The sequence below is a fragment of the Vibrio casei genome, from assembly GCF_002218025.2.
Taxonomy (GTDB): domain Bacteria; phylum Pseudomonadota; class Gammaproteobacteria; order Enterobacterales; family Vibrionaceae; genus Vibrio; species Vibrio casei.
This window is the reverse complement of the sequence record NZ_AP018680.1, coordinates 692057-807399: the sequence shown is the minus strand read 5'-3', so window position 1 is coordinate 807399 and position 115343 is coordinate 692057. Positions and strand designations below refer to the sequence as shown.

Below are 115343 nucleotides of genomic sequence, written 5' to 3'. Positions count from 1 at the left end.
AGAGTTCAAGTCTCTCCGACCGCACCATTGTTAATGATGGTAATCCATCTCTGTTGGGCTATCGCCAAGCGGTAAGGCACTGGCTTTTGATGCCAGCATTCCCTGGTTCGAATCCAGGTAGCCCAGCCATTTTTTACGAATGTTTATATTTCAACATTCGCACCTCGAAATATAATTTCGAGACTGGAAGTCGAAAGTATATTTAGTTATACTTCCCGGCTCATAAAGTTACTCAGTAACACATGGCTACGTAGCTCAGTTGGTTAGAGCACATCACTCATAATGATGGGGTCACAGGTTCGAATCCCGTCGTAGCCACCATATTTTATACGATTGCCTTTTTTAGGAATGTCGTTACTCGATAACTAAACTTCTCCAGTTCGTTTAGTAAATAACATCGAGAACTAGCCTTTATCTTAAGATAAATTAGCTAGCACGGTTTTGCGGTCGTGGCGGAATTGGTAGACGCACCAGATTTAGGTTCTGGCGCCGTAAGGTGTGAGAGTTCAAGTCTCTCCGACCGCACCATTATTTGTTGGGCTATCGCCAAGCGGTAAGGCACTGGCTTTTGATGCCAGCATTCCCTGGTTCGAATCCAGGTAGCCCAGCCATTACTTATAACGTTATTAAAATTATCCAATTATTTTAATAACTATGTATTCTTCTTATCACTAAGAAGCGCTGCGGTCGTGGCGGAATTGGTAGACGCACCAGATTTAGGTTCTGGCGCCGTAAGGTGTGAGAGTTCAAGTCTCTCCGACCGCACCATTATTAATGATGGTAATCCATCCCTGTTGGGCTATCGCCAAGCGGTAAGGCACTGGCTTTTGATGCCAGCATTCCCTGGTTCGAATCCAGGTAGCCCAGCCATTTTTTATAACGAATCTTATTTTTTTTGAGAATCGTTTCTTGAAAAAGCAAGCTTAACCAATCAGCTTGCTTTTTTTATCAAGAAAACTGAGGATTTAATCCTTAGTCACGAGTTTGCGGTCGTGGCGGAATTGGTAGACGCACCAGATTTAGGTTCTGGCGCCGTAAGGTGTGAGAGTTCAAGTCTCTCCGACCGCACCATTATTAATGATGGTAATCCATCCCTGTTGGGCTATCGCCAAGCGGTAAGGCACTGGCTTTTGATGCCAGCATTCCCTGGTTCGAATCCAGGTAGCCCAGCCATTTTTTATAACGAATCTTATTTTTGAGAATCTTTTCTCGAAAAAGCAAGCTTAACCAATCAACTTGCTTTTTTATCGAGAAAACTGAGGATTTAATCCTTAGTCACGAGTTTGCGGTCGTGGCGGAATTGGTAGACGCACCAGATTTAGGTTCTGGCGCCGTAAGGTGTGAGAGTTCAAGTCTCTCCGACCGCACCATTATTTACAACAAAACCCACTTTATGTGGGTTTTGTTGTTTCCATGCCCTTCTATTTATTTCATATCTTAATCAAACAGATAGCATTGTTTCTATGCTGTGACATGGTTGTTTTTTCGATACATCACCAGTAACTAATATAACTTGATTTCATTCCACATCGATTTATTGCACTATTCAGTAGCGATTTATTTGAATATAAAAGGATCAATGTGGACATACTCTCTTTACTCGTAAGTGGTTATACACCAAATGATGAATCGACAGGCCTATATAAGGCTACCCTTAATACCCAAGATGGCGATTTGAAGCTAATACCTACGTCAATTAAACTTGCTAATCCGTCTTATTTCCATCTCTTTGGAGAGACTATTACCGTCATTGCCGAAGTGAATCAAGCGCAATCACCAACCCTTGAACAATATGTCTTATCCAATAGTCACTTTCGTTATTTATCAAAGTCTGGACTTACTGGAGACGCGCCTTGCTATGTGGCCGTCAGTCAAAAGCATCATTTAGTGACTACCGCTCAATACGGTAGTGGCCATATTGATGTTTTCCAATGCAATGAATCTTTAATTATTACTGATAAAAATCAAACCATTGATAGCCAATTATTAGGCCACTCACAGCCCCTTTCCCACGCTCACCAAGCTTTTATTCTTGATCATAGTAAAGTACTCGTCAGTGTTGATTTAGGGCACGATAAAGTCGTATTTTATCCGTATGATAAAAATAAGGCTTTATTCTCAATCGCTAATAGACAAGAAGTACAACTCCCTCACTCTAGTGGACCACGTCATATCGTGTTTAACCAGACCGAAGACATTGCATTATTATTGTGTGAGATTTCAGAACAACTAGTAACATTAAAGAAAAATAACGGCAAATGGGAAATTAGCCATAGCCAAGCTGCTTTTCCTAACACACCAAATGGACAAGCAGGTGGAGCAATAAAACTATCACCTGATTGCAAGTTTGTTTATTTAACTGGGCGTAGACAAAACATCATCAGCTATTTCAAGTTCGACGATCAAACAGGTAATCTAAATTATCTTGATTCTATCGATTGTGGCGGTGACTTCCCTAGAGATTTTGCTATTTCACCATGTGGAAAATGGCTTGTAGTGACTAACCAAAATAGCGGTAATATAACGAGTTTTAAACGTGATCCATCTACTGGTGAATTAATAAAAACAGGTCAAAGTGCCTTAATGACCGCCCCTGTTTGCGTGGCATTCTATGATTGATATTGCGACAAACTCGGTAATGACACGTTATCATTGATGCAAGTGAGTTTGGCCTAAATGGTAGCGTTGATAATGAAACCGTCCATTATCTTCAACGCTACCAAGTATCAATTCAAGTTCACCATTAAAACAGGGGGCTGAAACCACTAAAGTGTGGAATTCACCATTTTCACCGCATGGGTCACATGATTCTGGTAATTGTTCTAATAATGATTGGTCATACAAACGGCCGCAAAATTCTTTATTTAACTGCTGGGTATCTACCGTTATTATCATTGTACGAATACCAGAATAAATAATTTCTTTAGCCAGTTTGTCACTGCCTTGAGCTATTAAAGGAAAAATACATCGCCAACCGGCCGGTTCTAAAAAACGTTGACGATATTCCATAATGCCATTACAAAATAAATCACCAAATGCGATAGATTCAAAACTTAAACCGCTATTTTTCAACCCCGCAATGACGGTACTTTGATAGATATCATTATTTGGAAATACGTCGGGAAGAGCAATTTCGATCAATGGCAAATTAGTCAATTTTGCTTGTTCACGAACGACAGCCAGAGGGGTTGCTTGAAAGGGTACTTCATCATCAACATAAGTGGTAAATAAGCCGACAACATCATAATCCGGATCCGCCATTAGACGGATTAACGTCAGAGTAGAATCTTTACCCGAAGACCAACTAACGATCGTTTTAATCTGTTTTTTATAACCCGAGCGCATACTTTAGTACCTGTTTCTTAATGTCACCAGAGTGATCTGCCGCTTTTAGAACAAGATTACGAACCAACTTTAATGGGCCAATATCATTGCTAAACGCTTTATAAAAGAAATCCATTCCAGATTGCATTAACAAATTATCTGGGCGGCGCTGCCTCTGATAATCAACAAAAGCGGCTTGAGAAGCTAGCCCCTTATCGGCAATGGTATCAAGTAACGTCGCAACATCTTTAAACCCTAAATTAACCCCCTGCCCTGCCAGTGGATTGATGGTATGAGCGGCATCGCCAATCACAACACATCGGTTAGCGTAATAACTATGAGCATGACGTCGTGTTAATGGAAAAGAACCAGCTTGCAGTACCTTAATATCACCAAGTTCCGCTGGAAACGCTTTTAACACTTCTCTTCTAAGTGCTTCTGGCGACATAGCTTGAAGCTGCTTAATTCTTTTAGGGCTATCATACCAAACCAATGAACCTTGCTGCGTCCCATTAACAGACGGCGCTAAAGGTAAAAAAGACCGAGGCCCACTTGGTGTAAACCACTGCCAGGTTGTATCACGTAATTCATCATTATCTAACGATGGTAGCTCTACATTGATTAACATACAGCGTTGTCGGTAATCCCATGCAGTAATACCAATATTGGCTTGCTGACGCACTTTAGAGTGGGCACCATCGGCGCCAACCACCCAACTCGCTTCAAGAATTTTCCCTGAATCAAGATGGATGGTATTCGAATCATTACCAAATTGAATATGATGTAAGCTCTCAGGGCACAGTACTGTTAGGTTTGAATATTGATCAAATTGCTCCCAAAGTCCTAACTGCATTAACCGATTTTCCAGCATATAACCCAATTTGTCTAAACCTAGATCATGAGCATGAAAGCGTGTTCTACATTCTGGATGCTCCCATGTTTCAAGACCTAAATACGGGCAGACACGCTTTGATTCAATTGAATTCCACGCGCCAAGTTGCACAAGTAAATCAACCGAGGCTTTTGATATAGCTGAAACTCTTAAATCCATGGGTTGCATATCATTGTAAGCTTCTGGTTTTACACCTTCAATTATAGCAACGTTCTTCTTTTGCTTTGCTAATCCAACAGCCAATGCAGCGCCAACCATACCGCCACCAACGATGACAACATCAAACTTAATCATATTTAATCTCACAATGAATCGATTTCGATATTCTACGCCTTTCAAGTTAATTTTCAGCCAAGATACTCAAGTTATTCCATTTTAGTGCAAACATTCCATTAATAAAAACAGGTCTATACTACCAAGGAAGCTTTGTTCTATGTAAGATCTGGTCAGGTTGCATTTAAACCAGTACAATATGCGGCTTGCTAGATTTGAGCCTGCTTTTAGATTGGCCAAACATAGCAGAACGATGAGCAAAAGCTCAACCCAACACTGATTTAATACGAGCGAATGTGAAATGAGTAAGAAACTGCTAATTAAAACTTGGGGCTGTCAGATGAACGAGTACGATTCATCGAAAATGGCCGACCTACTTAATGCCGCAAATGGATACGAGTTAACCGAAGATCCAGCGGAAGCAGATGTATTATTACTCAATACATGTTCGATTCGTGAAAAAGCACAAGAGAAAGTTTTCCACCAGCTTGGTCGTTGGAAAACACTAAAAGACAAAAAAGAAGGGGTAGTGATTGGTGTCGGCGGTTGTGTGGCGACCCAAGAAGGCGACCATATCCGTCAACGTGCGCCATTTGTCGATGTTATCTTTGGCCCACAAACACTGCACCGCTTACCTGAAATGATCAAGCAATCACAGAGTAAATCTGGCCCAGTAATGGACATCTCTTTCCCTGAAATTGAGAAGTTTGATAATTTACCAGAGCCGAAAGCTGATGGGGTTACCGCCTTTGTTTCAATCATGGAAGGCTGTTCGAAATACTGTACTTTCTGCGTCGTACCTTATACTCGCGGTGAAGAAGTCAGTCGTCCACTCGATGATGTTTTATACGAAATCGCTCAACTCGCCGAGCAAGGGGTTCGCGAAGTAAACTTGTTGGGTCAAAACGTAAATGCTTATCGCGGCGCCATGTACGATGGAGAAATCTGCTCATTTGCAGAACTTCTTCGTTTAGTAGCTTCTATCGATGGCATCGATCGCGTGCGCTTTACTACAAGCCACCCTCTTGAGTTTACCGATGATATCATTGCTGTCTACGAAGATACGCCTGAGCTGGTCAGCTTCTTACACTTGCCGGTTCAAAGTGGTTCCGATCGTATTTTAACCATGATGAAGCGTCCTCATACCGCGATTGAATACAAATCTATCATCCGTAAATTACGTAAAGCTCGCCCTGATATTCAAATCAGCTCCGACTTTATTATTGGCTTCCCTGGTGAATCTAAACAAGATTTCGCTGATACCATGAAGCTGATTAAAGATGTTGATTTTGATATGAGCTTTAGCTTTATCTACTCTCCTCGTCCTGGTACTCCTGCAGCGGATTATCCATGTGATACGCCAGAGTCAGAGAAGAAAGAAAGATTGTATGAGCTTCAGCAACAAATAAATTCCCAAGCTATGCGATACTCTCGCTTAATGTTAGGTACAGAGCAGCGCATTTTAGTTGAAGGACCTTCGAAGAAAGATCTGATGCAATTAAGTGGCCGTACTGAAAATAGCCGTGTGGTTAACTTTGAAGGCTCACCCGATTTAATTGGTCAGTTTGTAGATGTCGAAATCACCGAAGTCTTACCGAACTCATTGCGTGGTAATTTGGTCAGAACAGAAGCTGAAATGGGTCTACGTTCTATCGTGTCTCCAGCAGAGATGATGAAAAAAACACGCAAAGAAGATGAATTAGGGGTTGTTACTTTCACGCCCTAACACCATCTTATAAAAATATAAGTTAAACAAAGCGGTTCGACTGGCTAATGTGAAAGTCCGAACCGCTTATAGCGAGGGAAAACGTGAGCAATAAAATCGTAACGCTTGAAGTAAACCTAGAACCTTCCGATAACCACAGACTTTCGAGCCTTTGTGGCCCTTTTGATGACAATATCAAACACCTTGAACGTCGCTTAGGCGTTGAAATTAATCATCGCAGCAACTTTTTCACCATTACTGGCAAGCCTCATACTGCCGCTGCTGCTTTAGATATTATCAAAGATTTGTATGTCGATACGGCCCCTGTACGAGGCACGATTCCAGATTTAGAGCCAGAACAAATTCACTTAGTAGTGAAAGAATCCGGCATTCTTGAGCAACACCAAGAACAGCCGATGGAATATGGTAAAGAAGTCTTTATCAAAACTAAAAAAGGCGTAATTAAACCTCGTACACCAAATCAAGGCCAATACTTAGTCAATATAGTGACTCATGATATAACCTTTGGTATTGGGCCTGCCGGTACAGGTAAAACCTACCTAGCGGTTGCGGCTGCGGTTGATGCACTAGAGCGTCAAGAAGTACGTCGTATTCTTTTGACCCGCCCTGCGGTTGAAGCTGGTGAAAAACTCGGCTTCTTACCCGGAGATCTAAGCCAGAAGGTCGATCCCTACCTGCGCCCACTTTATGATGCTTTATTCGAAATGCTTGGTTTTGAACGCGTTGAAAAGTTAATTGAACGTAATGTAATTGAAGTCGCACCACTGGCCTATATGCGTGGTCGTACTTTGAATGATGCATTTATCATTTTAGATGAAAGTCAAAATACCACGGTCGAACAAATGAAAATGTTCTTAACCCGTATCGGCTTTAACTCTCGTGCAGTGATCACCGGTGATGTGACTCAAATAGACTTGCCTCGTGGTGCACGTTCAGGCCTTCGTCATGCCATTGAAGTGCTTTCTGATGTAGATGATATTAGCTTTAACTTCTTCCTAGCTGATGATGTAGTTCGACACCCCGTGGTTGCGCGTATTGTTAACGCGTATGAAAAATGGGAAGCACAAGACTTAAAAGAAAAAAAAGAAATTGAGATACGCCATCGTAAAGAAAGAGAACAACGCGAAGCTCAAGCTGCTGCCTTATTTTCGGCGTCAAATGCTCAATCTAATGCAGTAACGAATAAACAACAAAACACTGATTCTGAATAACGTAAAACTGGGCAGATTATGACGATTGAACTCGATCTCCAAATTGCAGTCGAAAATACAGAATACCTTCCAAGTGAAGGTGAATTACAACAATGGTTAAACTCTGCTATTACCCTATTTCAACCACAAGCAGAAGTCACCGTTCGTATTGTTGAGCAAGAAGAAAGTCAGCAGTTAAATCGTGATTACCGAGGTAAAGACAAGCCAACGAATGTGCTATCGTTTCCTTTTGAAGCACCGCCGGAAATTGAAATTGATTTACTTGGTGATTTAATTATTTGTAAAGAAGTCGTTGAAACAGAAGCTAAAGAACAAAAGAAACCATTGAATGCTCACTGGGCTCATATGGTTGTACACGGCTCTCTTCATCTGTTAGGTTATGATCATATCGATGATGATGAAGCAGAAGAAATGGAAAGTTTAGAAACCGAAATCCTACAAAAACTCGGTTTCGATGATCCTTATCTTTCAGAAAAAGAATAATGAAACAATCTAAAGGGAGGAAGACAACGTCTTTTCTTCCGTCTATAGCGCGCTATCCGCTTTTGATAGTAACGACGAAAGAGTAGACATGAACGACAGTAACTCACCTTCCCACTCGGAAGGCAACGATAAATCAGAAGGTCCCAGTAGAAAGTCCTTCTTCGATCGCTTAGCTCACCTATTTCAAGCCGATCCAAAAGATCGACAAGAGCTGGTCGAAGTATTCCGTGATTCAGAGGAAAACGATCTTATCGACCCTGATACACGAGATATGCTCGAAGGAGTGATGGAAATTTCTGAGATGCGAGTGCGTGATATTATGATCCCACGCTCACAAATGGTCACCATAAACCGTGATTACGATCTTGATTCTCTCGCAACCTTAATTATTGAGGCAACACACTCTCGTTACCCAGTGATTAACGAGGACAAAGATCATATCGAAGGTATTTTACTTGCCAAGGATTTATTGCGTTATTTAGTTTCGGATAGCACGCCATTTATTTTAAGCGAAGTCGTCCGCCCTGCTGTAGTGGTTCCAGAAAGTAAACGCGTTGATAGACTATTAAAAGAATTTCGTGAAGAACGTTACCATATGGCCATTGTTGTCGATGAATTTGGTAGTGTATCGGGTTTGATCACCATTGAAGATATCCTAGAAGAAATTGTTGGCGAAATCGAAGATGAATTCGACGATGAAGAATCTGCAGATATTCGTCAACTAAGTAAACATACCTTCTCAGTAAAGGCATTAACTGACATTGATGATTTTAATGACGCATTCAACACTAAATACAGTGATGAAGAAGTTGATACCGTTGGTGGTTTAGTCACACTGGCATTTGGTCATTTACCTGAACGTGGCGAAATAGTTGAAATTGATGGCTATGTTTTTAAAGTCACCGCTTCAGATAACCGAAAAGTCATTCAATTACAAGTCACTATACCGAATAATTCGGAAACCAACCTTGAGCCAGAAACTCAAGATAATTAGACTGTGAAGCCATTTTAACTTATGAATAAAAATTGGACTCCGCGCGTAAGGCGGCCTTTATTGGCCGCTTTTGTTGGCGCAACTACAACTCTTGCCTTCGCTCCATTCTCTTATTGGCCTATCGCCATTTTAAGTCCATTCATTCTTTTACTCCTACTGCATAAACAATCAGCAAAAGCAGGTTTTTGGGTTGCTTTTTTCTGGGGGCTTGGACAATTTGGAACGGGTATAAATTGGGTTCATGTCAGCATTGATACCTTTGGTGGCATGCCTAAAATTGCCAGTGCGACCCTAATGTCCTTGCTGGTGGCCTACTTATCGATTTATCCTGCCATCTTCGGTGGTGTATTAAACCGCTTTTTCCCACAAGCTAATCGCCGTCGTTTATTCATTGCAGCACCGATCATTTGGCTTCTAACTGAATGGTTACGTGGTTGGGTGATGACAGGTTTTCCTTGGCTATGGCTCGGTTATAGCCAAATCGATAGTCCGCTCAATGGTTTTGCTCCAGTATCCGGAGTCGAAGCCATTACGCTTTCATTATGGTTAATAGCGGGTAGTTTGGCCTACCTTACATTGGCTCGTAAATGGCAATATATGCTGCTTCCTGTGGGAATTTTTGCGCTTAGTTACGGCTTAAATCAAGTACAATGGGTTAAGCCAAACCCTGCCAGCAAAACCTCTTTTGCTTTGATCCAAGGTAATATTGACCAAAAAATGAAATGGATCCCCAGTCATCGCTGGCCGACTTTGATGAAATATACAGACTTGAGTCGTGCTAACTGGGATGCAGATATTGTTATTTGGCCTGAAGCCGCTATTCCAGCTTTAGAGCAAGAACTTCCAGCATTTCTTAGAAACTTGGATACCGCTGCACGCCAAAATAATACAACACTCATAACAGGAGTTATTTCCCAAGATTCTATGGGGGCGTATTACAACAGCATACTCACTCTCGGCGATAAAAAATCGGCACCCTACGATTACGACTCAGAAATTAGATATAACAAACATCACTTATTACCTTTTGGTGAATTTGTTCCTTTTGGGGATTTATTGCGCCCAATTGCCCCTTTCTTTAATTTACCCATGTCATCATTCCAACGTGGTAGTTTTATTCAACCCAATTTAATTGCTCATGGTCGTCATTTATTAGCGGCACTTTGTTATGAAATTATCTTTAATGAACAAGTTCGTCAAAACATAACCGCAGATACCGATTTTATTCTGACGCTTTCTAATGATGCTTGGTTTGGTCATTCAATTGGCCCACTACAGCACATGGAAATTGCCCGTATGCGCGCTTTAGAGTTAGGTAAGCCATTAATTCGGGCTACCAACAATGGTGTCACTGCCGTTACTGATTACCAAGGTAAAATCATTAAGCAAGTGCCACAATTCCAAACAGAAGTACTTAGAGCCGAAGTAGAATCAACGTCAGGAAATACACCTTATCGCACATTAGGATCATGGCTTCTTTATTTGTGGAGTTTTATCGGTATTGGTTTTGCTTTCTTCTATTCAAAATATCAAGAAAAGAGTAAATAAGGTAACTAATCTCCTTCCAAATACGCCACCTTTCTTTGGAAAGACCGAACAAGGATAAAAGTTTGCTTATATTACGATTTAGCATTTAATTTAACTTGATCGGTCTTCCATCAAATAAAAAGAACAAAACCTAGTAAATTTCAAATTACTAGGTTTTATATATACCGTTTACGGGTATGGATATAGTTATATCTATTTCAAAGCAAAATTAGTGATTAAGATGCCATCATTGGCACCAGAAACACCGTCCCTAAGATAACGGTAATTAAACCGAAAATTACAGGAATAAAGTAATGAAAACTTTGGTATTAAGGCTTTAGTGGCACTCGGGTAAAGGCATTATTACCACATTCAATGCATGGCGTAATTTCACAAGGATGCGTATGCTCTTGTCGGTGTCCGCATTTTTCACAAACTAACGCACCTAACCCGATCACATCGCCAGCTTCATAAAGCCCCTTATGCTCAATATCTTGAAACACTTCCATCCACTCAATTTGGGTCTTATCGGTAATATCAAGTAAGCCTTGCCAAATAGATTCCGCAATAACGTCTCTAAATGGGTCATTAGCTATCGCTTCTTTGTCTTTTTCATAATTTTCCGCAAACTCTTTAAGATCCGATTTCACATATCGACTAATAAGCGCGTACTCATCTTTAGTCATGTCTTTAGTCGCTTGCCACATTTTCTTGGGAGTATCGAGCGCTTTATTTAGCTCTTCCGGCGTATGCTTTAAGCTTTCAATAATCTCTTCTAACAGCTTTTTATAGTCTTGATTACGCTTTGACATATTACTCTCCTTGACCATCTTGTTACTTCTATATATGGGGATAGGGTCACATTGCCTATTGTTGTGCGCAACCCCTTTAAGGTATTCTATGCTGATCAAGTATTATCGGTTTTAACCGATCTCACAAATCTACGATTACCGGATATCATCGATGCAAGAGCATAAAGTGAAATTATCAGAACATTATAATCCTCAAGACATTGAGCCAAAGGTTCAACAACACTGGGATGACAGCAAAATATTTGAAGTAACAGAAGATCCAAGCAAAGAAAAATTCTACTGCTTGTCTATGTTCCCTTACCCAAGTGGCCGCCTGCACATGGGGCACGTTCGTAATTACACTATCGGTGATGTTGTTTCTCGCTACCAGCGTCTACAAGGCAAAAACGTCATGCAACCTATTGGCTGGGATGCGTTTGGCTTACCGGCTGAAAATGCTGCGGTGAAAAACAAAACTGCGCCAGCGCCGTGGACTTACGAAAACATCGAATACATGAAAAACCAGCTTAAACTATTAGGCTTTGGTTATGACTGGAACCGTGAGTTTGCGACTTGTACACCTGAATACTACCGTTGGGAACAAGAGTTCTTCACCAAGCTGTATGAAAAAGGCTTAGTTTACAAAAAGACCTCTTCAGTTAACTGGTGTCCAAACGACATGACCGTTCTTGCTAACGAGCAAGTCGAAGACGGTTGCTGCTGGCGTTGTGATACTCCTGTAGAACAAAAAGAAATTCCACAATGGTTTATTAAAATCACTGAATACGCACAAGAGCTATTAGACGATCTGGATAACCTACACGGTTGGCCTGAAATGGTTAAAACCATGCAGCGCAACTGGATTGGCCGCTCTGAAGGCGTTGAGCTAACCTTTAAAGTAAAAGACCAAGCTGATCTTGAAGTGTATACCACACGTCCTGATACGCTGATGGGGGTGACTTACGTAGGTATTGCCGCTGGCCACCCACTGGCAACCATTGCAGCACAAAATAACCCAGATCTTGCGGCATTCTGTGAAGAATGTAAAAACACCAAAGTTGCTGAAGCTGAACTCGCAACAATGGAAAAGAAAGGCATGGATACTGGCCTGACTGCCATTCACCCATTAAACGGCAAAGAAGTGCCAGTTTATGTGGCTAACTTTGTATTAATGGATTACGGCACAGGTGCAGTAATGGCGGTTCCATCTCACGACCAACGTGATTTTGAATTTGCCACTAAATACGGTCTAAACATCGAAGCGGTTATTCTAGATGAAGAAGGCAACCAACCAGACGTTTCTGAAGCGGCTTACACTGAGAAAGGTAAGTTATTCAATTCAGGCGAATTCGATGGCCTAGATTTCCAAGAGGCTTTTGATGCCATCGCAGCGAAATTAGAAACTGAAGGTAAAGGTAAGAAAACCGTTAACTTCCGTCTACGTGACTGGGGCGTATCTCGTCAACGTTACTGGGGCGCGCCAATTCCAATGGTGACCACAGATGATGGTGAAGTACATCCTGTTCCGGCTGACCAACTTCCGGTTATCCTACCTGAAGATGTAGTAATGGATGGCGTAACCAGCCCAATTAAAGCTGACAAAGCTTGGGCAGAAACCACTTTCAATGGCGAACATGCACTACGTGAAACCGATACCTTTGATACCTTTATGGAATCTTCTTGGTACTACGCACGTTACTGTTCTCCACAAGCTGACGACATTCTAGACCCAGAAAAAGCCAACTACTGGCTACCTGTCGATCAATATGTGGGCGGTATTGAACACGCTTGTATGCACCTATTGTACTCACGCTTCTTCCACAAATTATTACGTGATGCAGGTTACGTAACTTCTGATGAGCCGTTCAAGCAACTGCTTTGTCAAGGTATGGTACTAGCGGATGCTTTCTACCACACCAATGAAAAAGGCACTAAAGAGTGGATTGCACCAACAGATGTAACCGTTGAACGTGATGGTAAAGGCCGCATTGAAACAGCCATTGATAACCAAGGTCGTAACGTTGAACACTCAGGCATGATCAAGATGTCTAAGTCGAAAAACAATGGTATCGATCCACAAGAAATGGTTGATAAATACGGTGCAGATACCGTTCGTTTATTCATGATGTTTGCTTCTCCTGCTGATATGACGCTGGAATGGCAAGAATCTGGTGTAGAAGGTGCGAACCGCTTCCTACGTCGTGTATGGAAACTCATTGGTGAGCATACTTCTAAAGGTGACGTTGAAGCATTAGATGCTGCAGCGTTAACAGGTGATCAAAAAGCGCTGCGTCGTGACGTTCATAAAACCATTGCTAAAGTAAGCGATGATGTTGGCCGTCGTCAGACTTTCAACACTGCCATCGCTGCTATCATGGAATTAATGAACAAGCTAGGTAAAGCACCACAAGAAAACGCCCAAGATCGCGCAATTCTTGATGAAGCTTTAAAAGCCGTTGTACGTATGCTTTACCCAATGACGCCACATATTTGTCATGAATTATGGAACGTATTAGGTGAATCAGATGTCGATAACTGCGTATGGCCAACGTTTGATGAAAAAGCATTGGTAGAAGATGAAAAGCTCATCATCGTTCAAGTGAATGGTAAGTTACGTGCTAAGTTGACCGTTCCAGCAGATATTACGAAAGAAGCAATTGAAGAAATTGGCCTAAATGATGTGAACGTTACTAAATTCACAGAAGGCTTAACCATTCGTAAGGTGATCTACGTACCAGGAAAACTGTTGAACATCGTAGCAAGCTAACACGTTTCGATACATGAAAATCAAGCGTAAGTAAGAATGCTCTTACTTACGCTTATCTTATGCGTTTTAAGTAAAGCTCATAAGATAAGCTTTCAAATAGATCCTATTTCATAGAGGTATAACTTGGTGACACATTTGTTTTCAAATCCCCACTTCCGTATTCTCATCATCACCAGTTTAGCGATGATCACGACCGCATGTGGTTTTCATTTACGGGGGAATTACTTATTACCTGAAGATGTCTCTCATGTCTCTGTCACCAGTTTTGATTCCTACAACACACTAACTCGTGAAGTGAAAAAGCAATTAAAATTAAACGGTGTTGAAATTGTCACGCCCGCTGCTGACGTAGCCAACTTATACTTAATTAGCGAAAGCGATAGTAATCGAACCTTATCACTCTACCAAAATGCTCGTGCAGCCGAATATGAACTTGCTTATAGCGTTAGTTACCGCGTATTAGTTCCTGGGTACGACAGTAGGTCATTCCAAATCAATGTAACCCGAAGTTACTTAGACAACCCATTAGCAGCGTTAGCTAAGTCGGTTGAGAAAGACATGATTTTAGATGAAATGCGAGAGCAAGCTGCAGAGCAAATCATTCGTCAAATGGCTCGCCTTAAAGCTCAGCTCGTCATGCCCGAATCTAACCGTGACACATTACAAGACTTTCCAACAAACTCAGACCCTGACCAAGTAGATATGGTCGATGACAATGTCGAACAAACTACAAGTACAACCGAAGTAACCGAAAATAGCCCTGGAGATAGCAACCATACCGAAACAGCTACGGAAGAGAATCAATAATAATCATGCGTATTTTTGCTGATAAATTAGCGGATAACTTAGAACGTAAGCAATATCCAATCTACCTTGTTATGGGCAATGATCCCTTATTGCTACAAGAGAGCTGCGATTTAATCAATCAGCATGCCAAAAAGAAAGGCTTTCTTGAAAAACGACGATTTACCCTTGATAAACAACTAGATTGGAATGACGTTTTTGACTGCTGCCAAGCATTAAGCCTTTTTTCAAGCCAACAAATCATTGAACTTGAAATCCCTGAAGCAGGTCTTAATGCTGCTGCGACAAAAGAACTTATAACGTTAACAGATAAGCTTAATTCAGACATATTACTTGTCGTCATCAGCAATAAAGCCTTGTCTCGAGCTCAAGAAAATACTAAGTGGTTTAAAGCACTTCACGCTAACGGTATTTTAGTCAGTTGCAATAGCCCAGAGCTTCGCCAGTTACCACAATTTGTTCAATTACGTTGTCGTAAATTGAAACTAATGCCTGATGCAGAAGCTATACAAATGCTGGCACAATGGCACGAAGGCAATCTATTAGCGTTAGCACAAAGCCTTGAAAAATTAGCGCTTCTCTACCCTGACGGCCAACTCACGTTACCAAGAGTAGAGGCTGCCTTAAGCCGACATAATCATTTCACGCCTTTTCAATGGACCGATGCTTTACTTGCTGGCCAAGCAAAGCGTGCACAACGAATTTTGCGTCAGCTCCATGCCGAAGGGCAAGAAGCCATAATATTACTCAGAACGTTACAAAAAGAACTCTTTTTACTGCTAGAAATGAAACAAAACTTTGATCAAAATACCCCGATGGGGAAAATTTTTGATCAACACCGTATTTGGCAAAATAAGCGCCCTATGTATACCGCTAGTTTACAACGGCTTAACTCTCATAATATACAACGCCAAATTCATTTGCTTGCTCAACTTGAGTTGTCCGTCAAAACAACCTTTGATCAAGACCCTTGGCCTCTGCTTAGCCAAATATCAATCGAAATATGCCAGCCCAACACATGCATTCCAAATAGCAAAATTCCTATATTTCAGTAAACTAAAGTAACAGTAAAATATCACTCAAAGGTATAACAAATAGGAAACAAGCAAATTTGCTCATTTTCCATGTTATAATACGCGACTTTTACCAATCTTGGTTTCTACTGATAAAAAAGAAACCTACTCAAAACACCAAAGAGGCACTACCTTGCGACTAAACGAGTTAAAAGATTTTCTTGCTGATAAAGCTGATGACATGAAAGCTGAAAACATCATTACGCTTGATGTAACAGGTAAATCAAGCGTAACCGACTTTATGATCGTTTGTACTGGCACATCCAAACGCCATGTTGCATCCATTGCTGATAATGTTGCTAAAGAAGCCAAAATTGCGGGTCTCGAACCACTCGGCATGGATGGTGAAGATGAAGGTGAGTGGGTTGTCGTCGATATGGGGTCTGTCATGGTACATGTGATGCAACAAGCCCCACGTGAATTATATCAACTAGAGAAGCTTTGGGGCTAGTAAGCCCTCGTTCATTAGGAGCATATAACGTGAAAATTCAACTTATCGCAGTGGGAACGAAAATGCCTAAATGGGTTGAAGCGGGTTTTCACGAATATCAACGACGCTTCCCTAGTGATATGCCTTTTGATTTAGTCGAAATTACAGCCGGAAAACGTGGCAAAAATGCCGATATTGCAAGAATTCTGCAAAAAGAAGGTGAAGCCATGCTTGCGGCTGTACCTAAAGGTAACCGCATTATAACATTAGATATCCCAGGTAAACGTTGGGACACAGAACAATTAGCCTCTCAATTAGATGCTTGGAAATTAGATGGTAGAGATGTATCAATATTAATCGGTGGCCCTGAAGGCTTAGCGCCTGCTTGTAAAGCCGCTGCCGACCAAAGTTGGTCATTATCTCCTCTTACCTTGCCACACCCTATGGTTCGAGTCATTATGGCAGAAAGCTTATACCGAGCTTGGAGCGTGACTGAAAATCATCCGTACCATCGAGAATAGTAAAGAATGAGACGTAAACGCACCCAAATACGTGATTACAACGCTGAAGCTAAGCTTTTTGCTCGACGTTCCATCGTTGCGTTTACGGGCATTATTGTTCTAGTAGCCGTTTTGTTAGCGAATCTTTATTACATCCAAGTCGAGCAATATCAAGATTACCAAACACGTTCAAATGATAACCGCATCAAAATCGTTCCGATCGCGCCTAACCGTGGTCTAATTTACGATCGCAATGGAAAGTTACTTGCCTCCAATCGCCCTGTTTATAGCTTAGAAATCACGCCTGAAAAAGTAAAGAATGTTGAAAATACCATCGAAGAACTGAGTAAAATACTACCGATTAGCGATGATCAAATACAAACATTCCAAAAAGAGCGCAGGCAAATTAGACACTATAAGCCAGTCCCAATTCTGACCCAATTAACAAATGAACAGGTGGCTAAATTTTCAGTCAACCAATACAAATTCCCTGGAGTTGAGATTTCCGCAGCTTTAAAGCGTTATTACCCGTATGGCTCAATATTAACACATGTTATTGGCTACGTTTCTCGTATTAATGACAAAGATATCGCCCGCCTCACCATTGAAGATAAAGTTTCCAATTACCAAGCAACCCGAGATATTGGTAAGCTGGGCATTGAACGATTTTATGAAGATATCTTGCATGGTACATCTGGCTATCAAGAGGTTGAAGTTAACAGCAGAGGTCGAGTCATCCGTACCTTAAAATACGTTCCCCCCGTTCCGGGTAAAGATCTTGTATTAAATTTAGATATCGATTTACAGCAGTACGCTTATAGTCTGATGGATAAACGCCGTGGCTCGATCATCATTCTCGATCCAAAAGATAATGGCGTATTGGCAATGGTGTCCAGCCCCAGCTACGATCCTAACTCTTTTGTACATGGTATCAGTAGCAAAGAATACAGCGCATTATTAAACGATCCGAATAGGCCTTTGGTTAACCGAGCAACCCTCGGTATTTATCCTCCGGCATCAACAGTGAAACCATTCATTGCAGTCTCCGCTTTAACTGAAGGTGTTATTACCCCTAAAACAACACGTAATGATCCGGGAATTTGGTATATACCTCACGCAAAGAGTCACAAGGGCTATCGAGATTGGAGCCGTTGGGGGCATGGTGTCGTTGATGTGAAAAAAGCATTAGAAGAATCTGTTGATACCTTTTTTTATCAAGTTGCCTTTGATTTAGGTATTGATCGCTTATCCAGTTGGATGAATAAGTTTGGTTTTGGTGAATATACCGGTATCGACATACATGAAGAAAGCAGCGCAAACATGCCAACTCGTGAGTGGAAACAAGCGCGACATAGAACACCTTGGTATCAAGGCGATACTATTCCCGTTGGAATCGGTCAGGGTTATTGGACAGCAACGCCAATGCAAATTGCAAAAGCATTATCAGTACTTGTTACCCACGGAGAAGTCAGAGCACCTCATTTGTTAAGAGCAACGATGGACAAAACCGTTGCAAACCCAAAACCGATTTTAAGCCCAATAAAAACATACCCCAGTATCAAAGGCGTTAAAGAATCGTACTGGAAGTTAGCGGAAGAAGGCATGCACTTAGTTGCAACAGGTTCTCGAGGAACTGCTCGTCGTTCTTTTTATGGGGCAGAATATGAAGCCGCGGTAAAATCGGGTACTGCTCAAGTTTATGGGTTAAAAGAAGGTGAAAAGTACAACGCTAGTGAAGTCGCAGAGCACCTTCGTGATCATGCATTGCTGATGGGATTTGCCCCATTAAAGAATCCACAAGTTATCGTGGCAATGGTACTCGAAAATGCAGGTGGAGGTTCTGGTGTTGGTGGCCCAATCGCTCGTAAAATATTTGATCATGTGATTTTAAAGCCTGAAGAGTCAGACATGCAAGAGGATAAAAAATAGTATGCAAATGGATCCCTCAACAGGTCAAAATCGTTCTTTTTTCGAGCGGCTACATATTGATTTACCTCTGTTATTAGGCATTATTCTTCTGATGGTGATCGGATTAGTCATCATGTACAGTGCAAGTGGCCAAAGCTATGAGATGATGGATAGACAAGCAATGCGTATGTTGCTGTCGCTTGGTGTTATGGTTATTGTGGCTCAAATAAAACCTCGGTCATTAGAAGCCCTTGCCCCTGCGTTATACCTTGTTGGTGTATTGCTACTACTCGGTGTTTTATTTTTTGGTGAAACATCTAAAGGTGCACAACGCTGGCTCGATCTCGGAGTGGTACGCTTTCAACCTTCTGAACTTCTAAAATTAGCAGTCCCCCTAATGGTTGCTCGTTATATCGGTAATAAACCATTACCACCAACATTACGAGTTTTAATGGTTTCACTCATATTAGTTTGCTTACCCACTATTTTAATCGCAAAACAACCGGACTTAGGCACATCAATTTTAATCGCAGCCTCAGGCATTTTTGTTATTTTCTTAGCCGGAATAAGTTGGCGGATCATCGCAGCAGCCGTATTGGGCATCAGTGCTTTCGTACCAATTTTATGGTTCTTTCTCATGCACGAATATCAAAAAATTCGTGTTCGAACACTCTTTAACCCCGAATCCGATCCATTAGGTGCCGGTTACCATATCATTCAGAGTAAGATCGCGATTGGTTCTGGAGGGTTAACAGGAAAAGGCTGGTTACATGGCACCCAATCACAATTAGAATTTGTCCCAGAACGACATACTGACTTTATCTTTGCAGTCATTGCTGAAGAATGGGGTATTATCGGTGTCACATTACTGCTATCTGTTTATTTATTCATCGTTGCTCGAGGCTTGTACCTTGCAACACAAGCACAGACAGCATTTGGGCGAATGATGGGTGGCAGTGCGGTACTCAGCTTCTTTGTCTATGTTTTTGTAAACATTGGGATGGTAAGCGGCATTTTACCAGTGGTAGGTGTTCCTTTACCTTTGATTAGCTACGGCGGCACGTCAATGGTAACTCTACTGGCAGGCTTTGGCATGTTAATGTCGATCCATACACACCGAAAAATGCTTTCAAAGGCGAACTAAATTCATGAAAAAACATTATCGTTACACTCTCTGGATGGCCTTTGCTTTACTTGCAGGTTGCTCTTCCTCTTCAAATGATCGCTACAAGTTATCCGACGATGTAGCGCCTAAAGATCCAATGTCAGTGGTGAATATTGAGGATGCTCATCCTAAATATGAACCCTTCAGCCGTAGCGGTAATCGCGATTACACCTTACGCGGAAAAGATTATAAAATCGTCAAAAATACACAAGGGTTTACTCAAACTGGCTACGCCTCTTGGTATGGAAAGAAGTTTCATGGACATTTAACCTCAAATGGTGAAGTTTATGATATGTATTCTATGTCGGCTGCACACAAAACCTTACCCATACCTAGCTATGTAAAAGTCACCAATAGTGCCAATGGAAAAACGGTCATTGTGCGAGTGAATGATCGAGGCCCCTTCCATGATGGCCGTATCATCGATTTAAGCTATGCGGCTGCTTATAAAATTGGTGTTTACCAAAACGGAACGGCACCAGTCAAAATAGAATACATTACCGTTCCTAAAACAAAAGTGGATGCCGCTTATTCAAAAGAAGAATACCTCATTCAAGTCGCCGCAGTATCGGATGCTGAAAAAGCGCGAACTTTAGCGGTAAAGCTTGGTCAAAGCTATTCAACAACCTACAGTGTTGAAAAACAAAATGGAGTAAATCGAATTATTATAGGGCCTTGGAAGAATCAGTCGGATGCCACTAAGGCACTCATTCAGCTTCAACAGACTGGTTACCCTTCAGCTTTTATGAAGCATCAAACTCGTAAATAACCAATATCACAGTCCTTTATCGTATTTAGGATAAACGATATTCATTTTTTGTTCGGTTAGAATCCAGACCTGTTTTACCGTGTGGATTCTGATAGAATACGAAGCATTAAGCTCACCTTTAACTTTGATTGCATTTATCACATGAAAAATACAGCTAAATATCTAACATCCTTGCTAATACCATCATTAGCACTCTCCGCTTCTTTTGTTTCAATGAATGCCTCAGCAGCAGACCCTATTGTTGTTCCAAATGCACCAGACATTGCAGCACAAAGCTATGTACTGATGGATTACCATTCAGGAAAAATTTTAGCTGAAAAAAATATGGATGAGAGACGTCATCCTGCCAGTTTAACCAAAATGCTAACGAGTTACGTGATCGGACAAGAATTGAAGTCTGGCGCTGTTTCTCGTTCGGATGATGTCGTCATCAGTGAAAATGCATGGGCGAAAAACTTCCCTGATTCATCAAAAATGTTCATTGAAGTTGGGAAGACCGTTTCTGTTGATTTATTAAACCAAGGAATCATTGTTACTTCTGGTAATGACGCCTGTGTTGCGATGGCTGAACACATTGCGGGTTCTGAAGATTCATTTGTTGATTTAATGAACCAATGGGCTCAAAAAATTGGCATGAAAAACTCACACTTTGTGAATGTTCATGGTCTAGATAGTGATGAACATTATTCTACCGCTCACGATCTTGCCATTCTGGGAGCTGCGTTAATTCGTGATGTTCCTGAAGAATACAAAATTTATTCGCAAAAATCGTTCACCTACAATGGTATTACTCAATATAACCGTAATGGTTTATTGTGGGATAAAAGCATGAACGTTGATGGTATTAAGACCGGTCATACAAGTGGCGCAGGTTATAACCTAGTCACCTCAGCGACTGAAGGTGATATGCGCTTAGTTTCAGTTGTCATGGGAACTAAGAGCGAAAATGCTCGTAAAGCCGAAAGCAAGAAGCTACTTCAATTTGGTTTCCGTTTCTTTGAAACCGTTGCACCACATAAAGCTGGTGAAGAATTCGTTAAAGAAAAAATCTGGATGGGCGACAAGAGTGAAATATCTCTTGGAGTGAATAAAGATACCTACGTAACGGTTCCTCGTGGACAAGCCAAAAACCTAGCCGCAAGCTTTGTTCTAGACAAAGAACTAAAAGCGCCGATAACGAAAGGTGAAGTGGTTGGTAAGCTGTTCTATCAATTAAATGGTAAAGACGTTGCTCAATATCCACTTGTTGCTCAAGAAGATGTCAAAGAAGGTGGCTTATTCAGCCGTTTAATCGACTATCTTGTATTATTGTTCCAAAGTTGGTTCTAAGTTCTGTTACTTGGTAAAAAACTAACATATTGAAGTACCACCTAAAAGTCGCTTATGCGGCTTTTAGTTTTTTATGCAATATAGAAAGCCATATCGTGAAGGTTGAGATCCTACTCGCTTCCCTTTAATATTCACGCTTTATCGCACTTTCCCTTTTGGAGTCCGGCATGCAAGAACAACCAAAGCTAAAAGATTTACTCGAATTCCCATGTAAGTTCACCTATAAAGTCATGGGCTACGCAAAACCTGAATTACCTGATCTGGTACTCAGCGTGATTCAAAAACATGCGCCTGGCGATTACAGCCCAAGTGTCAAGCCTAGCGGAAAAGGGACTTACAGTGCAGTGTCCATTACGATAACAGCAACGTCTATTGAACAAGTCGAGATTTTATATAAAGAATTAGGCGAAATAGACATCGTTCGCATGGTTCTGTAAATCACCACAATAGCACCATCAGATCACCGGACTAGTTATACCCTTACAGTTAGCAAGTAGTTAGTCGACTAAAAGAGGTTTATACTATCCGCCGAATCTTGCCTATCGGTGAACGTCTCTTAACCAAGATGAATGAATTGACTAATTTAAGGACGACAAATATGCACAGCGAATCACATCAAAATGGGGATCTGATTTTTCCACACGCAACACCAAATCAAGTAGTAATACGACAACTCGGTCGACAAGACTACTCTCCTATTTGGCAAGCTATGCATACCTTTACTGATGAACGTACCCCTGACAGCATTGACGAAATCTGGCTCGTAGAACACAACCCAGTATTCACGCAAGGACAAGCAGGTAAAGCTGAACACCTACTCAATACGGGTGACATCCCTGTCGTACAAAGTGATCGTGGCGGTCAAGTTACTTATCATGGCCCAGGTCAAATTGTCGTTTATTTTATGATTAATCTACGTCGTAAAAAAATAGGAGTTCGTGAGCTCGTCACCCATATTGAAAATATCGTCATTGAAACATTAAAAGAATTTGGAATTCTATCGGCGGCAAGACCCGATGCCCCTGGTGTGTATGTTGAAAAACGAAAAATATGCTCGCTTGGATTACGCATTCGTAAAGGCTGTTCTTTTCATGGTCTAGCATTAAACGTCAATATGGATTTAACGCCATTTTTACGCATTAATCCTTGCGGTTATTCTGGAATGGAAATGGTTCAAGTAAAAGATGTAAATGGCCCTGATTCTATCGCTATCGTAGAGTCAGCCCTCATACAAAAAATCACTCATCAGCTTGATTATAACCAAGTTGATATAACGACAGAAAGCCGATAAATTTTTTATCAGTAGGACGCCGATACCTTTATAGGTAACGAAAAGCCGACCAGCGGATAAGTAGGAAAATATGAGCAAACCAATTCAAATGGAACAAGGGGTTAAGTATCGTGACGCCGATAAAATGGCGTTAATCCCAACTAAAACTCTGCCGATTGAAAAGGCAGAAGTATTGCGTAAACCCGAATGGATGAAAATAAAGCTGCCTTCTGATAGCCAACGCATTCAAGAAATCAAAGCGGCAATGCGCAAAAATGATCTCCACTCGGTTTGTGAAGAAGCGTCCTGTCCAAACCTTGCGGAATGTTTTAATCACGGTACAGCTACTTTCATGATTTTAGGGGCGATTTGTACACGTCGCTGCCCATTTTGTGATGTTGCTCATGGACGCCCTAATGCTCCAGAGTCAAATGAACCAGAAAAACTTGCGCAAACCATTAAAGATATGAAGTTAAAATATGTCGTGATCACTTCTGTTGACCGAGATGATTTACGTGATGGTGGAGCTGAGCATTTTGCAAACTGCAATAAAGCTATTCGTGAACAAAATCCACACATAAAAATTGAAACACTCGTACCTGACTTCCGCGGCCGAATGGATGTGGCACTGGATCTAATGAAAGACAATCCACCAGATGTGTTCAACCACAACTTAGAAACAGCACCACGTTTATATCGCCGTGCTCGCCCAGGTGCGAATTATAAATGGTCTCTTCAATTACTTCAAAAATTCAAAGAGCAACATCCACATATCCCGACAAAATCGGGGCTGATGATGGGCCTTGGTGAAACAAAAGAAGAAATCGTTGAAGTACTCAAAGACTTGCGTGCTCATGGTGTAACGATGTTAACGTTAGGCCAATATCTAGCACCAAGCCGTCATCATTTACCAGTAGAGCGTTATGTACCACCTTCAGAGTTCGATGAGCTTAAAGACATCGCTTTAGAGCTAGGCTTTACTCACGCCGCATGTGGCCCATTTGTTCGCTCGTCATACCATGCTGATATGCAAGCGCAAGGCATCGAAATCAAGTAAATACAAATAAATTAATACAAAAAAACGGAGCCCTATAGGCTCCGTTTTTATTTTTGTGCATTTAGTCTGTAATTAATCTTCGTGTTGGATAAGAGAATCTACCGTTCACATTCATCAATTGAATTTATTGGGAATGATACGTTTATATTCTCACTTCGTTTATTATTAACGCCACATTGAGGTTAATTATGCACGAGTAAGATAATCCGCCTTCCCTACCCATTTATAGCTTGTAAGCTCTTCTAAGCCCATAGGGCCACGCGCATGAAGCTTCTGAGTAGAGACGGCAACTTCAGCGCCTAACCCAAATTGAGCGCCATCGGTAAAACGTGTGGAAGCATTAACATAAACTGCTGCTGAACCCGCTGAATTAATAAATAGCTCAGCATTGCGAATCGATTCAGTCATGATAGCATCTGAATGACTAGCATTATGTACTCGCATATGTTCAATTGCCTCGGCAATATCGCCGACGACTTTAATACCAAGCGTATAGCTCAACCATTCCGTATCAAAATCACCGTCTTGAGCATCACGTAAATTATCCGTATTGGTTAACAACGCTTTTGCTTTTGGCTCAGCCACAAATGTGACTTGTTTGCCAATTTTATCTGCAAGTAATGGCAGAAGTTGTGCCGCGACATTTTCATGAACCAATAACGTATCAAGAGAGTTACAAGCTGAAGAGCGTTGAACTTTCGAGTTTTCAACCACATCAACCGACTTTGCGATATCTGCCGTTTCATCCACAAAAATATGGCTAATACCAAACCCACCAATGATCACGGGAATGGTGCTGTTTTCTTTACACATTTTATGTAAGCCAGCACCACCGCGTGGAATGATCATATCCACATAGTCATCTAATTTAAGCAGTTGAGAAACCAATTCACGGTCTGGTTTCTCAATATATTGTACGGAAGCGGCAGGAAGCCCGGCTTTCTCTAATGCGCGTTGAATAACTTTGACCAACTCCATGTTGGAAAAAAAAGTTTCTTTTCCACCACGTAAAATACTGGCATTCCCCGTTTTTAAGCATAGAGCAGCAATATCAATCGTCACATTTGGACGTGCTTCATAAATCACGCCGACCACGCCGAGAGGAACGCGGCGGCGAGAAAGTGACATACCATTTTCAAGCATTTTACTGTCAATTTCACTGCCTACTGGGTCGTTCAAGCTGATAACGTTACGCACGTCAGCTGCAATGCCTGATAAACGTGACTCATTAAGAAGCAAACGATCGAGTAGTGCTTCTGTTAACCCCGCTTTACGCCCTAACTCAATATCCTGAGTGTTCGCCGCCAAAATAGTTTGAGCATTAGCTTCTAGCTCATCAGCAATAATACTTAACGCTTTATTTTTTTGCGCCGTGGAAGCGGTAGCTAATTGAAACGCAGCTTGTTTGGCCGCTTGTCCCATCAGTTGTAAATCCAAAATACTATCCTTTTTCTATTTATACGGCTTACTCTTGAATGACGACTAAGTCATCACGATGAATAATGGCAGAGCCATACTGATAACCAAGAGTCGCTTCAATTTCTTTGCTATGTTTACCAATGAGTTGTGCAAGTTCACTATTAGAATAACCAACGATACCTTTGGCGAGAAGCTTACCTTGCGCACTCCGAATCCTAACAACTTCTCCGCGAGTAAACGTACCTTTAATTGCGATAATACCTTTCGCAAGTAAACTGCTTCCTCGTTCAATCACCGCTTGTGAAGCCCCCTCATCAATGATGAGGTCTCCGACAGAAGCGGGACCAGCAAGAATCCAACGTTTACGATTTTCCAATGACTCTTCTAACGGTAAAAAGCGTGTCCCTTGAGGGTTATCACTTAATGTATCTACAATAACATTTGGACTGCTGCCCGCCGCTATCACGACCTCAATACCTGTTCTTCTTGCTATATCGGCTGCTTGTAATTTTGTTGCCATGCCACCGGTACCAAGAGTTGTACCACTACCACCAGCAATTTGGCGTAATGTTTCATCAATGGTTTTCACCTCTCGAATCAACTCAGCATTAGGGTCTTTACGAGGATCTGCTGTGAATAACCCCGATTGATCTGTCAGTAATAAAAGTTTATCCGCGCCGCATAAAATGCCGACCAAAGCGGATAAGTTATCATTATCTCCAACTTTTATCTCTGTTGTTGCCACGGCATCATTTTCATTCACAACAGGTACAATGCCATGCTCAATTAAAGCATTAATCGTATCTCGTGCATTTAAAAAACGTTCACGATCTTTTAAATCCGCCCGAGTCAGTAACATTTGACCAATTTTAATCCCATAAAGATCAAATAACGATTCCCAAACTTGAATTAAGCGACTTTGACCAACGGCAGCAAGGAGCTGTTTACTTGCCATTGAATTAGGCAGCGCAGGATAACCTAGATGTTCACGACCAGCTGCAATCGCACCAGAAGAAACAATAACAATATGATGCCCTTGCTCTTTTAGTTGTGCACACTGACGAACAAGATCGACCATTCTTGCTTTATTTATCTCTAGAGTACCGCTGGTTAAAACACTTGTGCCAAGTTTCACGACAATCGTTTGGGAGTTGATAGAAGATAAGGTTCTATCAATAGAGATATCACTTTGAGTTGAAGAGGCTTGAGATGACATGAGTTTCCTGTCAAAAAAATAAACGTTTAATAAACGCAGAATACGAATAAGTACCCATTGTTGTATCAATACGCACCGCATTTCACAAGCAAAAAAATAGAGTATATCGGCGATTGAGTGCAAATATACCCTATTCTTTGTATTTACTGACTTTTATTACAGAATAATAATTATCAACGAATGCATTTTAACTCAGACTAATTTTTTCATTACACTGTATCGACGGAGTTTTTATGCAAACTCAGGCTATAATCATAATGACCAGAGAGAACCTTCACGAGCTTTTCATGAAATTCTTCGAGCGTTCTTTCTACTTCTTTTTTTGCTTTAACTGACATTGCCACCTCTAACCAATCTCCCTTTTCATCATATTGACCTAAGGTATAATTGGCGACAAAGTCATTTTCAACTTTGGTTAAATCTAACCACCAGCCCCAAAACTCTCTTAATTCTGGTGACTTTTTATCGTCAACACAAACCGATAAACAATCAAACCAATATTTCCCTGCTTGACACTCCCCTTCACGTAAATAAGGGCCAATGGCTTTTAACGATGTCATTAGGCGATAGTGGGTTGGTGCAGAAGCATCTGTCATCATGGTTCTCCATAGAATATTATAATGTACTGGTAATAATCATTTCTAGATCCTCACCTACACTTATACTTAACTATTTGATAACAAATGTCACTTATTTAGCGCATCTTTTAACCAGTCCATAGAAAAATTGAGCGCTTGCTCATACCCTTGATAAATTGATGCACTTTTTAACTGCATCGCTTTACCACCTGAGCTGAAACTTGCCACACTCAAATTATCTTGTTTAGAGCCAACAGGATCACCTTCTAATCCAATTGCTAGAATAGGAACGGTTGTTTTTCGACTAGATAATAATCCTTGAGACTTCAAAGACCAAGCTCGCATCTGTTTAGAGAAACTAGGAATATCAACCGACTTTTTCCCAACCCTTGAGGCCAGAGAATCAAGATACATTTTAGGCATTTGACTAAATTTAGAGGCATCAGATAGTAACTCATGAATGGGGGCACCTAAAGTAACACAGGCTTTGATTTTATCTTGCTCGATAAAAGATAAGCGTGTCATAACATTCCCACCAAAACGAAAACCCAAAAGCCCCACTTTATAATGGTCTACCCAAGGAATATTAGGTAATTCATTTAAGATAGCCTGATGTAAGCAACTTGAATCTTCCGTTAAATTCCAATGAATATTGGCCCCGATACCAGGCATATCAACCGTTAACATGCCGATCTCATGCTTAGCTAAGTAATCTCTGAATATTCTCCACATGTCGATCTGTAAGCTATCAATTCCCGCACTGACAATAACAACAGGTAACGAACGCTCAGTGTGAGGAAGGTGTAAGTTTGCGACGATTTTTTTGTTTTTATACGGAATATTTAAAACTTTAGTCACATAAGGACTGGCTTCCATCGAATCCGAATAAGCTTTATTCGCTAATATTTGAGCTTGAACGGAAAGAGTGTCCCCTTTCAAGTGGGGGTAACTGGCGACACTAAAACACAAACTGGCAATAAACAGTTCATCAGAGGCTTCAACACCTTTAAGAGAGGCGGCTACTTTTTGGTGGTTCATACCTTGAGCCGTCCACTCGTACGACCAATTACCAGGACGATAGCCAGCGATAGTATCCAACCAATCAGGGTTATTTTGTTGATTTGAAGAGCTAGCAATACGAGCTAAAACAGACTCAATTTCAATCGGGTCAAGCCCTTGCCATATCCATTGAACGCGACGCAATGCACGATACCAAGCATTAGGTTTGCCAACTTGGTTCGAATCAAGCATCGCTTGGCTATCGGCCAAATAGGTGATCACGCTGGATGTTTCTTGAGCGTGATGATGCTTTTTAAACAATGATTCTGATAAGTTTTTACTACTGGGATCTAACATACTACTCCCCCTTACTAAGTTCTCAACCAACTCGCGGTGGCATCAATAATACAAGCCATCGTATAGGCATAAATTCATTAACCAATAAGGTGTTGCCACTGAGTATGTCGTTGTAAATATACAACAGCATAGCTACAAACTGGTTTTACTTTTTTTCCTAAATGTTCAATGTCACTCAACACGGTTTCCATTAAAATTTTCCCACAACCTCTGCCGCGAAGTGCATCGGGCACAAACGTATGAGTAATGACCAAAACATCACCTTGTATCGAATAATCTAAACGAGCCCATTGCTCAGGTGCAACTTCAACTTGGTAACGTTGTTGTTTATCATCATGTGTAAAATTTGCCATCGTTATCCCCTTTTCATTCTGCACGGTATCGGTATTAGGAGCACACCGATACCATACTCGGTTTCTATTTTGAAACAAGGGTATCATTCACCGCCTCTTACACTTGTCCGAATGTAGCCCGCAAATAAAAAAGCCTCACACAATCAAGTATGAGGCCTTAAATAACATAGTGTTACATTTGAATTTTATTTCTGCTTACGATTAACTGGTTCTTCAAATTGTAAAGTCATATCCCATGGTTGCTCAATCCATGTGTCTTGAGCTATATCCACAATATAATCATCCACTAATTCTTGCCCTGCTGGTTTTGCACACACACAAATCAATTTTGCTTTAGGGTACATTTCGCGAATATGGCGTGCAGTATCACCACTATCAACTAAATCATCGACAATAAGGAAGCCTTCGCCATCCCCTTCGATGGTTTTTAACACTTTCATTTCACGCTGGTGATCATGATCATAGCTTGAAATACAAATCGTATCGACATAACGAATGCCTAGCTCACGGGCAAGGATCGCCGCAGGGACTAAACCACCACGGCTGACTCCAACAATGCCTTTCCACTGCTCTGCTGGCATTTGTTTCGCCGCAAGTTGACGACAATACATTTGCATATTGTCCCAAGTGATAATGAACTTCTGACTCATAATATTTAACCTGCTTTGCTAATTTGTTTCTGATACTTTCGCAACTAACGATTAAGCACCAGTAAGAATAAATTTTAATAAAAAGATGATCGCTAGAATCCAGACGCCAACATGAACTTCACGGGCTTTACCACTAAGAAGCTTAATTGCTGCATAAGTCACAAACCCCATTGCAATGCCTTCAGCAATAGAAAACGTTAACGGCATTAATAAACACACAACCGCTACTGGCGCGGCTTCACTTAAGTCATCCCATTCGATATGAACAAGACCAGACAACATTAAGATCGCAACATAAAATAGCGCCCCAGTTGTCGCGTAAGCTGGAACCATTCCGGCTAATGGTGAAAAGAATAAAGCAAGTAGGAATAGAATACCAACAACGACAGCGGTTAATCCTGTACGCCCACCAACAGCGACACCTGCCGTACTTTCAACAAACGAGGTGGTATTAGACGTCCCCAATAAAGCACCAATAGAAGTTGCTGTTGAATCGGCTAATAATGCCTTATTCAAACGAGGTATTTTCCCATCTTTACCAATAAAACCAGCTTTATTCGCCACGCCGACTAATGTGCCTGCGGTATCAAATAAATCGACAAATAAGAAGGCAAAGACAACTGAAATCATACCAACATCAAAAATAGACGAGAAATCAAGCTGCATAAACGTTGGCTCAATACTCGGTGGCATTGACATAATACCGTTGTATGCAACATTACCAGCAATCACACCAATCGCGGTAATAGCAAGAATGGCAATCATGACGGCGGCTTTAAAACCACGATGAACCAATACAATCGTCAAGACAAAACCAAGCGCACCTAAAACCGCAGGCAAAGAAGTTAAATCCCCCACACCAACTAAAGTGGCAGGGTTACCGACGACAATGCCTGCGTTTTTCAAAGCAATTAATGCTAAGAACAAACCAATACCCGCAGAGATGCCTAGTCGTAATGACATTGGAATCGCATTTATAATTAATTCGCGAATTTTAAAAAGGCTAAGAAGAATAAAGAGAACACCCGAGCAAAAAACGGCGGCAAGCGCAACTTGCCATGTATGCCCCATGCCTAATACAACCGTATAAGTAAAGAAGGCATTTAACCCCATACCTGGCGCTTGAGCGATGGGATAGTTCGCGTACAATCCCATAATAAAACAACCTATTGCCGCTGCTAAACACGTCGCTACAAAGACTGAACCGTGATCCATACCTGCAGTTGCTAAGATAGCAGGATTGACAAAAATGATATAAGCCATCGTCAAAAATGTTGTTACACCGGCCAATACTTCCGTTTTTACGTTGGTACCGTGTTCCGATAACTTAAAGAACTTTTCTAACATGTTCGTATTCCTAAAATGTGCGTCGCATTGATTTTAAACGATTGCGCAATCGTTTGAATAAAAAGGCGTGTAGTTTTCCAAATTATACGAAACAAAGCAAACTGAATCTTTATCAAAACACGAATTTAAACAAGGTTTCGTTAATTTTAGAGTGTAGTAGATTAAAAAACATAATTACTCACTTATATTTAACTGAATCCAAAGTGGTAACTTGGACTGTATCAAAAGATCGCACTTTGACTGACATATCTTCTGTACATATTATCCTTCAGGTTGCATTATTCTAGCTATAAGAAAAAATTATGAAGTTTCTACTGCTCACCACCTTCTCTAGGAGTCATTTGTGTCTAAATTTCACTCTGAAATAAGCCAGCTTTCCCCACAACCTGTTTGGCAATTTTTCGATAAAATATGTTCTTTTCCTCACCCATCAAAACATGAAGAAGCATTAGCTCAATACATTGTTGAATGGGCAAAATCACAAAATCTTCCAGTTAAACGCGATGAAGCCGGTAATGTTTTTATCACTAAACCAGCAACCCTTGGGATGGAAAATAAAAAGAAAGTCGTTTTACAGGCCCATATTGATATGGTCCCTCAAAAAAATGAAGATACTGTTCATGATTTTGCCAAAGATCCTATCCAGCCTTATATTGATGGCGACTGGGTCACTGCAAAAGGAACGACCTTAGGTGCCGACAACGGCATGGGTATGGCGTCTTGTTTAGCGGTTCTTGCTTCAACAGAAATTAAACACGGCCCATTAGAAGTTCTCCTTACTATTGATGAAGAAGCCGGTATGACCGGCGCTTTTGCGCTACAACAAGGTTGGTTAGAAGCTGATATTCTTTTAAACACGGATTCAGAACAAGAAGGCGAGATTTACATGGGATGCGCCGGTGGCGTAAATGCTTCTATCATTTTTGATATAGAACGAGAAAGCATACCAAATAATCACACCATCCTAAAACTTGCGGTGAAAGGATTTAAGGGTGGCCATTCAGGATGTGATATTCATACAGGTCGAGGTAATGCAAATAAATTCTTAGGCCGCTTTCTTGCAAGCCATACTACATCCCTTGAGCTACGTGTTATCGAATTCCAAGGCGGTAGTTTACGTAATGCTATTCCACGCGAAGCATTCGTTACCGTTGCCGTACCAACAGAAAACCTTCAACAACTTCATCATGCTTTTGAAAATTTCACCGCTTTGGTTCAGCAGGAACTAGGACAGGTTGAAACCGGATTAACCAGCCTAATATCAGAATCTTCCAGTCAATTTTCAGCTTTGTCTCTTCACATTCAACAACGTTTTATATCCGCACTAAATGCATGCCCTAATGGTGTAATTCGTATGGATGATAATATTGAAGGCGTGGTTGAAACCTCTTTAAATGTTGGTGTCATTACCACTGAAGAGAATCAAATTACTATTTTATGTCTCGTTCGTTCATTGATCGATTCTGGCCGTGAAATGGTAGAAGGTACCTTAGCCTCTTTAGCCTCTCTTGCTAATGCAAAAATTCAATTTGATGGCGCTTATCCAGGATGGAAACCTGACCCAGATTCCGAAATCATGCACATATTCCGTGATGTCTATGAAGGCATTTATGGACAAAAGCCGAATATAATGGTGATTCATGCTGGTCTTGAATGTGGCCTATTTAAGAAGCCATACCCCAATATGGATATGATTTCATTCGGTCCTACTATTAAGTTTCCACATTCTCCAGATGAAAAAGTATTGATTGAAAGTGTTGGACTATATTGGGAACAAATGATTGCTATCTTGGAAAACATTCCAGAAAAAGCGTAACGTTTCTCTGTTGGTGTCTCTCATTTTTCGAATTTTACCCGACCAACGAGAGACACTTCTTCATTATTCATAACAGACGCAATTGCCGATCAAGATCAGAAGGTTTTAGCATTACATTTAAACCTAATAAACGTATCTCTCGCCCTTTTTGCCTCGTCAGTATATCTTCTAACATCGGTTTAAAATCCGTAATATTGAACACTTGAAAAGTATGCTCTATCGTTGTCTGCTGAAAGTCAGCAAATTTAATTTTAATACCTTGTTTAATGATAGCCTTTACAGGAGAAGCTTTTAATAATCGTTGCTCTAATTCAGGAAAAAGAACCGTTTCAATCACCTCCCAACATTGATCAAAACTGGATATATTCTCACTGAATGTACGTTCAACACCGACAGACTTACGGTGTTTGTCAAACTAGTTGTCGCGATCACTACGTTATGCACTCTCAGCCTTGACACTATTTTGTTCAGGGTTTAAGTACACTTCTTTTGGTAAATCCCAATTACGGATATTACCGCTCCAGCGCTCAGGGTGAGCATCTTTAGCACCTTGATAAACTTCTTTTCTATTAGCCAATATGTCACCCGCTAATCCTGAATGCCTTTGATGTGGGCTGACGTATTTGATGCCACTATGTTTGTGGTTAAAATTATACCAGTGGCTAAATTTCAACACCCAACTACGCGCCTCATCAATTGTTGAAAACCCTTTATACGGATAGTCAGGGCGATATTTACACGTTTTAAATATCGACTCAGCATAAGCATTATCATTGCTCACCCTAGGACGATTAAAAGACGACACGACACCTAAACTATAAAGTGTTTCAAGCATTGATGAGCCTTTCATTGGGCTTCCATTATCCGAATGCAGTACCAGAGGATTATCTTTAACTCCTTCTTTTAAATGAGCTTTCTTAATTAATATTGATGCATTTTCTGCTGATTCGTCATCATGAATTTCCCATCCAACAATCTTTCGACTAAATATATCGAGTATCAAATATAAATAAAAATGCAGCCCTTTAGCGGGGCCTGGTAACCAAGTAATATCCCAACACCACACTTGGTTTGGCCCTGTAGCACAGTGTGTCGTCGGTACTTTTCTCTCTTTTATCTGACTACGTCCGCGAGCGTTTTGCTGTTTTTCTTCATGAAGAACACGATAATATGTTGATTCAGAAGCAAGATAAATACCCTCATCTGCTAATGTAGGGACGATTTGGCTTGGTGGTAAGCTCTTAAAATCATCGCTATTAACGATGGCTAATATGTTATCTCTCTCTGCTTTTGATAGCTTATTTTTTGGCTCAGGGCGCTGAGATATTGGTCTACCATCTGTTTTTATGTTCCCGTCAACAGTCCAACGTTGATACGTCCGGACACTGATCCCAAGTTCACGGCAAGCTTTAAACTTTGGCGCACCAGAACTCACAGCTTCATTAACTAGTTTAACTGCTTGAATGCGAGCTGAGTCGAGGATCATTCGTCCTCGGCTTCCCCCCAGATCGCATTTGCTTTTTTTCTTAACACCAATAGTGCTGCGGTTTCAGCGAGTGCCTTATCTTTTCGACGTAGCTCCTTTTCTAATTGATTGATCTGTTTTTTATCTTTCTTTGTTTCGGTGGAGAAGGCTTTTTCTTGCTCTTTAACGTTAGCGTTTGCATCTATACACGCATTTCGCCAAGCCGATACTTGTTCCACATAAAGACCTTTGCCTCGGCAATATTCCGCTAACTCAGCTTGATTTAAAGAGGCTGTTTCCAACACGACTGAGAATTTATTTGCTGATGACCACTGCTCAGCATTCTTTCCATCACCTGGCACTAAATGCCCCTTATCAATTGCTTGTTTTCGCCAATTATACAAGGTTGATTCACCAATCCCCATCTCGATTGATAATTGGGCTATTGCTATATTATTTGGAGGCATCATCTTCTGAAGAGCCGACTCTTTGCTTTGCGCTGAATAATGTTTCATTGTTACTCCACGCCCTCTGTTTAATGGTTGAATATTAAGCGCGACAACTAGTCTGACAGAGAGGGCTTACGGCACCGTTCAACTACGATTTCTCTATCATCAATACCATGACTTTTCTTCCATAACGACGCCCCCATTCGTCCAAACTGACGCAGTAAATTGACGTAATTGGATTGTCGAATATCTAAACAAGTATAAAAACCAGCATGATGCAGTTTTTCAATGCTCACCTTCCCAACTCCAGGGATTTTTTCCAATGGCAATTTATCGATCACCTCTTGCACTTCCGATGGCGTAATGACAGCTAATCCATTTGGTTTATTGAGATCCGATGCTATTTTGGCTAGAAACTTTAACGGTGCCACACCAGCAGATGCCGTGAGGTTAAGCTCTTTTTCAATATCTTGTCGAATGGCCTGTGCAATTAAGGTTGCTGAACCATGATGCAATTGGCTTCCAGTAACATCGAGAAAAGCTTCATCGAAAGATAACGGTTCAATAATAGAAGTATAACGAGAAAATATTTCGCGTATTTGTATTGATATAGCTTTATATACAGCCATTCGACCCGGTACGAGAACCAAATTAGGACAAAGCTGATAAGCTTTTGTTGTCGGCATAGCAGAGCGCACCCCAAACTCCCGGGCGCGGTAATTACAAGTACTAATGACTCCACGCTGTTTGCTATTTCCACCGACGGCTAAGGCAACATTCTTATATTCAGGAAAGTCTCTCATCTCAACCGCGGCAAAAAAACAGTCCATATCAACATGGATAATTTTTCGTTCACTCATAACTGCTTTTAACTGTATAAAAAAACAGTATTAATAATAGTGTTATTTCACTTTTATGCAATGAAAAGGTGGTGAATAAAGATGAATGAACAAAAAAACGCACAGATAAAAATCGGTGCGTTTAGTAAAATCACATATTAATAATGTCTACATTTAGACTACATGATGCGCTTATCATCCCACTCAGCCAGTTTCTGAGCACGCAACGCCTCTCTTGCTTCACGTTTTTTGCGAGCATCACAAGGCTCAGGACAATTGCAGACTTTATCCACACCAACCGCACCTAGCCCACCACAGCTTCCTTTTACAACTTTCTTTTGGAAGATATAACCAACAGACATCGCTGCGATTACTGCTAAAAAAACTAAAAATGTAATACCATAAGTTGCCATTATGCACCTCGCGTTATTGTTTCTCTTTCAAATACGGTTTAAAGGCATTTGAACTGTATTCTTTAAACCCATCTTTTGTTTTAACAATATACAAAACAGGGATGTTATGTTTATTAGCAACACGCAGTCCATCGCTTTCACCTAATACCATCAATCCAGTTGATAGACCATCTGCAGTCATACACGAAGGGTTCAAAACCGTTACTGACACCACTTTATTATTAATAGGATTGCCAGTTTTAGGGTTAATAATGTGAGAATAACGAACACCATCTTCTTCAAAGTAATTACGGTAATCCCCGGAAGTGGCAATAGCCATGTCTCCCGGCTCAATAATATTCTCGACTGAACGTTGGTTCACAACCGGTTTTTCTACCGCGATACGCCATGCAACACCATCTCGGTTTTTGCCTTTAACACGAATTTCGCCACCCACTTCAACCATATAATTATTGATACCAACCGACTCTAAGTAATCAGCCACTTCATCAGTACCTCGACCTTTCGCAATGCTAGAAAGATCAACATAAAGCTCTGGAATATCCTTAATTAAAGCATTGCCTGTTTCACTTAAATGCTCAATCCCTGTGATAGTTCGTCGTTCTTCCAACTTTTCGGCACTAGGTATAACATCAGGGCGGTCTTCAGGGCCAAAGCCCCATAAGTTCACAATAGGACCAACCGTGACGTCCATTGCACCTTCTGTTAGCTTATTGATACGTAAAGCTTCACGCACGACAGTCGCTGTATCAGCTGAAACGGTGAAAGGTGTATTATCTCGATGCTGATTAAAGCGGCTTAATTCAGAGTCAGGTCGATATGTCGACATCTCATCATTCACCTTCTCTAATACCGCATTAATATCTTTTTGTATTTCTTCAACTTTCGGCTGCCCTTTCGCTGAAATATACTTAACATTATAACCAGTCCCCATTGTCGGACCAGATAAATGCACTTGTTCTGCTGGTTTTGAACAACCCGCTAAGACGACCAGTGACACAACAACTAAAAAGAAAGTTTTAACTCGCTTAGCAAGGTGAATAGTGCTTAATTTCACTTGCTGACTCCTTAACCGTAAGTAAAAATAATTAGTAATAAATGATAAGACCAATCATCTCATCGTTTTATTACTAATGACTTTAAAAAAGAATGGCTGACTCAGTAAGTCAGCCATTTTAATCAAAAGCTTAGCGAATTAGCCGCCGAAATCATCCAATAGAATGTTTTCATCTTCCACACCAAGATCTTTCAGCAAACCAATAACAGCTGCATTCATCATTGGTGGACCACACATGTAGTATTCACAATCTTCTGGAGCTTCATGATCTCTCAAGTAGCTTTCATAAAGAACGTTGTGAATGAAGCCTGTTTTTCCTTCCCAATTATCTTCAGGAAGTGGATCAGACAGTGCGCAATGCCATTCAAAGTTATCATTTTCTGCTGCAAGCCCATCGAAATCTTCAACATAGAACATTTCACGCTTAGAACGAGCACCGTACCAAAAACTGATCTTACGCTGAGACTTAAGACGCTTAAGTTGGTCGAAGATATGTGAACGCATTGGAGCCATACCAGCACCACCACCCACAAAGACCATTTCTGCATCAGTATCTTTCGCGAAGAATTCACCAAATGGTCCTGAAATCGTACACTTATCACCCGCTTTAAGTGACCAAATGTAAGAAGACATAATTCCCGGCGGAACATCAGGATTATTAGGTGGCGGCGTAGCAATACGCACGTTCAACATAATAATGCCTTCTTCTTCTGGGTAATTCGCCATTGAGTATGCGCGAATAGTTTCTTCTTCCACTTTTGACTCATAGCGGAATAAGTTAAATTTATTCCAGTCTTCACGATATTCCTCAGGAACATCAAAATCAGAATATTTAATATGGTGAGCTGGCGCTTCAATTTGAATATAACCACCAGCACGGAAAGGTACAGATTCACCATCAGGGATCGCAATTTTAAATTCTTTGATGAAGGTCGCTTTATTATCGTTAGAGATAACCTCACATTCCCACTTTTTCACACCAAAGATTTCTTCAGGCAATTCAATTTCCATGTCAGTTTTCACGTTAACTTGACAAGCTAAACGTTCACCATCACGAGCTTCACCTTTAGAAATGTGATCCAATTCTGTTGGTAAAATATCACCACCACCAGACTTGATTTTTACACGACACTGACCACAAGAACCACCGCCACCACAAGCTGAAGACACAAAAATGCCAGAACTTGATAGTGCACCTAGTAGCTTGCTACCCGCGCTTGTAATAATGGCTTTCTCAGGATCGCCATTAACAGAAATCGTAATATCACCCTCTGGAACCAGCTTAGATTTAGCAAATAAAATTACCAAAACTAAAGCAAGAACGATCAGAGTAAACATCACGACGCCAAGAAGAATAATGTCCATTGACTATTCCTTATTTATTGGGCGTTTACCCTACAGTTGAATACCAGAGAAAGACATAAAGCCTAACGCCATTAAACCAGCGGTGATGAAAGTGATACCAAGGCCACGAAGACCCGGAGGCACATCTGAATATTTCATCTTTTCGCGAATACCCGCAAGAGCAACAATGGCCAACATCCAACCAACACCAGACCCGAAGCCATATACAATTGATTCTGTGAAGTTATAGTCACGTTGAACCATGAACGACACGCCACCAAAGATGGCACAGTTAACTGTAATCAACGGAAGGAAGATACCTAACGCATTGTACAAAGGTGGGAAAAAGCGATCTAGCACCATTTCCAAAATCTGCACTAATGCGGCAATAACACCGATGAAAGTAATGAAATTAAGGAAGCTTAAATCCACACCTTGAACCAATGCATCTTCTTTCAGTACATAGGTATAAACCAAGTTATTAATTGGCACTGACAGTGTTAATACAACAACAACTGCAACCCCAAGACCGATTGAAGTTTTTACTTTCTTCGATACTGCCAAAAACGTACACATGCCTAAAAAGAATGACAGTGCCATGTTTTCAATAAAAATCGAACGAACTAGTAAGCTAATATAATGTTCCACGTCTATTACTCCTTCGCTTCTACTTGTTCAGGTTTAAAGGTTCGGATTACCCAAATTAAGAAACCGATCAGGAAGAACGCAGACGGTGCTAATAGCATTAGGCCATTTGGTTGGTACCATCCACCATCAGATGTTAATGGTAGAACTTGCATTCCGAAAAGACGGCCAGAGCCAAGTAACTCACGGAAAAAACCAACGACAATAAGCACAAAACCATAACCTAAGCCATTGACAATACCATCAACAAAAGATGGAATTGGTGGTGACTTCATCGCAAAAGCTTCAGCTCGTCCCATTACGATACAGTTGGTAATAATCAAACCAACGAAAACAGATAACTGTTTGGATATATCGTAAAAATAAGCGCGTAACACTTGGTCTACAACGATTACTAGTGATGCAATAATTGCCATCTGCACGATGATACGAACACTACTAGGAATGTTATTACGCATCAAAGAGACAAAGAAGTTAGAGAATGCCGTAACAAACATTACTGCTAATGTCATTACAAATGCGGTTTCTAACTTTGTGGTCACTGCCAGTGCAGAACAAACGCCCAGCACTTGCAGTGCGATAGGGTTATTGTCAACAACAGGAGCAATAACCGTTTTCTTAAATTCTTTTATGCTAGCCATTAGTTAAGTTCTCCTGCACGTACTTTTGCAAGGAATGGTCCGTAACCCATGTCGCCCAACCAGAAATCAAATTGGTGTTGAACACCATTACTCGTTAATGTTGCGCCTGATAGACCATCAACACCATGCTCAGAACCTGCTGGTGCACCACCTTTAACGACTTTGATAGCAGGTTTGTTATTCTCATCGTATAACTTTTTACCTACAAATTGAGCTTTCCATTTAGGGTTCTCAACTTCACCACCAAGTCCAGGAGTTTCACCTTGTTCATAGTAAGTAATACCATTTACCGTATTACCATCTGTTTGCACAGCAACAAATGCATACATCATTGACCACAAGCCAGTACCATTGATCTGAATGATAACTTCTTTCACTGTTTCGCCTTCTTTCACAAGGTATACAAGCCCCTTGTTTGGACGACGTAACACTTTAGCGATATCTTGTTCAGCGGTAAGCTTGATCGATTGGTTTGGATCTTTAGATGCGGCGCGCATGTCATATTTACTTGCATCACCTTCAACAAATTCACCCGTTGAAAAGTCGATCAAACGAGGTTCAATACTTTCTTTGTAGATAGATTGAATCTCTTCTGGGCTTTTCGCATCAAAACCTGCCACTGCAACGATGTTACTTTGAACATCAAGTTTAGCATTTGCGACTTGTTTTGGTTTCAAAAGAACGGCGGCTGTTGATACTACGATTGAACACACTAGGCTCAACGCAACAACAATAATCAGCGTTCTTTTAGTGCTATCGTTATTATTTGCCATAGCGAGCTAATCTCCTTTTGACGTTTTTCTCAACGACAAAGTAATCGAACAATGGTGCGAATAGATTTGCGAATAAAATCGCTAACATCATACCTTCAGGGTACGCAGGGTTAACTACTCGAATTAATACACACATTGTACCGATCAGGATACCGTACCACCACTTACCTTTATTCGTAAACGAGGCAGAGACTGGATCGGTTGCCATGAAAATCATACCAAAAGCAAAACCACCTAAGACAAGGTGCCAGTACCAAGGCATTGCAAACATTGCATTTGTATCAGAACCGATTAAGTTGAATATGGTTGCCACAGCAGCCATACCGATCATGACACCAGCAATAATTCTCCATGATGCAATACGCATATAGACAATCATCAAACCACCGATGATCAAGGCCAAAGTTGACACTTCACCCATTGAACCAGGAATGTTACCGATAAATGCATCCATCCAAGAAATTGAATGACCTGTCACCGTATTCACTAATGAACCATGACCACCTTGAGCCCACTGACTAAGCGCTGTCGCACCAGAGAAACCATCAGCAGCAGTCCACACAGCATCACCAGAAATTTGTGCTGGATAGGCAAAGAATAAGAAAGCACGGCCTGCTAGAGCAGGGTTCAAGAAGTTACGTCCGGTACCACCAAAGATTTCTTTCGCAACAACAACACCGAAAGTAATACCTAGAGCAGCTTGCCATAGTGGTAATGTTGGCGGCACAATAAGCGCAAACAAAATTGAAGTAACGAAGAAACCTTCATTGACTTCATGCTTACGGATCATACAGAACAATACTTCCCAGAAACCACCGACAAGGAAAACCGTGGCGTAAATAGGTAAGAAGTAAGTAGCTCCAAGCAGCATCATACTGCCCCAACCAGCCTCTGCACCCAAGGTGCCACCTAACATTTCAGTAAACCAATAATGCCAATCACCAGAAATGATTGAAGCAAGTTGGTCGCCTGAATATAAGTGATTTAAAGCAACTACGGCTTGATGACCAGTATTATACATACCCCAAAACATCGCTGGGAATACAGCTAGCCATACCATGATCATGATACGTTTTAAGTCAACGCTATCACGAACATGAGATGTGCGTTTTGTTACCGTACCAGGAGTATACAAAAGCGTTGCAGCTGCTTCGTATAGAGCAAACCAACGCTCGTGTTTCCCGCCAGGTTCAAAATGCGGTTCAATATCTTCTATAAATTTCTTAAGGCCCATGAATTACCCTTCCTTCTCGATCTTGTCTAGGCAATCGCGAAGTAAATCGCCATATTCATATTTACCAGGACATACAAAGGTACATAATGCCAAATCTTCTTCAGATAGCTCTAAAACGCCTAAACGTTGAGCGCTGTCCGAATCCCCTGCACACAAATCACGAAGTAATAGTGTAGGCTCGATATCTAAAGGCATCACACGCTCATAGTTACCAATTGGTACCATTGAACGGTCGCTACCATTTGTTGTCGTTGTCATGTTAAATACACGACTAGGGAATAAATGGCTCAAGAAAGAACGAGTAATAGAAAACTTGTGAGAACCAGGCATTGCCCAGCCAAATAATTCTTTTTCACGACCTTCATGAAGAGCAGAAACCTGCACATGATAACGACCAAGGTAAGCATGTGGACCCGAAGCATAAGTACCGGTTAAAACTGAACCAGAAATAACACGAACTTCACCAGGTAACACTTCACCATCAGTCAATTCTTCTAGGTTAGCGCCAACACAAGTACGAACCAAACGAGGTTCTTTTACTGCAGGTCCCGCTAGAGAAACCACACGATCAGTGTAAATTTCACCTGTTAAGAATAACTTACCAAATGCGATAACATCTTGATAATTAAGATGCCATGCTACGTTTTCTAAATTGACAGGATACAAATAATGCATATGCGTACCGGCCAAACCTGCTGGATGCACACCGGCAAAAACATGCTCTTCAACATTAGATTGCGAAGATGTTGGTAGTGTCCCAGAAGCTTTACAAACGTAGACTTTACCATTGGTGAGTATCGATAAAACATCTAACCCAGCGGTAAACGCTTCAGATTCTTGATTAATAATCACCTCAGGATCCGCAGCGAGTGGATTGGTATCCATTGCTGTCACAAAAATCGCTTGGGTGGTCGATTCGATTGCTGGTACCTTGCTAAACGGACGAGTACGCAAAGCGGTCCACATACCTGACTCAACAAGCTGTGTCTTGACTATTTCACGGTCAAGCTTTGCTAGTTGTTCGGCTGTGTAGTTTTCAAAGAGCACTTGGTCATTGCCTGTTACTTCAATCACTACAGATTGAAGTACACGCTTAGCACCACGATTCACTTCGATAACTTTACCGTTTGCTGGTGAAGTGTACTTCACGCCAGGATTCTTTTTATCGACAAAAAGAACTTGACCTTTTTTCACTTCATCATCAACGCGGACATGCATGGTTGGACGCATACCCACATACTCTTCGCCAAGCAAGGCGACTGTTTTGATGGACTTGCCATCATTAATCACCTGAGCAGGAACTCCAGCAATAGGAAGATCCAAGCCCTTTTTTATTGTAATCATACGCACTTGCACTACTTTATTTTAGGAAATAAGATTCTTTTAATTGAGTAACTTAAAGACACGACTTTTTAGTGTTCGACACCGATTTCATTGGATAAACCAGCGTCGCAACATTCATATAAAAAGGCTTAATGTTATCCATAAGCGCTTCTAGGTGGCATATTCTAACACTTTTTATGAACGGCTTGCCATTGTGATTGATGCTATTCGCTCATTTTTTGCCACTAAGCTAGAGTAATTAAATACAAAAAATTCATATCTTTGAGGCGCTCCACAATTATATAAAATCACTTATACTGACTTCAGGCTGACAAAACAAGCCAAAAGTCATTGTTATTAGTGAGGATAACTATGCGGAGTTTTTTTCACCGCCAGCACAATTAGGTGATGCCGGCGCACCATCGCGCAATTCATGCCATTCAGATTCTGTATATGTATGGATAGCTAAGGCATGTATGTGGTTTTCTAATTCATCAGCCAACGAATGATTCACTGATCGATGTCTTGCTAATAATTTCTGCCCTTCAAACTGCTCACTAACAATAACAACTTTAAAGTGACTTTCTGAACCAGGCGCCACATTATGCATGTAGCTTTCATTCGTCACTTGTAAGTAAATAGGGCTAAAAGAGGCATTCAGCTTTCTTTCTATCACTTCTTGAATCATGATTTTTCCTTCCATTGTTTACATCAGCTTTTTCTAAATAAAGAGATAGATGATAAAGGACTATCAGTATAGATACTGTTTCCGAATGTAAATATGACATTCAGTCAACACGAGCCTTTAGAGTTTTCACTATCTTGTTCACATACCTTCTGCCACAATATATCGATGACGAAACACTAAAGATAGAGTATGAAAACAGAATTAACATTACAGGATAAGCAACTCACCCTTCTTCGATTTCCAAAACTCTCTAACGAGATTTTACAAGCATGGGATGCTGGTGATGAATATATTATCAATCACATTACCGAAATGGGGTTACCTTCAGGAAAAAACATTCTGATCTTAAATGATAATTTTGGGGCTCTTTCTTGTTGGTTTTCCGAATCTCATCACGTCACTATGATGAGCGATTCTTTTATCTCACATAAAGGTACACTAAAAAATCTACAGCGTAATCAATGCCCTAAAGTTCAATTTCTCACCTGTTTAGATGCGATCCCAAAAAATATTGATCTTGTGTTGATGCAAATCCCAAAGAGTAATCGCTTACTTACCTGGCAGCTATATAAAATAAGAGAATCTCTACCAGAAAACTGTCCGATTATTGCTGTCAATAAAGCCAAAGAAATTCACACATCCACTTTAAACCTATTTGAAAAACACCTAGGTACAACGACAACTTCTTTGGCATGGAAAAAACATCGCTTAGTGTTTTCAACACCAAACTGTCAACCTATTATCCCCGTTCCAGCCGAATGTGAATGGCCTGTCGATGGTGAAAATATTATATTATCGAATTACGCTAATGTTTACTCTGGTGAAAACTTAGATCTCGGCGCTCGCTTTATGTTGCAACATATCCCTATTGATGAAGAACTACGCCACATTATTGATCTTGGTTGTGGTAATGGTGTGTTATCTATTAAAGCGGGTCAATTAAACCCTCAAGCACGTATCACTAGTATCGATGAGAGTTTTATGGCGGTTGCCTCTGCGAAAAAAAACCTTGAGCGTAATTTAGGCTCTGAACGTAATATTCAAGTCATTGCCAATAACTGCTTAGATGGAATGAAGGACAATAGCTCTTACTTAGTGCTTTGTAATCCTCCTTTTCATCAAAATAACACCATTACTGATCATATCGCTTGGCAAATGTTCTGTGATGCAAAAGATGCATTGAACCATGACGGCAAATTACTTGTCGTAGGTAACCGTCATTTAGAATACATAACCAAACTTTCACGCTTATTTGGACAAGAACAAGTTACTGTTATCGCTGAAAATGATAAATTTGTCATCTTAGAAGCTGTGAAAAATAATGATTTAAAAAATGGACAATAAGGACATCAATAAATGAAAAAACTCATTATGCTCATTACCGCTCTTACTTTAACCGCCTGTGCCAGCGTATCTCAAGACGATTTGATAAATTTAACACCATCTTCAACGCTCAGTTCAAGTAAGGTTGTCGATGGGTTAACCTTTACATTAACGAGCCAAGATGTTCGTAATGCACAATTTATTGCGATAATCAAAGATGGTGATCAAGAACAAGTTCAGCCTCTTCATGCGAAACAAAATGTACGTAAAGCTTATGAAGCGGCCGTTTATCAGCAATTCTTCTCTCAAGGCTTTACCATTACTAAAAACAGCAATAATATCATTAACGTACAAATCATTAATGCCATTGCTACCATTAATCAAGAACCGGTCAAATACTCTATCGATGGAAAGGTGACATTAAAAATCACCGCTGAAACACCGAATGGTAAGTTTGTAAAAACCTATACCGGTACCGGAAACAAATCAGGGTCTTTCAACGCAGATAAAACCAATATTGAAGAAGTCATTAACCGCGTTTCAAGCCGTGTATTAACCAGCATTGCGAAAGACCCAGAACTGACTAACTATATGAAAGGTAATTTTTAATGAAGAAGATTTTATTCTCTCTTTTAATGCTATTCAGTGCCTCAAGCTTTGCAGCCAAGCAGGTAGAATTTGAAACGACAGTGGGTAATTTCACAGTTGAACTGAATGAACAATTGGCCCCTATCAGCGTTGCCAACTTCATCAAATACGTCAATGATGGCAGCTATGTAGGCACTCAATTTCACCGCGTGATCCCTGGTTTCATGGCCCAAGGCGGTGGGTTTGATAAAGATATGGTTGAGCGTTCATCTTATTCCCCAATACGTAATGAAGCGGCCAATGGATTAGAAAACCTTACCACCACCATTGCAATGGCAAGAACCAGTAATCCAAACTCAGCGACTCGTCAGTTTTTCATTAATTTAAAAGATAATGACTTTTTGAACTACTCACGAAATTCTGCTGGTTACGCCGTATTTGGTAAAGTTATCAAAGGCTTTGATGCAATCCAAGCCATGGCGCAAAAACCAACTCATAACCTCGGTATGATGCAAGATGTGCCTGTCACACCGATCATGATAACCAAAGCAACACTCAAGTAACTAAACCTATTCAAGCTATTAAGCCACTGTTATTTAAAGAAACGACATCTAATTCGTTTATTTAAACCACACGGTGGCTTACATTTTTCATGCAAAAATACCAAGGAGTATCCATGGCCTCTATGACGTGGAAGGCAACCATACAAACCTATTTAGACAAACGTTTATTATGGGTATTCATGTTAGGTTGTTCAAGTGGCTTTCCTTGGGTATTAATTGGCTCGAACATGTCGGGCTGGCTCACCGATGCTGGTTTAACGCGCTCAGCTATTGGTTACTTCGGTGCCGTATTTGCCGTCTATGCAATCAACTTTCTCTGGGCACCATTGGTTGATCGCGTAAAATTACCGTTACTGCATATTTGGCTAGGACAACGCCGCAGTTGGATCTTTTTATGTCAGTCCATTATGTTGGTGTGTTCTTTCTTTTTATCTGGACTCAATCCAACCGAAAACCTCATTCTAATTTCAGCAATTGCACTGACTATATCAACCGCTTCTGCTACCCAAGATATAGCCATAGACGCGTTTAGGATCGACTCATTTCCCAAAAGTAATAACAGTAAATTGCCTCAAGCTTCTGCCATGGCTGTGATTGGTTGGTGGACAGGCTATTCACTCCCCGGCTACCTCGCTTTTTCTAATGCGGATGCCTACGGATGGAATAATGTGTATTACGGTATGACATTAGTTATTGTTTTATTAATGCTATTCACCGTGCTAACTGGTGAACCCGTCACTCAAAGGGATGAATTACAGCAACAAGCAGAAAAACGCCATGAAAAAGTCGTCAATTCAAGAGTCCTAGCCTGGCTTTCTGTTACCGTCATCGAACCCTTTTTAGACTTCTTTCGGCGTAATGGAGTACAAGTCGCAATAACATTATTACTGTTCGTGTTTCTCTTTAAGATTGGTGAAGCTTTTCTTGGAAGAATGTCTATTGTTTTCTATAAAGAAGTCGGATTCAGCAACGAACAAATAGGTGAATACTCTAAACTCATCGGTTGGGGAGCGACAATGGTATTTACATTTGTTGGCAGTATGTTCAATGTTCGGTTTGGTATTATAAAAGGATTAATGATTGGTGGTATTGCCATGGCCAGCAGTAATTTAATGTTTGCTTGGATTGCCTCTGTCGGGCCAAATGAACATTTACTTCTTGCCACAGTGTTAGTTGATAATTTCACCACCGCTTTCTCAACCGTCGCTTTTGTTTCTTTTCTTACCGTATTAACTGGACAAGCATTTTCTGCCACACAATACGCTTTACTCGCCTCACTCGGTAATTTTGGACGAACAACATTATCTTCCTTTAGCGGGGAATTAGTGGATCATCTCAACAGTTGGCCTCTCTTTTTCATTATTACTGCAATAATGGTGGTCCCAAGCTTAATTATGTTGTATTCGCTTCGCCATTATTTCAACGATCTACTCGAGAAAGCTCGTAGCCAAAAATAACCGTTTAAAGCTAATTGAATATGAAACACTCTAGGCAAGCGATTACCTCACGTATTTCCGTTTAAAAGATAAACGCTGTGCAGCTTCTGTCTTGTAGTTCCATTTCAATATTCATTATCGTGACAAAGCTCACAATAAATTTATGGGATTGCAGCTTTTATCACTTACAAATGAGAACGAAACATATATTATCAGCGCCACTTAAAGAAACCGCACCATGTATGGGTGCAAATACAACCTTTACTGATAATAGAGAGAGCCCACTCATGCGTAAAACACTTTTAGCTCTTAGTCTTGTTGCTGCTTCAGCGCCAGTTTTAGCAGCGGACTATTCAGATGACGTTCATAAGAATGATTACAAATGGCTACAATTTAATCTTATGTACTCTTTAGATGAGAAACCAGCTTCTTCTGAAGCAACAAAGGATGGTCATGACTATTTAGAGATGGAATTTGGCGGCCGCTCTGGAATCTTCGATCTTTATGGTTACGTTGATATTTTCAACCTAACAAGCTCTGATGATCAAGATAAGTCAAACTCTGCAGATAAAATGTTCATGAAGTTTGCTCCTCGTATGTCTATCGATGGCTTAACGGGTAAAGATCTTTCATTTGGTCCAGTCCAAGAACTCTATGTTGCAACCTTATTTAACTGGGGTGGTAATAATGGTGGTGTAAACAACTCATTTTACGGTCTAGGCTCAGATATCAACGTGCCTTGGTTAGGCAAAGTTGGCTTGAATGTTTATGCTTTATACGACATTAACAATAAAGATTGGAATGGTTATCAGATCTCAACTAACTGGTTCAAACCTTTCTTGAACTTCAGCAACGGTTCTTTCCTTTCTTACCAAGGTTACATCGATTACCAATTTGGTATGAAAGATGAATATGCATCAGCTAGTAATGGTGGCGTAATGTTTAACGGTATTTACTGGCACAGTGAGCGCTTTGCGGTTGGTTACGGTTTAAAATTATACAAAGATGTTTACGGCCTTAAAGACGGTTCAGCGACTGGTTTTGATGGCGGAACTTGGGAATCAACAGGTGTTTCTCACTACTTTGACGTAACTTACAAATTCTAATCTAACGCTAATTAAGTCGTTAAACATTATATTATTAATAGCGCAGATTGAGTTTTCAATCTGCGCTATTGTTGTTTTTACGGTATTCTATTTGGAATGAGAAGGTTTCTCGCAATGATGATGAAGTTAATGGTCGCGCTTTCTCTGTAAAAAAGGAAAAATAGAATGAAGATAGGGATTGTCGGTTTAGGCGCTATAGGCTCTTTATGGGCAGCAAAATGTCACCAAATTCATCATGACGTCATCGGTTTTACCCGTTCAAAAACGCTAGCACCACTAGTAATCCAACTGGATCAATTTCAACCTTTCACACTGACAATTAACGATTATCAAGCACTGCAAGATTGCCAGTTATTACTCGTAACCGTGAAATCAACTCAAGTAACAGAAGCAATTGAACCCCTTCATGCATTTTTAAATTCAAGTACACCGATTGTGTTTTTACATAATGGAATGGGCGCGGTTGATGCTTTAGATTCTAAATGGCATCAATATCCACTTTTACTTGCCACCACGACTCAAGCTGCATTTAAACCAACACAGGGCCAAGTCAATCATACGGGACTAGGACAAACATTCATTGGGCCAAGCCCTTTGTCTTCTCCTTTTAAAAAATCTGACATTAATGATCTCATCATTGCGCTAAATACCATCTTACCTAGTGTTGAATGGCGCAATGATATTCACACCGCCTTGTGGAATAAACTGGCGATCAACAGTGTTATCAATCCATTAACGGCTATTCATCAATGCCGAAATGGCAAATTAGCCAATGATCAATTCAAGAAACAGATATCAATTTTAATCAAAGAAATCAGCCAAGTCCTTAACGCTGAGAACATCGCGATTTCTCATCAATCTGTTGTTGATAATGTTTATCGCGTTATTGAGTCCACTGCACAAAACTTTTCATCAATGCATCAAGATATCGCTCACCACCGTACAACTGAAATCGACTTTATTACTGGTTATTTGATTCGAACCGCCCAAAAGCATGGGCTTAATACGCCACATCATCAAGCTTTAATGGAAAAAATAAAAGCAATAAGTTAACCAATACTCTAAGCATCTTCACACTAACTATGCTCAGCCTATCGAAACTAAAAAGGGGATCAGTTTTGGTTGCTGTAAATTTGCTTTATACTCCCCACCCTATTTTATTTATTGGCTAAGTTGATTATGTCTTCTCATCACACGAACCCACAGCATAATGATGTTTTAGATATTGAGGCAATTCGGGCTCAATTCCCATTCATCCATGTAGAATCCGAATCATCGGTGGTGTATTTAGACAACGCGGCAACCACGCAAAAACCTCAATGTGTGATTGATAGCATCAGCCAATATTACAGCCAACAAAATGCTAATGTACATCGTGGCAGCCACCGCTTAACCGCCAATGCAACGGAAGAATTTGAACAGGCACGGTCTCAGGTCCAGTCTTTCATTGGTGCGAATAGCTATAAAGAAATTATTTGGACACGCGGCGCAACCGAAGCCATCAATCTCATCGCACAAACTTATGCTCGTAACACGTTACAAGCTGGAGATGAAATCCTTGTCGGCGAAATGGAACATCATGCGAATATTGTGCCTTGGCAAATCGTCGCGGAGCAAACGGGAGCAAAAGTTATTAAAGTCCCCATGACCCAAGACTGCCGGTGGGATATGAAAGCCTTTATATCATTGCTCAATAATAAAACGAAGATCGTAGCCGCAGCCCATATTACGAATGTCACCGCAACTCGTCAGCCAATAGAATCAATTATTGAATATACTCATAATGTTGGCGCGATTGCTGTCATCGATGGCGCTCAAGGTATCGTACATGAACCCGTCGATGTCCAAAAACTCAATTGCGATTTCTATGTTTTCTCCGGCCATAAACTATATGCACCAACTGGCATTGGCGTGCTTTATGGTAAACAAACATTACTCGATGCTATGCCACCTTGGCATGGTGGAGGTAAGATGGTGGAAAAAGTGAGTTTTGAACAAACCTCATTTGCAGAACTGCCTGGTAAATTTGAAGCAGGAACTCCTAATGTTGCAGGGGCAATTGCACTTGCTACTGCCATTCAATGGCTATCTCATTTTGATGATCAGCAAGTTGAAGCACATCTCCATAAACTAAGTCACCAGTTAGTCGAAGGCTTAATGAAGATTGAAGGCGTAACCATCATAGGGTTGCAACCACAAGCAAGCGTTGTCAGCTTTACTCTTACTCTTGATGGGGAGAGCATTCATCATCAAGATATTGCGATTCTTCTTGATAAGCAAAATATTGCCGTACGATCTGGACACCATTGTGCGCACCCATTGATGGATGCGCTGGGCATAAGCGGTACTATTCGAGTTTCGATGGGAATTTATAACAATGAAGACGATATTGAGGCATTACTCACCGCTTTAACTAAAACGGTTGAATTGTTGTAACAGAAATACAAATGAATTAACGTTCCCTAATCAGTCACTTGTTTAATGGTTTCGACAATCGCTCTAAGCCCATTACCACGTGACTGACTTAAATGATCGACTAATTCCAGTTGCTCAAAATAAGCTTTAGTATCAAAATTTTTAATATATTCCGAAGATTGATGATGAAAAGCCGCTAACACTAAAGCGATTAAACCTCGAACGATTCGAGCATCCGAATCCGCTTGAAAATGCCAACACTCACCATCAAATTCAGACACTAACCACACCTTACTTTCACAGCCAGAAACCAAAAGCTGATCCTGCTTCAAACTCTCGTCAAGAGTAGGCAGTTGCTTTCCCCACATAATTACTTGGCGATATCTCTCTTCCCAGCTCGTAAAAGCAGACACAGTTTTCACAATAGTTTCAGCAGTAATAGTCGTTCCAAAAGGATGGTTAGACATTATAAATTCTCACATGTACGTAGTTGGTAGCTAAAGGTTATGCTTTTGAATTAACTTCTCAACAATTCGAGAAACCGCAACAAACCCAAAAGTGGCGGTCACTACGGTTGCAGCGCCAAACCCACTGGCGCAATCCATGCGCTTTGGGCCTTCCGCGGTTGATTTGATGCCGCATACACTGCCATCCGGTTGAGGGTATTTAAGTTGCTCTGTCGAAAAGACACAATCAATACTGAATTTACGTTGCGGGTTTTTACTAAAGTTATGAAAACGACGCAATGTATCTTTTAATTTTTTGGCTAACGGATCTTGTACCGTTTTGGATAAATCAGCAATTTTAATTTGTGTTGGATCGGTTTGGCCGCCCGCGCCACCTGTCGTAATCACTTTGATTTTATTGCTACGGCAATATGCCAATAAAGCCGCTTTCGGCTTAATACTGTCAATCGCATCCAACACATAATCAAAATCTTTACTTATATACTGATTCACATTGTCAGGCGTGATGAAATCATCAACCAAGTTCACTTTGCATTCAGGATTGATCAAAGCCACACGCTCAGCCATCACTTCAATCTTACTCTGTCCTACGCTTGTGCTTAATGCATGTATTTGACGGTTAATATTCGTCACACACACATCATCCATATCGATTAAAGTAAGCTCACCCACACCGGTTCTAGCTAATGCTTCTACTGCCCACGAACCAACACCGCCAATACCAACAACGCAAACATGCGCTGCACGTAAAATATCGACTTCATTATAACCATACAATCGGCGAGTTCCACCGAAACGTTGGTCATAGCGATCAGATGCGGGTTGCATTGTTTTCATGAGAAGCCTTTAACACCAGAGATCAAAAAAGAGCGCGCATTATACCTGTCTCTAGGTCAATACGCACTCTTTCAACAATCTATCCCTTTAGTACTTCAACCTTCCATTTGCCGAAGCCTCTGTCAATCAACTAATTATTCGGAATTTGCAGTGGTGGCGCAGTAAGATCCAATTTCCACACTCGTCCAAAATGACGATAATGCCCAGCCGCAATCCCTGAGCGCGCGCCCATTCCATGATACAAATCTAGATGCCCACCTTTTACTGCGCCTCCAGTATCCAATACGATTAGCAACTTGAGCACATGAATGCCCGTCCATTGGCCATTAACATCTAATAATGGTACTTCCGCTAAAATTGGCGTCCCCATAGGAAAAATACTGCGGTCTCCAGCTACTGCCGCCATAGGCAGAAGAGGAATACCTGCCGCACCAACTACTTCCGCACCAGGTTGACGCTCAAAGAAAACATAAGAAGGGTTCTGTTCTAATAACTCTTGCACGGTTGCGGTATCATTTTTCAATGCCCATTCTTTAATCGCTTTCATCGACATTTTTTCTTTCGGAATAATGCCACGCTCAATTAATATTCGGCCAATACTGACATACGGGTGATTATTCTTACCAGCATAAGCAAAGTAATCTAGCTCATCATTATCCGCATAGTGCACAAAACCACTGCCTTGCACTTCCATTAAGAACGGATCCATCATATTTGATGCATAACCTAGTACTAACCCTTTATCTTTCAATGCACCATCATAAATTTGAGCTCGGGTCGGGCAAACCGATCCACACTGTGGTTTAGCATAAACAGGGTATTTGAATAAATGATCCGGAGTATGACGCATTTCAATCACAGGAGAGAAGTACCCGGTAAATAAGATATTTCCTTTCTTATCCGCACCAGCCAATTGCTCAATATTCACACCATATTTAGCAAGCTGAGTAGGATCACCGCTTTCTTGTGCCCATACATTAAGTTGAGCATAAAGATTGGCGTATTTGGATTTTAAAGAAGGCGATGTTATTTCCACTTGCTCAGCCTGTCTGGCAAAGGTCGTAAAATCTTGTGGTGATTGAGTTTGAATGGTATCCACATTTTCTAAAGTGGTATCAAGTTTCCCGTCTAAATACTGTTGCCCACGCTCAACCTTTTGAGCACAACCAAGCATCATCGTAACAACAGTAAAAACAAATACGCGAGAAGCAATTGGTTTGATAGGCCTAAAAGAAAATCGAGAAGATAAAATAGAAAAGGTCTGCACGAAAAATCACCAAGTGAGTTGAGTGGTCAATAATAAGCACAATGACAAAAATAGCACTTAGGCACAAGCAACAAACTAGGGTTTGAAATATCTCACAACAAAATCCCGATCCGCCAACAATAACCCATTACTTATTTCTTTGTCACCACGCAAGTCTCATTGATGAATACACATTATCCTTCAACTTGACCTGTAAAAGTAAAATCAGCAACTGGAAAGTATAGTGTCATATCATTACGTTTTGTCATCTTTACAACAAATCGCACATAAACGGTAACTTAAGTTGTTTAAACTTATTTTTGATTTAAATAATGATTGATCAATGTTGAATTTTTAGTCACTATTTAAACATAAAAAATCAAGGGAAGATTAACGTGAAATTGCGAAGTACAGCACTAGTTAAAGGATTCAGACAATCTGCACCATACGTCAATGCCCATCGTGGAAAAACCATGGTGATCATGCTCGGAGGCGAAGCATTTAACGACAACAATTTTGATAACATCATTAATGATATCGCCTTATTACACAGCTTGGGGATGAGAATTGTATTGGTATATGGGGCTCGCCCTCAAATCAATCAGAACTTACAAAATAATAATTGTGAATCGCACTACCATAAAGGGATTCGTGTCACAAATGAATCGGCTCTGGATTTTGCGATGCAAGCCGCTGGTCGATTGCAATTAGCCATTACGGCTCGCCTGTCAATGAGCTTAAACAACACGCCAATGCAAGGTACTCAACTGAACGTGGTAAGTGGTAATTTTGTGATCGCTCAGCCACTAGGTGTCGATGATGGCATCGATTATTGCCACAGCGGCAAAGTACGCCGTATTGATTCTGCCGCCATTAATCGTATGCTCGATATGGGCTCCATTGTGGTAGTAGGTCCTATTGCCAGCTCCGTCACCGGTGAAAGCTTTAACCTTATGTATGAAGATGTCGCCACCCAAATAGCGATTCGACTGAAAGCCTATAAATTAATCGGGTTTTGTTCAGAACAAGGCATTATTGATGATGACGGCCGCGTCATTCCTGAATTATTTCCTAATGGCGCAGAACAGCTCGTGACAGAATTAGAATCGCAACCTAACATCGAAAGCGGTTACACCAGTGGAACCTTTCGATTTCTACGAAGCGCCCTTGCCGCATGCCGAGCGGGTGTACCCCGTTGTCATTTAGTCAGCTATAAAGAAGATGGGGCGCTATTACAAGAGTTGTTTTCATTTGATGGCATTGGCACTCAAGTCGTAATGGCTAGCGCGGAACAAACTCGAACGGCCCTGATTCAAGACATTGGTGGTATTTTAGACCTGATTCACCCATTGGAAGAGCAAGGTATTTTAGTCCGCCGCTCACGAGAGCAATTAGAACAAGAAGTCCATAAATTCACTATTATTGATAAAGATAGGCTAGTGATTGGTTGTGCCGCTTTATACCCATATATAGAAGATAAAATGGCCGAAATGGCTTGTGTCGCCGTTCACCCTGATTATCGTGATGGCGATCGTGGTGTGGTGTTACTCAAACATATGAGCCAAGAAGCCAAAGCCATGGGAATTAATAAATTGTTTGTCTTAACTACACATAGTTTGCATTGGTTTAGAGAGCAAGGCTTTGAAGAAGTTGGCGTAGATTCTTTGCCAATGGAAAAACGGGGGCTATACAACTATCAACGCAAATCAAAAATATTGGTGTTAAGAATATAACCTAAAGATCAACATTATTATTCGCTTCTCGGTAGCTGCACATCGCGTGACCTACCAAGAAGCGCTGTATACTGGCAACTGCTGTTTAAATCAAATCTCGATGTACTTTTATTACCGCTTTTCTCACCGTCATGGGTTCTTTCGTTGCACATTGTGGTCGGTGTGATTCACCAGGATAGAAGATAATAAAATCCCCTGCTCTTAATGAAATAAAACTTTCGTTGCCCACTTCATTAAACAATAAGACATCATTGGTGTATTCCGGTTTATCCAGAAGCGCTTGTGGTGTTTCAATTGAGTATCCAAAGGTTTCTTCACCCTCTAAGATAATCTGAATATCTAAATAATCACGGTGTATCTCTGTTTTTCGGTCTTCTCTCGGTTCCGTTTCTGGTGTCATCAACACGCAAAAAACACGATCTCCATCAATATCATAACGACCGTTATCATTATTATCTTCCGCAATCTGCTGAGCCTGCTTTATATACTCAATAAAACGCCTAGGAAGAATAGAGCTCCAACTTAACCGTTCAACATTGCCAAAAAACATGGTTTATCTCCACTATTACGCCAACTTCCAGAGCGTATCATTATTAACACGGCGATTAAGAACAACTTAACCGTTCACTTAACCCGCTAGTTCGTAGGGTTTTTATCGAAACACCTTGCGCCAAAACATGTGGGTTTGCAAATAAATTCAATCGAGATTTAGCGCGAGTGACACCGGTATAAATTAATTCCCTAGTTAAAATTTGATTCATTTTCTCTGGCAATAACAACACGGTATGCTCAAACTCACTGCCTTGTGATTTATGAATCGTCATCGCAAAGGCAACATCATGCTGAGGAACACGGCTTGGCAACACACCTTTAATCCGCCCATCTGGCATTTCAAAATAAACGCGAAGCCTTGGTTCTTGTTCACTTTTATCCAGCAAACAAATGCCAATATCCCCATTATGCAATCCTAAGGTTGAATCATTTTTATTCACCATAATGGGTTTACCCACATACCAAGGTTCATCAGCCACTGGATGGATAAAGCCACTCTTGGTTAACGCCTGCTCAATCATTTGATTCATGCCTTGTACGCCGTATTCCCCCTCACGAACCGCGCACAAAAGACGAGCATGACTAAAGGCTTTCAATACCGACTTAGCCTTCAATTCCATCGAGGCTTTTTCCATTACTTTATGATTCACATCTGCAAATAAGTCACCTTGAACAGGAGCGATGGATTCAGCACTATCAATTGACTCACAATACGGTCGATAACCTTCTACCATTAAATCAAGAAGTTCCGTTTGAGCCACTTTCCATGCTTCAGTTGGGGAAATATCGAATGCGCCTGAATAAGACAAAGTTGGCAGTGGATGAAAAGAAATATCCAGAAAGCCTTGTCGCCATATCGATTCAACTTGTTTTGCATTACCCGCATTAATGGCTTTAGCTAACTGCCCAATACCTGAGCGAGCATGGAACCGATAGCTTTTTCTAAGCATGCACAAACTATCCGCAATATCATGACCATTCGCAGCTTTAGGTAAATATTGAAACCCGGTTAACTCACCTAATTGTTTGGCGTAATCGGGCTGATAACCTACTTCACTAAACAAGCAAATATCCCCTAAAATTGCTCCCGCCTCGACCGAAGCCAATTGATCTTTATCCCCTAGCAAGATAAGCCTGGCATGGCTTGGTAACGCTTCAAGTAATCGGTGCATCATAGGCAAGTCGACCATAGATGCTTCATCAACCACCAAAATATCAACATGCAATGGGTTGGCTTTGTTATGTTTAAATTGAACCGTATTTGGCCTTGCGCCCAATAAACGATGAATGGTGCTGGACTGCGTAGGTATCATCGCTTTCATAGTATCGTCAACGGGCAGTTGAGCTACCGCCAATCCAATCGATTCAGTGAGTCGCGCCGCTGCTTTGCCCGTTGGTGCCACAAGCTTAATGATAGGGAAATTCTCACTGGCTTGTGATTGACTCATTAATGCCGCCAATAATTTTGCAACCGTTGTCGTTTTACCCGTTCCTGGGCCACCGGAAATTACCGAAAACTGTCGAGTCAGAGCAACAGCCGCCGCCACTTTTTGCCAATTTAAACATACCGATTCAGGCACAAGCTTATCGAGCCTATCCAAGTCATCGACGGTCTTGGCATGAACAAGTACCGACTCAATTTCTTGAAAATCTAGATCATCCGGTTTCTCAACATCCAAGTATTCACATACCGCACGTTGTCGTGTCACCGCATCACTAATGTCGGCTTGCTTTAATGCTTGCCAGAGGTAGGTGTAATCACGGCTAAATAAGCGATCTAGAGTACTTTTCATTACTTTTTTTTGCGTAGACGAAAACACCAAAGATTGAGACCGCTGTAAAAAACCGCTAGCGACTTGCCTTTCATAGTGCCAATAACGCGCTAGGTACACTCGACCACCATCGGCGGATTGCTCAAATACCAAAGGAAATGCACGCAATTGGCTGCCTTCATCAACCTTTTGATCTTGCTCACCTGCGAAGGCTTGTGCATGAATCGTCGTTTTCTGACAAATAAACGCCTGTTGGCAAACATCACGCCAATCCCAATGTTGCCATTCAACTAAAGCGCAAGCGTATTTTTGCCTCAATTCTGGGTGCAAATGAAACCAAAAATTCAGCGATAATGCCTCAACGATATCAAACGTTTTCAAGTGAATACAGATATGACCACGCCCAAATTCATGACTGAGTAAACACGCCAATACGCCTATTTGAATCGCAATTTTCTCATCTGGTTTGGTATTGGCATTATCTTGCGGTTCAAGAATAGGTGCACTTGAGTCAAGACGCTGCTTTTGGTAAATAAAAAGACCAAATTGTACATCAATCGCGCGTAAGCCCCCGACCGATTGCAAATCGTTTAATAAACGAAATAACGTCGGCATCGTATTAAGCGAACTGTCTTCTCTCAAAACGGCTGAACACTCAGTCAAATCAGAAGGTTCTATCACTGGCATTACACACGTTCCCCGTCAATTAAATGGTCGAGTTCTTGTAAAAATTGCTGACTTGGTTTCGCTGAAAACACGCCATATTGAGGGAAAAGTTGCCCTTTTACCTCATCGGATTGTTCATCAAGCTCGTCACTAACAGAAAAACCTCGTAGGAAAAGATAATAAACACCGCCAAAATGTTTGTCATAATCGTAATGTGCAACCCGGCTTTTCAAAAATCGGTGCAATGCTAACGCGTAAATTTGATACTGAAAATCATAGCGATGTTCCACCATAGCCTGTTTAATATTATCCAAATGATAATCTTCCACCTGTGAGCCTAAATGGTTCGATTTCCAATCCAGAACATAATATTTACCTTGATGCTCAAACACTAAATCAATGAAGCCTTTCAACATGCCTTGAACCGGGTAAAAACCTAAATCGCCCGCGGAGCTCGATAATTCATCATGTGTTTTAATAATGCGATTCAGTGTACTGGCGAGCAAGGACTTCACGGGTAATAAAAACTCCATTTCAACTAAACGTTGCTTTGGCCCTTTAGATGCAAGGCGAAGAGAAGCACCATCTAATGGTGTATTGAGTACACAATCCACCATAGTTTGAATCGCAGGTAACCATTGTAAATCGTATTGTTCTTGCTGCATTAAGCGAATAATAATGTCGGTATTTTCAGGGCTTGTCGCAGCTTGAGTAAACTCGACCTCCTCAAAAATGGTATGCAGAAAAGTACCCGGTCTCGCCCCTCTTGGAAATTCAAACATGCTCCAAGGGTTTGTCTTCTCTTGCTCCAATGGTTCTTCCATATCCAATGAAGATTCTGGTAAGAAAGAGAAAGCAGCGGATTGGTTATCCTCTTGGGCATCGCTGTCGATATTGGTTTCAACATCCATGGCCACATCAAATTCATCATGGCGATGATCTGAATGGTGAGATTGCTTCACTAAACTCGAATAACTGGTCATGCGCCATGAACGGTCAATGTGCGCTTTTAACGCCAAGGCTTTCAAGTTTGGCTGTTGTTCAACTACCGGCACATAACGTTGCGTTGGGATATAAGGCGCTTCAGCCAGTCGCATATTCGATGATGCCGTCACAAGCGAAGTACAACTTTCCTTTAATCCCGCCGCAGGCATAGCTTGGTGACGCTGTAATAAGCAGCCCAACGCACTTAAATGCGCGGTCGATTCATCTTTCTTTACGTTGCCTTTTTTCAAAGGTGCCAAACCAATAAAACAACCATAAACGGCGCGAGTGAGCGCGACATACAGCAAACGAAGATCTTCTGCTAGACGTTCTTTTTCAGCCAAAGACAACCCTTCATCTGGTTTCGATAAATCCAACACGGTGCGTTGCTTATCCGCTTGATAATATTTCGCCACTTTGGCCGCTTTAAAGTTACTGGCAAAAGGCAAGAAAACCAGATCATACTCTAAGCCTTTAGATTTATGGATGGTGATGATTTGCACTAAATTACGCTCAGATTCCAAACGTTGTGTTTGCTCACCAATTTCACCATTAGGCTGCTCAACATTTTCACTTAGCCAACGAATCAACGCATTTTCACCATCCAAAGATAAACTCGCTTGCTGAACCAATTCTGACAAGTGCAACAAATCGGTTAGCTTACGTTCACCATTGATTTCCACCAGCCAACGCTCGGCAATATGACGCTGACTAATCACCGCACGGATCATTGGAAGAACGCCCCGCTCTAACCACAGTAATCGGTACTGTTCAAATTCGTTAACTACGTTTTCCCACGCATTTTCATCCACGTTAAAACGGTCGAGCTGTTGCGCATTAAGCGCAAATAAATCACTAGCAAGAATCGCCCGCAATGCGCCTTCATCGCTCGGATTAGCCGCCGCGCTCAATAAACGAAGTACGTCATGAGTCACTTCACTGCCAAATACGCTATCACGATTAGAAAGATACACACTGGCAATCCCTTGTTCGGCTAACGCTTGTTTGATCTGCTTACCTTCTTTACCCGTTCGAACCAATACGGCAATATCACTGGCTTGAATAACTTTTTCTTTACCTTTTTTATCAATAAAAGACGCCTTACCTTGCTGGGAAGAAGACAGAATATGATGGATTTTATGCGCAGTATAGGTCGCCATCACTTGGTTATACTCGCCAGCAGAAACCGGTAAATTATCTTGCGCTTCATGCAACCAGAATTGCACCGCTTGTTGAGGTTTCCCATCCAAGAGCCAGTGCATATTTTCAGCCTGAACGCTGGCGTTAACTGGTAAAAAAGGAATATCGTCATCGTAGAGAAACGGGCGTTCTGCGAAGGTGAAAATTTGATTAACACTTTCAATCATCGCTTCACTCGATCGCCAATTGGTACCAAGTGTGTAATGTTCTTTTACTTCATTACGCGCTTGAATATAGGTAAAAATATCCGCGCCACGAAAGCCATAAATAGCTTGTTTAGGGTCACCAATCATAAACCAGCCATTATCCGGATGATCAAGATAAATATGGCGAAAAATGTGGTATTGCTGAGGGTCGGTATCTTGAAACTCATCGATCATGGCCACGGGATAAAGCTGACGAATACGCTCGGTCAATAAGCTCTGTTGATCATTTTGAATTGCGCCGTCTAACTGACTTAATAAGTCATCAAACGAAAGCTGCCCTTGTTGTTGTTTGGCTTGTGCAAGCAATTGACGACAACCACGGATCGCTTGGTATTTAAAAATCAATTCAAAATCGGGTTGGTTATCCAGCAATTCATCAATAGCACTAAATGCTAGGTGCTGAGCAACATCGCCTTTTTTAGTATCCGTCGCGGTATTTAAAGTGCTTTGTGCAAAACGAATTAATTTATCCGATATTTGACCATCATCTGCTGTAGTTTTCGCCCATTGATGCACCTCATCCAACCAAGCCGGAAGACGTGTTTTATTGTATGGATTACGTTTAATGCCAGAACCATCAATTAAGCTGAACATCTCATTACAGCTTTGATTCCATAATGATTTCACTTTATCAATACGCGCTAAATGTTGTTTTTGAAGTTCAATCAAATCCACATCCAGTTTAATGGAAGGAAACGACAATTCTGGCCCGGATAAATAGCGACCTATTTCAGAAAGTAAACTGTGTGGGCTGCTCCATAAGGTTTGAATTTGAGCCGCTAAGCTTTTAGGTAATGGGTAAAAGTGGCGTCGCCAATAGTCACTCACGACTTGCAACTTAATTTGGCTTTCATCGGTAATGAATTCGTTTTGAAAGCGGCTCCCTGACTCAAACGCATTTTGAGTGAGCATACGTTGACAAAAACCGTGGATAGTAAATATAGCCGCTTCATCCATTTGGCGTTCTGCTTGCAGCAATGCCTCTACCGCAAGATCACGTTGAGCACATTGATCTAACAAAGGTTTTAAAACAGGATCATCGGTTTCGCCTCGAGCAAAGGCAATTCTTGCCTCATGAATACGACGACGAATACGACCACGCAATTCAGCCGTTGCCGCTTCGGTAAACGTCACCACTAAAATCTGATCAACGGTTAAGGGGGATGAATAAGCCGAACCATTCTGTCCATGACCAAGCAATAAACGTAAATACAACGCCGCAATGGTGAAAGTTTTCCCTGTACCTGCCGAGGCTTCAATCAATCTAGCCCCATACAAAGGAAAAGTCATACTGTTAAGTGGTTGCGCCATCGATATTCATCCTGTTTAAAGGTTATTTATACTTATTTTTAGTGAGTAAACTCTCACTTTCTGACCAATATTTTTCTTAGTCACAACTTGAAACATAATGTGAGAATTGACTCACGTTTTTTTGCTTAACTTAGCTTTACCATCTTTGGCGCATCATAAAGGTGAATCTCGTGAAACATCAGATTCAGTCTGTGAGTGCAAACCAACATTAAAATAAAAACGGTTAATCCAATAACAATTAGTAATTAAAGAACAATATTTTTAATTACAATAGGTCACATCGACCCTAGGCCGCCCAGCGAACACCCTACACAATAACGATTTGCTGGCGGCTTTCTTCTTTTCTACCCATCTATTATTTATTAATTTTTCAATGCCTTAGCATCTTGACGATTATCAAGTAATGGCTTCAATACTTGTTCCGCTAAATACAATAATTCAATGCCTGCCGGTTCATTCCATTCTTTCCAAACGCGTTGAATATAGGTGTCGCTACCTTCTCCAGGCATAGTGTTACCAAGGCGGCCAATACTGTCATGGAACATTTTAGACATGGCAGCCAAAGCAATATTTTTTTGTTCTTCCTCAATAAAACCTAGCCAACGTTCATCTTTTGAATAACCACTTTCGATCCCCGAAAAAGCGGTTTTTGGCGCAAACCATAAAGGGGCGTCCATCCCTTGGTAATAAAGTGCTAATAACGTTTCTAAATTCTGCTTGGCTTGCTGGGCATCCATTGCTTGTAGTTCAATATGTTGCCATTCACCTTTATGAGTACCAAAAAGTTGAGTTGGCTGACTGTGTCCCATCGCACTAAAACATAAGTGTTCTATCCAATTATTCAATAAATTAACACTATGAACTCCACCATTACGATAACGGACTAACCCATGCTGATAATGGCCACTTAACCAACCAGACAACCGATGTTTCTGCGTTTGACCATTCACATTCAGCTCAAAATCTAAGCTTATTTCCAAATCAGGCTTCTTTTCATCAAGCCAAGGCAGTAAAGCTTCCGCGAGTGGCTTAACGCTGCTTAATAAGGTCTCGGCGGCTAAATCACCAAAGCTGGCGATAGGCAACTGACCTTCAGCCTGTTGTTGACGAAGGAAATGCTTCGCAACGCGATCAAAATCATGCAAACTCGGTTTTTCAGACGCACTCAACCAATGTGATAATAATTGCTCACCAAATTGATATTTATCTAAACCCGCCACTAAAAACGGTTCATCATCCAGTTGGTGAGACATTAATTGACGATTATCGAAATAGGTTTTTAAGCGTTGATTAAAGAAATACTTGACGGGCAAACGCCAAAAACGTTGTAACTCTTGTAACTCAAGCAAATATCGCCCTTGGCTGTCTACTTCAACTTGAGCCAAATAGGAGTCTAATGGTTGATAAAGAAAAGTCTGAAGAAGACTGGTTTGCAAATCATTGGCAGTCATATCCATTTCAGATTGTTTAGCCGCAGGTAACCATTCCTTGGCGTAACTAGAAATAGCCTGATCTGTGCCATCAAAAGCACGGCGGCTAAATGGCACTAATGGATGTTTATGAGTAAAAGTGTTAACGAGCGCAAGACCAGATTGATCACTTGGCTTGCTTTCATAGCCGATTAATGCGTAATTTTGTTGGCAATATTCTAGCAACTCAGACACTAATACCGATGGCTCTTGCTCGCTATTATCTTGAATAGATCGCCCTACATAACTAATGTACAAGTACTGCTGAGCCGATAATAAGGCTTCAAGAAACAAATAGCGGTCATCATCTCGCCTAGAGCGATCCCCGGCTCTTGTTCGGCCATTCATTAAATCAAAGCCTTCAGGGGCAACCGTCCTTGGATATAAACCATCATTCATACCCAATAAACAGACGACATTAAAGGGAATGGAACGCATCGGCATCAAGGTACAAAAATTCACTTGTCCCGCAAGAAAACGTTGGCTAACACGTGCATTCGACAAATGATTTTGTAAATATTGCTCAACCACTTTAGGAGAAAACAGTTCATCAGCACTGATAGCCGCATCCTGCAATTGCTCACTCAACTGCTGCAAACAATGACGAATCGAACTTAGAACGACTTCCCCTTCTAATTCAACTGAAAAACAGTCATCCAATACACCGAGTAAGAACTGCTGCCAAGTAGCAAAAGTGTGACTATCAGACAAACGGTCACGATATAGCTGTAAAGTCCTTACAAAACTCGCTAACTTACCGGCAAGATCGGCATCCATACCTTGAACTTCATCAAATGCTGCGATCACGCCATCACCACATTCAAATAGGCCGGCCTCTTCTGGCATCGCATAGCCAAGTAACATCCGTTCAATACCAAACAACCAAGTATTCTGTTGTTGCCGTGGCAATGATAAATCTAAAGCCGTGTGTTCATCCAATCCCCAGCGTATGCCAACTTGTTGAACCCATAACGAAACGCGATCGAACTCTTGCTCATCAATACCAAAACGCGCCATGACAGCAGGAACTTCTAATAATTCTAATATCTCGGAAGCTTGACACCGGCGCCGAGGCAAAGAAAGTAAACGCATGAAAGCTTGTAGGATAGGGTTTTCTTGATCAACACTGCGATCGGAAATAGAAAATGGAATAAATCGCTCACCGGGCGCGTTACCAAAGACGGCTTGAATGGCATGACTATAGGCGTTGATGTCTGCGACCATTACAATAATATCGCGAGGCTTCAAGGTTGGATCGGCATCAAACATGGCTAATAGACGATCATGCAACACTTCGACTTCTCGCATCGGGCTGTGGCAAACATGCAGCTGAAGAGAAACATCATCCTTTTCGATAGCTGGCTTATATTCGCTTGTCGTGAGTGAGCGTTGGTCATCTTGGTGCTCACGTAACTCCAAAATATCCGCTTGAATCTGTTTCAATAAATGGTGGTCATCTACATCGACAAAGACATCAATTTCATTGGCTTCAAGTTGCGATAATAAATACAGGTTATCACGCCCCAATTTCCCCATCGAAGCCAGTAAGCTATTTCCAACGGCATCTTGGGTATGAAGTTGCTGGTATTCTGGCACTTCATTTTGCTCAATGGTTCCTTTAAGCAAAATAGTTTCGCCAGCGCGTTCAGAATGGTCGCCTTTCCAACGTAGTTGTTGGCGTGTTTTCGCCGCCAGTTTCGCAAGATATTTCCGATCGCGTACCTCGCCCCAATAATAACGACACGGATTGGTAAACATAAGATGCACATCAATATGAGCGCCCAATGCATGCAAAGCATCCAGATAACGAGGAGGAAGCGCGGTAATACCAAAGACAAACAAACGCTTTGGTAACTGAGACGATTGATTTAAATCCCCCACAAAACTGTCAAGAGTATCAATAAAATGTTCATACAAATTAGCACGATGATAAGGAGATTGCCCTAAAGCCACCGTTTGATCATAAAGAGCTTGCCATAACATGGGCTGCCAAGGGTGCTCACCATTTAGCTCCGCAACGGTTTCGCCGGCTTCCCAAGTGGCAATCCACTCTGGCCGATACACCAAATAACCATCAAAAATATCCGCAATTTTTTCGGCCAATTGATAGCGTTTAGACTGATCATCGTCTTGCTCTAAATATTGCTTTAAAGGCGAAAATTCCGGTGTGTCTAACTGTTGAGGCAGCAATTGCATGAGCTTCCATGTCATCGCTTCTTTATTAAAGGCACTGCGCTTGGGGACATCCGTAAGAATGTCGGTAAACAAATTCCAAATAAAAGTCGCAGGAAGTGGAAATTCAAGGTTTGCCGCCACACCAAACTCATTCGCCAACTCCATTTTCAACCACTGTGACATACCTGGGCTTTGCACTAGGATTTGTTCGGCTTCAAAAGGATTTTCAAGCGGGTTTAGTCGAATCAGCTCGACCAATAAAGATTTTAAAACATCAACTTGATTGGAATGATAAACGGTAAACACAATGCACCTTAATTTCACTTTCATGAGAACAAAAAGATTACCACATATTTTAAATATAACCCGTTGCTAAGCTTATATAATAAGATTCTTTTTATTTAACCTCACTCAACATTCGGTGTAAGGTAACTCAACTCGTCACTTTTCGGTCTGGCTTATGAATATCACTCTAAAACAACTCAAAGTATTCACAACCATTACCCAACATAAAACATTAACCGCTTCCGCTGAAAAGCTGTTCTTAACTAAAGCGGCGGTGAGTTTATCGTTAGGAGAATTGGAGAGACAATTAGGACATGCGCTTTTTGATCGAGTTAATAATCGCTTAATCCTAAACCAAGAAGGCAAGCGATTACTGCCTATTGCCGATGAATTACTGCACCGAAGTGAAGATATCAATCACATGTTCCAAGCCGAAAATCAGCTGCATGGCCAGCTAAAAATTGGTGCTAGTGACACAATAGGGAATCAAGTCGCCCCCTATTTATTAAGAGATTTCAGAGAACAATCTCAACATCTCGATCAAAACTTATTTATTTCAAACACAACGTTGATCTGTCAAAAACTAACGGATTACGAGTTAGATATCGGTTTAATCGAAGGTAAAATACAGTCTGACCAATTAATCATGAAACCATGGAATCAAGATGCAATGTGCGTGGTGTGTTCATTCGATCATCCTTTAGCCAGTAAAACAAACATTCATATGACCGATCTAGAAAATAGCCAATGGTTATTAAGAGAAGCAGGATCCGGTTCAAGAGAATTCTTTCTCCGCACCATTGCTCCAAGAATTGAAATTTGGAATGAATCTTTTCAGCTCAACACGACCGAAGCCATTTTAAATGCCACTGCCGCCAATCTAGGGCTGGCCTGTTTATCTCAATTGGCCGCTCAATCAGCGATTAATGATCAACGAGTGGTGGAAGTATCGCTTCCCTTGAATATGTCTCGTCGCTTCTGGTTGCTAGTGCACAAAGAAAAATATCAAAGCCCTTTATTAAAAAGCTTTATGCAATTTTGCATCGACTGGGAAATGAGCAATTCACTAAAAAGATAGAAGTCACCAACAATCTAAAGGATATTCACTGGACAACACTAGAAAATAACTGTATAAAAAACCAGTTAAATACATTCAAATTGCATACGAGGATAACCATGGCTGTAATCGTCAAGTACGTGGTGGAACGCAACGGAGAAGAAAAGATGACTTTCACTTCCAAAGCTGAAGCTGACGCTTATGACAAGATGTTGGATATGGCAGATGAGCTTTTCACTTTGCTAGAAAATAGCAAGCTCATTGAAGAAGATGATAAGAAAGAAGAATTATCACTTTACCTTGCACAAAACAAAGAAGAAGTACTTTATGCACTAGGGGCAAAACGCAAACCTGCCCCAAAGAAAAGCAACAAAGTTACCCCTGAAGAATCAGATTCAGAGACGCCAGAGCAAGCGGCATAATACGAACACTTTTTAAAAGTACCCAATTCCAAGGCAATAACAGCAAACGTTGTTATTGCCTTTGCTGTTTTTAGGCTCAAGTGGTGGGATTTTAGTATTTTTGATTGGCTTCCACATGTTGCAAGGGAAATCCCCAGCCGATCAACCGGAGTCCAGTGAGATTGATATAAAAGCACAAAAGAAAGCAGCTCTAGGCTTAGCGATATCCCCGCTAGCCACCCCAATTTTAGCCGGCCCGGGTACCATTGCGACCGCAATGAACTTTGCTGCTTCTGGCGGTTTTAGCCAGCTCATCATCACCATCGTATCTTTTGGCTTATTATGTATATTGACCTATTTCTTATTTGTTTTTGGCGAGCGTTTCGTCAAAGCCATTGGCCCGAGCGCTCTTGATGTTGTCACGCGAATGATGGGGTTGATCTTAGCTGTTATCGGCATGCAAATGCTTATCGAAGGTATCGATCAAGCTTATAAAGCATTTCTATAACCTTTATTATCTCAAATAACATATAAAGCTAGCCTTTTGCTAATCTGGTTAGTTTTTACCTTAACTCTAAATTGTATACAATATTGAGAACAATTATTTACGCGTGTTGATTTTAATGCTATTACTATTGTTAACGTTTAATCATCACTCAACCCATTAAATGAAAACTCTTTCGATTAATTACATACCATTAGGACTATTTGCTTTTAGTATCACCAGCATCCTAGTGAACTTACATGGCTTAGGGCTATTCCCATTAAATGCATTAGTGCTTTCTATGGCGCTCATCTTTGGTAGCGGAACACAATTATTTGTGGGTTTGGTCGAATATAAACAAGGGAATAATTTCGCGGGGATCACCTTCAGCGCCTACGGCCTTTATTGGTTATCTTATGTCGGTATTTTATTGTTTCCATTGCTAGATATAGCGCTGACTCCCCCCGCAGCATTAATCGGGTTTTATTTCCTTTTATGGGCAGTGTTTACTAGCATGATGTCCATCATCGCCCGCCGAATAAGTTTGATGGATTTTTTTATTTTTTGCACGCTAGCCTTGTTGTATTTCTTGCTCACCCTCCATCAATTCCTTCCATTGGCCAGTATCAATATATTAGCGAGCCTCACGGGGATCATATGTGGCGGAAGCGCATTTTATCTGGCAATAGCCAAGATTTTTCAACAAGAACTCGGTCAATCTTTTTTACCGATGGGCATCGTCTCATCCCCAAAGAATGAATAATCTCCGTCCCGTAGAATGAAAATGGACATCAATATTGATTATTTTCGATTCAAGCCTTTCCACTCAGGCATGCAATCATTATGATTGGGGTAACAGTTTGACATTCAATGGGCAAAATAAATGATCTTTGCCCGATATTTTTACATGGAGAGACCTTTAAATGGCTAATTTCGCCCTTGCCTTTGGCACCGCAACGAAAAACCGCGATGGAAAAATCATCGAAGCATTCTTCCCTAATCCAATTATTAACCCATCAGATGCTTTAGTCGCAGCTGTTGCTCAAGTATCGGGATATTCTAAAGGTAATCAAGTCATTGAAATCAGCCCTGAAGTTGCTGGCGAGCTTTCAACCGCTTTTGCCGCGAATGCCGATGTTGCAAATGCGGACTTTGCTGAAAAAGCCGTTCAATCATCGCAACCATTCGTACTTGTTATCCTTGCGACGGATGAACAACCAACATCGGTTGCTGAAGGCTTCTTAAAACTGCAATTAATTTCTCACCGTTTAGCGAAACCACACGGCATTGTCCTTGATGGTATTTTTGGCCTACTACACAATATTGCATGGACTAATCAAGGCCCTATTGATCTACCTGAATTAGCTTCTCGTCAGATAGAAGCTCGCTTAAAAGGCGAAGTGATCACTGTCGATTGTGTGGATAAATTCCCGAAAATGGTCGATTACATTGTTCCAACTGGCGTTCGTATTGCTGATACATCTCGTGTTCGTCTTGGCGCACATGTGGGCGAAGGTACAACCGTTATGCATGAAGGTTTCATTAACTTCAATGCAGGCACAACCGGTATCAGCATGGTAGAAGGACGCATTTCTGCTGGTGTTATGGTGGGTGAAGGTTCTGATATTGGCGGTGGCGCATCAATTATGGGTACGCTTTCTGGTGGTGGTAAAGTTGTAATCAAGATTGGCGAAAACAGTCTACTTGGGGCAAATGCTGGATTAGGTTTCCCACTAGGCGATCGTTGCACAATTGAATCTGGCTTATACATTACCGCAGGTACTAAAGTCACCATGCTTGATGCATCTGGCAATGAAGTCGAAATCGTTAAAGCTCGCGATTTATCAGGTAAACCGGATCTACTATTCCGCCGTAATTCAATAACAGGCAAGATTGAATGTTTAACCAATAAATCTGCGGTTGAATTAAACAGTGAGCTACACTCGAATAATTAATATTGGCTAAAGTGTATGAATAAAGTCACTGATTCAAATTAGAAGCTAATAATCAAAAAATTAAAATCCCAGAGCCTATTCTGGGATTTTTATATCGCTAAACACATTCTATTAGGATGTCTCTTTCCCATTGATACACTTGTCAGGTAAGATACTCGAATCGTTGTTATTTGAAAACTGGCTATGACTGACTCACTTCCCGAGAAACACCATCCTATCATTACATCCTTATTGGATACCGACGCTTATAAGTTGCATATGCAGCAAGCGGTTTTTCATCAATATCCCAATGTCGATGTGGTGGCTGAATTTCACTGTCGAAGCCAAGAAGATTTACGCCCTTATCTTAATGAAATTCACGATCAAATCTCTTACTTATGCCAATTAAATTTTCAAAGTGATGAACTTGATTATTTATCTAAGCTCCCTTTTTTCCAGCCTGACTATATTGATTACCTTAAAACTTTTCAGTTTAATATAGAGCAAGTCACGCTCGATAACCAAGGAGAACAACTTGCGATTACCATTGAGGGAAAATGGCTTGATGTGATTTTGTGGGAAGTTCCATTATTAGCAATTATCAGTGAAATTCGAGGTCGAACTCGTTATCCGAATGTTACGACACAAGACGCTACGTCACGTTTGCATCAAAAGCTTTATCAGTTTGAACATCAAACACAAGATCTCGATTTAACTGGCTTTTCTTTAATTGATTTTGGTACTCGTCGCCGTTTTTCAAAGTCTATACAAGCAAAAATTGTTGATGAATTAGTCGAACACTTTCCATATTTTAATGGCACATCAAACTACTACTTGGCCTTTACCCGAGGCTTAAATCCTGTTGGCACACAAGCCCATGAATGGTTTCAAGCCCATCAACAATTAAGTGGTGAACTCGCCGACTCACAACAGTTAGCACTGCACACTTGGCTACAAGAATACCCAGATTCACTCGGTATCGCACTGACCGATTGCATAAATATGGACGCTTTTTTAAGAGACTTCTCGCCCGCCTTAGCGCACGCTTTTATTGGTTTACGTCATGATAGTGGCGATCCTATAGCATGGGGTGAAAAAGCCATTGCGCATTATCAGCACTTGAGCATCGACCCAAAAGAAAAGTTATTGGTCTTCTCTGATGGACTTTCGCTTGAAAAAGCCACCGAAATCTATCGTCATTTTGTAAACCGCGTACAAACCAGCTTTGGTATTGGCACGAAACTCACTTGCGATATTCCTGAAGTGACCAGTTTAAACATCGTCTTAAAGCTCACGGCTTGCCAAGGCAAACCAGTCGCTAAAATTTCGGATGAACCTGGTAAGAGTTTATGTCGAGATGACGATTACTTACTTAGACTAAAACAAGCTTTTCATTTGGCTTCATAACGGTGTTTGTCAAACTAGTTGTCGCGATCACTACGTTATGCACTCTCAGCCTTGACACTATTTTGTTCAGGGTTTAAGTACACTTCTTTTGGTAAATCCCAATTACGGATATTACCGCTCCAGCGCTCAGGGTGAGCATCTTTAGCACCTTGATAAACTTCTTTTCTATTAGCCAATATGTCACCCGCTAATCCTGAATGCCTTTGATGTGGGCTGACGTATTTGATGCCACTATGTTTGTGGTTAAAATTATACCAGTGGCTAAATTTCAACACCCAACTACGCGCCTCATCAATTGTTGAAAACCCTTTATACGGATAGTCAGGGCGATATTTACACGTTTTAAATATCGACTCAGCATAAGCATTATCATTGCTCACCCTAGGACGATTAAAAGACGACACGACACCTAAACTATAAAGTGTTTCAAGCATTGATGAGCCTTTCATTGGGCTTCCATTATCCGAATGCAGTACCAGAGGATTATCTTTAACTCCTTCTTTTAAATGAGCTTTCTTAATTAATATTGATGCATTTTCTGCTGATTCGTCATCATGAATTTCCCATCCAACAATCTTTCGACTAAATATATCGAGTATCAAATATAAATAAAAATGCAGCCCTTTAGCGGGGCCTGGTAACCAAGTAATATCCCAACACCACACTTGGTTTGGCCCTGTAGCACAGTGTGTCGTCGGTACTTTTCTCTCTTTTATCTGACTACGTCCGCGAGCGTTTTGCTGTTTTTCTTCATGAAGAACACGATAATATGTTGATTCAGAAGCAAGATAAATACCCTCATCTGCTAATGTAGGGACGATTTGGCTTGGTGGTAAGCTCTTAAAATCATCGCTATTAACGATGGCTAATATGTTATCTCTCTCTGCTTTTGATAGCTTATTTTTTGGCTCAGGGCGCTGAGATATTGGTCTACCATCTGTTTTTATGTTCCCGTCAACAGTCCAACGTTGATACGTCCGGACACTGATCCCAAGTTCACGGCAAGCTTTAAACTTTGGCGCACCAGAACTCACAGCTTCATTAACTAGTTTAACTGCTTGAATGCGAGCTGAGTCGAGGATCATTCGTCCTCGGCTTCCCCCCAGATCGCATTTGCTTTTTTTCTTAACACCAATAGTGCTGCGGTTTCAGCGAGTGCCTTATCTTTTCGACGTAGCTCCTTTTCTAATTGATTGATCTGTTTTTTATCTTTCTTTGTTTCGGTGGAGAAGGCTTTTTCTTGCTCTTTAACGTTAGCGTTTGCATCTATACACGCATTTCGCCAAGCCGATACTTGTTCCACATAAAGACCTTTGCCTCGGCAATATTCCGCTAACTCAGCTTGATTTAAAGAGGCTGTTTCCAACACGACTGAGAATTTATTTGCTGATGACCACTGCTCAGCATTCTTTCCATCACCTGGCACTAAATGCCCCTTATCAATTGCTTGTTTTCGCCAATTATACAAGGTTGATTCACCAATCCCCATCTCGATTGATAATTGGGCTATTGCTATATTATTTGGAGGCATCATCTTCTGAAGAGCCGACTCTTTGCTTTGCGCTGAATAATGTTTCATTGTTACTCCACGCCCTCTGTTTAATGGTTGAATATTAAGCGCGACAACTAGTCTGACAGAGAGGGATAACGCCAAACTCTCCCTCATTATCATTTTATCGACGCCTTATAAAAGTTGTGCAAAATCACAATTATATACTTTATTCATGGCGTCCATTTTCCTGCCCGTTACTCTACCCTTAAAGAGACTCACCTCAGCGTATCGGTAAGGATATTTGACAATGCTACTTGATGATAAACTCGCGCAGCAAATTGTTGATCGGACCATGAAAATCATCGGTACGAATATCAATGTCATGGATCAATACGGCATCATCATTAGTAGCGGTGACTCCCTGCGTATTGGTCAAATTCACGATGGCGCACTATTAGCCATCAATCATGGTGATACGGTTGAAATTACCGAACAAAGCAGCCATGGCTTAAAAGGGGTAAAACCCGGTATTAACTTATTACTCAAATACAACCAAGAGATAATTGGCGTAGTGGGAATTACCGGTAATCCAGACGATATTCGTAACTATGCCGCCATGGTCAAAATGACATCAGAATTAATCATTGAACGATCGTTGCTGATTGAACAACTGCAGTGGGATAAGCGCCATGTTGAAGAGTTCATATCCTCTTGGGTAAATGGCGAGCTAGAACAAGATGAACTGAATCACTGGGCGCAAAGATTAAATCTTAGCCTAACCGACCCTAGAGTAGCGGTGGTCATTGAAGTACAAAAGAACACCTCAAACGATTACCTCACCACCATAAGAAAAATCGTTGATTTACTCGAATTTCCGCAGCGTAATAACTTAGTAGCAGTCGTTGCCATGAATGAGATTGTGGTTTTAAAGCCTTGTAAAACTGAACCAAAATCATGGAGTCATAATCATGAAAGCCAGCGTATTGATGAACTATTAATGCAGTTAACTCAACATGATATTGATAATGTGAAAATTTCACTTGGCCAATTTTATCCCAATTTAAACCAAGTCCCCCTTTCTTATCAAAGCGCTAAGCAAGTTCTCGCCTTAGGTAAAAAGCACGATCCTTTTGCTCAAAAGTACCTTTTTGAAGATTTTCGTATACCGGTATTATTAACGCCTTTAACCAATAGTTGGCAAGGTGAACAGCTCAGCCAATCAATAATAAAATTAAAGCAACGGGATAAATCTGGCCAACTAATGAAAACTCTGTATTCACTATTTGAGCACCAAGGAAACCTAAAGCATTGCTCGGAAAATCTCTATATTCACCGAAATACATTACGATATCGTCTCAACAAAATTGAAGAAATTACCCAGATATCACCCCATACTTTTAATGGTTTAGTTGAGCTGTACATTGCAGCACAGATCACGAAATAACGGAATATTTGTTCAAATGAACAATTTTAATTCTCTTTAACCATTTAAATTTGGTGGTACGACTAAAGCTATTTAACCAAACCTCAACAATAATAATAACTCCAATAATATGCTCATTTAACGCCCCAAATAAAAGCACAAGAATAAATGCTTAATGTTAATGAGTCTAATAATAATGACACGGAGTTACTCTGCCATGAGTCTAATATTCATCCTACTTGCGGTAATTGCTTTTATCGTAATCACAACAACCAAATATAAAATACATCCTTTTTTATCCCTTTTGCTCTCCGCTTTTTTAGCGGCTTTTGCTTATGGGCTTCCACCCGAATCTATCGCAAAAACTATCGCTTCCGGATTCGGTGGCATTCTAGGTTATATCGGCTTAGTCATCGTATTGGGAACCATTATTGGTGTTATTCTCGAAAAAAGTGGCGCGGCAATTACTATGGCTGATTCCGTGATTGATAAATTAGGAGACCGCTACCCAACATTAACCATGTCCATTATTGGTTATATCGTCTCTATCCCTGTTTTTTGTGATTCTGGTTTTGTCATTTTAAATTCGTTAAAAGAATCCCTCGCGAAAAGAATGAAAACCTCCAGTGTTGCTATGAGTGTCGCTCTTGCAACCGGTTTATACGCTACTCACACTTTTGTGCCCCCCACCCCAGGTCCAATTGCGGCCGCGGGAAATTTAGGGCTTGAATCAAACCTTGGCCTCGTTATTGGTGTCGGTGTTTTTGTTGCTGCGGTTGCGGCAATTGCAGGAATGTTATGGGCTAACCGATTCAAGTCAGTTGAACCTGATGGCATTGACAGCCAAGAGCACGCACAAGAATTACAGCAAGATTGGCAAGAATTAAAAGCCTCTTACGGTAAACTACCGTCTACCACGCAAGCTTTTGCGCCCATTTTCGTTCCAATTGTATTAATCTGTTTCGCTTCTATCGCTAACTTTCCTAGCCATCCGGTTGGCGAAGGTGTCATCAAAACTACCATTGCTTTTCTTGGTCAACCATTAACCGCGTTAGTCATTGGTTTATTACTGGCAACTCGTTTATTAAAAAGTGAACAAAAGATTGAAGAGTTTAGCCAGCGCATTACTCAAGGTATTATAGCTGCTGCGCCTATCTTATTAATTACGGGGGCTGGTGGTGCCTTTGGCGCAGTACTAAAAGCGACACCTCTAGGTGATTATTTAGGCACAACATTATCAGCACTTGGTGTCGGTATTTTTATGCCCTTCATCGTTTCCGCCGCACTAAAATCCGCTCAAGGTTCATCAACCGTTGCCTTAGTGACCACGTCTGCTTTAGTTGCTCCTTTACTAGCACAACTTGGATTGGATTCAGAAATGGGTCGGGTACTAACGGTAATGGCAATCGGTGCTGGCGCGATGACGGTCTCCCATGCTAACGACAGTTTTTTCTGGGTAGTGTCTCAATTTAGCCGCATGAGTGTTGGTTTAGCTTATCGAGCTCAAACGATGGCAACTTTAGTTCAAGGGATCACGGCTATGGCCTTGGTTTATATCTTAAGTCTCATTTTTCTGTAAATATCCAATAAGGTTTTGTATGAAAATAGTTATCGCCCCAGATTCATTTAAAGAAAGCCTCACAGCAAAGCAAGTTTGCCAAGCAATTGAAACTGGATTTCGCCGAGTATGGCCTGACGCTGAATACGTTCAAATCCCAGTTGCCGATGGCGGAGAAGGCACAGTGCAGTCATTAATTGATGCAACACAAGGTGAGTTAATTGAACTAATAGTGACTGGCCCTCTAAATACTCCTGTTGAAGCATTCTACGGACGACTCGGAGGCGATAACCATCATGCAGCGGTCATCGAAATGGCAGCAGCCAGTGGATTGCATCATGTTAAGCCAGAAGAAAGAGATCCTAAATTAACGTCGAGTGTTGGTACCGGTGAGTTAATTCTGCATGCATTAGATCAAGGCATCACCAAACTGATCCTAGGACTAGGCGGTAGCGCAACCAACGATGGCGGAATGGGAATGCTAACCGCACTAGGCGTTCGATTTTTCGATGACAGTAACCAAGAGATAGTAGGAAATGGTTTAGGTCTGACCAAAATACAAAAAATTGATGTATCCCATCTTGATGCTCGATTAACAGATTGTGAAATCATTATTGCTTGCGATGTGGATAACCCATTGTGTGGTGAACACGGTGCTACCGCAACTTTTGGTAAGCAGAAAGGCGCAACAGCAGAAGACACACAATTACTCGATCAAGCCCTCAATCATTATGCCGATTTGATCGAACAACAACTGGGGAGATCAGTTAAAGAGAGTAAAGGCGCTGGTGCCGCTGGAGGATTAGGAGCGGCATTTCTAGGCTTTACAAATGCAACACTCAAACCGGGAATCGATATTGTGTTAGAAACGCTCAATATCCACCAACATTTATCTAATGCTCACTTAGTGATCACTGGTGAAGGTCGAATTGATTGGCAGAGTGCTCACGGTAAAACGCCTGTTGGTGTGTCGAAAGTGGCAAAACTCTACGGTCTTCCGGTTATCGCGCTGGCGGGTTGCCTTGGTGACAATTATCAAGAAGTGTATGACTACGGAGTTGATGCCGTATTCGCCGCGATTCCTCGCCCTCTAGATTTACCTACGGCCTTTAGTGAAGCAGAAATCAATATGACCAATCTCGCCGAAAATGTTGCACGAATGTGGGTAGTTGCAAATTAATGACATAAAACAGAGCGTTGTCAAATGATTGTCACTTATGCTTGTTGTAATAATTCCATTACTTAAGTATTCGATAAATAAATCATTATGTTAACACTCTTTTTAGCTTTCTTTTCGCTTGGTTGGGTCAGTTTTGGTGGCCCAGCCGCTCATATTGGTTACTTTAGGCAAGCTTTTGTTGAGCAACGCCAATGGGTAACCGCTGAGGAATACGCCCAGCTCATCGCATTAAGTCAATTTTTACCCGGCCCAGGTTCTAGTCAAATAGGATTCGCTATTGGGTATCAAAGAGCTGGGGTTTTAGGTGGGATTTGTGCTTTCTTAGGCTTCACGCTGCCTTCCATCATTCTGATGGTTATAGCCGCCAGTGCCAGCGCATTTTTTTCAAACATGATATTTTTGAAGGCATTATTCATGGCTTAAAACTATTGGCCGTTGTTGTCGTTGCCGATGCCACTTTGAGTATGTACCGTAATTTTTGCCAAACAAAGATCACCGCTGCATTTTGTATACTAACCGCTTGCACCACTTTATTATTCCCTAGCGTTATTAGCCAACTTCTGTGCTTAATCATTACTGCTATTTTGGGCTCGTTATGGCTAAGAAAAGCCCCAAATCCCCCACAATCAAAACCTAACCAAGCACATTCCGTCGCCAACTATTCAATCATTCAATGGACGGCTGGGGGACTATTCCTCACTTTATTTTTAATTCTCCCTTGGTTCACAGACTTTAATACAACGATTCAATTGTTTTCTAAATTTTTCCAAACAGGCAGTTTAGTATTTGGGGGTGGACATGTGGTTCTACCTTTATTGCAAAATAGCTTAAATAATCAGATTTCTTCAGAGCAATTTCTAACCGGTTACGCTGCAGCTCAAGCCGTTCCTGGTCCAATGTTTACCATAGCGACTTATCTTGGTTATTTTTTATTGCCAAGTTCTCCTATATTCGGCGCTATTATTGCAACAACCGCTATTTTTTTACCTGGTTTTTTACTTATCATTGTCTTTTTTAATCACTGGCAAACATTGGCTAAAAAGCCCATTTTATCGAGCGCTATTTGCGGAATCAATGCCGCAGTTGTAGGACTATTAATGGCTACGCTATATCAACCTGTATTTGTGACAAGTGTGACTCAAACCCTCGATATTATTTGGGTCATCTTAGGATTATTCTCACTAAGAATACTCAAGCTTCCTATCGTGTTTTTAGTTATGGCTTTCATTTTCGTTGGTCTGTTATTTTCAACCCTACTTTGATTGCAGTGAGGTGAAATAGAAAAACCTATCTATACTAAAAATAACCAAATAAATTAATTACCTAATGGATATCGTGCATGAAAAAAAGCGCAATACTTTCATACCCATATTTCCTTTTAGTATTTATTTTATGTGGTTCCGTTTTTCTGAGTTTCACTCCGTACATTCCCACGGCTGACATGACCAGCATTTTTGATAACAAACGCTTTTTTATTATTTTATACATATTGATTACTGCTGGTGCTTTAATGGTTAGCAGCTCTCTTCGAAGCGATATCATACAGACAGGGTTTCAGCTACCTAAACGCATTCAATGGATACTACTAACCGCCATTTTTTTTGCCTTTATTGCAGATATGAGCGCTCTGTACTGGTACAAATCCCAAGCGGTATTTAGCTACTGGTTAATGCTCATTATCATGACCTTTATATTACGTACTGTAGTACTTGAGCACCAAGCCTTCATTTCTCGCTTTTATGTCTGGTTAACCATTATGTTGTTCTTGTCGGTTTTTCTTTTTCACTTTATTGCCAATATTTACAACGTCACCCCTAACCTGAGATACCTATTTAGCTTTGTGAATCCAAGGTATATTAACCATGTTCAAATTTGGCTAATTTTACCATTATTTCACGTCGCTTGGCTGCGTCGAAACAATCAAAAGTCTTGGTTTTATTGCCTTCCTGTCATTTTAAATTTTTGTTTATTGTTTGCTTTAGATGCACGAGGCGCATTTATTGCTAGCCTATCTGGCATTGTCCTTTTCGCGATACTCACACCAACTCATCGAGTTGAGATCCTAAAAAAATTAGCACTATTTTTAGCAATAGGACTTGCCATAAAATGGCTTTTATTTACCCCTTTACCACAATATTTTTTGCATGGAGTTTGGGCTGAAGGACAAGGTGAAATTCGCTTAAGCGATTCAAACCGCCTGCATTTATGGGAAAATGCCATCCAAATGATCAGTTTTTGGGGATATGGTGGGGATACTTTTGTTTGTAATAATGATGAAGTGGCACATACCACACATAACTCCATTCTTGCTATTGCGATTGAATGGGGAGTCATCACCGCTTTATGCTACCTAACATTACTACTAATGGCTTTTTATCGAGTTTGCACCACATCATCACACAATGAACGAGTACTCGGTATTACCATGCTATCGGGCTTTGCTTATAGCTTCATCTCAAGCGTCTTAAATACACCGATAAGCCAAGGATTAGCCATGATTTCCGTCGCGCTGTTTTGGGCGACTATTCAACAACCGAAAGAAGAATCACTCGGTTCAATCAATATGAAACTTACCACATCTCTTTCAAAGGTTCTGCATGGGCTATTAATGGTAGTTGCTATTTCTGCCATTACATTTATCGGCCATAAAACCTATATGCGAATTGACCATAACCAATATCGAGATCAACCACTCGATTACTATATGCCCCAATTTTGGTTAGAACATAATTGTAAAGATGCACAGCCTAAACTGGTTATAAAATAAACTACAATCAAAATATATACCCAAGTAACACAATAGACTATACACACCAGAACAAAATGCTCATTCATCAAATACACACATAGACATAAATACTTACAAAGTGCACAAAGCGCAAGATCACAACATTTTACTGGTAGGACCTTTGTCTTATTGTGGTTTATCAAGTAACAAGCTAAAAGTGTTAATAGAATGTAAATGAGCCCCCGGTGTCAGGATAGTTGTCCAGATCTTAGATCGCCCAAAAATCCAGTAATGGAGGGCTAACGAAGGACACTATGCCGAGATATTCCGAAGAAAGAAAAGCTGCCATCTTGAAGAAGCTACTGCCACCGCATAACAAAACCATTCCAGAAGTTGCTGCGGAGGATCACATCAGCGAAGCAACGTTATACAATTGGCGTAATAAACTCCGCTCCGAAGGTAAACCTGTGCCAGGTAATCAAAAAAATTCTGAACATTGGTCAGCTGAAGCCAAGTTCGCCACCGTCATCGAAACCGCCAGTTTGTCAGAAACTGAGCTTAGCCAGTATTGTCGCCAGAAAGGTTTGTACCCTGAACAAGTTAAAGCGTGGAAACTCGCTTGTATCAGCGGTGCGGGTCAAGCTGAGCAATCTAAGAAAGCAGAGCAGACAGCGCGTAGAGCGGATAAAAAGCGTATCCGAAAATTGGAAGCAGAGCTGCATCGTAAAGACAAAGCCCTGGCAGAAACGGCGGCGCTATTGGTGCTGTCAAAAAAGCTCAAGGCCTTGTATGGGAGCGACAGCGAGGAGGACTGACTCCTCTCGATATGCGCGAGACATTGCTGGCGCTTTTTGATGAAGCGGTTGCTAATGGCGCGCCTCAGTACAAGGCTGCAGACCTTATGCAAGTTCCACAGCGAACCTTGCGCCGCTGGCGTACGTCACAGGGTCATGTGTTGCCCGATCTTCGTCCTCTGGCTATCAGACCAGAGCCCAAAAACAAGCTGTCAGAGAAAGAGCGTCAGCATATTTTGAATGTCTGCAATGAGGCCGACTATGCCAACTTACCCCCCAGTCAAATCGTGCCAAAACTGGCCGATCAGGGAGAATATATCGCCAGCGAGTCAAGCATATATCGTGTGCTGAAAGATAACGACCAACTGCATCATCGAGGACGGACGAAACCGCCACAGCCTACGACGGAGCCCGCTTCTCATGTGGCGACAAAGCCCAATGAGATCTGGACTTGGGATATCAGTTATCTGCCCGCGAAGGTTCGTGGTCTGTACTGGTACCTTTATATGGTCATTGATATCTACAGTCGCAAAATTGTGGGTTGGGAAGTCCATGACTGCGAATGCGGAACGCTTGCTTCTCAGCTGATTGAGCGAGCCACCTTCGGTGAACGCTGTTTCGTGAAGCCTCATTATTTACATTCTGACAACGGGGCTCCCATGAGGTCACTCACCTTGCGTGCAAAGCTTGATGAAATGGGCATCCGAACGTCCTTCAATCGTCCGGGCGTGAGTAATGACAATGCCTATTCAGAGTCATTGTTCCGTACAGCTAAGTACCGGCCTAACTATCCGGAGCATGGCTTCGAAACGCTGGCAGACGCACGTGAATGGATACTGAATTTTGTAAACTGGTACAACAACGAGCATCACCACAGCGCGATTAAGTTCGTCACTCCAGCAGAAAGACACAGAAACTTAGATACAACAGTGCTGGCGAAGCGACATACTATGTATCAGCAGGCGAAAGCCAAGCATCCTGAACGTTGGGCAAGGGAGACTCGCGACTGGTCACCCGTTGGTTCGGTAACACTCAACCCCAAAAGCGCAGACAATAATGAACATGGCGGTCAAAAAAGAGCCGCATAATTAGAAAATCTGGTCAACTACCTTGAAATCTACCGTGAGGCCTACGTTATGAATAAAATAAACCAAAATCCAATATCAGAATTGGTCTTGCCACATGAGATGATCCTTAAATGGTCACAAGAACGACCTAATGATGTCTATTTAACCCAGCCAATCAATCGTGAGATTAAAGAGTTCACCTATTTTGATGTGGCTGATCAAGCACTAAGTTTGGTTTCAGCATTACGTGGCCTTGGGTTAAAACCTAAAGATAAAATCGCTTTACTGTCTAAAAATTGTGCTGAATGGTTTATTACTGACTTAGCACTAATGCTCGGTGACTACGTTAGCGTACCTATTTTTCCAACGGCAGGCAGCGATACTATTGAGCACTGTATTACACACAGTGAAGCAAAAGCGATTATCGTCGGAAAACTGGATGACGATAAAGCCACCATTGAAATACTAAATAAGTTCTCTGACCTTATTTCCATTGGTTTACCTTATCAAGGTGTCCCAGCTTGCCAACATCAATTTGATGAGTTAGTCGATAGCCACCCTCCTAGCGAGGAGCGTCCAGAACATAGTAGCGATACTTTAATGTCGATCGTTTATACCTCTGGCACCTCTGGTCTACCTAAAGGGGCAATGCTGACTTATGGTGGGTTCGCATGGTGCGCATCAAAAATTGTAGAGCATATTGGCCTTGAAGCGGATGATCGGCTTTTCTCATATCTTCCTCTTGCCCATATAACAGAACGAGTTTATGTGTTCGGAAGTTCCGTATTAGGTGGTGTACCAACTGGTTTTGCAGAAAACCTTGATACCTTTATTGATGATGTTAAAGCTCATCAGCCTACTCTCTTTATTTCTGTTCCTCGTTTATGGACAGTCTTCCAGCAGCGTATTCTTGAAAAAATGCCGCAACGTAAATTGAATATTTTATTGGCCATTCCGTTCTTAAATAACATCGTAAAGAAAAAAATCATCGCTGGTTTAGGGCTAGATAAAGCAAGGGTTCTCGGCTGTGGTTCAGCACCTATATCCCCAGCTTTACTTCATTGGTATCACAGTATTGGAATGAATATAACCGAGGCGTGGGGAATGACTGAAACCTTTGCCTACAGCACCATCAACTACCCATTCCGAGCAGATAAAATTGGCACGGTAGGAACCGCAGGGCCAGGCGTCGATATCAAAATTGCCAGTGATCAAGAAATCATGGTCAAGGGTAATGGTTTATTTGCGGGTTATTATAAAAATGAAGAAGCCACTAAAGAATCATTTGATAATGATGGCTGGCTTCACACTGGCGATATTGGCAATATTGATGATGAAGGTTATCTATCCATTGAAGGTCGCAAGAAAGACACCTTCAAAACATCCAAAGGGAAGTTTGTTTCACCCGTCCCTATAGAGAAGAAGATCTTTGAACACTCAAGAGTTGAAATGATGTGCTTGATTGGTCTTGGTTTACCTGCTCCAATTTTGCTAGTAATTCCTCATTCATTTAAAAACTTTGATCGTAAACGATATGAACGTAAAACCATTAAGATAATTGAAATGATTAATGCCGATCTCGAGTCACATGCCAAAATAAAAGGCGTGTTGATGATCAAAGAACCCTGGACGATTGAAAATAACGTGTTAACTCCAACCTTAAAAATCAAACGTCATGTTTTAGAGAAAAAATACCATGACATCGGCGCTGCATGGCCGAAAGATAAGCTAGTTGTTTGGGAGGACTAAAAGTTTCAATAAAATAAATAAAGAGAATATCCAAATAGAACGCAGTGGCTGCTATAATCTGCTGCATTCTATTTTCATTAGGTTTTCTCATGTCCCAAGCAAATAACCCTTTACACGGTATCACTCTTGAAAAGCTCTTAATAGAGTTGGTTGAACATTATGGGTGGGAGCGTTTGGGAGAAATGATCAATATCCGTTGCTTCACATCCGATCCAAGTATTAAATCAAGCCTTAAATTTCTACGTAAAACGGAATGGGCTAGAACTAAAGTGGAAAACCTTTACATTGATTTAAAAAGATAAATGGGGCTCTGAATACGCTGTAAATTCAGCCATTTAAAATGTTATCGGCATAAAAAACCCGCTATCACTAGCGGGTTTTTATTAAGTATTAAAAAGCGGTTAAGAATTACTTCTTCTCAGCTTCTTTACGTGCTTTAACGTCAGCAATTACTTGCTCAGCTACGTTAGTAGGACAAGGTGCGTAGTGTGCGAACTCCATAGAGAACTGACCACGACCAGAAGTCATTGTACGTAGAGAACCGATGTAACCAAACATTTCAGAAAGCGGTACATCTGCTTTAATGCGAACACCAGTTACGCCTGCTTCTTGGTCTTTGATCATGCCACGACGACGGTTAAGGTCACCGATAACATCACCAACGTGATCTTCAGGAGTAAACACGTCTACCGCCATGATTGGCTCAAGAAGTTGAGCACCAGCTTTAGGCATAGATTGACGGAATGCACCTTTCGCTGCGATTTCAAATGCTACTGCAGATGAATCGACTGCGTGGAAACCACCATCAAATAGTTCTATTTCAACGTCAAGTACTGGGAATCCTGCAAGAACACCAGTATTCATCATAGACTTAAAGCCTTTTTCAATAGCAGGCCAGAATTCTTTCGGTACATTACCACCAACAACTACTGATTTAAACGTAAAGCCAGTGTTTTGCTCACCTGGTTTAATACGGTAATCGATTTTACCAAACTGACCAGAACCACCAGATTGTTTCTTATGCGTGTAGCTATCTTCAACTTCTTTAGTGATAGTTTCACGGTAAGCAACTTGTGGTTGACCAACAATAAGATCTACACCGTAAGTACGCTTCAAGATATCTACTTTAATGTCTAAGTGAAGCTCACCCATACCTTTAAGGATGGTTTCGCCAGTCTCTTCATCAGTTTCAACTTGGAACGTTGGATCTTCTGCAACCATTTTACCGATCGCAACACCCATTTTTTCAGAACCGCCTTTATCTTTAGGCTGTACAGCAATCGAAATTACTGGGTTCGGGAACACCATTGGTTCAAGTGTTACTGGGTGCTTAGGATCACAAAGAGTGTGACCTGTTTGCACGTTCTTCATCCCAACGATAGCGATGATGTCGCCCGCTTGTGCGAAAGTCAGTTCTTTACGCTCATCCGCTTGCATCTCAACCATACGGCCAACACGTTCAGTTTTACCTGTGAACGAGTTCAAGATGGTGTCGCCTTTGTTCAATTTACCAGAGTAGATACGAACGAAAGTTAACGCACCAAAGCGGTCATCCATGATTTTGAATGCTAACGCTTTAAATGTTTCATCAGCAGAAACGATAGCATGCTCACCCGTTTCATTACCTTCTTCATCCATAAGAGGTTGAGGATTCACTTCCGTTGGAGAAGGTAGGTAATCAACAACCGCATCAAGTACTAATTGCATACCTTTGTTCTTAAATGCAGAACCACAGTATGTAGGGAAGAATGCTAGGTCACGAGTACCTTTACGGATACAACGTTTGATGTCTTCAACTGAAGGTTCTTCACCTTCCATATAAGCCATCATCAGTTCGTCGTCTTGCTCAACAGCCGTTTCGATCATCTCTTCACGGTACTGTTCTACATCATCAACCATGTCCGCAGGAACATCTTCAACAGTGTAGTTTTCTGGAAGACCAGTTTCGTCCCAGATATAGGCTTTACGAGAAAGAACGTCTACAACACCTTTAAATTCATCTTCGATACCGATTGGTAGAGTCATGATAAGTGGAGTTGCACCCAGTACTTTCTTCACTTGCTCTGTAACACGGTAAAAATCTGCACCCATACGGTCCAGTTTGTTTACAAAAATGATACGTGCAACTTCTGAGTCATTCGCATAACGCCAGTTAGTTTCTGATTGCGGCTCAACACCACCAGAACCACAGAATACACCGATACCACCATCAAGAACTTTAAGAGAACGATATACTTCTACTGTAAAGTCAACGTGTCCAGGGGTGTCGATTACGTTGAAACGGTGGTCTTTCCAGAAACAACTTACTGCCGCAGATTGGATAGTAATACCGCGCTCAGCTTCCTGTTCCATGAAGTCAGTCGTTGATTCGCCGTCATGCGTCTCACCACTTTTATGGATGGTACCTGTAAGCTTAAGAATACGCTCAGTTGTAGTCGTTTTACCCGCATCAACGTGGGCAAAAATACCAATGTTTCTGTATTTTGATAAGTCAGTCATTGTCTTACTCTATTAATAGGATATAAAGTTCGCGCAGAGTATAACACAATCTGTCAAGACTGATATCCCCTGTTCGCATTTGGATAAAAAATCTTTTTTACGCGAATTTAAACGCTTAAATCACTAAACTAACTACAATTTAATATGGACGTTTAATCGCAATACTACTATCAATCCCCTTATAAAAATCAATAAAATAACATTGAATAACAGGGGTAATAGGCAATACTAAAATAAACTATCAGGATGAATGTAATGAAAAATGCACGCTCAGATGAGAGCATAAAAGGTGCACAATAACGCCAAATTAAGTAAATTCATCGTCATCTTTGTACTAGAACCTCGCATTTAACAATACTTCACTTTATTCTCAGTTATCTCAATCATTGATGTGAAAAATCATCCCAAAAGGACTATTCATGGGTAAGCGGTTCAAAAAATGGTTAATACGATCAATTCTCTTTTTCTTTGTTTTTTCTATTCTGATCACTTTACCCCTTAAATTTGTCAATCCAGTTATTTGGAGCTGGCAATTACAACGTGACTTTTTTCCACCATCACAATATCAACAACGCCCACCATCAGATTGGGTCACTTTAGACCAGATATCACCTTACATGCAATTGGCCGTTATCGCCTCAGAAGATCAACGTTTTCCAGATCATCATGGCGTCGATTTTCACTCGACCCAAAAAGCCATCTCTGACATGATTTCAGGAGAACGTTTTAGAGGCGCGAGTACTCTCACTCAACAAACGGTAAAAAACCTATTTCTATGGTCTGGGAAGGATCTTGTTCGCAAAGCCGTCGAAGCCTATTTGAGTATTTTGGTCGAATTTGAATGGGGCAAGCAAAGAATACTTGAAATATATTTAAATATTGTTGAATTTGGCCCAGGGATTTTTGGCGTCGAAGCCGCAAGTCAGCATTACTTTGGTATTCAATCGAACCAATTATCGTCATCTCAATCCGCTAGACTGGCGGCAGTATTACCAAACCCCTATAAATTTAATGTCAATAAGCCGACACCATATGTCTGGCAAAGAGTGGACTGGATTGAAACACAAATGAATCAATTAGGATTAGGGTATTTAAAGAAAATGAATTAATACTTCTTTTTATATTTTATAATTCATCGAAAGCATCAATTGCTTCAGAGAGTTTTTTTACACCATGGATTTGCATTCCATCAATCCCACCTTTTGGCATATTTGCTGCGGGTACTATCGCTTTTTTAAAGCCATGCTTATACGCCTCCATTAAACGCTCCTGCCCACTTGGTACGGGGCGAATTTCACCAGCAAGACCCACCTCACCAAATACGACCACATCTTTAGGTAGCGGTCTATCTTTAAAGCTGGACAAAAGCGCCATGAGTAACGCTAAGTCAGCACTGGTTTCTGCGACTTTTACGCCACCAACCACATTGACGAAAACATCTTGATCCGCCATTTGTAAGCCGCCATGCTTATGTAAAACAGCAAGCAGCATCGATAATCGATTTTGATCAAGGCCAACGGCCACACGACGAGGATTAGACAATTGCGAATAATCAACCAACGCTTGTATTTCCACCAGCAGTGGCCGAGTACCTTCCCATACAACCATGACTGAACTACCCGATGTTTCCTCCTCTCCACGAGATAAAAATATCGCCGAAGGATTACTGACTTCTTTTAGTCCTTGTCCTGTCATGGCAAAGACGCCAAGTTCATTGACTGCACCAAAACGGTTTTTATGACTGCGCAATGTTCTGAATCGACTATCCGCACTTCCATCCAGTAACACAGAGCAATCAATAATATGTTCCAATACTTTAGGCCCTGCTAAAGTACCATCTTTAGTAACATGACCAACGAGAAAAACCGCTACATTATTTTGTTTAGCGTAACGCGTTAACGTTGTTGCCGACTCACGAACTTGCGAAACACTTCCCGGAGAAGATTGCACATCGGCCACATGCATGACTTGAATGGAATCAATGACCATTATTTTCGGCTTTTCTGATTCGGCAATTTGGCAAATGCTATCAACATTCGTTTCCGATAGCATTTTCAAGTTTTCTTTAGGCAAACCTAAGCGAGAAGCCCTCATTGCGACTTGTTGTAGCGATTCTTCACCAGTGACATATAAGGTCGGCATTTGAGAAGCTAAACGACACACAGTTTGAAGTAACAGCGTACTTTTACCGGCTCCAGGGTTACCGCCTATAAGTACCGCAGAACCGGGAACAATCCCCCCACCAAGCACTCGATCAAACTCTTTAAATCCGGTTGAAAAACGAGGCACTTCTTGCAGATCAATATCCGCTAAATTCTGAACTTTAAGATCAGTAACCGATCCGGCATAACCAGATAACCTTTCATTGCGAGCAACTTGAGGAGATGCAGCAAGACGCACTTCAGTTATGGTATTCCATGCTCCACAAGCATTGCATTGCCCTTGCCATCTTGGAAAATCGGCACCACAGTCATTACAGACATATGCGCGTTTTGCTTTTGTCGCCATGAAGGTCTCTCAATATAAATATGAAATAAAAAAGCAGAGCAGGCTCTGCATTAAAAATCAGGATCGGTATTTATCATCTTTCACTATAATCATTACTACAAAATCAGTAATAATTTATGGTATCGCTTTCCAGCTAATACGCTTTTGCTGTACTAAAGCGGCCGATAAAATACACAAAACGCCACCTAAGCCCGCAAAACGAATCGCGGTTTTGGCTTGTTGCTCTACTTTTGGCTTAGCGTGGTAGGCAATACCAAGACCTGCCGTAGCCATCATCACCAGATCATTAGCACCATCACCAACGGCAACCGTATTATGTTGTTCAACATCATACTCATCGGCTAAAGTCACCAAAATATCCGCTTTAGTTTCAGCCGACACAATGTCACCTAATACTTTACCTGTCAGTTTACCATCAACAATTTCAAGCGTATTCGATTGAGCGAAATCTAAACCTAATGTTTCTTTTAAGTGATCAGAAAAATACGTAAAACCTCCTGAGGCTATTGCGGTTTTCCAACCTAAAGCTTTCAATGTATTTACGATCTCTTGCAAATCAGGCATTAATGGTAAAGTGTCACGAACTTTAGCCAATATAGATTCATCCGCCCCTTTTAAAGCGGCAACTCTTTCACGTAAGCTAGCTTCAAAATCAAGCTCGCCTTGCATCGCACGTTCTGTAATATCAGAAACGAGCTCTCCCACTCCGGCTAACTTAGCAATTTCATCAATGCACTCGATTTGAATAGCAGTGGAATCCATATCCATTACAATTAAACCTGGTTTCGCTAACTCTGGTAATACACTGATCGAAGCACAATCCAAGCCAAGGGCGTGAATAAATTCAACCATTTCAGGGATAAGCTCCCCCCCCATCAAGGCCACTTCATACTGGCCAACTTTCCAAGAGTCCAAAACAGGATTAAAACGCCCAGTAAAGGAATCAATACGATCAAAGTCGCTAATAGCGAGATGCTCACTAAAAACAATCCATTGTGCTTTTTGCTTATCCAAGCTTGAATATAAATGAGATTCGGGCAAACGCTTTATAAGCGACATACTTTTCTGAATCTTCAATGTGGTGGTTACATCCATGTTATCTCGCCTTTTAAGTTGTTAATTTTGTGCGTTTCTATCCAATGAACAGAATCAATAAACAAAGTACAAAAACACATTATTGCGTCCCATATTGGCTCAAAGCAAACACACCAATGCTAAGCAACTTACCCTATTGCAATTTACTAACGCAAGTCCCAAACTAGTAAATACATAAAAAACCGACTTTTGGTTGAATTATCGACCGTATTTTAAGGTAATAATAAATGCAAACTTCCTTATTTTCTTGGCGAGTTTTTTTACGTTTCTCCGCTATCCTATTACTTGGTGGTATGTTTGCTTACACCATTATTAATAGTTTTGTAATCAGCCGAGATAACGAAAACATTCAAAATCAACAATTAGAAACACTGACTAATTTATTAATTACCCAATCAGCATTATCTGCTAGTGACATGATTGTTAATGATGACCAAGATGCATTATTAAAGTTAGCAAATCAAATCTCTTCAGATAGACTCGTATTAGATGCCACCATTTATAACGCAGAGGGGATTCGATTAGTTTCAAGTGATGGAGCTCAAAGCGTTCGTGAAATTTTAGGTTTAGATACCCCATTAAAAACAGCATCAATAGGCCGAGAACAATTAGTGAAACCTGTATTCAGTGATGGCAGTATGATCGGCTTTATTCGTATTACGTTCGAAAAAGGTAAAGTGACTGCAATTTCAGATCATCGCTACCGTAACAGCGACCATCTTATGTATATGATGCTTATTTTAAGTTTTATTAGTGGCATTCTATTGTGCTTGTTATTGCTTTATAAGCCAAAAGATCAAGTTGAAAATATCCTATTGAAAGATTTATAAACTCTATTACCTCTCAAAAAAATAAAAGCCCTTTGCTTCTATCAAGCAAGGGGCTTTTTAATCTTTATCGCCAATTAAAATTTGACGTTTATGAATACTTAACGCGAAGTATTCCTTCGCCGATTACTTATCACCAAGCAATACTGAATCAAGTGCGATATGAATCATGTCATTAAACGTTGTTGCACGTTCATCTGAAGTCGTTTGCTCGCCAGATTTAATGTGATCGGATACCGTACAGATAGCAACAGATTTCGCACCATATTCAGCGGCTACACCGTAAATACCAGCCGCTTCCATTTCCACACCAAGAATGCCGTATTTGTCCATCACCGTGAACATATCAGGATCAGGAGTGTAAAACAGATCTGCTGAGAATAAGTTACCCACTTTAACATCAATGCTACGAGCTTTTGCTGCTTCTTCTGCATTGCGCACCATTTCATAATCAGCAATGGCTGCGAAATCATGATCTTTAAAACGCATACGGTTTACTTTTGAATCGGTACAAGCGCCCATTCCAATCACAACATCACGCAACTTGATGCTATCACTTACCGCGCCACAACTACCTACACGAATGATTTTCTTTACGCCAAAATCTTTGATCAGCTCAGTTACATAGATAGAACAAGATGCTATCCCCATACCATGACCCATAACTGAAATTTTACGGCCTTGATACGTTCCTGTATAACCAAACATGTTACGAACATTACAAACTTGAACCGCGTTGTCTAAGAAGTTTTCAGCGATGTATTGTGCACGTAGCGGATCACCCGGCATGATCACAACGTCTGCAAAATCACCCATTTCAGCATTAATATGTGGAGTTGCCATGTTTATTTCCTTTATAAGTTTTCATTCACTGCATACATTCATGCAGCAATTAAAATAAATTATTGTCTTTATATCGGTTTGTTTTCGTTTATAAAAACGACTTACCATATTCCATATCCGAAGTACCAAAGTACTCAGCTAAGCTTTGACCAATATCAGCAAATGTATCACGACGGCCTAATGAACCCGCGGGAATTTTCGGACCAGAAACCAATACTGGAATATGCTCACGTGTATGGTCACTACCAGGCCATGTTGGATCACAACCGTGGTCAGCCGTTAGAATTAATACGTCATCTTCTTTTAAAATCGCTTGAATCTCAGGTAATCGAGAATCAAAGTATTCTAATGCTGCAGCATACCCTGCCACATCACGACGATGGCCATACGACGAGTCAAAATCCACAAAGTTGGTGAAAACAATCGTATTATCACCCGCAGCTTTAACTTGCTCTAGCGTGGCATCAAATAAAGCTTCAAGCCCTGTAGCTTTGAACTTCTGTGTAATGCCACAGCCGGCATAGATATCAGAAATTTTCCCTATCGAGACCACTTCGCCATTTTTTTCATCGACCAATTTTTGCAATACGGTCGGTGCAGGCGGTTCAAGTGACAAATCATGACGGTTGCCCGTACGAGCAAACTCACCCGCTTTTGCACCAATAAATGGACGAGCAATCACTCGGCCAATATTGTAAGGTTCAAGTTCTTCACGAACGATTTCACACAACTCAAGTAAGTTATCTAAACCGTAGGTTTCTTCATGACACGCAATTTGGAATACTGAATCGGCCGAAGTATAGAAAATAGGTTTCCCACTCTTCATATGCTCTTCACCAAGCTCATCTAAAATCACCGTACCGGATGAATGGCAGTTACCTAAATATCCTTTCAAATTGGCACGTTTTACAATTTTTTCTAATAACTCTTGTGGGAAGCTGTTTTCTTGATCAGAGAAATATCCCCAATCAAACAAGACCGGCACACCGGCAATTTCCCAGTGACCAGATGGCGTATCCTTGCCAGAGGAAAGCTCAGCGGCATGGCCATATGCGCCAGTGATCTCAGCATCTTCATCTAAACCAATAGGGAAGGTCCCTGTCGATTCTTGTCCGGCTTTACCTAAACCTAATTTAGATAAATTAGGTAAATGCAATGGACCACTACGTTGATCATTATCGGCAAGCCCTTTATGACATTGCTCGGCAATATGACCTAAAGTATCCGCACCTACATCACCGAATTTAACGGCATCTTGCGTGGCACCAACACCAAAAGAATCAAGCACTAAAATAATTGCACGTTTCATGATTAAATCTCCTTCCAAACTAAACCGATCAATTACAGATCTTGAGCTCGGATTTGACGATAAATAGTCGGCGTAGGTTGATATCCCTCGTCCGATAGCGTAATCGCTTGTTGTAATTCATCTGCGGTTTGTTGCCATTGCTCTTCTGTTCGAGCATGGATCATCGCTAATGGTGTTTGTGAATCCGCGACTTCACCTAAGCGAATGAATTGATCAAAACCAACTGCATAATCAATTTTATCACTCGCAACTTTACGCCCCCCACCCATTGACACCACAGCCATTCCAATAGCACGAGTATCCATCGCGGTCACTGTACCTGTACTTGTCGCATAAACAGGCTTAATCACTTCCGCTTTAGGCAAGTAAGCATCGTAATTCTGGATGAAATCCTCTGGGCCACCTAAGCCTGAAACCATCTTACCAAAACAGTGCGCCGCGCTACCATCATCTAACACCGCTTGCAGTTTTTCGCGTGCTTGGTCGGTATTTTCCGCTAACTTTCCTAATACCAGCATTTCAGCACAAAGCGTCATAGTGACATCAAGTAAACGTGGATTCCGTATTTCGCCGCGTGAGTTTTTTTCACCGGTTAGAAACTGAACGGCTTCACGTACTTCAACGGCATTACCTGCCGATGAAGCTAACACTTGGTTCATATCAGTAAGAATAGCAGTGGTAGTCGTTCCTGCACCGTTAGCGACGGCAACAATCGATTGTGCCAATTCTTCAGAAGCTTCATAGGTTGGCATGAAAGCGCCAGAACCCACTTTGACATCCATCACCAATGAATCAAGACCGGCAGCTAATTTTTTCGATAGAATAGAGGCGGTAATTAACGAAATATTATCCACAGTTGCGGTAATATCTCGAGTCGCATACACACGTTTATCCGCAGGCGCTAAATTACCGGTTTGGCCAATGATTGCTACGCCAGCATCTTTCGTTACTTCACCAAATTTTTCATTCGAAGGCATGATGTTATAGCCAGGAATTGACTCTAGTTTATCAAGCGTTCCACCAGTATGCCCTAAACCACGACCAGAGATCATGGGAACAAAACCACCGCAAGCCGCGACCATCGCTCCTAGCATCAAAGAAGTCACATCCCCCACTCCCCCTGTTGAATGTTTATCAACAATAGGCCCAGAAAAGTTCATGTGAGACCAATCAATAACCATACCTGAATCGCGCATCGCGCATGTTAATGCAATCCGTTCTTCCATGGTCATTTCATTAAAGAAAATAGTCATCGCGAAAGCCGCAATTTGGCCCTCTGAAATGATGTCATTTGCAACACCTTGAATAAAGAAATTGATTTCTTCAGCGCTTAACACTTCATTGTCACGTTTTTTACGGATAATTTCTTGAGGAAGATACATAGCACTATCCTATTGAAATAGAAACGGGAAACCAAAGTGTTGTCCATAAAATACGGGCAACACTTTGAGAGTTACATCGGATTAGTAGCCGCCTTCCGCCGCTTTTTCGCCTTTACCAAGCGTATTCAGTAGATTAGCAAGTAGGCTAGATGCACCAAAACGATAGTGCATATTATCCGCCCAATCCGCACCTAAAATACGGTCGGCCATCGCTAGATATTCTTGAGCATCTTCAGCGGTACGAACGCCTCCAGCAGGCTTAAATCCAACTGTTTTAGCAACACCCATATCTTTAATTACATTGAGCATAATTTCAGCCGATTCTGGCGTTGCATTAACCGGTACTTTACCCGTTGACGTTTTAATGAAGTTTGCACCCGCTTCGATAGAAAGCTGTGACGCACGTTTTATTAAAGCTTCTTCTTTCAACTCGCCCGTTTCAATAATGACTTTCAGTAAAACATCACCACAAGCGGCTTTACATTGTTTCACTAATTCAAAACCGGTTTTTTCATCGCCCGCAATCAGCGTACGGTAAGGGAAAACCACATCGACTTCATCGGCGCCATAAGCAATCGCTGCTTTCGTTTCAGCAACCGCAATCTCAATGTCATCATTTCCGTGTGGAAAATTTGTTACCGTTGCAATACGAATGTCTGGTGTACCTTGTTCACGTAATGTTTTCTTCGCAATCGGAATAAAACGTGGATAAATACAAATGGCGGCCGTATTACCAGCCGGTGATTTTGCTGCTTTACAAAGAGCAATCACCTTCTCATCCGTATCGTCTTCATTCAACGTGGTGAGATCCATTAATTTTAGTGCACGTAACGCCGCTGCTTGTAAATCGCTCATTTCTATCTCCGATATCAAAAAATTATTATGACAACTCAGTGGACACTTGAGGTGTTGATTTATACAACTTCAACAAGTGTAGTGTGATTCTCATTCTTTATAAGAACCCTACCAAGCTGTCTGAAATGAACGGACTTGGTTCCTTGAAGACTTAGCACCTATAATGGGCTAATTGCAATCCTTGTCACCGCCAACCAAATCACCAGAAAAGCCGGATAACTGGCTGCTAACACATCATGTGTTGTGAACATATCTCACTAAACCACTTAGTTTCATTCTAAGCTTCATTCCATTTAGTAAGAATTCACTGATGATTATACTGATTAATCCCATTTGGTCAGTGATTATCCTGAACGCAAACGGTTTGTATCTCAAAAAGAACTCAAGGTAAATGTTCCTGCTAGGCTTTTTGAGCAACCTACTACTCTTTTCTGTCTCCCATATTAAAAACAAAAAGCCGTAGCAAATAATGCTACGGCTTTAAACTCTATCGTCATGGCGTCTATATAAAGAAACCTTAACTTACATTGCTTGTAACGTAAGGAAGAAACCAGCAATTGTCGCAGCCATTAAATTAGATAATGTACCCGCGGCAACAGCTTTCATACCCATGCGTGCAATGTCTTTACGGCGGTTAGGAGCAAGGCTACCCAAACCACCTAATAGAATCGCAATGGAAGAAAGGTTAGCAAAACCACATAGTGCGAATGAAATGATTGCTTTTGTCTTTTCAGACAACACAACCGCCGCACCATCTTGTAAGTAAGGGGTAAAGTTTAAGTAAGCCACGAATTCGTTAACCACCACTTTTTGACCAATGAATGAGCCAGCAAGCGTTGCTTCAGACCACGGTACACCGATTAAGAATGCTAATGGTGCAAATAACCAACCTAAAATTAATTCTAACGTTAGGTGAGGCATGTCAAACCAACCGCCAACGCCACCTAAAATACCGTTAATTAATGCGATAAGACCAACAAACGCTAACAACATTGCACCGACGTTTAGAGCAAGTTGCAAACCAGAAGATGCACCACTTGCTGCGGCATCAATCACGTTAGCAGGTTTATCCTCACCCGCTTGATCAATGTTTTCAAGCTGATCAATTGGCTCATCGGTTTCTGGCTTCATAATTTTCGCAAACAATAAACCACCAGGAGCGGCCATGAAAGATGCGGCAATTAAGTACTCAAGAGGAACGCCCATTGCGGCATAACCGGCCATTACACCACCAGCCACAGAAGCCAGACCACCACACATTACTGCGAACAATTCAGATTGCGTCATTTTAGGAACAAATGGACGAACGACCAAAGGTGCTTCGGTTTGACCAACAAAAATATTCGCCGTTGCAGACATAGATTCTGCACGAGAAGTTCCTAATGCTTTATGCAATGCACCACCAAGCACTTTAATGACCAGTTGCATAATACCTAGGTAATAAAGCACAGAAATAAGTGCAGAGAAGAAAATGATAGTTGGTAAAACTTTAAACGCAAAAATGAAACCAATTCCATCAACAGAGAAGTTAACAAGGTTACCAAATAGGAACCCAATCCCCTCATTACCGAAATCAATGACATATTGAACGCCATTTGTCATTGCATTTAGTACATCCTTTCCCCAAGGAACGTACAGTACAAATGCACCAAGCAGGAATTGGATAGCAAATGCGCCACCAACAGTTCTTAAATTAATAGCTTTGCGGTTGTCAGATAGTAAAACTGCAATAAGCAGTAAAACGATCATACCAACGATGCTCATAACCAGGCTCATGGTATATGGCTTCCTTATTTGTTGTGTTGAGTTATAAAAATTAAAATGTCGTTAACTAAAAGCGGTGGCGATTATACTCTGACAATTACTAACAAAGTAATACCAAGGTCACATTAGTTAATGAAAAAATCGTGAAAAACATAAATCAACGTGATCTATATCACCAATCGATTGCTTTTTATATATTGACAACAAAGCAAACGATTGCACAAAGCTCGTTAAATTTATAACTGGATCGCAAATAATTCACAACTGTTATGAAACAGGCATCGCTCAAGTTCAGATTTATCTTCTTTTCTAAGTAAACATAATGACTCAAAAACCCCTAAGACTTGGGAGGGGTGATTCGCTTGCCCTTGAAATCCCGACAGAGGCATATCAGGAGCATCCGTTTCAAGTAGTAAACTTGATATCGGTAACCTCGCAATAGTATCTCGTGTTTTTTTAGCTCTTGGATAAGTAATCACACCACCAACTCCAATATAGAATCCTAATTTCACATATTCCATTGCCAGCTGGTAACTTCCTGAAAAAGCGTGAATAACGCCACCTTTTTTAGGTCTAAAATGGCGTAGACGTTGCAAAACCTTATCGTGAGAACGACGGGCATGTAAAATAAGAGGTAATTCATATTCAATAGCAAGCTGGATCTGGGCATCAAACAACCTAAATTGCTTATCGATTAACTCTGGTATTAATCGATTATCATCAAGCATAAAGTCCAGACCACACTCTCCAACCGCTACGCATTTTTCGGTTCGGGAATCTAAACAAACTCTTAATTGTTCGAGGGCATTGTCATTATGTTGGCCAATAAAGTATGGATGCAAGCCAAGTGCGTAATACAACGGAGAATATTGCTCAGCAAGCTGTTGAGTATGATACCAATTACTTTCACCAATAGAAGGGATAATAATACTATGCACACCCGCTTTTTGTGCACTCGCAAGCTCTTTTTGTGTGTCATTAAAGGGAGAGAAATCAAAGTGACAATGCGTATCAACCAATGATAATGAAGAACCATTCATTAAGCTTGGAGGCTTTTTTTAGGATCTTTCTTTTCGTCTACTTGTTCATATTTCGCTTGACCATGTGCAGGGTCAACCTTATGAACGCAGCAACTACGTTTGTATTCCGGTGTTAACCCGAGCTCCTCGCACCAACGATCATAACGAGCTATCCAATGCTTAATCCAAGTAAACAACATAAGCGATCCTTTTTATTCTTGATGTCTATTTAGTATAACCAAAGCAATAAAAACTGCAGCTTCAAATACTAAGGGTATAAAAAACCCCAATGATGAGCAAACCATTGGGGCTTCATATTTCTACACTGCTATTTCAGTACCAGTATCCCAGTGAAAATTGTGCAGTGACGACTCTCAAACCAATTATGCGTAAACAGGCTTGCGCTTACAGATATCTAATACTTTAGCCTTAGTCGCTTCAATCACAGACTCATCACCCATGTTGTCTAGAATGTCACACATCCAGCCAGCAAGATTTTTCGCGTCGTCTTCCGTAAAACCACGACGAGTAATTGATGGCGAACCTACACGAATACCAGATGTTACGAATGGGCTACGTGGATCGTTCGGTACTGAGTTTTTATTTACCGTGATGTTGGCAGAACCTAATGCAGCATCCGCTTCTTTACCTGTAATGTCTTTGTCGATTAAATCGACAAGGAACAAATGATTTTCAGTCGAACCAGAAACAATGTTGTAGCCGCGAGCAATAAACTCAGCAACCATTGCTTTTGCATTTAATACAACTCGAGATTGGTAAGCTTTAAACTCTGGCTCTAATGCCTCTTTGAACGCCACCGCTTTTGCTGCGATAACATGCATTAGAGGACCACCTTGACCACCAGGGAAGACAGCAGAGTTCAGTTTCTTGTACAGATCTTCACCTGCATTTGAAAGAATCAAACCGCCACGAGGACCAGCAAGGGTTTTATGCGTTGTAGTCGTGACAACGTGGGCATGTGGAACTGGATTTGGATATTCGCCTGCGGCAATCAAACCTGCAACGTGCGCCATATCAACAAAGAAATAAGCACCCACTTTATCTGCGATTTCACGCATACGCGCCCAATCACATACTTGAGAATACGCAGAAAAACCACCAATGATCATTTTCGGCTTATGCTCGATAGCAAGAGCCTCCATTTCTTCATAGTTGATTTGACCCGCTTCATCAATACCGTAAGGAATGATGTTATAAAGCTTACCAGAAAAGTTGACAGGAGAACCGTGAGTCAAGTGACCACCGTGTGCAAGGCTCATACCTAAAACAGTATCACCCGCATTTAATAGCGCCATATAAACCGCGTTGTTTGCTTGAGAACCAGAGTGAGGTTGCACGTTCGCATACTCTGCACCAAATAATTCACAAGCACGCTCAATCGCTAATGTTTCGACTTTATCAACAAACTCACAACCACCGTAGTAACGCTTACCAGGGTAACCTTCCGCGTATTTGTTCGTAAGTTGAGAACCTTGTGCTTCCATTACACGTGGGCTTGTGTAGTTTTCTGAAGCGATAAGCTCAATATGCTCTTCTTGACGAAGTGTTTCTTCTTGAATAGCGGTAAATAACGCCGCATCATAATCCGCAATGTTCATGTCACGCTTAAGCATTTGTATCTCCTGACTCAGATAGGCTGAAAGTTCTCAAAAATTGATACATGAGCGAAAACTCATATTCATATAAAAAGATTAATTTCTACAAAAAGCAGCAACCCACCAAACGCAAACGTTTTCGTCACCGCAATAAGATGGCGCTATTCTACCTAATTTGATCCATATCAGAAAGTATCAATACGAAATTTCTACACGCAAAAAGCACATAGCCAAAGTGAAGAAACTTAATAGTGATGGAATATCACACAATATAAGTATAAAAAAGCGCTTTCGACTTTACATTTATGTAAAATTTAAAATACACGAACTTAACATCAATTTATGTGCGGAACTTTCAAAAAAGAACATTCATTATTACTCTCTCATCAGTTATGGATAACTTGACTGTATAAATGATGGAAAAACACTCAAAAAAAGAAGATGGCATTGCACTTATCGTTGGCAGTTTTATGGTTGCCCTAGGCGTATTTTTTTTATCGTCAGCACAATTACTCACAGGAGGTACAGCAGGCTTAGCATTATTACTCAGTCAATTGAGCCTATTGTCTTTTGGAACGCTTTACTTTTTTATTAATTTACCCTTCTATGCCTTGGCTTGGCAGCGTTTTGGCCGACAGTTTGCGATGAATAGTTTACTCTCGGGAGCGCTCGTTTCCCTTTTTGCCGATAACTTACATTATGTGATCCAATTCAACCTCATTAACGATCTTTTTTGCGCTGTCGCAGGTGGGTTATTAATCGGCATAGGGATGTTGATTTTATTTCGTCATCGTTCCAGCTTAGGGGGCTTTAATGTCATGTGTTTATTAATTCAAGATAGAACAGGAATATCAGTAGGAAAAACACAGCTTATTTTGGATTGCAGCATCGTATTAGCTTCGCTGCTTTTTGTTTCTGGCTGGATCATTGCATTATCAATACTAGGCGCAATTATTTTGAATATTACTCTGACGATGAATCACAAACCGGCTCGATATACGGTAAGATACCAACCATAATCACGATTGTTTTATCCCCAAAATACTTATTCAAAAGCAATAAAAAGGCAGAAACATGGTTATCTACCCTTTTACTCTGCAATCTCAGCTTTATTTTACGGTAAAGCAATCGGTAAAGGTTTCGTTATTAAAGGTAATACTGGCTTGGTTACCTTTTCCCCAAAACATGTTCCTTTTATCTAAAGATTCATATTTAGAGCCAGAAGCCGACCTCACCCTCACCAATGGATAAGAACCTTCATGGGCAACTAATAGCGCTTGGTCATTCTTTGAAAACTCAATCAAAAATGGTTGTTCAAGTTTACCTTGAAGTTCACTTTCTGATTGATTGATTCGACACTTATATGCCACACTTGTCACTTCAATGCCATTAACCAATGTTGTCGTTTTGACTTCAGATTTAGGGCTCTCTTCAACAGTGGTACACCCCATCAAAGCAAATATTGATAAGCTGCCTGCCAATACGATTTTTAACGATTTCATCCAAATTCCTCAATTGTAAATATAATAATCTAACGATACCCAAGTAACCTCAATGAATTCAAGTGTAAAGAAAACAAGCTATTGATTGTTCTGATTGTGTCTTTTTTATTAAATCTGGTGATTGTTGTGTGCATGTTGCCATGACGTGTGGGCAGCGAGAAGCAAAGCGGCAACCCGGTGGAACATTAATGGGTGAGGGAATATCCCCTTTCAGTAAAATTCTTTCCCCAACCCCTAACTCTTTTAACCGTAATTGAGCATCCCGATATTTAGGGTGTGTAATAGGAATCGCTGACAACAATGATTGTGTATAAGGGTGTTTAGGTTGCTGGTAAATCGTTTGTGCATCGCCATATTCAACAATTTTGCCTAAATACATTACCGCAATATTATCGGAAACATGCCTAACTACGGATAAATCATGGGCAATAAAAATCAACGTTAAATTCATTTCTCTTTGCAATACGAGTAATAAATTCAAGATTTGTGCTTGAACAGAAACGTCCAAAGCCGAAACTGATTCATCGCACACTACTAATTTAGGCTTAAGCGCAATCGCTCTTGCAATGCCAATTCTTTGTTTTTGTCCGCCAGAAAATTCATGAGGATAACGCTCAGCAGCATCTGGCGTTAAGCCAACTTTAATCAATAGTTCAGCCACCCACAGCTGCCTTTCTTCTTTTGTTCCCAAATTGTGAATGACAAACGGTTCTTTTAAGATCATTCCAACGGTATGGCGCGGATTGAGTGATTCGGTAGGGTCTTGAAATATCATTTGCATCTCTTGACGCAAAGAACGCATTTTCTGGCTATTAAGATCGCGAATGTTTTGCCCTTCAAAAAAAATATTGCCAGCGGTTGGTTCATATAAACGCAGCAAACTTCGACCTAAAGTGCTTTTACCACACCCCGATTCCCCAACAATACCAAGAGTCTCACCTTTATTAACACTTAATGAAATCCCATCAACCGCATGAACGGTGTACGATTTTTTAAATAGATCTTTACCGGAATAAAAATGCTGCTTTAAATTATCAATTCGTAATAATTCACTCATTATTTATTCTCTTTCATATTGCGTTGCTGACTTGTGCTGAGCTGTAGATTATCCCAGTAATGACAACTGATTAAATGATCGGTGTTTTTAGCAAATAAACGGGGAGATTGTTGGTGGCATTTTTTTTGCTGATAGAGGCAACGTGTTACAAACCGACAACCTATTGGCATGTCCGATAAGCTTGGCACCTTTCCTTCTATCGTCGGTAATAGTGACTTCGCAATCGAGTAAGAGCTTGGCATCGAAGCAAGTAACCCTTGAGTATAAGGATGGCTTGGGTGATCAAATAGCTCAAATACATCGGCTTGTTCCACAACTTTACCAGCATACATCACCACAACCTGATCACACATTTCAGCGACAACACCTAAGTCATGAGTAATGAAGACAATCGACATACCCTTTTCTTGTTGTAATGATTTCATTAAATCTAAAATTTGAGCTTGCACCGTCACATCTAATGCCGTCGTTGGCTCATCACAAATTAATACATCAGGCTCACACGCCAAAGCAATAGCAATCATCACCCGCTGACGCATTCCCCCTGAAAGTTGATGGGGAAAAGACAACATGCGCTCTTTTGCTGAAGGGATACCGACTTTTCCTAGCATTTCTAACGCTAATTGGTAACGTTGCTTCTTCTTTAGTTTGGGTTGATGAAGATGGTAAACTTCCATTAACTGTTTGCCAATGGTATGCACCGGATTAAGTGCGGTCATGGGGTCTTGGAAAATCATCGAAATATGATTACCACGCATGTGGTACATTTTTTCTGCTGGCAATTGAGTAAGATCATGTGTCTGAGTGGATTCATGGTATGCAATTACGCCAGAGACCACCTGTCCAAAAGGCTTTGGCAGCAAGCCCATTATCGACATTGCTGTCACGCTTTTCCCGCAACCAGACTCGCCAACCAATCCAACCGTTTTCCCTTTTGGCACATGAAAAGTCACACCATCAAGTACCCGGACGATACCGTCGTCGGTCAAAAAATCCGTGCACAGATCAGTTACCGTTAATACCGAATCCATTATCATTAATTTCCCATTACTCTTTTCGAATTCGACATGGGATAACTCTCCTTGTATCTACTTATATCGATCATCCACGATGGTCACCGCTTCAAAGGCTTTACCCGATTTCATGGCTGCTTTCGTTTCTTTTTTAACTTCTTCATCTATCCAAAAAGTGCTGAATGTCCCCATAAAGCCATTCGAACTAAATAACGATTCCGTTTGTTTGGTCGCCATCTCTTTTGGTAATTTCATCCAACGCCAATAACCTTCGCGGGCATAAGGCACCATATAACCAGGGATAATCACTTTGGCATCGTTGATTAACGTTTGGATCTGGCGGGATAATTGATATTTTTTATTTAAATCAAATTCTGAACGATAACGATCAATCAACTCGTCGAGTTGTGAAGAAGAATAGTTAGTAAAATTATTCGTTTGAGGCTTATTCGCATTATCTGATGAGAAATACTGCCAGTAAACTGGAATTTTAGAATTACTCATATCATGAAATGATAGCTGATGTTTTTTCTCTAAAACGAACTTAAACATACTCGAACCATCGATCAAATTCAGCGTAATATCCAAGCCAGCAAGCTTCGCTTGTTCTCGTAAATACGCCACTCTTGCGGTATGTGTTGGTGTGGAATAGGTAATGGCGAAACTTAAACGCTGGCCTTTGTTATTCTCACGGATACCGTCAGCACCAATGTGAGTAAATCCGGCTTTTTCAAAATAAGATGCGGCCAATTTTGGATCAAATTTCGGCGCGGTTATCTCTGTATTATCGTAATCACCATGCCCTGTCCCCATCGGATTTGGCTTGCGTACATAGTCATTACGTAAGATTTTTTCAATCATGCCATCATAATCTATCGCATACTCTAACCCCATACGTACGTTAATATCATCAAGCAATGGCATCGCGGTGTTAATCCATATGCCACCGGCCCCAACTGGCGCTTGATTAAACGCCCAAGCTTTATGGATATAACCTTTATCAAAAGCCTCGCCAACGGCTTTCTCATGCCAAAGTGTTGGGCGCAATAATGGGAAAGAATCGAGCTGACCTTTCTCAAAATATTTAAAGGCAATATCTTGATCTCGAATCACTTTAATATTGATTTTTTCAACATTAAACCGGTGTTGATAGTATTTATTCTCATATCCCCACCAATCTTTTACATGCTTAAAGGTAACCGCTTTACCTTTATCAATGTCATCAATGTAATAAGGCCCCGAAGTGGGTTCTGGTTTAAAGTTATAACGGCGTACAAAATCATCCGCAATGCCATCGCCATTCGCATCTTTTTTCGGGCTGGCATAGAAATGTGCAGGGATCGGACGAAGATTTACGTAATCCATCAATTCATCAGGGTTACGAGGTTTACCCGATACCACGGCAATCGTATATTTATCATAAACAATAATATCGCTAACTTCATTGATATAAAAATCATTGCTCCACGGGTCAACAATGTCTTTTGAGCGCATCATTTTTATCATAAAGGTAAAATCATCAGCGGTAATAGGCTTACCATCGCTCCAAGTCGCTTTGGGATCCAACTTGAAATAAACCGTTTTATGATCATCGCCAAATGCCCACGATGAAGCAATCGAAGGTAACCAATTATCAGTATTAGGATGCCTATCGACTAGCCCCAAAGCCGAACGTGTCCAAGCAGCAAAAGCCCCATTAGCATCAGGACCGACAAGACGAAAGGTTTGTGGGAAACTAGTAATAAAAGTGCGGTAGGTTCCGCCAAACTGAGCATCCGGAGAGGAAAAAATGGGATCACTTGAATTCGTCTGCCAAGTCAATCCTTCGGGTAATTGTGCCGCCTGAATAGCAACCGTTGAAAATAACACTCCCAAAGACAAACTCAAGGATAATAAAGGTGTCCATCGGCAGTATTTAGTGCTTGGTTTAATGCGTAATGTCATGCTTCATCCTTAAACAATTTTTAAACATATTTAGTATAACGCTTGGGATCAAAGGCCTCTCGAATGGCTTCTCCAATAAAAGTCACCATAATCAATACCGAAACAATGGCACTCACCACAGAAATAGCAATCCATGGGGCGTCTAAATTCGACTTCCCTTGCTGTAAGAGTTCTCCCCAACTTGGTGTTGGTGGCATTAAACCTAAACCGAGATAATCCAAAGCGGTTAAGGCGCTGATATTAGCCACAATCGTAAAGGGAGCTAAAGTGACAATCATGACCATAGTATTAGGCAAAATATGATGAAATAAAATTCGCCAGTTAGAGGCTCCTAACGCTTTCGCGGCTAAAGTATATTCCCTCGCTTTTTCTTTATAAGTCATGGTTCGCATGTACCACGTCATGCCCATCCAGCCAAATAACACATTAATAAAAGTAAAAAGCATAAAACTGGGTTGCATGATCGATACCAAAATCATGATCACATATAAAAACGGAACCATTGACCAAATTTCAATAAAACGCTGAAAAAACAGATCAAATTTACCGCCCCAGAACCCCATAATACAGCCGACTGTAACCCCAATGGCGTAAGAGATGATCATGGTTAGTAATGAAAAACCCATGGCAATCCGGAATCCATACAAAAGCCTAGCCAAAATATCACGCCCGATGGTATCGGTCCCTAAATAGTGCTTCGCTTCAGCATTTGGGGCCGCTGGGGGAAAATCGCCATCGAAATCTTGCTCATAAGGATTCCAAGGTACAAGCGGCATAATAATAACGTTCTCGCCATTTTGATCATTCAGGAATCGTTGTAATTGTCGATAATTGGTTTCTGATTGATACCCTAAACCAAAAGCGGTTCCAGGTATAACATCCGCGTAAGTTGGGAAATACCATTGCCCTTCATACTTCACCACTAAAGCACGGCTATTCACTAACACTTCAGCCAACAAGGCGAGAATAAATAATAAAGTTAAGACCAATAATGACCAATAACCTCGCTTAATGGCTTTAAAGCGCTTTATCTTTTTAAGAGTCAAAGGATTGGAGACAATAACATTCATAATTAAGCTCCAAACTTAATGCGAGGATCAACCAAGGCTACGCAAATATCAGACAAAATATTGCCAATCAGCAGCATTAAAGCATTAATAGCAAAAAGCCCCATCACAACAGGGTAATCTCTCTCCATGATCGATTCATACCCCAGTAAACCTATGCCATTAATATTAAAAATCACTTCAATCAAGAAGGAGCCCGTCATAAAGAACATTAATGAATTACCAAACGAACTGGCCACCGGAATCAAACTGTTTCTCAGAGCATGGCGACGTACCGCCAATTTAAAAGGTAGTCCTTTAGCAATAGCGGTTCGTACATAATCGGCGGCTAAATTTTCCATTAAGTTATTTTTCATAGTCATGGTGAGTAAAGCGAAATCACCAATCAGATAACAAAATAAAGGTAAAACTGCATGCCAAAGCACATCTTTGGCTTGTTCAAATCGGGTGAAATCATCAAAATCATCGCTAAGAAAGCCCCCCATAGGGAACCATTCAAGATGAAAACTGAATAGACTCAGCAGCAAAACGCCAATGACATATCCGGGTAAGGCGTAACCAACAAAAATAAAGATCGAACTAGAGGCATCAAGCACACTACCATGTCGTAATGCTTTGGCGTAGCCAAGAGGAATAGAAATCAAATAGCTGATCAGAAACGTCATTCCGCCATAGAATAAAGAGACAGGTAAACGCTCTGCAATCATGTCGGTGACCGGTTCGTAATAGCGAGTCGACTCCCCTAAATCGAGCTGTACAAGCTTGGTCAACCATTCCCAATAGGCTTGAGGAATAGGTTTATCTAAGCCATAGAATGCATTAAGTTCCGCCATTTGATCATCCGATAACACGCTATTACTCGAATGAGTTAACCCACTCGATACCGCGCTATCGCCCTGCTTCATTTGCAAACTAAGCAGCATTCGCTCAACCGGCCCACCAGGGACAAAGCGAGTAAGCGTAAAGATCAGCAACGTTATGCCAATAAAAGTAGGAATAACTAATAGTAGTCTTCTTAAAATATACGCTAGCATCCAGCCCAGCCTGTCTTCATTGATCCACGTTCCTTGTTGGTACTTTGCACTTTAAGCATTTATGCTTTAAAAACTTACTATTTAAAAAAAGTGTACTTTGAAAAGCTTTAGCCTTCGAAGGTTTGATTCTTATCTTGCTGTTTAACTTCACCTTCTTGAGTGTACGAGGGAAGCCATAAAATGGCTAGTAAGGATAAAAAGGTTGTGATTAATACTAAGAAATAAAAAACCAAGGTAAACAAAAAGGCCACAAAAATGGCCTTTAAGAAAGAAGTGGCACCAGCAAAAACAAAATTCGAATAATCGTTTATTTATGTTCTGCTAAATATTTCGGCACATCTTTAATGCTATTCAGTACAACGGTAGCCAATTTCTCGGCTTCTTCTGTAACTTCTTTACCGCTACGAACTAAAATTCGAGTTTCTACACCTGCGGAAATTGCCGCTTTCATATCATCAGCTTTATCACCGACCATCACTGAACTCACCATATCAATATCAAGCTCTTCTTGCGCAGATATGAACATACCAACTGCTGGTTTGCGACAATCACATACTTGAGTATACTTTTCGACCGAGCCTTCAGGATGATGAGGGCAATAATAAAAACCATCGAACTCAACACCTTGATCCACAAAGTTCCAATCCATCCATTCCGTTAAGGTTAAAAATTCTTTTTCAGAATAATAACCACGAGCGATGCCTGATTGATTTGTCACCAATACCAACTGATAGCCTAACGCTTTTATAGCTTTCGTCGCATCAAATACACCTTCTATATATTCAAAATCATCGACTTTACTCACATAGCCATGATCGACGTTAATCACGCCATCACGATCAATAAAAACAGCTGGTTTAGACAAAATACACTCTCTCTTCGGGTCGGGGATAAGAAAACTGGCTTAATAGGCTTGTATAACCAATTGACTGGGTATAGCTGCAATTATTACACGCTTTATAATCTTCTTCACTAGCTTATTCCTGTTTAGCCATCTAGACGTAAAAATATCTATTGACTTGAACCTATGAAAACCATAGCATCATCTATCAAATCGCACACTCAATGCGCTTTTACACTGAGTTAATCCCTCAATGTAAAAAGAATATATGGAACGTATTACCAATTCAGGTTGTTAAATGATTGAAATTAATCAAGTCAACAAGATGTTTTACCAAGGCAGTAAAGAAATCCCTGCCTTAGTCGACATTAATCTTCATATCCCTCAAGGGGAAATCTTTGGCGTTATCGGCTCATCCGGCGCTGGAAAAAGTACGCTTATCCGTTGCGTAAACATGTTAGAAGCACCAACTTCGGGTGAAGTTATCGTTGATGGTGTTGATTTAACAAAATTATCATCAAAGGAACTCGGTCAAGCTCGTCGTAATATCGGCATGATTTTCCAACATTTCAACTTGCTCTCTTCTCGCAGTGTATTTGACAATATCGCTCTGCCTTTAGAGTTAGCCAAAGTATCTTCTAGCAAAATTAATCAACGTGTAACAGAGCTTCTTGAGTTGGTTGGATTGTCTGACAAACGCGATACCTATCCTGCCAATTTAAGTGGTGGACAAAAACAACGTGTCGCCATTGCCCGCGCATTAGCCTCTGAGCCAAAAGTTCTGCTATGCGATGAAGCAACCAGTGCTCTAGATCCTGCAACAACAAAGTCTATTTTAGAGCTACTAAAAACCATCAACAAACAGCTTAATCTGACCATTTTGATTATCACTCATGAAATGGATGTGGTGAAAAGCATTTGTGACAAAGTTGCCATTATTGGTGGTGGCTTATTAGTGGAACAGGGTTTAGTCAGTGATATTTTTGCCCATCCTAAAACCGAGTTAGCGCAACAGTTTATTCGTTCAACGCTCGATCTATCGATTCCGGATGACTACAAGGCTCGCTTACAAGCGACTCAAATTGAAGGTTCAGTACCACTTGTTCGCTTAGAGTTCACCGGTGCTTCAATTGATATTCCAGCTGTCAGCCAATTATCACGTCAGTTCAATGTCGATGTGAGTATTTTAAATGCTGATATTGATTATGCAGGCGGCGTTCGCTTTGGTTTAATGGTTGCAGAATTTTTTGGTGATCAAGCCCAAGTCGAACAATCACTGGCCTTCTTAAAAGAACACAATATAAAAGTCGAGGTACTTGGCTATGTTTTATGATCACATCATGGATTGGTATTACGATCACCGCACTTTCCGCCTGATCTGGGGCGCAACCTGGGAAACCCTTTACATGGTTGGGGTTGCTGGCTTAATTGGCTTTTTAGTCGGCATTCCAATGGGCGTTATTTTGCACATCACCAAAAAAGGTGGGCTATTGCAAAACCGTTTGGTGAACTTGGTACTCGGCGCGATTGTAAATATTGGTCGCTCAGTACCGTTCTTAGTCCTTATGGTCGCCATTATTCCTTTTACCACATTATTAATTGGTAAATTTATTGGGACAACGGCAGCCATCGTGCCTTTAACCGTTGGTGCTATTCCTTTTATTGCTCGTTTAGTCGAAAGCGCTTTAGTCGAAGTTCCAAGCGGCCTAGTAGAAGCTGCTCAATCAATGGGCGCAAGTCCTCTACAAATTATTGGTAAAGTATTGCTACCAGAAGCCTTACCTTCTATTGTCAATACCATCACGATAACCTTAGTCACATTAGTCAGTTACTCAGCAATGGCGGGTACGGTTGGTGGTGGTGGATTAGGCGATGTCGCCATGCGTTATGGTTACCAACGCTATCAACCAGACATTATGCTTCTCACCGTTATCTTACTGGTGATTGTGGTTCAAATTATTCAAATGGTCGGGGATAAAATCGCAAGCCGAGTTGATCACCGCTAAGAAAGAATAACGTCATACATTATAAAAATTCAAAACTCATTTATATATGGAGAATACTATGAAATTGAAGAATTTATTCAGCGCTGCTGCCATCACAACCTCACTACTTTTAGCGGGCACAGCAAATGCTGCCAGCAACACTATCAACGTAGGTGTGATTGCTGGTGCAGAAGCACAAGTGGCAGAAGTGGCGGCAAAAGTAGCGAAAGATAAATACAACCTAGATGTAAAACTGACGATTTTTTCAGATTATGTAATCCCAAATGCCGCGCTTGATGATGGATCCATTGATGCAAACGCATTCCAACATTTGCCATACCTTGACCAACAAATTAAAGACCGTGGCTATAAAATAAAGCCGGTCGGTAATACCTTTGTTTACCCAATTGCCGCTTACTCTAAAAAAATCAAATCTCTTGATGAGTTGAAAAAAGGCGACAGCATCGCGATTCCAAACGATCCAACCAATGAAGGTCGTGCATTACTGCTTCTTCAAGAAAAAGGGTTAATCAAGTTAAGCAAAGAGTCTGGCTTACAAGCTACACCACTTGATGTTATCGATAACCCTAAAAAGCTAGATTTTGTTGAACTAGAAGCACCACAACTTCCAAACTCACTGCAAGATGTTGCCCTAGCAATCATCAATACCACTTACGCAAGCAGCATCAATTTGTCTCCAGAAAAAGATGGCATCTTTGTTGAAGATAAAGAGTCACCGTATGTGAATCTTATTGTTGCTCGTGAAGATAATGCCAATAATGAAAACGTGCAAAACTTCGTAAAAGCTTACCAAACGGAAGAAGTTTATGAAGCAGCAAAAAAACTGTTTAAAGGTGGCGTTGTAAAAGGTTGGTAATCTGATCTTTTAAACGTATTAATATTAGGGTGGCCTCAGCTACCCTTTATTTTTTACAAGTAAAGATTTGAAACAAATAATTCATACCATATAGGTCCGATAATTCATACCACTCACTGGACTTACAGTTGTAAGCCCTATATTCTAGCGCACACTTGTAGCCTGAAATTGAATTATCTTTATGAAAATACAACGTCCCCCTATCATTTGGTTGAATGTCTTTATTTTTGCCAGCAGTATGTTACTCGCCGCGATCATTGCGCCTATTTATTTCATCTCGAATGGGATCACGGCTGCTCATTGGCTATGGCTGATAATCACCTTTAGCTTTTGCAACTTATGTATTACGGCTGGTTACCACCGTTTATGGTCGCACCGTACTTATCAGGCTCATTGGTCTTTACGTTTTATTTTTGCATTAGGAGGAGCCTTTGCTTTACAAAATAGTGCTCTGCATTGGTCATCCGATCATCGAATTCATCATCGTCACGTTGATAATAACGATAAAGATCCCTATTCCGCGAAACGAGGTTTTTGGTTTTCACACATAGGTTGGATGTTGCGTCATTACCAAACACCTGAACAATATTCTGATTACTCAAATTGCCGTGATCTGCAAAAAGAGAACATCGTCATGTGGCAACACAAATACTATGTTCCACTCGCTTTATTAATGAATTTAGGTGTGCCTATTTTATTAGGTATAATCTATAACGACATTGTCGGTATGTTACTGATGATTGGAGCCGTGCGTTTAGTACTAAACCACCACACCACCTTCTTCATTAATTCACTCGCGCACATATGGGGTCGTCAGCCTTACACCAATAAAAATACAGCTCGTGATAATGGCGTTTTAGCAGTACTGACTTTTGGGGAGGGTTACCATAACTTCCACCATATTTTTGAAAATGATTACCGAAATGGCATTTATTGGTGGCAATACGATCCCACTAAATGGCTTATCCGCACTTGTTCTTGGTTAAAACTGGCTGAAAAGCTACGCATGACGCCTGCCGAGAAAATTGAAAAAGCGAGGGCGCTGCAACTGCTTAATGAAACCAAACAAAAAATTCTACATTTGCCTGATCACCATGTATTAGCCGAACGCATGCACAAAGAATACGATGCCTTGATTCAACAAATGACCGAATATTATGAATTGAAGAAGCAGTTAATGAACGATAAAAAACAAAAGTTGATGGAACAATATGAACATGCAGTATTGAAAGTTCGTTACCAACAAATGCGACAACACTTCAAGCAACAACAACTGCAATGGCAAATGCTGATGAAGCAATACGCTTAAAACATTGAATTAAGTATTTCGATAAAAAACGCCCAAACCATTCATGCTTGGGCGTTTTATTTTCAAAAAAGATATAAAACTATGGCGTATAATATGTTGCGGCACCAGGGCCTACAGGCAGACCAAAAACGAATACCCAAATGTAGAACAATAAGCTCCACCCAACTAAGAAACACAAAGTGTAAGGGAGCATGGTAGCAATTAAAGTACCAATCCCTAAATTCTTCACATACCGAGAAGCCACCGCCAAGATCAATCCAAAATAACTCATCATTGGCGTTATCAAGTTTGTGACAGAATCACCAATCCGGTATGCAGCTTGAATGGTTTCTGGAGCATAGCCCACCAGCATTAACATCGGAATAAAAATTGGTGCAGTAACCGCCCATTGCGCGGAAGCTGAACCAATCATCAAATTAATAAACCCACACATTAAAATGAAGGCAAAAAACAATACTGGGCCAGTTAGACCAATGGTTTGTAAAAAGTCAGCACCACCAACCGCAAACACCTGACCAAAGTTAGTCCACTTAAAGAAAGCCACAAATTGCGCAGCAAAAAACACCAAAACAATGTACATACCCATTGAAGACATCGATTTTGACATCGCATTAATCACATCTCGATCATTCTTCATCGTGCCAACTACTTTACCGTATACAAAACCAGGAATAGCAAAAAACACAAAAATGAAAGCAACAATGCTTTTTAAGAATGGTGAGCCAGCCACTTCTCCTGTTACAGGGTTACGCAGTACGCCATTTTCAGGAACAATCGTCCAAGCTAACAATGCACAGACAACTAATGTAGCCACACCAGCAATTTTTAAACCTTTCTTCTCAATCGCAGTTAAAGCGCCCATTTTATCTTGAGACAAATCTTCTGCGGCTTGCTCTATTTTGTATTCACCAAGTTTCGGTTCAACAATTTTTTCAGTCACGAATGCCCCGACGATAGAAATAAAGAATGTCGATACAAACATGAAGTACCAGTTCACTTCAGGGCCAACCGTATAGGTCGGGTCAATCATCTGAGCAGCAGATTCTGTGATACCAGATAAAAGAGGGTCTACCGTGCCAATTAAAAGGTTGGCAGAGTAACCACCGGATACCCCAGCAAATGCAGCCGCGAGGCCTGCTAACGGGTGACGACCTAAGGAGTGGAACAGCATTGCAGCTAATGGAATAAGAACCACATAGCCCAACTCCGAAGCAGTATTTGAAATGATGCCGGCGAAAATAACGGTAAAGGTCACCATACGTTTAGAAGCGCCCATTACCATGCCACGCATTGCAGCAGAAAGCATGCCTGAATGTTCAGCTATCGCAACACCAAGCATCGCAACCAGTACCGTTCCTAATGGCGCAAAGCCCGTGAAATTCTTCACTAAATTAGTGACAATTAATTGTAAACCGTCAGCATTTAACAAGCTGACCACATGGATAATGCCATCCGCCGAACGGCCACTGGCCCCTTCAGGGCGAGGGTCAATAACCGACACACCAAAATAACCCGCAATACCAGAAGAAATTAAGATAGCCACACAAAAAATGGCAAACAAAGTGATGGGATGGGGTAAAAGATTTCCTAGATATTCAACTGAATCTAAAAAGCGAGTGAATAGTGTTTTTTTCGAGTTAAGTGATTTACCCGAGCTTTGAGCTGTCATCAGGCCCTCCTAGTCAATGACATCAGTGAAAGATTTCACTGCTACAACAAAATGGGCGACAGATTACGTTACAATAAGACACGAACAAAAGATGAAAATGTTAGTTTTTATTACAAAGAAAGAATAAAAAAATAGACAACTCGCGAGAATGTCAGAATTATCATTTCTATATCAGTAACCTATCACTACATTAACCTGAAATCCAACTGACAATAAGCAAATATAAAAATAGGCATATTCTGGTTTTGATAAAGATTTTTTAACGGCAATAATTAAAAAATAACTGTAATTGAATTCATTTAATAATCAATTATGTTAATTTTGCTCATCACATTTTTAGAGTAAGCCACTATGTCTTCTTCTATTGCTCCGTCTTTTTCTATTACTCCAATTGGCCGTATTCATACGCCGTATAAAGAAAAATTCGCCGTTCCAAGACAGCCTCGATTAGCACCGAGTGCCAATGCACGCATTGAATTACTTGGCGATGCAAATACCCCAGATGCCGTCCGTGGCTTGGAGCAGTTTAGCCATATCTGGTTATTATTTTTGTTTGACCAAAACCTTGCTGCTGGCTGGAAACCCACCGTTCGTCCCCCCCGATTAGGTGGAAATGAAAGGATTGGAGTCTTCGCTTCACGTTCAACATTTCGCCCAAATGGTATTGGTATGTCCGCGGTTGAATTAAAAGGAATCACTCAGGAAGGAAACCAAACTTGGGTAGAACTTGGCAGTGTGGATTTAGTTGATGGCACGCCTATTGTGGATATCAAACCGTATATCCCCTATTCCGATGCGATTTTAAATGCCAATGGTGGATTTGCTGATAATGAGCCTGACGTTCTGCCGGTTATTTTTTCATCCGAAGCTCAAATAGCATTACAATCTCACCCACAGCGTCATCATATTCAAAGCGTGATTGAACAAGTTTTAGGACAAGATCCTCGCCCTGCCTATAAAAAAAATAAGGATGACAACAAAGAGTACGCGAGTCACTTATTCGATTTAAACGTCAAATTCAAAGTGGAAATGGGCTCAACTTCAGTAATTAATGCCGTAAATCAATATTTCATTCATGTAACCGCAATTGAACGCTTTTGAGATACGGTCTGGACTGCTATTATTACCAGCTAAATTGTCACACACCTTCCATAGTGACAACCTATTTTATTAACATATTAAATTAAACAAGCGGGTACAAAAATGCGCACCAGCAAATACCTTCTTTCGACATTGAAAGAAACTCCAAACGATGCAGAAGTGATCAGCCACCAGCTGATGCTACGTGCAGGTATGATCCGTAAACTGGCTTCAGGTCTATACACTTGGCTTCCGACTGGTCTACGTGTGCTGCGTAAAGTTGAAAACATCGTTCGTCAAGAAATCGACAATGCAGGTGCTGTGGAAACCTTAATGCCCGTTGTTCAACCTTTTGAATTATGGGAAGAAACCGGTCGTTCTGAAAAGATGGGTCCTGAATTACTTCGTTTTACAGATAGACATTCTCGCCCATTCGTTCTGAGCCCAACAGCCGAAGAAGTGGTGACTAGCCTTGTGCGTAACGAAGTCAGCTCGTACAAACAACTTCCATTAAACTTGTACCAAATCCAAACCAAGTTCCGCGACGAGCGTCGTCCTCGCTTTGGTGTGATGCGCTCACGTGAATTTAGCATGATGGATGCCTATAGCTTTGACATTGACAAAGATGGCTTACAACAATCATACGATGCGATGCACGATGCATATTGCAAAGCATTCGATCGTATGGGGTTAGATTACCGTCCAGTACTTGCAGATAGCGGTGCTATCGGTGGCAACGGC

The 115343-nt window shown here is 41.0% G+C and carries 95 protein-coding genes, 10 tRNA genes and 4 pseudogenes (2 of these 109 running past the window's edge); 60 read left to right on the top strand and 49 right to left on the bottom strand.

Annotated features, from left to right (window positions below):
• From VCASEI_RS03910 to VCASEI_RS03860, 11 genes are all read left to right on the top strand, one after another.
• Positions 1-27: transfer RNA gene (locus VCASEI_RS03910), tRNA-Leu, on the top strand (it extends 58 nt beyond the left edge of the window).
• A gap of 27 nt (positions 28-54) precedes the next feature.
• Positions 55-129 (top strand) — tRNA-Gln (locus VCASEI_RS03905).
• A 115-nt stretch (positions 130-244) separates the two neighbouring features.
• A tRNA-Met gene (locus VCASEI_RS03900) sits at positions 245-321 on the top strand.
• Between the two features lie 122 nt (positions 322-443).
• Positions 444-528, top strand: a tRNA-Leu gene (locus VCASEI_RS03895).
• An 8-nt stretch (positions 529-536) separates the two neighbouring features.
• Positions 537-611: transfer RNA gene (locus VCASEI_RS03890), tRNA-Gln, on the top strand.
• Between the two features lie 72 nt (positions 612-683).
• Positions 684-768 (top strand) — tRNA-Leu (locus VCASEI_RS03885).
• 27 nt (positions 769-795) lie between these two features.
• Positions 796-870 (top strand) — tRNA-Gln (locus VCASEI_RS03880).
• Between the two features lie 116 nt (positions 871-986).
• A tRNA-Leu gene (locus tag VCASEI_RS03875) sits at positions 987-1071 on the top strand.
• Between the two features lie 27 nt (positions 1072-1098).
• Positions 1099-1173: transfer RNA gene (locus VCASEI_RS03870), tRNA-Gln, on the top strand.
• A gap of 112 nt (positions 1174-1285) precedes the next feature.
• Positions 1286-1370: transfer RNA gene (locus tag VCASEI_RS03865), tRNA-Leu, on the top strand.
• A gap of 211 nt (positions 1371-1581) precedes the next feature.
• On the top strand, positions 1582-2619 hold the full coding sequence (locus VCASEI_RS03860) for a lactonase family protein (RefSeq protein WP_162621014.1): 1038 nt from the start codon (positions 1582-1584) through the stop codon (positions 2617-2619).
• 30 nt (positions 2620-2649) lie between these two features.
• Here VCASEI_RS03860 and VCASEI_RS03855 read toward each other — a convergent pair whose 3' ends face one another.
• Positions 2650-3345: a Dph6-related ATP pyrophosphatase gene (locus VCASEI_RS03855; RefSeq protein WP_086961390.1), complete on the bottom strand. Its 696-nt coding sequence runs from the start codon at positions 3343-3345 to the stop codon at positions 2650-2652.
• On the bottom strand, positions 3329-4510 hold the full coding sequence (locus VCASEI_RS03850; protein ID WP_086961392.1) for a 2-octaprenyl-3-methyl-6-methoxy-1,4-benzoquinol hydroxylase: 1182 nt from the start codon (positions 4508-4510) through the stop codon (positions 3329-3331). The genes VCASEI_RS03855 and VCASEI_RS03850 overlap by 17 nt, the downstream gene beginning before the upstream one ends.
• 280 nt (positions 4511-4790) lie before the next feature.
• Between VCASEI_RS03850 and miaB the strand changes: the two genes are divergently transcribed.
• From miaB to lnt, 5 genes are all read left to right on the top strand, one after another.
• Entirely contained in the window at positions 4791-6215 is a 1425-nt protein-coding gene (gene miaB, locus VCASEI_RS03845; protein WP_086961394.1) for a tRNA (N6-isopentenyl adenosine(37)-C2)-methylthiotransferase MiaB, read from the top strand.
• A gap of 83 nt (positions 6216-6298) precedes the next feature.
• Positions 6299-7426 carry a PhoH family protein gene (locus tag VCASEI_RS03840; RefSeq protein ID WP_089110448.1) on the top strand — a complete coding sequence of 376 codons (1128 nt, stop codon included), beginning with the start codon at positions 6299-6301 and terminating at the stop codon, positions 7424-7426.
• An 18-nt stretch (positions 7427-7444) separates the two neighbouring features.
• On the top strand, positions 7445-7909 hold the full coding sequence (gene ybeY, locus VCASEI_RS03835) for an rRNA maturation RNase YbeY (RefSeq protein ID WP_086961398.1): 465 nt from the start codon (positions 7445-7447) through the stop codon (positions 7907-7909).
• Positions 7910-7997: 88 nt separating this feature from the next.
• Positions 7998-8903, top strand: a complete 906-nt coding sequence (corC, locus tag VCASEI_RS03830; RefSeq protein WP_086961399.1) for a CNNM family magnesium/cobalt transport protein CorC — start codon at positions 7998-8000, stop codon at positions 8901-8903.
• Between the two features lie 21 nt (positions 8904-8924).
• The gene (gene lnt / locus VCASEI_RS03825; RefSeq protein WP_089110449.1) at positions 8925-10451 is read left to right on the top strand and encodes an apolipoprotein N-acyltransferase; all 1527 of its coding nucleotides are present in this window, start codon (positions 8925-8927) and stop codon (positions 10449-10451) included.
• A 308-nt stretch (positions 10452-10759) separates the two neighbouring features.
• On the opposite strand, the gene VCASEI_RS03820 is transcribed toward lnt, so the two are convergent.
• A complete protein-coding gene (locus VCASEI_RS03820; protein ID WP_086961403.1) occupies positions 10760-11242 on the bottom strand; it encodes a zinc ribbon-containing protein in 483 nt (160 codons plus the stop codon).
• A gap of 151 nt (positions 11243-11393) precedes the next feature.
• On the opposite strand from VCASEI_RS03820, the gene leuS reads away from it, so the two are divergent.
• From leuS to lipA, 12 genes are all read left to right on the top strand, one after another.
• Complete coding sequence (leuS, locus tag VCASEI_RS03815; RefSeq protein ID WP_086961404.1) at positions 11394-13988, top strand: leucine--tRNA ligase; 2595 nt, start codon at positions 11394-11396, stop codon at positions 13986-13988.
• A 126-nt stretch (positions 13989-14114) separates the two neighbouring features.
• The gene (locus VCASEI_RS03810; protein WP_374700998.1) at positions 14115-14795 is read left to right on the top strand and encodes an LPS-assembly lipoprotein LptE; all 681 of its coding nucleotides are present in this window, start codon (positions 14115-14117) and stop codon (positions 14793-14795) included.
• A 5-nt stretch (positions 14796-14800) separates the two neighbouring features.
• On the top strand, positions 14801-15847 hold the full coding sequence (gene holA, locus VCASEI_RS03805) for a DNA polymerase III subunit delta (RefSeq protein WP_086961405.1): 1047 nt from the start codon (positions 14801-14803) through the stop codon (positions 15845-15847).
• Positions 15848-15998: 151 nt separating this feature from the next.
• A complete protein-coding gene (gene rsfS, locus VCASEI_RS03800) occupies positions 15999-16316 on the top strand; it encodes a ribosome silencing factor (protein ID WP_086961407.1) in 318 nt (105 codons plus the stop codon).
• A gap of 29 nt (positions 16317-16345) precedes the next feature.
• Positions 16346-16816: a 23S rRNA (pseudouridine(1915)-N(3))-methyltransferase RlmH gene (gene rlmH, locus VCASEI_RS03795; RefSeq protein ID WP_086961410.1), complete on the top strand. Its 471-nt coding sequence runs from the start codon at positions 16346-16348 to the stop codon at positions 16814-16816.
• A gap of 6 nt (positions 16817-16822) precedes the next feature.
• Positions 16823-18724: a penicillin-binding protein 2 gene (mrdA, locus tag VCASEI_RS03790; RefSeq protein WP_089110450.1), complete on the top strand. Its 1902-nt coding sequence runs from the start codon at positions 16823-16825 to the stop codon at positions 18722-18724.
• 1 nt (position 18725) lies between these two features.
• Positions 18726-19847, top strand: a complete 1122-nt coding sequence (gene rodA, locus VCASEI_RS03785) for a rod shape-determining protein RodA (RefSeq protein ID WP_089110451.1) — start codon at positions 18726-18728, stop codon at positions 19845-19847.
• Positions 19848-19851: 4 nt separating this feature from the next.
• Positions 19852-20637 (top strand): septal ring lytic transglycosylase RlpA family protein, encoded by a 786-nt coding sequence (locus VCASEI_RS03780; RefSeq protein ID WP_086961415.1) that lies wholly within the window; start codon positions 19852-19854, stop codon positions 20635-20637.
• A 141-nt stretch (positions 20638-20778) separates the two neighbouring features.
• Positions 20779-21966 (top strand): D-alanyl-D-alanine carboxypeptidase, encoded by a 1188-nt coding sequence (locus VCASEI_RS03775; RefSeq protein ID WP_089110452.1) that lies wholly within the window; start codon positions 20779-20781, stop codon positions 21964-21966.
• A 167-nt stretch (positions 21967-22133) separates the two neighbouring features.
• Complete coding sequence (ybeD, locus tag VCASEI_RS03770) at positions 22134-22403, top strand: DUF493 family protein YbeD (protein ID WP_086961419.1); 270 nt, start codon at positions 22134-22136, stop codon at positions 22401-22403.
• A gap of 161 nt (positions 22404-22564) precedes the next feature.
• Entirely contained in the window at positions 22565-23257 is a 693-nt protein-coding gene (gene lipB / locus VCASEI_RS03765; protein ID WP_086961421.1) for a lipoyl(octanoyl) transferase LipB, read from the top strand.
• Positions 23258-23327: 70 nt separating this feature from the next.
• Positions 23328-24293 carry a lipoyl synthase gene (gene lipA, locus VCASEI_RS03760; RefSeq protein WP_086961423.1) on the top strand — a complete coding sequence of 322 codons (966 nt, stop codon included), beginning with the start codon at positions 23328-23330 and terminating at the stop codon, positions 24291-24293.
• A 186-nt stretch (positions 24294-24479) separates the two neighbouring features.
• On the opposite strand, the gene VCASEI_RS03755 is transcribed toward lipA, so the two are convergent.
• From VCASEI_RS03755 to VCASEI_RS03725, 7 genes are all read right to left on the bottom strand, one after another.
• Positions 24480-25730, bottom strand: a complete 1251-nt coding sequence (locus VCASEI_RS03755) for a glutamate-5-semialdehyde dehydrogenase (RefSeq protein ID WP_089110453.1) — start codon at positions 25728-25730, stop codon at positions 24480-24482.
• Between the two features lie 28 nt (positions 25731-25758).
• On the bottom strand, positions 25759-26928 hold the full coding sequence (proB, locus tag VCASEI_RS03750) for a glutamate 5-kinase (RefSeq protein ID WP_086961427.1): 1170 nt from the start codon (positions 26926-26928) through the stop codon (positions 25759-25761).
• Positions 26929-27137: 209 nt separating this feature from the next.
• Positions 27138-27527: a sigma factor-binding protein Crl gene (gene crl, locus VCASEI_RS03745; protein ID WP_374700999.1), complete on the bottom strand. Its 390-nt coding sequence runs from the start codon at positions 27525-27527 to the stop codon at positions 27138-27140.
• Between the two features lie 87 nt (positions 27528-27614).
• A complete protein-coding gene (gene frsA, locus VCASEI_RS03740; RefSeq protein ID WP_086961431.1) occupies positions 27615-28862 on the bottom strand; it encodes an esterase FrsA in 1248 nt (415 codons plus the stop codon).
• 77 nt (positions 28863-28939) lie between these two features.
• The gene (locus tag VCASEI_RS03735) at positions 28940-29215 is read right to left on the bottom strand and encodes a GNAT family N-acetyltransferase (RefSeq protein ID WP_086961433.1); all 276 of its coding nucleotides are present in this window, start codon (positions 29213-29215) and stop codon (positions 28940-28942) included.
• Between the two features lie 185 nt (positions 29216-29400).
• Complete coding sequence (gene gpt, locus VCASEI_RS03730; RefSeq protein WP_086961434.1) at positions 29401-29865, bottom strand: xanthine phosphoribosyltransferase; 465 nt, start codon at positions 29863-29865, stop codon at positions 29401-29403.
• Positions 29866-29916: 51 nt separating this feature from the next.
• Positions 29917-31212: an NCS2 family permease gene (locus VCASEI_RS03725; RefSeq protein ID WP_086961436.1), complete on the bottom strand. Its 1296-nt coding sequence runs from the start codon at positions 31210-31212 to the stop codon at positions 29917-29919.
• Between the two features lie 343 nt (positions 31213-31555).
• Here VCASEI_RS03725 and VCASEI_RS03720 point away from each other — a divergent pair, with 343 nt between their 5' ends.
• Positions 31556-33028, top strand: coding sequence for an aminoacyl-histidine dipeptidase (locus VCASEI_RS03720; RefSeq protein ID WP_086961438.1), 1473 nt, complete (start codon positions 31556-31558; stop codon positions 33026-33028).
• 67 nt (positions 33029-33095) lie between these two features.
• Here VCASEI_RS03720 and VCASEI_RS03715 read toward each other — a convergent pair.
• The 12 genes and pseudogenes from VCASEI_RS03715 to bolA all read right to left on the bottom strand — a co-directional run.
• Positions 33096-33440, bottom strand: a pseudogene (locus VCASEI_RS03715) (DinB/UmuC family translesion DNA polymerase); the annotation flags it as partial.
• Positions 33441-33464: 24 nt separating this feature from the next.
• A protein-coding gene (locus tag VCASEI_RS03710) for an IS3 family transposase (protein ID WP_110957763.1) occupies positions 33465-35008 on the bottom strand; the annotation gives its coding sequence in 2 pieces (ribosomal slippage) (positions 33465-34543 and positions 34543-35008; 1545 coding nt in all).
• A gap of 65 nt (positions 35009-35073) precedes the next feature.
• A pseudogene (dinB, locus tag VCASEI_RS03705) lies at positions 35074-35802 on the bottom strand (DNA polymerase IV); the annotation flags it as partial.
• 158 nt (positions 35803-35960) lie between these two features.
• Positions 35961-36194, bottom strand: a complete 234-nt coding sequence (gene nqrM, locus VCASEI_RS03700) for a (Na+)-NQR maturation NqrM (protein WP_086961443.1) — start codon at positions 36192-36194, stop codon at positions 35961-35963.
• A 13-nt stretch (positions 36195-36207) separates the two neighbouring features.
• Positions 36208-37251: an FAD:protein FMN transferase gene (locus VCASEI_RS03695; RefSeq protein WP_086961445.1), complete on the bottom strand. Its 1044-nt coding sequence runs from the start codon at positions 37249-37251 to the stop codon at positions 36208-36210.
• 138 nt (positions 37252-37389) lie between these two features.
• Positions 37390-38616 carry an NADH:ubiquinone reductase (Na(+)-transporting) subunit F gene (nqrF, locus tag VCASEI_RS03690; protein ID WP_086961447.1) on the bottom strand — a complete coding sequence of 409 codons (1227 nt, stop codon included), beginning with the start codon at positions 38614-38616 and terminating at the stop codon, positions 37390-37392.
• 30 nt (positions 38617-38646) lie between these two features.
• A complete protein-coding gene (nqrE, locus tag VCASEI_RS03685; protein ID WP_086961449.1) occupies positions 38647-39243 on the bottom strand; it encodes an NADH:ubiquinone reductase (Na(+)-transporting) subunit E in 597 nt (198 codons plus the stop codon).
• A gap of 5 nt (positions 39244-39248) precedes the next feature.
• A complete protein-coding gene (locus tag VCASEI_RS03680) occupies positions 39249-39881 on the bottom strand; it encodes an NADH:ubiquinone reductase (Na(+)-transporting) subunit D (RefSeq protein WP_086961451.1) in 633 nt (210 codons plus the stop codon).
• Positions 39881-40654: a Na(+)-translocating NADH-quinone reductase subunit C gene (locus VCASEI_RS03675; protein WP_086961452.1), complete on the bottom strand. Its 774-nt coding sequence runs from the start codon at positions 40652-40654 to the stop codon at positions 39881-39883. The genes VCASEI_RS03680 and VCASEI_RS03675 overlap by 1 nt, the downstream gene beginning before the upstream one ends.
• On the bottom strand, positions 40644-41888 hold the full coding sequence (locus tag VCASEI_RS03670; RefSeq protein ID WP_086961454.1) for an NADH:ubiquinone reductase (Na(+)-transporting) subunit B: 1245 nt from the start codon (positions 41886-41888) through the stop codon (positions 40644-40646). Before VCASEI_RS03670 ends, VCASEI_RS03675 begins: the two co-directional genes overlap by 11 nt.
• 3 nt (positions 41889-41891) lie before the next feature.
• Complete coding sequence (locus tag VCASEI_RS03665) at positions 41892-43232, bottom strand: Na(+)-translocating NADH-quinone reductase subunit A (RefSeq protein WP_086961456.1); 1341 nt, start codon at positions 43230-43232, stop codon at positions 41892-41894.
• A 349-nt stretch (positions 43233-43581) separates the two neighbouring features.
• A complete protein-coding gene (bolA, locus tag VCASEI_RS03660) occupies positions 43582-43899 on the bottom strand; it encodes a transcriptional regulator BolA (RefSeq protein ID WP_086961458.1) in 318 nt (105 codons plus the stop codon).
• 189 nt (positions 43900-44088) lie between these two features.
• Between bolA and VCASEI_RS03655 the strand changes: the two genes are divergently transcribed.
• From VCASEI_RS03655 to VCASEI_RS03625, 7 genes are all read left to right on the top strand, one after another.
• Entirely contained in the window at positions 44089-45243 is a 1155-nt protein-coding gene (locus tag VCASEI_RS03655) for a methyltransferase (protein WP_089110801.1), read from the top strand.
• Positions 45244-45255: 12 nt separating this feature from the next.
• A complete protein-coding gene (locus VCASEI_RS03650; RefSeq protein ID WP_086961462.1) occupies positions 45256-45831 on the top strand; it encodes a YajG family lipoprotein in 576 nt (191 codons plus the stop codon).
• The gene (locus tag VCASEI_RS03645; RefSeq protein WP_086961464.1) at positions 45831-46373 is read left to right on the top strand and encodes a peptidylprolyl isomerase; all 543 of its coding nucleotides are present in this window, start codon (positions 45831-45833) and stop codon (positions 46371-46373) included. Before VCASEI_RS03650 ends, VCASEI_RS03645 begins: the two co-directional genes overlap by 1 nt.
• A gap of 113 nt (positions 46374-46486) precedes the next feature.
• On the top strand, positions 46487-47830 hold the full coding sequence (locus VCASEI_RS03640; RefSeq protein ID WP_162621013.1) for an AmpG family muropeptide MFS transporter: 1344 nt from the start codon (positions 46487-46489) through the stop codon (positions 47828-47830).
• Positions 47831-48096: 266 nt separating this feature from the next.
• Entirely contained in the window at positions 48097-48915 is an 819-nt protein-coding gene (locus tag VCASEI_RS03635) for a nucleoside-specific channel-forming Tsx family protein (RefSeq protein ID WP_086961705.1), read from the top strand.
• A 165-nt stretch (positions 48916-49080) separates the two neighbouring features.
• Positions 49081-49968, top strand: a complete 888-nt coding sequence (locus VCASEI_RS03630) for a ketopantoate reductase family protein (RefSeq protein WP_086961468.1) — start codon at positions 49081-49083, stop codon at positions 49966-49968.
• A gap of 126 nt (positions 49969-50094) precedes the next feature.
• On the top strand, positions 50095-51351 hold the full coding sequence (locus VCASEI_RS03625; RefSeq protein ID WP_086961470.1) for an aminotransferase class V-fold PLP-dependent enzyme: 1257 nt from the start codon (positions 50095-50097) through the stop codon (positions 51349-51351).
• Positions 51352-51377: 26 nt separating this feature from the next.
• Here the strand turns inward: VCASEI_RS03625 and csdE are convergent, their stop codons facing one another.
• The 3 genes from csdE to mltA all read right to left on the bottom strand — a co-directional run bounded on the left by csdE (position 51378) and on the right by mltA (position 53847).
• Positions 51378-51797, bottom strand: coding sequence for a cysteine desulfurase sulfur acceptor subunit CsdE (gene csdE / locus VCASEI_RS03620; RefSeq protein ID WP_086961471.1), 420 nt, complete (start codon positions 51795-51797; stop codon positions 51378-51380).
• A 30-nt stretch (positions 51798-51827) separates the two neighbouring features.
• On the bottom strand, positions 51828-52634 hold the full coding sequence (gene tcdA / locus VCASEI_RS03615; protein ID WP_086961473.1) for a tRNA cyclic N6-threonylcarbamoyladenosine(37) synthase TcdA: 807 nt from the start codon (positions 52632-52634) through the stop codon (positions 51828-51830).
• A gap of 130 nt (positions 52635-52764) precedes the next feature.
• A complete protein-coding gene (mltA, locus tag VCASEI_RS03610; protein ID WP_258954854.1) occupies positions 52765-53847 on the bottom strand; it encodes a murein transglycosylase A in 1083 nt (360 codons plus the stop codon).
• Positions 53848-54275: 428 nt separating this feature from the next.
• On the opposite strand from mltA, the gene argA reads away from it, so the two are divergent.
• The gene (gene argA, locus VCASEI_RS03605; protein WP_086961475.1) at positions 54276-55613 is read left to right on the top strand and encodes an amino-acid N-acetyltransferase; all 1338 of its coding nucleotides are present in this window, start codon (positions 54276-54278) and stop codon (positions 55611-55613) included.
• Positions 55614-55698: 85 nt separating this feature from the next.
• On the opposite strand, the gene VCASEI_RS03600 is transcribed toward argA, so the two are convergent.
• The 4 genes from VCASEI_RS03600 to recC all read right to left on the bottom strand — a co-directional run bounded on the left by VCASEI_RS03600 (position 55699) and on the right by recC (position 66254).
• Positions 55699-56163 (bottom strand): YhcH/YjgK/YiaL family protein, encoded by a 465-nt coding sequence (locus tag VCASEI_RS03600; protein WP_086961477.1) that lies wholly within the window; start codon positions 56161-56163, stop codon positions 55699-55701.
• Positions 56164-56218: 55 nt separating this feature from the next.
• Positions 56219-58552, bottom strand: coding sequence for an exodeoxyribonuclease V subunit alpha (gene recD, locus VCASEI_RS03595; RefSeq protein WP_086961708.1), 2334 nt, complete (start codon positions 58550-58552; stop codon positions 56219-56221).
• A 71-nt stretch (positions 58553-58623) separates the two neighbouring features.
• Positions 58624-62304, bottom strand: coding sequence for an exodeoxyribonuclease V subunit beta (recB, locus tag VCASEI_RS03590; protein ID WP_089110800.1), 3681 nt, complete (start codon positions 62302-62304; stop codon positions 58624-58626).
• A gap of 362 nt (positions 62305-62666) precedes the next feature.
• Positions 62667-66254 (bottom strand): exodeoxyribonuclease V subunit gamma, encoded by a 3588-nt coding sequence (gene recC / locus VCASEI_RS03585; protein ID WP_089110799.1) that lies wholly within the window; start codon positions 66252-66254, stop codon positions 62667-62669.
• Between the two features lie 154 nt (positions 66255-66408).
• Here recC and VCASEI_RS03580 point away from each other — a divergent pair, with 154 nt between their 5' ends.
• The 6 genes and pseudogenes from VCASEI_RS03580 (at position 66409) to pncB (ending at position 71516) form a co-directional block, all read left to right on the top strand.
• Entirely contained in the window at positions 66409-67311 is a 903-nt protein-coding gene (locus tag VCASEI_RS03580) for a LysR substrate-binding domain-containing protein (protein WP_089110798.1), read from the top strand.
• A gap of 98 nt (positions 67312-67409) precedes the next feature.
• Positions 67410-67712: a YebG family protein gene (locus tag VCASEI_RS03575; RefSeq protein WP_089110797.1), complete on the top strand. Its 303-nt coding sequence runs from the start codon at positions 67410-67412 to the stop codon at positions 67710-67712.
• Positions 67713-67767: 55 nt separating this feature from the next.
• Positions 67768-68199 (top strand): annotated as a pseudogene (locus tag VCASEI_RS03570) (MarC family protein); the annotation flags it as partial.
• A gap of 160 nt (positions 68200-68359) precedes the next feature.
• Entirely contained in the window at positions 68360-68938 is a 579-nt protein-coding gene (locus tag VCASEI_RS03565) for an acetate uptake transporter (RefSeq protein WP_089110796.1), read from the top strand.
• Positions 68939-69098: 160 nt separating this feature from the next.
• Positions 69099-70130 carry a 2,3,4,5-tetrahydropyridine-2,6-dicarboxylate N-succinyltransferase gene (gene dapD / locus VCASEI_RS03560; protein ID WP_086961489.1) on the top strand — a complete coding sequence of 344 codons (1032 nt, stop codon included), beginning with the start codon at positions 69099-69101 and terminating at the stop codon, positions 70128-70130.
• 183 nt (positions 70131-70313) lie between these two features.
• Positions 70314-71516 carry a nicotinate phosphoribosyltransferase gene (pncB, locus tag VCASEI_RS03555; RefSeq protein WP_089110795.1) on the top strand — a complete coding sequence of 401 codons (1203 nt, stop codon included), beginning with the start codon at positions 70314-70316 and terminating at the stop codon, positions 71514-71516.
• Positions 71517-71551: 35 nt separating this feature from the next.
• Here pncB and VCASEI_RS03550 read toward each other — a convergent pair.
• Positions 71552-73095 (bottom strand): IS3 family transposase gene (locus VCASEI_RS03550; RefSeq protein ID WP_110957763.1). Its coding sequence is split into 2 segments (ribosomal slippage): positions 71552-72630 and positions 72630-73095, totalling 1545 coding nucleotides; the frame shifts between segments, so codons are not numbered across the junction.
• 220 nt (positions 73096-73315) lie between these two features.
• Between VCASEI_RS03550 and VCASEI_RS03545 the strand changes: the two genes are divergently transcribed.
• The 8 genes and pseudogenes from VCASEI_RS03545 (at position 73316) to VCASEI_RS03510 (ending at position 83809) form a co-directional block, all read left to right on the top strand.
• Entirely contained in the window at positions 73316-74452 is a 1137-nt protein-coding gene (locus tag VCASEI_RS03545; protein WP_110957772.1) for a sugar diacid recognition domain-containing protein, read from the top strand.
• Between the two features lie 196 nt (positions 74453-74648).
• On the top strand, positions 74649-76010 hold the full coding sequence (locus VCASEI_RS03540) for a GntP family permease (protein ID WP_110957771.1): 1362 nt from the start codon (positions 74649-74651) through the stop codon (positions 76008-76010).
• Positions 76011-76029: 19 nt separating this feature from the next.
• A complete protein-coding gene (locus VCASEI_RS03535) occupies positions 76030-77169 on the top strand; it encodes a glycerate kinase (protein WP_110957770.1) in 1140 nt (379 codons plus the stop codon).
• A gap of 87 nt (positions 77170-77256) precedes the next feature.
• Positions 77257-78431: pseudogene (gene chrA / locus VCASEI_RS03530) on the top strand (chromate efflux transporter).
• Positions 78432-78508: 77 nt separating this feature from the next.
• Positions 78509-79936, top strand: coding sequence for an O-antigen ligase family protein (locus VCASEI_RS03525; RefSeq protein ID WP_110957769.1), 1428 nt, complete (start codon positions 78509-78511; stop codon positions 79934-79936).
• 275 nt (positions 79937-80211) lie between these two features.
• Positions 80212-81779, top strand: a protein-coding gene (locus VCASEI_RS03520) for an IS3 family transposase (RefSeq protein WP_110957768.1) whose coding sequence is annotated in 2 segments (ribosomal slippage) — positions 80212-80665 and positions 80665-81779 — 1569 coding nt in all. Because the reading frame shifts where the segments join, the coding sequence is not laid out codon by codon here.
• Between the two features lie 48 nt (positions 81780-81827).
• Positions 81828-83507, top strand: a complete 1680-nt coding sequence (locus VCASEI_RS03515) for an AMP-binding protein (protein WP_086961503.1) — start codon at positions 81828-81830, stop codon at positions 83505-83507.
• Between the two features lie 89 nt (positions 83508-83596).
• Positions 83597-83809, top strand: a complete 213-nt coding sequence (locus VCASEI_RS03510) for a VF530 family protein (protein ID WP_089110545.1) — start codon at positions 83597-83599, stop codon at positions 83807-83809.
• A gap of 106 nt (positions 83810-83915) precedes the next feature.
• On the opposite strand, the gene fusA is transcribed toward VCASEI_RS03510, so the two are convergent.
• Positions 83916-86006 carry an elongation factor G gene (gene fusA, locus VCASEI_RS03505; protein ID WP_086961507.1) on the bottom strand — a complete coding sequence of 697 codons (2091 nt, stop codon included), beginning with the start codon at positions 86004-86006 and terminating at the stop codon, positions 83916-83918.
• Positions 86007-86425: 419 nt separating this feature from the next.
• Here fusA and mtgA point away from each other — a divergent pair, with 419 nt between their 5' ends.
• Positions 86426-87115 carry a monofunctional biosynthetic peptidoglycan transglycosylase gene (gene mtgA / locus VCASEI_RS03500; RefSeq protein WP_086961509.1) on the top strand — a complete coding sequence of 230 codons (690 nt, stop codon included), beginning with the start codon at positions 86426-86428 and terminating at the stop codon, positions 87113-87115.
• A 16-nt stretch (positions 87116-87131) separates the two neighbouring features.
• Here mtgA and radA read toward each other — a convergent pair whose 3' ends face one another.
• Both radA and serB read right to left on the bottom strand, forming a co-directional pair.
• Positions 87132-88514 carry a DNA repair protein RadA gene (radA, locus tag VCASEI_RS03495; protein WP_086961511.1) on the bottom strand — a complete coding sequence of 461 codons (1383 nt, stop codon included), beginning with the start codon at positions 88512-88514 and terminating at the stop codon, positions 87132-87134.
• A gap of 114 nt (positions 88515-88628) precedes the next feature.
• Positions 88629-89609, bottom strand: a complete 981-nt coding sequence (gene serB / locus VCASEI_RS03490; protein WP_086961513.1) for a phosphoserine phosphatase — start codon at positions 89607-89609, stop codon at positions 88629-88631.
• 227 nt (positions 89610-89836) lie between these two features.
• Between serB and VCASEI_RS03485 the strand changes: the two genes are divergently transcribed.
• Positions 89837-90439 (top strand): YtjB family periplasmic protein, encoded by a 603-nt coding sequence (locus VCASEI_RS03485; RefSeq protein WP_086961515.1) that lies wholly within the window; start codon positions 89837-89839, stop codon positions 90437-90439.
• A 123-nt stretch (positions 90440-90562) separates the two neighbouring features.
• Here the strand turns inward: VCASEI_RS03485 and deoD are convergent, their stop codons facing one another.
• From deoD to glyA, 8 genes are all read right to left on the bottom strand, one after another.
• Positions 90563-91279, bottom strand: coding sequence for a purine-nucleoside phosphorylase (deoD, locus tag VCASEI_RS03480; RefSeq protein ID WP_086961517.1), 717 nt, complete (start codon positions 91277-91279; stop codon positions 90563-90565).
• A gap of 88 nt (positions 91280-91367) precedes the next feature.
• Complete coding sequence (deoB, locus tag VCASEI_RS03475; RefSeq protein WP_086961519.1) at positions 91368-92588, bottom strand: phosphopentomutase; 1221 nt, start codon at positions 92586-92588, stop codon at positions 91368-91370.
• Between the two features lie 32 nt (positions 92589-92620).
• Positions 92621-93970 carry a thymidine phosphorylase gene (gene deoA / locus VCASEI_RS03470; RefSeq protein ID WP_086961521.1) on the bottom strand — a complete coding sequence of 450 codons (1350 nt, stop codon included), beginning with the start codon at positions 93968-93970 and terminating at the stop codon, positions 92621-92623.
• Positions 93971-94051: 81 nt separating this feature from the next.
• A complete protein-coding gene (deoC, locus tag VCASEI_RS03465) occupies positions 94052-94825 on the bottom strand; it encodes a deoxyribose-phosphate aldolase (protein ID WP_086961522.1) in 774 nt (257 codons plus the stop codon).
• Between the two features lie 522 nt (positions 94826-95347).
• A complete protein-coding gene (locus tag VCASEI_RS03460) occupies positions 95348-96601 on the bottom strand; it encodes a NupC/NupG family nucleoside CNT transporter (RefSeq protein WP_086961525.1) in 1254 nt (417 codons plus the stop codon).
• A gap of 224 nt (positions 96602-96825) precedes the next feature.
• The gene (locus VCASEI_RS03455) at positions 96826-97629 is read right to left on the bottom strand and encodes a TatD family hydrolase (RefSeq protein ID WP_086961527.1); all 804 of its coding nucleotides are present in this window, start codon (positions 97627-97629) and stop codon (positions 96826-96828) included.
• Positions 97629-97805 (bottom strand): DUF5363 family protein, encoded by a 177-nt coding sequence (locus VCASEI_RS03450; protein ID WP_441351682.1) that lies wholly within the window; start codon positions 97803-97805, stop codon positions 97629-97631. The genes VCASEI_RS03455 and VCASEI_RS03450 overlap by 1 nt, the downstream gene beginning before the upstream one ends.
• Positions 97806-97991: 186 nt before the next feature.
• Positions 97992-99242 (bottom strand): serine hydroxymethyltransferase, encoded by a 1251-nt coding sequence (gene glyA / locus VCASEI_RS03445; RefSeq protein WP_086961531.1) that lies wholly within the window; start codon positions 99240-99242, stop codon positions 97992-97994.
• Positions 99243-99640: 398 nt separating this feature from the next.
• Between glyA and VCASEI_RS03440 the strand changes: the two genes are divergently transcribed.
• Positions 99641-100243, top strand: a complete 603-nt coding sequence (locus VCASEI_RS03440; RefSeq protein ID WP_086961711.1) for a YitT family protein — start codon at positions 99641-99643, stop codon at positions 100241-100243.
• Positions 100244-100333: 90 nt separating this feature from the next.
• Here VCASEI_RS03440 and VCASEI_RS03435 read toward each other — a convergent pair whose 3' ends face one another.
• The 7 genes from VCASEI_RS03435 to gmhB all read right to left on the bottom strand — a co-directional run bounded on the left by VCASEI_RS03435 (position 100334) and on the right by gmhB (position 107706).
• On the bottom strand, positions 100334-100726 hold the full coding sequence (locus VCASEI_RS03435; protein WP_086961533.1) for an MliC family protein: 393 nt from the start codon (positions 100724-100726) through the stop codon (positions 100334-100336).
• A gap of 58 nt (positions 100727-100784) precedes the next feature.
• Positions 100785-101783 (bottom strand): ABC transporter ATP-binding protein, encoded by a 999-nt coding sequence (locus tag VCASEI_RS03430; RefSeq protein ID WP_086961535.1) that lies wholly within the window; start codon positions 101781-101783, stop codon positions 100785-100787.
• Positions 101783-102820, bottom strand: coding sequence for an ABC transporter ATP-binding protein (locus tag VCASEI_RS03425; protein WP_089110546.1), 1038 nt, complete (start codon positions 102818-102820; stop codon positions 101783-101785). Before VCASEI_RS03425 ends, VCASEI_RS03430 begins: the two co-directional genes overlap by 1 nt.
• A gap of 51 nt (positions 102821-102871) precedes the next feature.
• Positions 102872-104740 (bottom strand): extracellular solute-binding protein, encoded by a 1869-nt coding sequence (locus VCASEI_RS03420; RefSeq protein WP_089110547.1) that lies wholly within the window; start codon positions 104738-104740, stop codon positions 102872-102874.
• 20 nt (positions 104741-104760) lie between these two features.
• Positions 104761-105810, bottom strand: a complete 1050-nt coding sequence (locus tag VCASEI_RS03415; protein ID WP_086961541.1) for an ABC transporter permease — start codon at positions 105808-105810, stop codon at positions 104761-104763.
• A gap of 2 nt (positions 105811-105812) precedes the next feature.
• On the bottom strand, positions 105813-106841 hold the full coding sequence (locus tag VCASEI_RS03410) for an ABC transporter permease subunit (protein WP_086961543.1): 1029 nt from the start codon (positions 106839-106841) through the stop codon (positions 105813-105815).
• A gap of 307 nt (positions 106842-107148) precedes the next feature.
• Positions 107149-107706: a D-glycero-beta-D-manno-heptose 1,7-bisphosphate 7-phosphatase gene (gene gmhB, locus VCASEI_RS03405; protein WP_086961544.1), complete on the bottom strand. Its 558-nt coding sequence runs from the start codon at positions 107704-107706 to the stop codon at positions 107149-107151.
• Between the two features lie 274 nt (positions 107707-107980).
• On the opposite strand from gmhB, the gene metN reads away from it, so the two are divergent.
• The 4 genes from metN (at position 107981) to VCASEI_RS03385 (ending at position 111853) form a co-directional block, all read left to right on the top strand.
• Positions 107981-109015 (top strand): methionine ABC transporter ATP-binding protein MetN, encoded by a 1035-nt coding sequence (gene metN, locus VCASEI_RS03400; RefSeq protein ID WP_086961546.1) that lies wholly within the window; start codon positions 107981-107983, stop codon positions 109013-109015.
• Positions 109005-109688 carry a methionine ABC transporter permease gene (locus VCASEI_RS03395; RefSeq protein ID WP_086961548.1) on the top strand — a complete coding sequence of 228 codons (684 nt, stop codon included), beginning with the start codon at positions 109005-109007 and terminating at the stop codon, positions 109686-109688. The genes metN and VCASEI_RS03395 overlap by 11 nt, the downstream gene beginning before the upstream one ends.
• A gap of 58 nt (positions 109689-109746) precedes the next feature.
• A complete protein-coding gene (gene metQ / locus VCASEI_RS03390) occupies positions 109747-110544 on the top strand; it encodes a methionine ABC transporter substrate-binding lipoprotein MetQ (protein WP_086961550.1) in 798 nt (265 codons plus the stop codon).
• Positions 110545-110725: 181 nt separating this feature from the next.
• Complete coding sequence (locus tag VCASEI_RS03385; protein WP_089110548.1) at positions 110726-111853, top strand: acyl-CoA desaturase; 1128 nt, start codon at positions 110726-110728, stop codon at positions 111851-111853.
• A 79-nt stretch (positions 111854-111932) separates the two neighbouring features.
• Here the strand turns inward: VCASEI_RS03385 and VCASEI_RS03380 are convergent, their stop codons facing one another.
• Entirely contained in the window at positions 111933-113522 is a 1590-nt protein-coding gene (locus tag VCASEI_RS03380) for an AbgT family transporter (protein WP_089110549.1), read from the bottom strand.
• A 351-nt stretch (positions 113523-113873) separates the two neighbouring features.
• Here VCASEI_RS03380 and tsaA point away from each other — a divergent pair, with 351 nt between their 5' ends.
• Together tsaA and VCASEI_RS03370 are read left to right on the top strand one after the other, a co-directional pair.
• On the top strand, positions 113874-114623 hold the full coding sequence (gene tsaA, locus VCASEI_RS03375) for a tRNA (N6-threonylcarbamoyladenosine(37)-N6)-methyltransferase TrmO (protein ID WP_089110550.1): 750 nt from the start codon (positions 113874-113876) through the stop codon (positions 114621-114623).
• Positions 114624-114725: 102 nt separating this feature from the next.
• Positions 114726-115343, top strand: the 5' end (the start) of a protein-coding gene (locus VCASEI_RS03370) for a proline--tRNA ligase (protein WP_086961558.1). Its footprint extends 1098 nt past the window's final position; only the first 618 of its 1716 coding nucleotides appear in the window; the start codon lies at positions 114726-114728; the stop codon falls past the right edge of the window.

Bases quoted from the DNA above. Each gene is read 5' to 3' on its own strand.
- metN (WP_086961546.1), top strand. From the start codon at position 107,981: ATGATTGAAATTAATCAAGTCAACAAGATGTTTTACCAAGGCAGTAAA.
- VCASEI_RS03410 (WP_086961543.1), bottom strand. From the start codon at position 106,841: ATGCTAGCGTATATTTTAAGAAGACTACTATTAGTTATTCCTACTTTT.
- VCASEI_RS03380 (WP_089110549.1), bottom strand. From the start codon at position 113,522: ATGACAGCTCAAAGCTCGGGTAAATCACTTAACTCGAAAAAAACACTA.
- VCASEI_RS03650 (WP_086961462.1), top strand. From the start codon at position 45,256: ATGAAAAAACTCATTATGCTCATTACCGCTCTTACTTTAACCGCCTGT.
- mrdA (WP_089110450.1), top strand. From the start codon at position 16,823: ATGAGACGTAAACGCACCCAAATACGTGATTACAACGCTGAAGCTAAG.
- VCASEI_RS03630 (WP_086961468.1), top strand. From the start codon at position 49,081: ATGAAGATAGGGATTGTCGGTTTAGGCGCTATAGGCTCTTTATGGGCA.
- recD (WP_086961708.1), bottom strand. From the start codon at position 58,552: ATGCCGACGTTATTTCGTTTATTAAACGATTTGCAATCGGTCGGGGGC.
- VCASEI_RS03665 (WP_086961456.1), bottom strand. From the start codon at position 43,232: ATGATTACAATAAAAAAGGGCTTGGATCTTCCTATTGCTGGAGTTCCT.
- crl (WP_374700999.1), bottom strand. From the start codon at position 27,527: ATGATGACAGATGCTTCTGCACCAACCCACTATCGCCTAATGACATCG.
- VCASEI_RS03435 (WP_086961533.1), bottom strand. From the start codon at position 100,726: ATGAAATCGTTAAAAATCGTATTGGCAGGCAGCTTATCAATATTTGCT.
- ybeY (WP_086961398.1), top strand. From the start codon at position 7,445: ATGACGATTGAACTCGATCTCCAAATTGCAGTCGAAAATACAGAATAC.
- bolA (WP_086961458.1), bottom strand. From the start codon at position 43,899: ATGATTCAAGAAGTGATAGAAAGAAAGCTGAATGCCTCTTTTAGCCCT.
- serB (WP_086961513.1), bottom strand. From the start codon at position 89,609: ATGGATGTAACCACCACATTGAAGATTCAGAAAAGTATGTCGCTTATA.
- deoD (WP_086961517.1), bottom strand. From the start codon at position 91,279: ATGGCAACTCCACATATTAATGCTGAAATGGGTGATTTTGCAGACGTT.
- ybeD (WP_086961419.1), top strand. From the start codon at position 22,134: ATGCAAGAACAACCAAAGCTAAAAGATTTACTCGAATTCCCATGTAAG.
- VCASEI_RS03580 (WP_089110798.1), top strand. From the start codon at position 66,409: ATGAATATCACTCTAAAACAACTCAAAGTATTCACAACCATTACCCAA.
- VCASEI_RS03420 (WP_089110547.1), bottom strand. From the start codon at position 104,740: ATGACATTACGCATTAAACCAAGCACTAAATACTGCCGATGGACACCT.
- miaB (WP_086961394.1), top strand. From the start codon at position 4,791: ATGAGTAAGAAACTGCTAATTAAAACTTGGGGCTGTCAGATGAACGAG.
- VCASEI_RS03545 (WP_110957772.1), top strand. From the start codon at position 73,316: ATGCTACTTGATGATAAACTCGCGCAGCAAATTGTTGATCGGACCATG.
- VCASEI_RS03635 (WP_086961705.1), top strand. From the start codon at position 48,097: ATGCGTAAAACACTTTTAGCTCTTAGTCTTGTTGCTGCTTCAGCGCCA.
- glyA (WP_086961531.1), bottom strand. From the start codon at position 99,242: ATGCTTAAGCGTGACATGAACATTGCGGATTATGATGCGGCGTTATTT.
- VCASEI_RS03385 (WP_089110548.1), top strand. From the start codon at position 110,726: ATGAAAATACAACGTCCCCCTATCATTTGGTTGAATGTCTTTATTTTT.
- VCASEI_RS03455 (WP_086961527.1), bottom strand. From the start codon at position 97,629: ATGAATGGTTCTTCATTATCATTGGTTGATACGCATTGTCACTTTGAT.
- deoA (WP_086961521.1), bottom strand. From the start codon at position 93,970: ATGTATCTTCCTCAAGAAATTATCCGTAAAAAACGTGACAATGAAGTG.
- VCASEI_RS03540 (WP_110957771.1), top strand. From the start codon at position 74,649: ATGAGTCTAATATTCATCCTACTTGCGGTAATTGCTTTTATCGTAATC.
- VCASEI_RS03670 (WP_086961454.1), bottom strand. From the start codon at position 41,888: ATGGGCCTTAAGAAATTTATAGAAGATATTGAACCGCATTTTGAACCT.
- VCASEI_RS03565 (WP_089110796.1), top strand. From the start codon at position 68,360: ATGAAAACTCTTTCGATTAATTACATACCATTAGGACTATTTGCTTTT.
- VCASEI_RS03510 (WP_089110545.1), top strand. From the start codon at position 83,597: ATGTCCCAAGCAAATAACCCTTTACACGGTATCACTCTTGAAAAGCTC.
- VCASEI_RS03850 (WP_086961392.1), bottom strand. From the start codon at position 4,510: ATGATTAAGTTTGATGTTGTCATCGTTGGTGGCGGTATGGTTGGCGCT.
- deoB (WP_086961519.1), bottom strand. From the start codon at position 92,588: ATGAAACGTGCAATTATTTTAGTGCTTGATTCTTTTGGTGTTGGTGCC.
- recB (WP_089110800.1), bottom strand. From the start codon at position 62,304: ATGGCGCAACCACTTAACAGTATGACTTTTCCTTTGTATGGGGCTAGA.
- VCASEI_RS03625 (WP_086961470.1), top strand. From the start codon at position 50,095: ATGTCTTCTCATCACACGAACCCACAGCATAATGATGTTTTAGATATT.
- VCASEI_RS03855 (WP_086961390.1), bottom strand. From the start codon at position 3,345: ATGCGCTCGGGTTATAAAAAACAGATTAAAACGATCGTTAGTTGGTCT.
- VCASEI_RS03675 (WP_086961452.1), bottom strand. From the start codon at position 40,654: ATGGCAAATAATAACGATAGCACTAAAAGAACGCTGATTATTGTTGTT.
- VCASEI_RS03395 (WP_086961548.1), top strand. From the start codon at position 109,005: ATGTTTTATGATCACATCATGGATTGGTATTACGATCACCGCACTTTC.
- VCASEI_RS03820 (WP_086961403.1), bottom strand. From the start codon at position 11,242: ATGTCAAAGCGTAATCAAGACTATAAAAAGCTGTTAGAAGAGATTATT.
- corC (WP_086961399.1), top strand. From the start codon at position 7,998: ATGAACGACAGTAACTCACCTTCCCACTCGGAAGGCAACGATAAATCA.
- VCASEI_RS03655 (WP_089110801.1), top strand. From the start codon at position 44,089: ATGAAAACAGAATTAACATTACAGGATAAGCAACTCACCCTTCTTCGA.
- leuS (WP_086961404.1), top strand. From the start codon at position 11,394: ATGCAAGAGCATAAAGTGAAATTATCAGAACATTATAATCCTCAAGAC.
- VCASEI_RS03440 (WP_086961711.1), top strand. From the start codon at position 99,641: ATGGAAAAACACTCAAAAAAAGAAGATGGCATTGCACTTATCGTTGGC.
- VCASEI_RS03725 (WP_086961436.1), bottom strand. From the start codon at position 31,212: ATGTTAGAAAAGTTCTTTAAGTTATCGGAACACGGTACCAACGTAAAA.
- mtgA (WP_086961509.1), top strand. From the start codon at position 86,426: ATGGGTAAGCGGTTCAAAAAATGGTTAATACGATCAATTCTCTTTTTC.
- rodA (WP_089110451.1), top strand. From the start codon at position 18,726: ATGCAAATGGATCCCTCAACAGGTCAAAATCGTTCTTTTTTCGAGCGG.
- pncB (WP_089110795.1), top strand. From the start codon at position 70,314: ATGACTGACTCACTTCCCGAGAAACACCATCCTATCATTACATCCTTA.
- gpt (WP_086961434.1), bottom strand. From the start codon at position 29,865: ATGAGTCAGAAGTTCATTATCACTTGGGACAATATGCAAATGTATTGT.
- lipA (WP_086961423.1), top strand. From the start codon at position 23,328: ATGAGCAAACCAATTCAAATGGAACAAGGGGTTAAGTATCGTGACGCC.
- dapD (WP_086961489.1), top strand. From the start codon at position 69,099: ATGGCTAATTTCGCCCTTGCCTTTGGCACCGCAACGAAAAACCGCGAT.
- VCASEI_RS03525 (WP_110957769.1), top strand. From the start codon at position 78,509: ATGAAAAAAAGCGCAATACTTTCATACCCATATTTCCTTTTAGTATTT.
- VCASEI_RS03780 (WP_086961415.1), top strand. From the start codon at position 19,852: ATGAAAAAACATTATCGTTACACTCTCTGGATGGCCTTTGCTTTACTT.
- holA (WP_086961405.1), top strand. From the start codon at position 14,801: ATGCGTATTTTTGCTGATAAATTAGCGGATAACTTAGAACGTAAGCAA.
- deoC (WP_086961522.1), bottom strand. From the start codon at position 94,825: ATGAGCGATTTACAAGCAGCGGCGTTACGTGCACTAAAATTAATGGAT.
- nqrM (WP_086961443.1), bottom strand. From the start codon at position 36,194: ATGGCAACTTATGGTATTACATTTTTAGTTTTTTTAGCAGTAATCGCA.
- VCASEI_RS03535 (WP_110957770.1), top strand. From the start codon at position 76,030: ATGAAAATAGTTATCGCCCCAGATTCATTTAAAGAAAGCCTCACAGCA.
- VCASEI_RS03460 (WP_086961525.1), bottom strand. From the start codon at position 96,601: ATGAGCCTGGTTATGAGCATCGTTGGTATGATCGTTTTACTGCTTATT.
- VCASEI_RS03600 (WP_086961477.1), bottom strand. From the start codon at position 56,163: ATGTTTTTTGGCAATGTTGAACGGTTAAGTTGGAGCTCTATTCTTCCT.
- VCASEI_RS03415 (WP_086961541.1), bottom strand. From the start codon at position 105,810: ATGAATGTTATTGTCTCCAATCCTTTGACTCTTAAAAAGATAAAGCGC.
- VCASEI_RS03680 (WP_086961451.1), bottom strand. From the start codon at position 39,881: ATGGCTAGCATAAAAGAATTTAAGAAAACGGTTATTGCTCCTGTTGTT.
- VCASEI_RS03640 (WP_162621013.1), top strand. From the start codon at position 46,487: ATGGCCTCTATGACGTGGAAGGCAACCATACAAACCTATTTAGACAAA.
- lnt (WP_089110449.1), top strand. From the start codon at position 8,925: ATGAATAAAAATTGGACTCCGCGCGTAAGGCGGCCTTTATTGGCCGCT.
- tsaA (WP_089110550.1), top strand. From the start codon at position 113,874: ATGTCTTCTTCTATTGCTCCGTCTTTTTCTATTACTCCAATTGGCCGT.
- VCASEI_RS03485 (WP_086961515.1), top strand. From the start codon at position 89,837: ATGCAAACTTCCTTATTTTCTTGGCGAGTTTTTTTACGTTTCTCCGCT.
- nqrF (WP_086961447.1), bottom strand. From the start codon at position 38,616: ATGGACATTATTCTTCTTGGCGTCGTGATGTTTACTCTGATCGTTCTT.
- VCASEI_RS03425 (WP_089110546.1), bottom strand. From the start codon at position 102,820: ATGATAATGGATTCGGTATTAACGGTAACTGATCTGTGCACGGATTTT.
- VCASEI_RS03645 (WP_086961464.1), top strand. From the start codon at position 45,831: ATGAAGAAGATTTTATTCTCTCTTTTAATGCTATTCAGTGCCTCAAGC.
- VCASEI_RS03735 (WP_086961433.1), bottom strand. From the start codon at position 29,215: ATGGCAAATTTTACACATGATGATAAACAACAACGTTACCAAGTTGAA.
- proB (WP_086961427.1), bottom strand. From the start codon at position 26,928: ATGTCATCTCAAGCCTCTTCAACTCAAAGTGATATCTCTATTGATAGA.
- VCASEI_RS03515 (WP_086961503.1), top strand. From the start codon at position 81,828: ATGAATAAAATAAACCAAAATCCAATATCAGAATTGGTCTTGCCACAT.
- VCASEI_RS03775 (WP_089110452.1), top strand. From the start codon at position 20,779: ATGAAAAATACAGCTAAATATCTAACATCCTTGCTAATACCATCATTA.
- fusA (WP_086961507.1), bottom strand. From the start codon at position 86,006: ATGACTGACTTATCAAAATACAGAAACATTGGTATTTTTGCCCACGTT.
- VCASEI_RS03430 (WP_086961535.1), bottom strand. From the start codon at position 101,783: ATGAGTGAATTATTACGAATTGATAATTTAAAGCAGCATTTTTATTCC.
- metQ (WP_086961550.1), top strand. From the start codon at position 109,747: ATGAAATTGAAGAATTTATTCAGCGCTGCTGCCATCACAACCTCACTA.
- lipB (WP_086961421.1), top strand. From the start codon at position 22,565: ATGCACAGCGAATCACATCAAAATGGGGATCTGATTTTTCCACACGCA.
- tcdA (WP_086961473.1), bottom strand. From the start codon at position 52,634: ATGAAAACAATGCAACCCGCATCTGATCGCTATGACCAACGTTTCGGT.
- frsA (WP_086961431.1), bottom strand. From the start codon at position 28,862: ATGTTAGATCCCAGTAGTAAAAACTTATCAGAATCATTGTTTAAAAAG.
- radA (WP_086961511.1), bottom strand. From the start codon at position 88,514: ATGGCGACAAAAGCAAAACGCGCATATGTCTGTAATGACTGTGGTGCC.
- csdE (WP_086961471.1), bottom strand. From the start codon at position 51,797: ATGTCTAACCATCCTTTTGGAACGACTATTACTGCTGAAACTATTGTG.
- VCASEI_RS03575 (WP_089110797.1), top strand. From the start codon at position 67,410: ATGGCTGTAATCGTCAAGTACGTGGTGGAACGCAACGGAGAAGAAAAG.